Genomic DNA, 112197 nt, shown 5'->3' on the forward strand with positions numbered 1-112197 from the left:
CAAAACCGGCCTGTTCCTGGGCCTCACCGGCGTCCACCTCAACGCCCGCGACGCCCTCGACCTGGGGCTCGCCGACCGCTTCGTCGACGCCGACCGCGAGCAGGTGCTCGACGCCCTGGCCGAAACCCACTACCAGGACGACCGCGCCGCCAACCGCCGGCAACTGCACCGCACCCTGCAGGATCTCGCCACCCGCCCGGACAGCCTCACCCCGGCGGTGATGGATCATCTCGACACCATCAACACCCTCTGCGACGCCGCCACCGTCAACGAAGTGGTGCACCGCATCCTCGAGCACAAACAATGCGACGGCTGGCTCGACAAAGCCCGCGCCACCCTCGCCGACGGCTGCCCGCAAACCGCCCACCTGGTCTGGGAACAGCTGCGGCGCAGCCGCCACCTGTCCCTGGCCGAAGTGTTCCGCATGGAATGGTGCCTGGCGGTGCAATGCACCCTGCACGCCGACTTCCGCGAAGGCGTCCGCGCCCTGCTCATCGACAAGGACGGCAAACCGCGCTTCCGCCACCGCGACGTCGACCAGGTCGACCCCGAATACATCGACGGCTTCTTCCGGAACCCGGCGCCGCAGCACCCCCTAGCCGACCTCTGAGCCTGAGGGTGGCCTTGTGCGAGCGGGCCTCGCCCGCGAAAGGCCGGCAAGCCGGCCGGCAGGATCCCAGAGGCGCCTCCCTGGAGGGTCACACCGGGCGGTCTACCGACCCGCCGCCCGACGCTCCTCCTCGATGACTTGGACCAGTTCCTCGACCGGCAACGCCCGACTCCGATGCGCTCCGGTCCCGGCCCACAGGCTCTTCCATTCGACGCCGGCGGCCTTGCGCAACGGCGAGGTGAGCCGGTGCTGGTCCGGGTAGGGCGCCACCTCGGTGGGCGCCCGCCCGTCCATCCAGGCGTTGGCGATGCCCCGCGCCCAGCGCCCGGACACCGCCCGGGTCACCGCGGTGGCGTCCGGCCCCGCGTCGGCCAATGCCTGGCGCCAGCCCTCGGCGGTGCCGGCCTCCGGGCAGCGCAAAAACGCCGTGCCCAGCTGGCCGGTGGCCGCGCCGGCGGCCATCACCCGCGCCACGTCGGCGCCGTCCATCAGGCCGCCGGCGGCGATCAGCGGCGTCGCGATGTCCTGGCAGGCGCCCAGCAGCGCGTCCAGCGGCTGGCCTTCGCCTTGCGGGTCGGCCCCGCCACGGTGGCCGCCGGCTTCCTCGCCCTGCAGCACGATGCCGTCGACGCCGTCGCCGGCCAGCGCCAGCGCCTCGTCACGGTGCGTGGCGGTGCCCACCAGGGTGATGCCGCGCGCCCGGCAGGCCGCCATCATCGATTTGGGCAGGCGCCCGAAGGTCCAGGAAAACACCGCCGGGCGCGCCTCCAGCATGGCCTCGAACTGCTCACGGAAATCCGGCAGCGGCGGAAAATCATCCGGCACCGGCACGCCGGCCTGCCGGTAGCAGGGCGACAGCGCCTTCAGGGCCGCCCGCCATTCCGCGTCGGTGGCGTCCCGTTCGGCGGGAATAAACAGATTGATGGCGAAAGCGTCGCCGCCCGCCGCCCGCACGCCCTCGGCGGCGGCCATGATGGCGTCGCCGCTTAAATAGCCGGCGCCCACCGAGCCGAGCGCGCCGGCGCGGCTGGCGCCGGCCACGACGTCAGCGGTGGACAGGCCGCCGGCCATCGGCGCCTGGATCAAGGAGTAGTCTTGGAACGCCATGGCGCCTCCGGTGTGCTAACGGTTCAGGATTTCGGTTGCGGCAGCGAGTAGGGCAGGTCCAGCGGCTCGGCGTGCAGCGGCTGGTCACCATGGTAGAGCTCGCCCTCGTGGGTCACGCGCAGCGCCGCCAGTGCCACCGGGGCCGGCGCGCCCGGGGCGCTGTCGACCACTTCGCCCACCGCCTTGCCGTCGGCGTTACGCAGGCTTTCCCCGGCCTGCAGCGGCGGCCCCTGGTACTGAAAGGCGCGCATCCGCTGCTTGAGCTTGCCCTTGAAGTGCATCCGCGCCACCACTTCCTGGCCGGTGTAGCAGCCCTTCTTGAAGCTGACGCCGCCGAGCACGTCGTAATTCAGCACCTGGGGCAGGAACAGGTCCTCGCCGCCGGAGAACACCTGGGCCTCGCCCGCCAGAATGTCCTGGAAGCGGGCGCCGTTGCTGTCCACCAGGGCGCGCTCGGCGCTCAGCGCCTGCCAGTGGGCGCCCAGCAGGCCGGGGGCCGCCACCAGCAGCGCCACGTCCGCATGGGCGTAGCGCAGCACGGTGATGCCGTCGCGGTGGGCGCTCTGCCCGGCGCCGGGCACCGGCAGGCCGGCCTCGGCGAGGGTGCCGTCGACGCCGCCGCTGAGCTGCGCCACCGCCAGTTCCGGGTCAGGCTGGAAATCGGCCTTGGCGCGCAGTTTGTATTTCTCGAAGCAGCGCAGGGTGTCGTCCACCCGGGCCTGGGGCACCACCAGCAGGTAGCCGCCGGGCATCGCCGCCACCCGGGCGCTGACCAGCCCCCGGCCCTTCAGGGAAAGGTGCATGGCCAGCCGCTGGGCGCCTTCGTCGATGTGCTTGAGGTCGGCGGTGATCTGTCCCTGCAGATAGTCGCCGGCTTCGTCGCCGGTCACGCGGATCACCGCCAGGTGGTCGCAAAGCGCCAGCGCCGGTTGCCGCACGCCGCCCGCGCTGGGTTGCTGATCGCCGAGAATGGCTTGCCAGGTGCTCATAATGCCCCTTTCCTTAGAATATCGAGCTTGGAAATAGCGAGTGCCGCGCCAGAGTTTGGGGCGCATGGCTGTAAACCAAGGCCCATGATGATAGATAATCCACCCCTGATCTGTCAGTCCATCAGCCAAAGAGGCGCCATCAATGACACCCCCGGAATCCCTTGATATCGCCGAACAGAAGCGACGTTTCCACTGGCAATGCCGGCGCGGCGCCTCCGAGGTGGAAGTGGTGCTCAACGCCTATCTGGAGCGTTTTTTCGAGGTCGACGACGATGAGCGCCGCGCCCGCTTCGCCCGCCTGCTGGAATGCGAGGACGTGGACCTGCTGGAATGGTTCACCCGGCGCTCCCAGCCCGAGGACCCGGAATTGCGCGCCTTCGTCGCCGAGTTGCTCGACCGTGTGGCCCAGAAGGGTTGAGCTGGCCGGCTCCCGCTACCCGCGGCGGTTGCGGTGCGCCGCGCTCGGCCTGGGCGCGGCGGCGATCCTGCTCAGTGGCCTGCCGCTGAGCCTGGCGGCGCTCACCGGGCTGGCCGCGCTGGTGGCGGCGCGCCGCTGGCGCCCGGCCACGCCGCGCAGCGTGGACGTCACCCCCGGCGCCGTGCGGCTGAGCCTGCGCGACGGCCGCCGGGTGACCCTGACGCCGCCGTTCCGGGTGATGTTGCGCGAGCACTGGCTGGCCCTGCACTGCCCGCGCCGGGGCTGGGTGTGGGTGTTCCCGGACCAGGCCGGCCCGGCGGCGCTGACGCCGCTGCGCCAGGTGCTCTACCTGCAGCGCCGCTGATCAGGGCCGTCCCGGCACCAGCACCGAATCCTTGCCGACCGGGTCCGCGTCCGGGAATTCACGCATGAAGTGCAGGCCCCGGCTTTCCTTGCGCTGCAGCGCCGAGCGAATAATCAGATCGGCGATCACCACCAGATTACGCAGCTCCAGCAGGTCGTTGCTGATGTGGTAATTGCTGTAATACTCGGTGATTTCCTTCTTCAGCATCTCCACCCGGTGCTGGGCCCGCTCCAGGCGCTTGGTGGTGCGCACGATGCCCACGTAGTCCCACATGAAGCGGCGCAACTCGTCCCAGTTGTGGCTGATCACCACGTCTTCGTCGGAGTCGGTCACCTTGGAATCGTCCCAGGGCGCCGCCTCGCGGGGCTCGGGCAGGTCGTGCAGATGCTCGCCGATATGCTCCGCCACGGCACGGCCGTAGACGAAGCACTCCAGCAGGGAATTGCTGGCCATGCGGTTGGCGCCGTGCAGGCCGGTGAAGCCGGTTTCGCCGAGCGCGTACAGCCCGGGCACGTCGGTGCGCCCGTCGCGGTCGATGATCACGCCGCCGCAGGTGTAATGCGCCGCCGGCACCACCGGAATCGGATCGCGGGTGATGTCCAGCCCCAGCTGAAGGCACTTGGCGTACACGGTGGGGAAGTGCTCGATGATGAAATCCGCCGGCTTGTGGCTGATGTCCAGATACAGGCAGTCCGCGCCCAGACGCTTCATTTCATGATCGATGGCGCGCGCCACCACGTCCCGGGGCGCCAGCTCGGCGCGCTCGTCGAAGCGCGGCATGAAGCGCTCGCCGTTGGGCAGCAGCAGGCGGCCGCCTTCGCCGCGGATCGCCTCGGTGATCAGAAAGCTCTTCGCCTTGGGGTGGTACAGGCAGGTGGGGTGGAACTGCATGAATTCCATGTTCGCCACCCGGCAGCCGGCGCGCCACGCCATGGCGATGCCGTCGCCGGTGGCCACGTCCGGGTTGGAGGTATACAGGTACACCTTGGAGGCGCCGCCGGTGGCCAGCACCACCGAGCGCGCCAGAATCACGTCGGTTTCGCCGGTTTTGATGTTGTGCACATAGGCCCCGCAGCAACGACGCTCTTTACCTTGTTGCCCGTCGGGGCTGTTGTGCTCCTGCAGAATCAGGTCCACGGCGACCCGGTGCTCAAAAAGCTGTACATTGTCGCGCTCCTTGACGCGGTCGATCAGCGTGCTGGAGATCGCCACCCCGGTGGCGTCGGCGGCGTGGATGATGCGCCGGTGGCTGTGGCCGCCCTCGCGGGTCAGGTGGTAGGGCAGGGGATTGGCCTCCGAGCCCTCCAGGCGGGTAAAGTCCACCCCTTGGTCGATCAGCCAGCGAATCGCGCGCGGCCCGTTTTCCACCGTGTAGCGCACCGCGTCGTCATGGCACAGGCCGCCGCCGGCCAGGTGGGTGTCGCGCACGTGGCTTTCCAGAGAGTCGTCGCTGTCGAGCACCGCGGCCACGCCGCCCTGGGCGTAGTAAGTGCTTGCATGGGTGAGTTCACCCTTGGACAGCAGCGCCGCCTGCACGCCGTCGGGCAGGCCCAGGGCCACGGTAAGGCCGGCGGCGCCGGAGCCGATGATCAGAACGTCGTAGCGGAAGGTGGCCATGAAGCCTCTTTAGCTGGGGAAATGTTGAACCAATGTGAAAACCGGTGCTTCCGGAGGCGCTAGTATAGCCGCCCGTGGAACACCTGATACAATACCGCGTTTTACCCTCCGCCAGGCTGGGAACAGTGATACCTTGACGGGAGCCCCGGTGTCAGACGAACAGTTGGTCAAGAAAGCCAAGAGCGGCGATCAGCGCGCCTTCGAGGTGCTGGTGCTCAAGTACCAGCAGCGTATCTTCGCGCTGATCAGCCGCTATGTGCGTGACCACGACGAGGTCCAGGACGTCGCCCAGGAAGCCTTTATCAAAGCCTGGCGCGCGCTGCCCCGTTTCCGTGGCGACAGTGCCTTTTACACCTGGCTCTATCGGATCGCCGTGAACACCGCCAAGAACCATCTGGTGTCGTTGAGCCGCCGTCCGCCGGGCTCCGACCTGGATGCCGCCGAGGCGGAACAGTACAGTGGCGCGGAGGTGCTCCATGAAATTGGAACCCCGGAGTCGCATCTGTTGTCCGATGAGTTGGAGGCAGTTATCCACAAGTCCATCGAGGAGCTGCCCCAGGAGCTGAGGACCGCCGTCACCTTGCGTGAATTCGAAGGTCTCAGCTATGAGGATATCGCGGCGGTCATGGAGTGCCCGGTGGGAACCGTTCGTTCCCGCATTTTCCGGGCCCGTGAAGCCATCGATGAAGCGGTGCGTCCCCTGCTCGGGTCGCAGCGCGGCGACAGAGGGTGAGGACATGAACAGGGACTACGAAGCGCTTTCCGCCTTCCTGGACGGCGAAACCAACGAACTGGAAACCCGGCGCGTACTGCGCGACCTGGACCAGGCCGATATCGCGACCCTGGGTCGCTGGCAACTGGCCAGCGATACCCTGCGCGGGCACGCCAGCCGGGAAGTGCCGCCGGCGTTCAACGCACGGCTCTCCGCCGCCCTGGCGGCGGAATCGAAGCCCGCCAAGCGGGCCGGCATGATGGGCGGCTTTGCCCGGGTGGCGGTGGCCGCCTCCGTGGCCGCCGCCACCGTGATCGGCTGGCAGTACTGGAGCGTGCCCGCCGGCAACGGCGCGGCGGCGCCCACCATGGCCGCCAATGACGGCGCCGCGCCGTCCGCGCCCACCGGCAGCGCCACCATCGGCGCCACCCCGGTGGCCGCCGAGCAGCGCCTGACGCGGCCGTTCGGCGAGACCTCCCTGGTGGCGCAGGGCGCCCGCCAGGGCGAGCGCGCCACCGGCACCGTCAACACCGCCCAGCCGCGGGTGAACGCCATGCTGCTGCGCCACAGTGAATTCACCGCTCGCCACAGCAGCCAGGGCATGATGCCCTACGCCCGCCTGGTGAGCATGGACGCCCGCAACGGAGCACGCTAACGAAATGATGCGGACCCTCGCCCTCGGCCTCGCCCTGGCCGCCCCCCTCGCCGCACCCGTCGCGATTGCCGACCCCACGCCCGCCCAGGCGCTGCTGGAGGAGATGACCGAAGCCTCCCAGCAGCTGCAGTACCGGGGCCGCTTTCTCTATCAGCTGGGCGGCGAGGTGAGCACCATGGAGCTGAGCCACGCGGTGATCGACGGCAAGCAGTACCAGCGCCTCACCCACCTCGACGGCCGCCTGGTGGAAGTGCTGCAACTGGGCGATGAAGTGGTGTGCCTGCACCCCAACGGCACCCTGACCCGCATCAATGACAACGACACCGGCCTGCTGGCGTTCCGCGACCGCCTGTCCTCATCGATTCCCGAACAATACAACGTGCTGGTGGACGGCGACGGCCGCGTGGCCGGCCGCGTCACCACCCGCATGCGCGTGGCGCCGCTGGACAACCACCGCTACGGCTACCGGCTGTGGGTGGACCGCGACAGCAGCCTGCTGCTGAAATCCGAAATGGTGGACGCCAGCGGCCTGGCCGTGGAGCGCGTCGAGTTCGTGTCCCTGGATCTGGAGCCGGGCCTGGAGCGTTCCGATTTCCAGCTGCCCAAGGTGATCGCCGAGCGCTCCCTGGAGAGCGTGGCCGCGGCCAGCCCCGAGCGCGTGCACGTGGAAGCCGGCTGGCTGCCGTCCGGCTTTGAAGCCGCCGACCGCGACTGGCGGCGGGTGGCGGACCTGCGCCAGCCGGTCACCGCGCAAAGCTACACCGACGGCCTGGCCACCTTTACCCTGTTCGTGGAGAGCGTGGCCAGCGATCAGGTGGAAGAGGGCGTCAGCCGCGTCGGACCCACCGTGGCGATCAGCCGGGTGCAGAACCTGGACGAGCGCGTCTACCTGATGACCCTGGTGGGCGAAATTCCGCAGCCCACCGCCGAACGCATCATGGAAGCGGTGGCGATTCGCGCCACGGACAAACGGCCATGATAGAAGAGCAGGGGCGCGTGGTGGCCCGTGAGCCCGGAGCGATCTGGGTGGAAACGGTGCGCGCCGGCACCTGCTCGTCGTGCCAGGCCCGCCAGGGCTGCGGGCACAGCGTGATCAACCGCCAGGCCGCCGGCCAGCGCGCCCGCCTGCGGGTGGTCACCGATCTCAGTTTTCGCGACGGCGACCCGGTGGTGATCGGGGTGCCGGAAAAAGCAGTGCTCTACGGCGCCCTCTGGGTGTACGCCCTGCCGCTGGCGCTGCTGTTCGGCGGCGCCCTGCTGGGCGACGCGCTGTCGCTGACGCTGGCCGGGCGCGCCGTGGACGGCGCCGCGCTGTTCGGCGTCGGCGGCCTGCTGCTGGGCTTCCTGATCACCCGCCTGCACGGTCGCCGTGTCGCCGGCGCCGGGCGCTATCAGCCGCGCGTGCTGAGCCGCCCGGGCGGCGCCGACGCTGAAACCACGATCCGGGTGCGGCCCGCGCGCTGACCCGGCCTGAACCTAGAACAGGGTAGAAGGGAGCCTTTCCATGGGGATAACGCATCGTATTGTGTTGATGCTGGCCTTGGCCGGCGTGCTCGCCGCCTGCGGCCAGGACACCGACAACACCACCAAGCAGGACACCAGTGACAGCCGCGACACGGCGCCGGCCCGCGCCGACGCCGGTGACGGCGAGCCGCTGGTCACCGGCCTGCCGGACTTCACCGCCCTGGTGAAGAAAGAAGCGCCGGCGGTGGTCAACATCAGCACCGTCACCCGCCGCGAGCGCAGCCAGCAGTCGCAGCTGGACCAGCTTCCCGAAATGTTCCGCCGCTTTTTCGACGAGTTCGGCGGCGGCCCGGGCGGCCCCGGTGGCGGCCCGGCCCCGCGCTCCGAAACGGAGTCGCTGGGCTCCGGCTTCATTATCTCCAGCGACGGCTATGTGCTGACCAACTACCACGTGGTCGGCGAAGCGGACGAGATCGTGGTGCGTCTGCAGGACCGCCGTGAACTGGACGCCGAGCTGATCGGCTCCGATCCGCAGAGCGACCTGGCGCTGATCAAGGTGGACGCCAGCGACCTGCCGGTGGTGGACATCGGCTCCTCCGACGACCTGCAGGTGGGCGAATGGGTGCTGGCCATCGGCGCGCCGTTCGGCTTCGACAGCTCGGTGACCGCCGGCATCGTCAGCGCCAAGGGCCGCAGCCTGCCCACCGACAACTACGTGCCCTTCATTCAAACCGACGTGGCCATCAACCCGGGCAACAGCGGCGGCCCGCTGTTCAACCTCAACGGCCAGGTGGTCGGTATCAACTCGCAGATCGTCAGCCGCTCCGGCGGCTACATGGGCCTGAGCTTCGCCATTCCCATCGACCTGGCCATGGACGTGGCCGACCAGCTCAAGGAAACCGGCGAAGTCAGCCGCGGCTGGCTGGGCGTGCTGATCCAGGAAGTGGACCGCGATCTGGCCGAATCCTTCGGCCTCGACAAGCCCATGGGCGCCCTGGTGGCCCAGGTGCAGAGCGGCTCGCCGGCGGCGGAAGCCGGCCTGCAGCCCGGCGACGTGATCATCGCCTTCAACGGCCGTGAAATTCAGCGCTCCGCGCAGCTGCCCAAGTGGGTGGGCGCCCTCAAGGCCGGCACCGAGGCGGAAATGACCGTGGTGCGCGACGGCGACGAAAAGACCCTGGAAGTGACCGTCGGCGAGCTGCCGGACAACCCCCAGGCGGGCATGGCCGGCCAGCCGGACCAGGACCAGGGCGAGTCCGACAAGCTGGGCCTGGAAGTGCGCGCCGCCAGCGCCGCCGAGCTGGCCCGGGTCAAGGCCGACCACGGCGTGGTGATCACCGGCGTCCAGGACGGCCCCGCCGCCCGCGCCGGGCTGAGCAGCGGCGACCTGCTGGTGAGCCTCAACGGCAAGCCGGTGGACAGCCTGGACGCCTACCGGGAGATCGCCGCCGACCTGCCCGACGAGGGCACCGTGCCGGCCCTGGTCAACCGCGACGGCAATGCCCGTTTCGTCGCCATCAAGCTCTGACCCGGCATCATCGGGGCTGTGGGAGCGGGCCCGCTCCCACAGGCCGCTCGCACAGGATTATCCACTGGCGCCCTAATCCGCTAGAATCGCGCTCCATTGTGTCTTCTTTCATTTCCGGCTCTGGCGGGTATACGTGACCGACATTACGCACATTCGCAATTTCTCCATCATCGCGCACATTGATCACGGCAAATCCACCCTGGCGGACCGCTTCATTCAGGTTTGCGGCGGGCTGTCCGACCGCGAGCTCAAGGAGCAGGTGCTGGATTCCATGGATCTGGAGCGCGAACGCGGCATCACCATCAAGGCGCAGAGCGTGACGCTCTACTACACCGCCCGTAACGGTGAGACCTACCAGCTCAACTTCATCGACACGCCCGGCCACGTGGACTTCTCCTACGAGGTGTCCCGCTCGCTGGCCGCCTGCGAGGGCGCGCTGCTGGTGGTGGACGCCGCCCAGGGCGTGGAAGCGCAGTCGGTGGGCAACTGCTACACCGCCATCGAGCAGGACCTGGAGGTGCTGCCGGTGCTCAACAAGGTGGATCTGCCGCAGGCGGAACCGGACCGGGTCGCCGAGGAGATCGAGGAGATCATCGGCCTGGACGCCACCGACGCCTGCCATGTGTCGGCCAAGACCGGCCTGGGCGTGGACGACCTGCTCGAGCAGCTGGTGGAGCGCATTCCGGCGCCGGCGGGCGAGCGCGACGCGCGGCTGCAGGCGCTGATCATCGATTCCTGGTTCGACAACTACATGGGCGTGATCTCGCTGGTGCGGATCCGTTACGGCCGCCTCAAGAAGGGCGACAAGATCCACGTTAAATCCACCGGCCAGAACCACGTCGTCGACAGCCTGGGCGTGTTCACCCCCAAGCGCAAAGAGACCGACATCCTGGAAGCCGGCGAGGTGGGCTGGGTGAGCGCCACCATCAAGGACATCCACGGCGCGCCGGTGGGCGACACCCTGACCCACGCCAAGACGCCGGACGTGGAAATGCTGCCCGGCTTCAAGAAGGTCAAGCCGCAGGTCTACGCCGGTATGTTCCCGGTCAACGCCGACGACTACGAGGACTTCCGCGACGCGCTCTCCAAGCTGGCGCTCAACGACGCCTCGCTGTTCTACGAGCCGGAAAGCTCCGACGCCCTGGGCTTCGGCTTCCGGGTCGGTTTCCTGGGCATGCTGCACATGGAGATCATCCACGAGCGCCTGGAACGGGAATACGACCTGGATCTGATCACCACCGCGCCCACCGTGGTCTACGAGCTGATCCTCAACGACGGCTCCACCCTGTACGTGGACAACCCGTCGTCGCTGCCGGACAGCAACCTGATCGAGGAATTCCGCGAACCGATCGCGCGGGTCAATATCCTGGTGCCGCAGGAGTACGTGGGCAATGTGATCACGCTGTGCACCGAGCGCCGTGGCGACCAGATCAACATGCAGTTCCTGGGCAAGCAGATCGCGCTCACCTACGACATTCCCATGGCGGAAGTGGTGCTGGATTTCTTTGACCGCCTGAAGTCCGCCAGCCGCGGTTACGCGTCGCTGGAATACTCTTTCGAGCGCTTCCAGGACACCAAGCTGGTGAAGGTGGACGTGCTGATCAACGGCGACAAGGTGGACGCCCTGGCGATGATCTGCCACCTGGACCAGTCCGCCCATCGCGGCCGTGCCCTGATCGAGAAGATGAAGGAGCTGGTGCCGCGCCAGATGTTCGACGTGGCGATCCAGGCCGCCATCGGCAGCAAGATCATCGCCCGCCAGACCGTCAAGGCGCTGCGCAAGAACGTCACCGCCAAGTGTTACGGCGGCGACGTGTCGCGCAAGAAAAAGCTGCTGCAGAAACAGAAAGAAGGCAAGAAGCGCATGAAGCAGGTGGGTAACGTGGAAATCCCCCAGGCCGCGTTCCTGGCCGTACTCAAGGTGAACGACTAAATGGATATCGATGTGGGAATGTGGCTGACCCTGGCGCTGTTCGTCACGGTAATCATCTGGCTGGCGGACAAAGCGCTCAAACTGCGCCAGCGCAAAGGCATGATCGGCAACACGGTGGAGACCTCCAATTCGCTGATTTCGGTGCTGTTCATCGTGCTGGTGATCCGCTCTTTTATTGTCGAGCCGTTCACCATTCCCTCCGGTTCCATGTTGCCGACCCTCAAAGTTCATGATTTTATTCTGGTCAACAAGTTCTCCTACGGACTGCGCCTGCCGGTGACCAACACCAAGATCATCCCGCTGGGCGAGCCGGAGCGCGGCGACGTGATGGTGTTCAAGTACCCGGAAGACACCGGGCAGAACTTCATCAAGCGGGTAGTGGGGCTGCCCGGCGACCGCATCGCGGTGCGTGACAACGTGCTCTACGTCAACGGCGAGGCGGTGCCCCGTGAGCTGGTCGGCCGCGAGCGCAACTCGCAGGTGTGGCGCCGTGAATACGTCGAGACCCTGGGCGAACAGCCGCATTTGATCTGGCAGGAAGGGCGGGTCAATCCGTACAGCGGCGACGCCATGATTCCGGAGCGCACCCAGGGCGAATGGCAGGTGCCCGAGGGCAGCTACTTCGTGATGGGCGACAACCGCGACAACAGTAACGACAGCCGGTTCTGGGGCGTGGTGTCCGAGGACCTGGTGGTGGGGGAAGCCTTCCTGATCTGGATGCACTGGGACCCGATCTTCTCCTGGCCGAGCTTCTCCCGTAATGGGGCGATCGATAAAGTGGAGGCAGAATAATGATCACAGGTCCTTCCCGTCAGCGCGGGCTTTCCCTGATCGGCTGGGTGGTGGTGCTGATCATCCTGGCGGTGTTCGGCACTGCCGCGTTTCGCATGGTGCCCGCCTACATGGAATACAACACCATCCGCTCGGCGATCAATTCGGTGCTCTCCGACAGCAAGACCGCGCTGATGTCCGAGCGCGAAGTCTACGACGCCATCGGCAAGCGCTTTACCATCAACCAGGTGAACGCCATCGGCGTGCGTGATCTGGATATCCAGAAAGCCGGCGGGCAGTTGTCCGTGGGCGTCGATTACGAAGTCCGCGAGCCGATGTTCTACAACGTCTTCGTGGTGATGGAGTTCGACCACACCTTCAGCAAGAATATTGGTCAGTAATGGATGATCTGGATCGTCTTACCCGCCGTCTCGGCTATCAGTTCAAGGATCCGGCGCTGCTGCAACTGGCGCTCAGCCACCGCAGCGTCAGCCGTCGCCGCAACAACGAACGGCTCGAGTTTCTCGGCGACTCCCAGCTCAGCCTGATTATTTCCTCGGAGATTTTTCACCGCTTCCCGGAAGCCGCCGAAGGCCAGCTCACCCGCATGCGCGCCTTCCTGGTGCGTGGCCAGACGTTGGCGGAAGTGGCCCGGGAGCTGGGCGTGGGCGAGTACCTGATTCTCGGCGGCGGCGAACTGAAAAGCGGCGGCAACCGACGTGATTCGATCCTCGCCGACGCCCTGGAAGCGCTGATCGGCGCCATCGTCATCGACGGCGGCGAAGACGCCTGCCGCGACGTGGTGCTGAAATGGTTCGCCGACCGCCTGGAGCAGATCTCCCCGCAGAGCGTGCGCAAGGACGCCAAAACCCGCTTGCAGGAATGGCTGCAGGCGCGCAAGCATGAGTTACCCGCCTACGAAGTGCTGTCGGTGACCGGACAGGCGCCGAAACAGACCTTCGAAGTGGCTTGCAGCCTGCCGGATCTGTCCCGGCAATTCACCGCCAGCGGCGCCAGCCGCCGCCGCGCCGAGCAGCAGGCCGCGGAACAGGCCCTGGACTGGTTGGAGCAGTCAGCATGAGCGACACCCGTTGCGGCGTGGTGGCCATCGTCGGCCGCCCCAATGTGGGCAAATCCACCCTGATGAACCATCTGATCGGCGAGAAGGTGAGCATTACCTCCCGTAAGCCGCAGACCACCCGTCACCGGATCCACGGCATTCTCAGCCGCCCCGGCTATCAGATCGTGTTCGCCGACACGCCCGGCATCCACACCGGCCAGGAGCGCGCCCTCAACCGGGCAATGAACGACGCCGCCCAGTCGGCGCTGTCCGACGTGGACGTGATCTGCTTCATGGTCGACGCTCTGAAATGGACCGAAGGCGACGAGCACGTGCTTGGCCTGCTGCAGCGCGCCGGCGACACGCCGGTGATTCTGCTGGTCAACAAGGTCGACAACCTGACCGACAAATCCCTGCTGCTGCCGCACCTGGAAAGCCTGGCGGCGCGCTTCGCCTTCGCCGAGGTGATCCCGGTGTCGGCGCTGCGCGACCACAACCTGGACGTGCTTGAGAAAGCGCTCTCCAGCCGCCTGCCGGAGGGGGATTTCTGGTTCGACGACGACCAGCTCACCGACCGCAGCCTGCGCTTCATGGCCGCCGAGATCATCCGCGAAAAAGTGGTGCGCCAGCTGGGCCAGGAAGTGCCCCACCAGATCACCGTGGAAATCGACATCTGGGAAGACGGCCCCAAGGTCACCGACATCGCCGCCACCATCCTGGTGGAGCGGCGCGGCCAGAAGAAAATCCTGATTGGCGACAAGGGCTCGCGCATCAAAAGCATCGGCACCCAGGCCCGCGAGGACATGGAACGCCTGATCGACCGCAAGGTGATGCTCACCCTCTGGGTCAAGATCAAAGCCGGCTGGTCCGACGACGAACGCGCCCTGCGTTCGCTGGGCTATGACCACCGCTGAGACCGGCGGCCCGAACGGCCTCGCCCCGGCCTGGCTGTTGCACCGCCGCGCCTTCCGCAACACCAGCCTGATCGTCGACCTGTTCCTGCCCCGCCAGGGCCGGGTCGGCGCGGTGGCGCGCGGCGGCCGCCGGGATGCCTCCCTGGCGCCGTTCGCGCCGCTCTGGGTGGACCTGAAAGCCGGCGGCGAGCTGTTCACCCTGCGCCAGGTGGAGCCGCGCGGCCCCGGCCTGGCCCTGCACGGCCGGGCGCTCTACTGCGGCTTCTACGTCAACGAGCTGCTGGTGCGCCTGCTGCACCGCGACGACGCCCACCCGGACCTGTGGCCGGTGTACGAACGCACCCTGGCCGAGCTGGCCGGCGACACGCCCCTGGACATCACCCTGCGCCGCTTCGAAATGATGCTGCTGGAAGATGTCGGCTACGGGCTGGCGCTGGACCACGACCTGCAGGGCGAGCCCCTGGACCCGGCCAGCCGCTACCGCTGGGAAGGCGGCGAAGGCCTGCGGCCCGCCGTCGAGGGCTACTACGGCGAGCACCTGCTGGCCCTGGGCCGCGACCAGTGGGACGCGGACGTGCGCCGCACCGCCAAGGCGCTGCTGCGCGAGGCGCTGGCCCCGCACCTCGGCGACCGGCCCCTGCGCAGCCGCGAACTGTTCCGCTAGAGCGGTTCTGCTACCATTCCCCCAACCTTTGAATCCGTTGCTGGAGCACCCCCCATGTCCGTTCTTCTCGGCATCAACATCGATCACGTGGCCACCCTGCGCCAGGCCCGCGGCACCCGCTACCCGGACCCGGTGCAGGCCGCGCTGATCGCCGAGCAGGCCGGCGCCGACGGCATCACCGTGCACCTGCGCGAAGACCGCCGGCACATTCAGGACCGTGACGTGGAGCTGCTGGCGCACACCCTGCAGACGCGCATGAACCTGGAAATGGCCGCCACCGAGGAAATGGTCGGCATTGCCCGCCGCATCGGCCCGGCGCACAGCTGTCTGGTGCCGGAAAAGCGCGAGGAACTGACCACCGAAGGCGGCCTGGACGTGGTCGCCAACGAAGACTGGATCCGTGATTGCTGCGCGCGGCTGGCGGACGCCGGCATCGAAGTGTCCCTGTTTATCGACGCGGACCCGGCGCAGATCGAAGCGGCGGTGCGCTGCCGGGCACCGGCCATCGAGATCCATACCGGCCACTACGCCGACCTCACCGCGCCGGAAGCCCGCGACAAGGAGGCGGCGGCCCGCGAGCTGACCCGTATCCGCGACGCGGTGGCGCTGGGCCGCGAGGCCGGGCTGATCGTCAACGCCGGCCACGGCCTGCACTACCACAACACCCGCGAGATCGCGGCGATCCCGGGCATCAACGAACTGAACATCGGCCACGGCATCATCGCCCGGGCGGTGATGACCGGCCTGGACGAAGCGGTGCGCGCCATGCGTGTGCTGATTGACGGTGCCGCCGGCAGCGCCCTTTAGTCAGGTGCCGCAGAAGGTGCGTAGCACCTGCTCGTCGGGCGCCGGCGGCTGCCGGTAGGGGTCGTCCGGCCCCCGGTCCCGGTAGGGGTCGTCCAGCGCCGCCAGCAGCGCCTTCACCGGCGCCAGGTCACCGTCACGCACCGCCGCCGACAGCGCCGCCTCCACCTGGTGGTTGCGCGGAATCACCGCCGGGTTATGGCGGCCCATCAGCGCCCAGGCGTCCTCCTCGGCCTTGCCGTTGCGGCCCAGCCGCGCCTGCCAGCGCCGGTGCCAGTCGCCGAACTCGTCGTTCTGGAACGGCTCGCCCGGCGGCGTGGCGCCGCCGATCAGATCGCGGAAGGTGTTGGTGTGGTCGGCGTCGTGGCGGGCCATCCAGTCGAGCAGGTCGGCGGCCAGGGCGGCGTCGCCGTCCTCCTCGCCGAACAGCCCCAGTTTGCCGCGCATCATCACCAGCCAGCGCTGCGCGTAGCGCTCGGTGTGGCTTTTGATCAGCGCCTCGGCGGTTTCCACGGCGCGGTCGGCGTCGTCGTCGATCAGCGGAATCAGGGTTTCCGCGAAGCGCGCCAGGTTCCACTGGGTGATCACCGGCTGGTTGCCGTAGGCGTAGCGGCCGCGTTGATCGATGGAGCTGAACACGGTCTCCGGATGGTAGCGGTCCATGAAGGCGCAGGGGCCGTAGTCGATGGTCTCGCCGGACAGGGCCACGTTGTCGGTGTTCATCACGCCGTGGATAAAGCCCACCCGCATCCATTCGGTGATCAATGCGATCTGCCGGTCCATCACCCCTTCCAGCAGCGCCAGCGCCGGCACCTCGGCGCCCGACCGGTCCGGGTAGTGGCGCTTGAGGGTGTAGTCCACCAGCGTTTCCAGCAGCGTCGTGTCCTGGCGGCCGGCGGCGTACTGAAAGGTGCCCACGCGCAGGTGCGAGGCCGCCACCCGGGTGAGGATGGCGCCGGGCTGGGCGGTGTCGCGCAGCACCTGCTCGCCGGTGCCGACCACCGCCAGCGCCCGGGTGGTGGCCACGCCCAGGGCGTGCATCGCCTCGCTGATGATGTACTCGCGCAGCATCGGGCCGAGAGCGGCGCGGCCGTCGCCGCCGCGGGAAAACGGCGTGCGCCCGGAGCCCTTGAGCTGGATGTCGCGGCGCTGGTCGTCCGGGGTGAGCTGCTCGCCGAGCAGCACCGCGCGGCCGTCGCCGAGCATGGTCGGGTTGCCGAACTGGTGGCCGGCGTAGGCCTGGGCCAGCGGCTCGCCGCCGGGCAGCGGCCGGTTGCCGCCCAGCAGGGCGGCGCCGGTGTCGCTGTTCAGGGCTTCGGCGTCGAGCCCCAGCTGCGCCGCGAGCTCGCCGTTGAACAGCAGCAGCTCCGGCGCCCGCACCGGCTGCGGGTCACAGAACGCAAACAGGGTCTCGGGCAGGCGGGCGTAGCTGTTGTCGAACCGGAAGCCGAACGGGTTGGCGGACATGCGGGTGCTCCATGAAAGAATGACTGCTACCCAAGGGTAACAGACTCCACCACCCGGGCCGTGACGGCGAGGCCTAAAGCCGCGCCGCCTGGCCGTACTGGCGCACGCTTTCGATCTCCGCCAGCAGGGCGGCCACCAAGTGCTCCAGGCGGCCGTCGTCGACCTCGGTCTTGAGGCCCTCTTCCAGCTCCCGGGCGGCCCGCTCCAGCCGTGGCGTGCCGCAGTAGCGGCAGGCGCCGTGCAGCTTGTGCACGCGCTCCAGCAGGGCGTCCCGGTTGTTGCTCTCGGACAGGGCGTTAATGCCGGGCGCGTCCTGCTCCAGGCTGGCCAGCAGCATGCTGAACATGTCCCGGGCCAGGTCCTCGCGGCCGCCGGCGCGCTGCTTGCCGAGCGCCTCGTCCACCACCAGGTCGGTGGCGGCCGGCTCCGGCGCCGCCGGCGCCTCTTCCGCGACCGGTTCGGCCTCCGCGCCGTCGGTGCGGGTCCAGCGCTCCAGGGTGTGGCGCAGCTGCCCCTCGGTGATCGGCTTGCTCAGGTAGTCGTCCATGCCCGCCGCCAACAGCGAACGCCGCTCGCTCTCCAGGGCGTGGGCGGTGAGCGCAATGATCGGCGTGCGCAGCCCTTCGCCTTCGCGCTCGCGCATCTGCCGGGTGGTTTCCAGGCCGTCCATGCCCGGCATCTGCACGTCCATGAACACCAGATCGAAGGTGCCCCGGGAAAACGCGGTAAGCGCTTCCTCACCGCCGGCGCAGGGCACCACGTCAACGCCCATCTCCTCCAGGAACACCCGCGCCAGTTTCAGGTTGCCGGGGTGATCGTCCACCACCAGCACCCGGGCGTCCAGCGCGGCGCCGCCGCAGGCCGCGCCGGTGCACGCCGGCTCCGCCAGGCCGCCCAGTTCGAGCAGGCCGTCGCGCAGCCGCCGGCGGGTGGGCGGTTTGCCCAGCACCCGGCACTGTTCGGCGTGGCCGCTGAGCTGGCCGGACAGGGCGTCGGCGTGGGCGGTGAGCACGATCACCGGCTTGCCGGTGGTGTCCAGCAAACGCTCCACCAGCGGCGTCAGCCGTGACGGGTCCGGCAGCGACGCCGGCGCTGCCAGCAGGAAATAATCGGTGCTCTCCAGGGTGTCGGTCTCCAGGTGGTCGTGCAGCTGCTCCAGGGCCTGCAGCTCGGTCACCTGCATCCGCCAGCCGCTGAGCATGTGGTACAGCGCCAGGCGGGCGTGTTCGTTGGCCTCCACCAGCGTCACGCTGAGGCCCTTCAGGGCCACCGGGGCGGGCTCCGGCTCGCCGCTGCCGTCGCGCTCCGCGCGCACCGTGAACCAGAAGGTGGAGCCGCGTCCGGAGGTGCTGTCGATGCCGATCTCGCCGCCCATGCCTTCCACCAGCCGCTTGCAGATCGCCAGGCCCAGGCCGGTGCCGCCCTCGCGGCGGCGGGCGCTCTGGTCCACCTGGGTGAAGGCGTTGAACAGGTTCTTCTGCAGGTCCGGCGACAGGCCGTTGCCGGTGTCGGTGATGGTGATCTTGACCACCGCCTCGGCGCCGCGCTCTTCCTCGAGCATGGCGCGCACCACGATCGACCCGCGCTCGGTGAACTTGATCGCGTTGCTGACCAGATTGGTGAGTACCTGGCGAATACGCAGCGGATCGCCGAGCAGGCCGGTGGGCACGTCGGAGTAGATGATCGCCGCCTGCTCCAGGCCCTTCTCCTGGGCCATCGGCGCCAGCATGGTCTGCACGTCCTCGATGATGTCGTGCAGATCCAGCGGAATATGTTCCAGTGACAGCTTGCCCGCCTCGATCTTGGAGAAGTCGAGAATATCGTTGATGATCGACAACAGCGATTCGGCGCTCTTGCGGATGGTGCCCAGATAATCCTGCTGGCGGGGCGACAGGGTGGAGCGTTCCAGCAGGCGGGTGAAGCCGATGATGCCGTTCAGCGGCGTGCGGATTTCATGGCTCATGTTGGCCAGGAATTCCGATTTGATCTGGCTGGCCTTGAGCGCTTCCTTGCGCGCCATATCCAGCTCGATGTTCTGAATCTCGATGGTTTCCAGGGTCTCGCGCAGGTCCTGGGTGGCCTGGTCCACGTTCTGCTGTAGCTCGGCCTGGGCCTCGTCCAGGGCCGCCACCATGTTGCCGAGGGCGTCTTCCAGCTCCTTGAGCTCGCCCTGGGCGCCCGCCGGCGGCGGCGGGCTCAGGTCGCCGTCGCGCACCCGCCGCACCGTGTCCAACAGCGAATCCACCGGCTGCGTCAGCCGCTTGGCGAAGCGCACCGCCGGCATCACCGCCAGCAGCACCAGCACCACCACCACGGCGATCATCGTCAGCACCGCTTCCAGGATCTCGATGTACTGCCCCTGCCGGGAAAACTCCACCGTCAGCAGCCGGTTGCGCTGGCCGGGCAGGGCGCGCACCAGCTGCCAGCTGGAATCGGTGACCAGCCGGCGGCCGCCGCCCTCCAGACGCTCCGCCTCCTGCACCGGGCGCAGCCGGGGCCCGGCGTGGGACTGCCAGCCGGACTGGTTGTCCAGCAGCGAGGCGGCGCGCACGTCCGGCTCCTCCAGCAGGGCGCGCAGCAGCGGCTCGTAGGCCGGCTGCTCGGCCTCGCCCAGCGCCGCCAGACGGGCGGCGTAGCTCTCGATGATCAGTTGCTGGCGGTGGGCGGTGTCGGCGCGCACTTCCACCATCCGGTGGACCAGCGTGTAGCCGCCGATCACCAGCGCCGCCAGGAAGGCGGGCAGGGCGGTCATCACCAGAATGCGCGTGCGCAGGCTCGAATGGGCCATGGTTCCCCTGAAAATCTCTGTTCTGATTATGGTGGCGGTTTCAGTGCCGCCATTATGCCGCAGTTGGCGAGCGGCGCATCCCGCCCTGTCACGGCCCCGGAGTTAAGCTACAATGCGCCCCATGACCTACAAGACCATTGAATCCACGGTGGGCCACACGCCACTGGTGCGCCTGCAGCGCCTGCCGGGGAACACGACCAACACCATTCTGGTGAAGCTGGAAGGCAATAACCCGGCCGGGTCGGTCAAGGACCGGCCGGCGCTGAATATGATCATCAAGGCGGAACAGCGCGGCGAGATCAAGCCCGGCGATACCCTGATCGAGGCCACCAGCGGCAATACCGGCATCGCTCTGGCGATGGCGGCGGCCATGCGCGGCTACAAGATGAAGCTGATCATGCCGGCCAACCAGAGCCAGGAGCGCCGCGACGCCATGGCCGCCTACGGCGCCGAACTGATCTCGGTGACCAAGGAAGAGGGCATGGAAGGCGCCCGCGACCTGGCCCAGGCGATGCAGGCGCGCGGCGAGGGCCGGGTGCTGGATCAGTTCGCCAACCCGGACAATCCGTTGGCCCATTACGAAAGCACCGGCCCGGAAATCTGGGAAGAGACCGGCGGCGCGATCACCCACTTCGTCAGCTCCATGGGCACCACCGGCACCATCATGGGCTGCAGCCAGTTCTTCAAGGAGAAGAACCCGGAGATCCAGATCGTCGGCCTGCAACCCACCGACGGCGCCTCGATTCCCGGCATCCGCCGCTGGCCCGAGGCCTACCTGCCGAGCATCTTCGACGCCGCCCGCGTCGACCGCGTGATCGACATGGGCCAGGACCTGGCGGAGCGCACCATGCGCCGGCTGGCCCGCGAGGAAGGCATCTTCTGCGGGGTCTCCTCCGGCGGTTCCGTGGCGGCCGCCCTGCAGCTGTCCGAGGAACTGGAGAACGCCGTGATCGTGGCCATCGTCTGCGACCGGGGCGACCGCTATCTGTCCACCGGCGTCTTCAATGAGGCGGGCAACGCGGAGGCCGGCCAATGAACGTGCTGGTGTTTGATATCGAGACGGTGCCCGACCTGGAAGGCGGCAGCCGCATTTACGACCTGGACGGGCTCAGCGACAAGGACACCGCCAGCGCGCTGTTCAATCTGCGCCGCCAGGAAAACGGCTCCGAGTTTCTGCGCCTGCACCTGCACCGGGTGGTGGCGATCTCCGTGGTGCTGCGCTCCGCCCAGGGTGTGAAAGTCTGGTCCCTGGGTGACGAGGACAGCACCGAAAAAGAGCTGATCGAGCGCTTCTACGACGGCATCGACCGCTTCACCCCGCAGATCGTCAGCTGGAACGGCGGCGGCTTCGACCTGCCGGTGCTCAACTACCGCGCCCTCAAGCACGGCGTGGTGGCGCGCCGCTTCTGGGAAACCGGCAACGAAGACACCAGCTTCCGGTTCAACAATTACCTGAGCCGCTTCCACCAGCGCCACCTGGACCTGATGGAGCAGCTCGCCATGTTCAACGGCCGCGCCAACGCGCCGCTGGACCAGATCGCCACCCTGCTGGGCTTCCCCGGCAAGATGGGCATGAGCGGCGCCAAGGTGTTCGACACCTTCCAGGCCGGCGACCTCAAGGCGATCCGCGACTACTGCGAAACCGACGTGCTCAACACCTGGCTGGTGTTCCTGCGTTTCCAGATGCTGCGCGGCGAGCTCGACGCCACCGGCTACCAGGCCGAGCTGGACCTGCTCCGGGACTACCTGAAAGCCGAAGGGCATCCGCACTTCCTGAGCTTCCTGGAAGCCTGGGAAGCCGCGGGCAATTAACAGTTAACAGTTAACAGTTAACAGTTAATAGCGGCGCGGGAGAGGCTGGTCGAAACAGAACCGTCACCGGCCGCGCCAAAAGGTTGGGCGCGGCCTCGAACCGTTCGGACGCCACCCGCCTCGCCCGCGCCGCTGTTAACTGTTCACTATTAACTCTTAACTGAATTTGATTTATGGCTCGACGTCGCAAGAAGCAGCTGCCGGAAACGCCGGTGGCCGCCACCATCGAGAGTCTCAGCCACGACGGTCGGGGCATCGCCCGCCTGGACGGCAAGACCACCTTTATCGACAACGCCCTGCCCGGCGAGCAGGTGTTCTTTCAGTACACCTTCATGCGCCGCAAGTTCGACGAGGGCCGCGCGGTGGAAATCCTCGACCCGTCCCCGGACCGGGTCACGCCGCCCTGCGCGCACAGCCTGATCTGCGGCGGCTGCAGCCTGCAGCACCTGGACCCGGCGGTGCAGATTCAGCGCAAACAGGCGGTGCTCGCCGAACAGCTCGAGCATTTCGGCGGCCTGCGTCCGGATCGCTGGCTGGAGCCGCTTACCGGGCCGGTCACCGGCTACCGGGGCAAGGCGCGGCTGGGCGTGAAGTACGTGGACGCCAAGGGCGACACCCTGGTCGGCTTCCGCGAGAAACGTAACAGCCTGATCGCCGATCTGGCGCAGTGCGAGGTGCTGATTCCCGAGGTGGGGCACCGCTTCCGCGACCTGCGCGCGCTGATCAACGGGCTGGACTGCCGGCGGCGTTTGCCGCAGATCGAGGTGGCCCGGGGCGACGACGCCGTGGCGCTGGTGTTCCGCCACCTGGACCCGCTGTCCCCGGCCGACCAGGACGCGCTGGTGGCGTTCTGCCGCGAGAATGGCCTGCAGTGCTATTTGCAGCCGGGCAACGAGAGCACGGTGCACCGGGTATGGCCGGAGGAGGGCGAGGAGAGGCTCTACTACCGCCATCCGCAGGCGGACGTGGAAATGGCCTTTCACCCGTCGGACTTCACCCAGGTCAACGCCGAGATCAACCGCCGCATGGTGCCCTTGGCATTGGATTTGCTGGAGGTGGAGGCGCACCACCAGGTGCTGGACCTGTTCTGCGGCCTGGGCAACTTCACCATCCCCGCCGCGCGCCGCGCCGCCGGGGTGGTGGGCGTGGAGGCCAGCGACGCCATGGTGCGGCGCGGCTACGAGAACGCCCGCCGCAACGGCCTGGAAAATGTGGCCTTCCACGCCTGGGATCTGGACAGCGAGCCCAAGGGCCAGCCCTGGGCCCGCCAGCGCTACGAGCGGGTGCTGCTGGACCCGCCGCGCAGCGGTGCCCTGGAAATGGTGCGCATGATGCCCCAATTTGGTGCGGAGAAGCTGGTGTACGTTTCCTGCAACCCGGCCACCCTGGCCCGCGATGCCGGGGAACTGGTGGCCCGGGGTTACCGTCTTAGTGGCGCCGGGGTGATGGACATGTTCCCGCACACCGCGCATGTGGAATCGATTGCCCTGTTCGATCGTCGTTAAAGGATAGCCCATGGTAACCGTACGCCGGCAACAGCCCGATGAATTGGACGCTCGGGACTGGCACGCATGGCTCGAACAACTCAACGCCCGGGTGCCGGTCCGCGACCCGGTGACTCTGGAACGCGCCTGCCAGGTAGCCGAGCGCTGCGAGCGCGCCGGCGAAGCCGCCGGCCGTCTGTGGCCCTACGGTAAGGGCTGCCTGACCATCGGCCTGGAGATGGCCGATGTGCTCGCCGATCTGGGGGCCGACGCGGAAGCGCTGCCCGCAGCGGTGCTGTACCGGGCGGTGCGTGAAGGGCAGCTGCCCCTGGCCGAGGTCAACACGGATTTCGGCGAGCCGGTGGCGCGCCTGATCGAGGGCGTGCTGCGCATGGCCGCCATCGGCACCAGCCTCAATCCCACCCGCAAGGCGGTGCTCGGGCAGCAGGACGGCCAGCTCGACAACGTCCGCAAGATGCTGCTGGCGATGGTCGACGACGTGCGCGTGGCCCTGGTCAAGCTGGCCGAGCGGACCGTGATCATCCGCGCGGTGAAGGAATCCGACCCGGAGCGCCAGCAGAAAGTGGCCCGCGAGATCTTCGACATCTACGCGCCGCTGGCCCACCGCCTGGGCGTGGGCCAGTTGAAATGGGAGCTGGAGGACCTGTCGTTCCGCTACCTGCAGCCCGGCGCTTACAAGAAGATCGCCAAGCTGCTGGATGAAAAGCGCCTCGACCGGGAAAGCTACATCGACGAGGTGATCGACAGCCTGCGCGGCCATCTGGACCGCAACGGCATCAAGGGCACCCAGGTGTACGGCCGCGCCAAGCACATCTACAGCATCTGGCGGAAGATGCAGAAAAAGCATCTGGATTTCGGCGAGGTCTACGACGTGCGCGCGGTGCGCGTGCTGGTGCGCGAAGTGCGCGACTGCTACGCCGCCCTGGGCATCGTCCACTCGCTGTGGAAGCACGTGCCCAAGGAGTTCGACGACTACATCGCCAGCCCCAAGGACAACGGTTACCAGAGCCTGCACACCGCCGTGGTGGGCCCGGAGCGCAAAATGCTGGAGGTGCAGATCCGCACCTTCGACATGCACGAAGAAGCGGAGCTCGGCGTGTGCGCCCACTGGCGCTACAAGGAAGGCAGCAAGGCCGGCCGCAAGAGCCGCTCCTACGAGCAGCGCATCGCCTGGCTGCGCCAGGTGCTGGAGTGGCACGACGAGCTGGGCGACAACGCCGACACCATGATCGACGAGCTCAAGCACGGCCTGGTCAGCGACCGGGTCTATGTGTTCACCCCGGACGGCCATGTGGTGGACCTGGAAGCCGGCGCCACGCCGGTGGATTTCGCCTATCACATCCACACCGAGGTGGGGCACCGCTGCCGGGGCGCCAAGGTGAACGGTCACATCGTGCCGCTCAACTACAACCTCAACACCGGCGAGCAGGTGGAAATTCTCACCGCCAAGGAGGGCGGTCCCAGCCGCGACTGGATGACGCCGTCGCTGGGCTATGTGGCCACCTCCTCGGCGCGGGCGCGCATCCAGCAGTGGTTCAAACGACAGGACCGGGACGTGCACATCGCCCAGGGCCGCGCCATCCTGGAGCGCGAGATTTCGCGCCTGGCCCTGGACCGCATCGACCTGGACGCCTTGGCGCCGCAGCTCAATCTGAAGACCGGCGACGACGTGCTCGCCGCCCTGGGCGCCGGCGACCTGCGCCCCGGCCATGTGGTCAACCAGGCCCAGTCGCTGCTCGGCGACGACCCGCAGCAGGAGCTGGCGTTCGTGCCGGCGCGCTCCAAGGCGTCGGAGAGCGGCGACGTGACCATCCAGGGGGTGGGCAACCTGCTCACCCACATGGCGGCCTGCTGCCGGCCGGTGCCCGGCGACCAGGTGATGGGCTTCATCACCCAGGGGCGCGGCGTCACCGTGCACCGCGCCGACTGCCACAACCTGCTGGCGATGCAGGGCGAAGAGCCCAACCGGGTGGTCGAGGTGAGCTGGGGGGAAGCGGACCGCATCTTCTACCCGGTGGACATCTTCCTGCGCGCCTGGGACCGCCAGGGGCTGCTGCGCGACGTGATCGCGGTGCTCGCCAACGAGAAGGTCAACGTCACCGCTGTGCACACCGAATCGCACACCGAGGACAACACCGCCACCATGCTGTTGACGCTGGAGATCGCCTCCCTGGGCGGCCTCGGCAAGGTGCTGGCGAAGATGGACCAGCTCAAGGGCGTCCTCGAAGTGCGCCGCTACAAAAAATAATGGAGCCGTTGCATGTCCGCTAATCCATCCGCCGCCGAAGCCGCCATCGCCGAACTGCTGTCGATCATGGCCCGGCTGCGCGACCCGGACGGCGGCTGCCCCTGGGACCTGAAGCAGGACTTCGAGAGCATCGTGCCCTACACCGTGGAAGAAGCCTTCGAAGTGGCGGAAGCGGTGGCGCGGCGGGACTACCCGGAGCTCAAGGAAGAGCTCGGCGACCTGCTGCTGCAGGTGGTGTTCCATTCGCAGATCGCCCGCGAGCAGGGGCTGTTTGATTTCAGCGAGGTGGTGGCGGTGCTCAACGACAAGATGGTGCGCCGCCATCCGCACGTGTTCGGTGATCAGACCGCCGAGGACGAACAGGCGGTGAAAGTGAACTGGGAGGCGATCAAGGCCGAGGAGCGCGCCCGCAAGGGCCGCGAGCACGACAGCGCCCTGGACGGTGTGCCGGAAGGTCTGCCGGCCCTGCAGCGCGCCCACAAGCTGCAGAAGAAAGCCTCCAAGGTGGGCTTCGACTGGCGCGCCACGGCGCCGGTGCGCGCCCATGTGGACAGCGAGCTCGAGGAACTGGACCAGGCCCTGGCGTCCGGTGACCGCGACGCCATCGAGGACGAATTCGGCGATGTGCTGTTCACCCTGGTCAACCTGGCCCGGCACCTGAAGCTGGACCCGGACCTGGCCCTGCGCCGCGCCTCGGACAAGTTCGAGGGCCGTTTCCGCCGGGTTGAGCACCTGGCCGGCGCGCCGCTTTCCGATTTCGACGACGACCGTCTCGACGCCCTCTGGCGCCAGGCCAAACGCCAATCCGATTAGTGCCGGGCCGCTAACCCGACCTTCCTACCCCGACCGGCCACCGCCTCAGCCGGGGGTTCTAGCTCGGTAAAATCCGAGAAAGTTCCGGGTGAAATAAAAAGTTCACATTACAGAAACTTTTCCGTCATCGCTGCTCCCCATACTCCGCCCCCAAGCACTCAAGATGTTCCGGCGGACCAAGCGGCGTCACCGGAGCATCTATCTGCTTCTCAAAATTGCCTGATTGATAGGAGATGCTCCGATGAAAAAGAACTTGCTTGCGATCGCTGTGGGGGCGGCCCTTGCTTCGCCGATGATGATGTCGGGCGTGGCCCTGGCCGACGGCCCGAAAGTATACGGCAAAGTGAATGTTTCCCTGGAAAACATGAACTACGATCCGGCGCCTGCCTCCCCGAACAACGACGACGAGTGGGAGCTGCAGAGCAACGCATCCCGCCTGGGTGTGAAAGGCGACTTCGATCTGGACGTCGCGGATCTGAAAGCAGTCTACAAAGCAGAATTCGAAATCAGCGTTGACGATGGTGACAAAGGCGGTCAGACCTTCTCACAGCGCAACATCTACGGTGGTTTCCAGGGCGGTTTCGGTACCCTGATCGCGGGTAAATTCGACACCCCCACCAAGAAAGCGCAGATGGACGTTGACCAGTTCAACGATCTGGACGGCGATATCAAGAACATCGCCGCCGGTGAAAACCGCGTCTCCAACATCATTCAGTACAGCACCCCGAAACTGGCGGATCTGGTTACCCTGAACGTGGCCTTCATCCCCAACGAAGACAGCGACGACTTCGACAACGACGGTGAGAACGAGAACGGCCTGGCGGACAGCACCTCCATCTCCCTGACCATGGAGCAGGACGCCTTCTACGCCGCCGTGTCCCGCGACACCGACATCCAGGACGACCTGATCGTCGACGGCACCGGCCTGCCGGTTTCCGTACTCGACATCACCCGCCTGGCCGCCGGCCTGAACATGGACGTGTTCGAAGTGGGCGCCCTCTACCAGATCGCCGAAGAATCCGAAGGCGACGGTGAAGAGAACAGCTACGTGGTCAGCGGCGCGTTCAAGATCGATCGCGTTAAGCTGAAAGCCCAGTACGGCATGGTCGACGGCGACCAGACCGACAACGAAGGCACCCAGTACGCCTTCGGCGCGGACTACAAGCTGGCCAAGAACAGCAAGGTGTACGCTTACTTCAACGAACTCACCTACGAAGACGGCACCACCGGTGACGAAGAAGAAGAGCGCACCCTGGGCGTGGGCATGGAACACAAGTTCTAAGAAAAACCGTATCGGGGCGGCAACGGACGCTGCCCACATTTCCTCGACGCAAGTGACAGTTGCCCGCCTTTACGGCGGGCTTTTTTTTGTCCCGGTTTGGCAGAGTCACAAAAGCGTCATATAGTGCACCCTTCGCGAGAACCCGAACAAAAATGGGAGAAGGGACATGAACAGATTAACCCGGTTGGCCACCCCGGCCCTGGCCCTGGCGGCGGCCATCGGCGCCCCACTGACCGTGCAAGCGGCCCCGGAATTCTACGGCCGGGTGAACGTCAGCCTGGACCGCCTTTCCGATTACCCCGACGGCTCCCTGTCCGGCCAGCTCAACGACGTGCGCGCCGCGCGCTCGCCGCTGGAAGAAGGCTGGTTCCTGGAGAGCAACAGCTCACGCCTGGGCGTGCGCGGCCGCGAACCGCTGGAAGTGGGCGAGCTGAGCGTGCTCTATCAGCTGGAAGTGGGCTACGACGTGGACGGTGACAGCGATACGTTCTCCACCCGTAACAGCTTCGTCGGCCTGGGCTCGGTGATCGGTGACGTGTTCGCCGGCCGCTACGACAGCCCGGTGAAAATGGCGGAAGGGCGCGTCGACCGGTTCAACAACACCGCCGCCGATATCAGCGGCTACTTCTTCGGCCAGCGCCGCAACAGCAACACCCTGAACTGGGAAAGCCCGGATTTCAGCGGCCTGGTGGTGCGCGCGCAGCTGGCGCCGGGCGAGGGCGACACCTCCGGTGACGAAGAAAAAGACGGGCTCGCCGACACCTTCGGCCTGTCCGCCACCTGGTCCGGTGAGACGCTGTTCGCGGCGCTCGCCTACGAGCACGGCTATCAGGAAGTGGACAACCCGGCACCGCCGCCGGCGCTGGTGGACGCCGACCTCGACCTGCTGCGCGGCACCCTGGGCGTGACCCTGGGCGAGCTGGATCTGGGCGCCATGGTGGAACAGCTGCGCCTGGACCCGGACGCCGCCGGCGCCGACCGCCTGGACGCCACCTCCTACCTGTTGAGCGCCGGCTGGCGCCTGCTGCCACGGGTGACCCTGAAAGCCCAGGCGGGCCGTTTTGGCGGTGACGACTTCGGCTACGAGGACGACATCCTCACCGCCGGCGCGGACTACAAGCTGGGCCGCCAGACCAAGGTGTACGGCCTGGTGTCCTCCTCCGACGCGACCATCACCTATCCGGGTGGCGTGGACGCCGACGACAGCGGCAGCCTGTTGTCAGTGGGGATGGAACATAAGTTCTGAACGGCGGGACGGTCGGGTTAGGCGTTACTAACCCGACCGGCTTCCGGATGCGGCGTTACTGCCAGCGCTTGAGCGCCAGCGAGGCGTTGGTGCCGCCGAAGCCGAAGCTGTTGCTGAGCACCAGCTCGGGGCGCTGGTCGTTGCTCTTGGTGAGAATCGGCAGGCCCTCGGCGTCCGCGTCCAGCTCGGTGATGTTGGCGGAGCCGGCGGTGAAACCGTCGCGCATCATCAGCAGGCAGTAGATCGCCTCCTGAACGCCGGCGGCGCCCAGGCTGTGGCCGGACAGGCTCTTGGTGGAGCTGATCGCCGGAATCTTGCCGTCGCCAAACACTTCGCGGATCGCCTTCAGCTCGGCCAGATCCCCCACCGGGGTGCTGGTGCCGTGGGCGTTGATGTAATCCACGTCGCCGTCCACCGTGGCCAGCGCCTGGCGCATGCAGCGCGCCGCGCCTTCGCCGTTGGGCGCGACCATGTCGTGGCCGTCGCTGGTGGCGCCGTAGCCCACCACTTCCGCGTAGATACGCGCGCCGCGCGCCTTGGCGTGCTCCAGTTCCTCAAGCACCACCATGCCGCCGCCGCCGGCGATCACGAAGCCGTCGCGGCTGGCGTCATAAGCGCGGGACGCGGTTTCCGGGGTGTCGTTGTACTTGCTGGACAGGGCGCCCATGCCGTCGAACAGACAGCTCAGGGTCCAGTGCTCTTCCTCGCCGCCGCCGGCGAACACCACGTCCTGCTTGTTCAGCTGAATCTGTTCCACCGCATTGCCGATGCAGTGCGCGCTGGTGGCGCAGGCGGAGGCGATGGAATAGTTGATGCCCTTGATCTTGAACGGGGTGGCCAGGCAGGCGGACACGGTGCTCGCCATCACGCGCGGCACCATATAGGGGCCGACGCGCTTGACCCCGCGGGTGCGGGCGATGTCGGCGGCTTCCACCTGGTTGAACGACGAATGGCCGCCGGACCCGGCGATCAGGCCGGTGCGCTCGTTGCTGACGTCGGCCTCGTCCAGGCCGGCGTCGGCGATCGCCTGCTGCATGGCCACGTAGGCGTAGGCCGCCGCGTCGCCCATGAAACGCCGGGGCTTGCGGTCGATATGGTCTTCCAGGTTGATATCCGGCGTCCCTGCGATCTGGCTGCGCATGCCCATTTCCTTATAGGCTTCCTTGAAGCGGATGCCCGGGAGGCTGTCCCGCAGCGCCCGGGACACCTGGTCCGCCTCGTTGCCGAGGCAGGACACGATTCCCAGGCCGGTAATCACGACGCGACGCATATGGTGCTCCATCAAGGTGATATTGTCGTATTAGCGGGCACTAGAACCCTTCCGTCGAGGTAAACAGGCCGACCCGCAGGTCTTTGGCCTCATAAATGTCCTCGCCGTCCACCGAAACCACGGCGTCGGCGATGCCGAGAGTGAGTTTGCGGGCGATCACTCGTTTCACGCTGATTCGATAGGTGACTTTCTTGGCGGTGGGCAGAATCTGCCCGGAAAATTTCACCTGGCCCACGCCCAGGGCACGGCCCCGGCCGGGGTTGCCCAGCCAGCCGAGGAAGAAGCCCAGCAGCTGCCAGGTGGCGTCCAGGCCCAGACAGCCCGGCATCACCGGGTCGGTCTCGAAGTGACAGTCGAAGAACCACAGGTCCGGGTGGATATCCAGCTCCGCGATGATTTCGCCCTTGCCGTATTCGCCACCCTGGTCGGCGATGTGGCTGATGCGGTCGAGCATCAGCATGCCGGGCAGGGGCAGGCGAGCGTTGCCGGGGCCGAACAACTGACCGCGGGCACAGGCCAGCAGGTCGTCGTAGGAATAGGCGGATTTTTGATCCGGATTCGCGGTGTTCACGTTATTTGTGCTCAAACTGGTTACTCCACACAGGCCGGGCTGGTGCCGAACATCCATTGTTTTCACTCAGTATGGAACGGATCGAGCCCGATTCGTTCCAACCCGCCGGTGATAGTGTATGGATGCAAGATGACCTTTTGACTGCAAAATGGCGACGCTTTAAACACAGTGTCGACCCTGATGATAGCCACATAGTAGCAGAGCGGCGTCGTCGGGCACGACCGCTAAGCGTCTCAAAATATGTCCATGCCCGCGGGGCGCCAGGGGCGGCGCGCCGGTGGGCTTGCAAAGCGGGCCGCATCTGCCGATGATGCCCGCGCACACTCAGCCGGAGGAATAAGGTGGCGGCGGAACTCGGACATCTCTCCCTGTGGGTGGCCATAGCGGCGGCCCTGGTGTTGGCGGTATTCCCACTGATCGGCGTGTATCGCCGGGTGGAATCCTGGCAGCGCTACGCCCGGCCTTTGGCCTGGCTGCAGTGGCTGGCGCTCACGGTGGCGATGGTCTGCCTGGGCTACAGCTTCTATATCAATGATTTCACGGTCACCTATGTGGCCAACCACAGCAACTCGCAATTGCCGCTGGGCTACCGGCTGTCGGCGATCTGGGGCGGCCACGAGGGCTCCCTGTTGCTGTGGGGCTGGATGCTGGGCGGCTGGACCGCCCTGGTCGGCCTGTTCAGCCGCAAGGTGCCGCTGCCCATGGTGGTGCGGGTGCTGTCGGTGATGGGCATGATCGCGGTGGGTTTCCACGCCTTCATGCTGTTCACCTCCAACCCGTTCGACCGCTCGCTGCCCTGGTTCCCGATCGACGGCGCCGACCTCAACCCGCTGCTGCAGGACCCGGGCCTGATCATCCACCCGCCCATGCTTTATATGGGTTACGTGGGCTTCTCGGTGGCGTTCGCGTTCGCCGTGGCCGGTCTGCTGGCCGGCAATCTGGACCCGGCCTGGGCCCGCTGGGCACGCCCCTGGACCACCGTCGCCTGGAGCTTTCTCACCGTCGGCATCGCCCTGGGCTCCTGGTGGGCCTACTACGAACTGGGCTGGGGCGGCTGGTGGTTCTGGGACCCGGTGGAAAACGCCTCCCTGCTGCCGTGGCTGGCCGGCACCGCGCTGATTCACTCCCTGGCGGTGAGTGAAAAACGCAACCTGTTCCGCGCCTGGACCGTGCTGCTGGCCATCGTCACCTTTTCCATGAGCCTGCTGGGCACCTTCCTGGTGCGCTCCGGCGTGCTCACCTCGGTGCACGCCTTCGCCAACGACCCCAGCCGGGGCGCCTTTATTCTCGGCTTCCTGGTGGTGGTGGCCGGCGGCGCGCTCACCCTGTTCGCGCTGCGCGCCGGGCGCCTCAAGGGCAAGGGCGGCTTCAAGCCGCTCTCCCGGGAGGCCTTCCTGCTGGGCAACAATCTGCTGCTGCTCACCGCCACCTTCGCGGTATTGATGGGCACCCTGTATCCGTTGTTGGGCGAGGCGCTGGATATCAAGGTGTCGATCCGCGCCGCCTACTTCAACAGCTTCTTCGTGCCGCTGACCCTGGTGCTGATGGCGATTCTGGTGCCCGGCATGCTCAGCAACTGGAAGCGCCAGGACAGCTCGCCGTTGCTGCGGCGCATGCTGATGCTGGCGCCGGCGGCGCTGATCGGCGGCTACCTGGGCGCGCGCCTGCCCGGCGACACGCCCTGGGTGGGCACCCTGGCGCTGATCCTGGCCCTGTTCCTGGTGTTCGCCCACATCGACGATCTGGTGCGCCGCGCGCTGGCCTACAACCGGGGCTTCCTGGGCGGGCTGGGCAAACTCGGCCGCGGCTACTACGGCATGGTGCTGGCCCATTCCGGCATGGCGGTGCTGGTGGCCGGCGTCACCGTGGTCAGCTTCCACGAGGTGGAGCGTGACGTGCGCATGGCGCCGGGCGATGTGGCCGAGGTGGGCGCTTACCGCTTCGAGTTCGACACCCTCAGCGAATACGCCGGCCCCAACTTCGATTCCCGCATGGGGCATTTTCTGGTCAGCCGCGACGGCGAACCGATCGCGGAAATGAACCCGGAAAAACGCACCTACCGCGCCAGCGGCCAGGTGATGACCGAAGCGGCCATCGACGCCGGCCTGATGCGCGATCTCTACGTGGCCCTGGGCGAGCCCCTGGGCGGCGACGCCTGGGCGGTACGCATCTATCACAAGCCGATGATCCGCTGGATCTGGCTGGGGGCGCTGATCATGGCCCTGGGCGGCGCGCTGGCGCTCACCGACGCCCGTTACCGGAAAAAGATGACGCGCAGCAAAGCGGACGCCGACGGCGAGGTGGTTTATGAGTAAAGGCACCAACCCCTGGGTTTTCCTGCCGCTGGTGGCGTTCGTCGCCCTGGCGGTGCTGCTCGCCAGCGGCCTGGGCCGCAACCCGGAAGAGCTGCCCTCGGCGCTGGCCGGCAAGCCGGTGCCGGAATTTTCCCGGCCGTCGCTGCTCAACGACCGCACCCTCACCGAGGAGCTGCTCACCGGCCGCTGGCAATTGTTGAACGTGTGGGGCACCTGGTGCCCGACCTGCTACGTCGAGCATCCCTATTTGCTGGAGCTGGCGCGCAGCGGCATTCCCATTGTCGGCCTCGACTATAAAGACGAGGACGCCAAGGCCCGCGACTATCTGGCCGAATACGGCAACCCGTTCCGCGAAGTGATCGTCGACGCCGACGGCCAGCTGGGTCTCGACCTGGGCGTCTACGGCGCGCCGGAAACCTTTCTGATCAACCCGCGCGGCGAGATCGTGCTGCGCCACGTGGGCGAAATGAACCAGCGCGTCTGGGACGACAAGTTCGCGCCGGTGCTGCAGCAGGCCGGTGAGGCCCCGGGGGTGGCGCCGTGATCCGTCTTGCCATTCTGTTGCTCGCGCTGACGGCCGCGCCGTCCTGGGCCGCCATCGACATTTACCAGTTCGACAGCGACGCCCAGCAGGACCGCTTCCACCGGCTCACCGAGGAGCTGCGCTGCCCCAAGTGCCAGAACCAGAGCATCGCCGATTCCGACGCGGAGATTTCCCAGGACATGCGCGAGCGGGTGGCGCGGATGATCCGCGAAGGGCACAGCGATGAAGAGATCGTCACCTTCTTCGTCGACCGCTACGGGGATTTCGTCAGCTACCGGCCGCCGTTCAACCCCCGCACCGCGATTCTCTGGGTGGGGCCCCTGACCCTGTTGCTGCTGGGCGGCGTGGGTATCGTACTGCTGGTGCGCCGCGCCAGCCGCGAAGCGGAGGAAGACGATCAATGAGTCCGTTCATTGTGCTGATAGTGGTGTTGCTGGCGGCGCTGCTGGTGTGCTTTTTATTGTGGCGCCGGGAAAGCCGCGCCGCCGGCGCGCCCCTGTCGATCACCGGCCTGGCGATCCCCTTGTTGGTGGTGGCGGTGGCCGGCCTCGGTTATCTGACCATCGGGCTGGACCGCAACACCCTGGACTGGCTGGCCGACCAGCGCCGCTACGACCCGGTGGCCGAGCGGGTGATCGCCGGCGAAGCCCCCGGTGAGCAGGACCAGGACATCTCCGCCGCCGCGCTCACGCGGGTGCTGCAGTCGCGGCTGGTGCGCGAGCCCAGCCTCACCGGCTGGTACACCCTGGGTCTGCTCTACGACCAGTTGGGCGCGCCGGCCCAGGCCCAGGAAGCCGCCCGCCGGGCGCTGGAGATGGACCCGGACGACCACGCCGCGCGCCTGCTGCTGGCGCGCGGGCTGATCGCCCAGGCGGACGGCCGCCTCACCGACGAGGCCCAGGCGGAAATCGCCCGGGTGCTGGCGGACAACCCCCGGCACGACGGCGCGCTGATGCTGCAGGCAATGGCCGCCAACGAGGCCCGCCGTTTTGATCTGGCGGCGCGGTCCTGGCGCGCGCTGCTGGCCCGTCACGGCGATGGCGAAGCCGGCGATCTGATCCGCCGCGGCCTGGCCCAGGCGGAGCAGCAGCGTGAGCGCAGCGAGCAGCTGCAAGGGCTCACCGTCACCGTGCAGGCCGACGACGTGCCCGAGGGCGGCACCCTGTTCGTGTTCCTGCGCCGGGCCGGGGAGAGCGGCGGCCAGCCGCTGGCCGCGCGCCGGGTGCTGGCGGAATCGTTTCCGATCCAGGTGACCCTGCGCCCGGGCGACTGGCTGCAGGCCTATCCCGCCGAGCTCGACCAGCTGCGCGTGGCCGCGCGCTACACGCCGGCGCCCGGCTCCAGCGTGGACCAGGCCAACCTGAACGCCGCGCCCACCGCCCTTGATCTGAGCCGGCGCCCGGCGGCGAGTCTCAGGATTCGCCGCTAGGCGCGCCGCCACGGGCGTCCGCGATACCAAGGTCGCCCTTGTACCCGGGGGACCCGCACGGTAAAGTTCCCCCCCTTCGGGCGAGGGGAGCTCCTGACGCCCCTTCCATTCGCGGCAAAACGGAGAATCCTATGCGTGTCATCCTGCTTGGCGCGCCCGGTGCGGGTAAGGGCACTCAGGCGCAGTTCATCAAGGAAGAATTTTCCATTCCCCAGATCTCCACCGGCGATATGCTGCGTGCCGCGGTGAAAGCGGGCACCCCTCTGGGCCTGGAAGCCAAGAAAGTGATGGATGCCGGCGGTCTGGTATCCGACGACATCATTCTCGGCCTGGTCAAAGAGCGCATCACCGAGGACGACTGCAAGAACGGCTTCCTGTTCGACGGCTTCCCGCGCACCATCCCCCAGGCCCAGGCGCTGGTGGAAGAGGGCGTGAATATCGATTTCGTGGTTGAGATTGATGTGGATGACGAAGAAATCATCGAGCGTCTCAGCGGCCGCCGCGTACACCCCGCTTCCGGCCGGGTCTACCACATCAAGCACAACCCGCCCAAGGAAGCCGGCAAGGACGACGAGACCGGCGACGAGCTGGTCCAGCGCGACGACGACAAGGAAGCCACCGTGCGCAAGCGCCTTGAGGTGTACCAGGAGCAGACCCGCCCGCTGGTGAACTTCTATCAGGAGCTGGCCCAGAACGGCGAACAGAACGCGCCCACCTACGTGCGCGTGGCCGGCGTCGGCGGCGTCGACGACATCCGTCAGCGCATCATGGAAAAACTGAAAGGCTGAACTCTCCAGGGGCCCGCGGCAGCGGGCCCTCGCATCTCCCCCCTCCTATCACCCCGATAGCGTGCTCACGTCCTCTGTCTCACCTATCATTCACCCTCCATTGGTTGTGATGCGCCCCCGCGCTTACTCAGGAGAAGGCTTGTTATGTCCGTGACGAAACCGGCGGTGGTCCTGGTCAATCTGGGCACCCCAGACGCGCCCACCACGGCGGCGGTGCGCCGTTATCTGAAGCAGTTCCTGTCCGACCCCAGGGTGGTGGAAGCGCCGCGCCTGATCTGGTTCTGGGTGCTGCGGCTGATCATCCTGCCGCTGCGGCCGCGCCGGGTGGCGAAACTCTACGCCTCCATCTGGCAGCAGGACTCTCCGATCCGGCTGGTGGCCCAGCAGCAGGCCGAAGCGCTGGCCGGCCGTTTCGACTGCACCGTGCGTTACGCCATGAGCTACGGCAGCCCCGGTTTTGAAGCCGTGCTGGATGAGCTGGCGGACCAGGGCCACGACCACCTGTTGATCCTGCCGCTCTACCCGCAGTATTCCGGCTCCACCAACGGCGCGGTGGCGGACGCCCTGGCGCGCTGGGTGCGCACCCGCCGGGAAGTGCCCGGGCTGACACTGGTTAAGGACTACTGGCAAAACCCCGCCTGGCTGGACGCGGTGGCCGACAGTATCCGGCGTTTTCGCGAACAACACGGCGCGGCGGAAAAGCTGCTGTTTTCATTCCACGGCATTCCGGTGTCCTACCAGGACAAAGGCGACCACTACGGTGAGCGCTGCCACCACTCCGCCGCGTTGATCGCCGAGCGCCTGGGTTTGCGCGCCGAACAATGGATGGTGACCTTTCAATCCCGCTTCGGCCCCCAGGAGTGGCTCAACCCCTACACCGATAAAACCCTGGAAAAGTGGGGTAAGGAAGGCGTGCGTTCGGTACAGGTGGTGTGCCCCGGTTTCTCCGCCGACTGCCTGGAAACCCTGGAAGAAATCGACGGTGAAAACCGCGAAGTGTTCCTGCACGCCGGCGGCGAATCGTTTGCCTATATCCCCGCGCTGAACGCGGAACCGTCACACATCGACGCCCTGGAAGCGGTGGTCCGCGCGCATTTATGAAACGCGGTGACGAGTGACCGACACGGGGCAGCCGAACGCTGCCCCGTTTTATTTTTTCTCCGCGCCCCTCTCCCCAAAAAAAACCGCTTTTTATTTTTTTACTGATTCCTACAAACTCTTGGTCAAATAATGTACCAAGTGATTTTTTTTTATGCTACTTTCCGACTGTCGCAGAAAAATGACGTCATAGATTAGGAGATCGATCATGGCCAGAGCAGCAAAAAAAAGTAGCGCTCAGAAAAAAACCGCGGCTCGCAAGACCGCCGCACGCAAGAAGACCACCACCACCAAAACCACCGCCAATAAGGCTCCGGCTCTGCCGAAGTCGGTAACCAACGCCGAGTCCAAGTCCAAACTTCAGGAAAAGGCGGTGGCCCAGGCACAGAAGAAAGTCGACCAGGCCAGCACCAAGCTGGACCGCCAGAAGAAAAAGATCGAAACGGAAAACGACAAACTCAGCAAGTTGCGCGCGGATCTGGCCGCCAAGCGGGATAAGGCCAAAGGCAATGCCACCGCCGCCGCCAAACGCGCCGTGGAAACCGCCCGCGGTCGCATGAACACCCAGCGTCTCAAACTTCAGGACCTGCGCGGCGAGAGCAAACTGATTCGCGCCGAAATCCAGGCCGCCAAGAAAGTGGTCACGCGGGAAAACAAAAAGCTGCGCACCGCCCAGCGTAACCTGACCACCAAGATGCGCGAGTACGAGCGCAAGCTGGCGAAGAAAGCCAAGGTGGCTCAGAAGAAAGCGGAGCAGAAGGCCAAGCGCGCCGCCCGCAAAGCCACCGGCAAGACATCCACCGCGCGCAAAACCACCGCCAAGCGCGCCACCGCCAAGAAGGCGGCCAAGCGCACCCCGGCGAAGAAAAGCGCCAGCAAGCGTCCGGCGGCCAAGAAAACCGCGACCCGCAAGACCGCGGTGAAGAAGACCGCCACCCGCAAGACCCCGGCGCGCAAAGCACCGCGCAAGAAAGCGGCGGCCAAGAAGACCCCGGCCAAGAGCAGCTGACCGGACCGTCCGCCCGTTCGACACAACGCCCCCGGCCAGCCGGGGGCGTTGTCGTTCCGGCCCCCCCCTCCCCCCAAAAAAAACCGCCCTGGGCCTGCCGCCGGGCAGGGGTGGCGCCCAGGCCAAGAAAGCTATTGATAACAATTCGCATTAGAGTTATTCTGCTCCCGAGTTTGAGGAGTGGACGTAGCCATGTACGTTTGTTTGTGTAACGGCATCACTGACGGTCAGATACGGGAAGCAGCCGAAAGCGGTTGCGACAGCCTGCGCGATCTTCGTCGGGAACTTGGGGTTGGCAGTCAGTGTGCTAAATGTGCACGGCACGCCCGTCAGGTATTGCGTGATACCCGTAACGCCATGCCGGCGGTCTCTTCAATCTCGGCAAACCGGGGCGAACCAGTCCAGTACTGGCCTCAGACCGCCTGAGGGCCGCCCCGCGCGAGAGCAGTCCATCAGCCTCCCAGCCAGGCCCGAGCCCAGCCAGGGAGCAGGGACGTCGGCCTCTCTTCCGGCTCTTGAAGACTGATTCTCATTAGTATAACTACTTGTATTTACTCGATTTTTTTCCGGGTAAACCTTGTCCGTGCCCCCGTCTTGCTGAACAATAGTCGCCATTACCCCGCCGGCACGGAGAACGCACATGAAAGGCGACCAGAAAGTCATCGAATTCCTCAACCGCGCACTCGGCAACGAGCTGGTGGCGATCAACCAGTATTTCCTGCACGCCAAGATGTACAAGGACTGGGGCTTCCAGGCCCTGTACGAGCACGAATACCACGAGTCCATCGATGAAATGAAACACGCCGACATGCTGGTCGAGCGTATTCTGTTCCTCGAAGGCCTGCCCAACCTGCAGGACCTGGGCAAACTGATGATCGGCGAAAACACCAAGGAAATGCTCAACTGCGACCTCAAGCTTGAGCAAATGGCGGTGCCCGACCTGCGCGACGGCATCGAATACTGCGAATCCGTACGCGATTACGTCACCCGCGACCTGTTCCGCGAAATCCTCGCCTCCGAGGAAGAGCATATCGACTGGCTGGAAACCCAACTCAGCCTGATCGACAAGGTAGGCCTGGAAAATTATCTGCAAAAACAAATGGAAGCCGGCGAAGAATAAATCGCCCCCGTGGTCCGTTTGCGCAAGAAATCACCGCCCCCGGCTTGACTCCCCGGGGGGCATTGGGAATAATGCGCGCCTCTTGACGGCCAACGCCGCAAGGTCCCGCACCGGTAGCTCAGTTGGATAGAGCATCTGGCTACGAACCAGGAGGTCGGGGGTTCGAATCCTCCCCGGTGCGCCATACAAACTAAAAGGGCCCCGCTCAAATGAGCGGGGCCCTTTTAGTTTGTATGGCTTATACCGGGGAGCTATTTAGAGAACCCCCAGGGTTCGACAAGCCGGCCAAAAGCCGGCGCAGGACGTCGCCGCAAAGCGGCGACGCCCCGAAGGGGTGAGTCCGGCAAAGCCGGACGAATCAATCCTCCCCGGTGCGCCCCTCTACCCAGCAACCACTCCCCATCCCCCCATTACTCCCTGTCTCACTGTCCTTCCATCCAACCTCGCACCTCTCTCACCCAAGCCAGGCAAGCAAAGCCAGGCGCCCCTCTACAAAGCCGCCCCCACACCAGCTCCCCCAACCCCTCCCACCAAAAAAATGTCAACAATCCACCCCCATCCCCCCCACCAAACTCCCCAAAATCAACCACCCCAGTCCCCCATTACCTTGCCTGTTGTCGACAATCCCGATACATTGCGCCGAATCAGGGCGCCGGAACCCCGCCCAAAAGGCGGCGGATCCCCAGCAAAACAGCCCACGCTTGAACCTACCCGGGAGCGGAGCATGAACGATCTATTGGCCCAGGGCGTACAGCTCATGGTGCTGGGCATGGGCGTGGTACTCGCCTTTCTTCTGATTCTGGTGGCGGTGATGACCGGCCTTTCGGCCCTGGTTCAGCGCTTCGCCCCCGAAACCACCGGCGGCAAGCCCGCCACCGCGCCGGCCCCGGAACCCGCACCCCAGGTTTCTCCACACATTCGGGCGGCCATCCAGGACGCCATCCGGCAACACCGCGCCCAACGCTGATCGGAATCTTCCCATGACGACAAAAACGCCTCTCGGCATCACCGATGTGGTGCTGCGCGACGCCCACCAGTCCCTGCTTGCCACCCGCCTGCGCCTGGACGACATGCTGCCGATCGCGGAGAAACTCGACCGCATCGGTTTTTGGTCACTGGAATCCTGGGGCGGCGCCACCTTCGACGCCTGCATCCGCTACCTGGGCGAGGACCCCTGGGAGCGCATCCGCGAGCTCAAGAAAGCGATGCCCAACACGCCCCAGCAAATGCTGCTGCGCGGGCAGAACCTGCTCGGCTACCGCCATTACGCCGACGACGTGGTCGACGCCTTCGTGGAACGGGCGGCGGAAAGCGGCGTGGACGTGTTCCGCGTGTTCGACGCCATGAACGACATGCGCAACATCGAGCGGGCGGTGGCGGCGGTGGTCAAACAGGGCAAGCACGCTCAGGGCACCATCGCCTACACGGTGAGTCCGGTGCACACCCTCGACGTCTGGGTGGAGCAGGGCAAACGCATCGAGGACATGGGCGCCGACTCCGTGGCGATCAAGGACATGGCCGGCCTGCTCACGCCCTACACCGCGTTCGAGCTGGTCAGCCGTCTTAAGCAGGCGCTGGATATTCCGGTGCACATGCAGTGCCACGCCACCACCGGCCTGTCCACCGCCACCGCCCTGAAGGCGGCGGAGGCCGGCATCGACAACGTCGACACCGCGATCTCCTCCATGTCGATGACCTACGGCCACAGCCCCACCGAAACCGTGGTGGCGATGCTGGAAGGCACCGACCGCGACACCGGCCTGGATATTCGCGCCCTGGAGGAAATCGCCGCCTACTTCCGCCAGGTGCGGCTCAAGTACCGGCGCTTCGAAGGCAGCCTGCGCGGCGTGGACTCGCGCATTCTGGTGGCGCAGGTGCCCGGCGGCATGCTCACCAATATGGAAAGCCAGCTGCGCGAACAAAACGCGCTGGATCGCTTCGACGCGGTGCTCGAGGAGATTCCCCGGGTGCGCAAGGACCTGGGCTACATTCCCCTGGTCACGCCCACCTCGCAGATCGTCGGCACCCAGGCGGTGATGAACGTGATGGCCGGCGAACGCTACAAGGCGCTCAGCAAGGAAACCCGCGGCATCCTGCGCGGTGAATACGGCGAAGCGCCGGCGCCCTTCGACGAGGCGCTGCGCGAGCGCGCCCTGGAAGGCGACCAGCCGCTCACCTGCCGCCCGGCGGACCGGCTCGACAACGAACTGGACGCCCTGGGTCGCGAGCTGGAACAGCAGGCCACGGAGGAGGGCATCGAACTGGCCTCCGGCGAGCGCCGCCTGGACGACGTGCTCACCTACGCGCTGTTCCCGCAGATCGGGCTCAAGTTTCTCGCCAACCGGGGCAACCCGGACGCCTTCGAGCCGGCGCCCTCCGAGGGCGACGACGGCCAGGAAGAGGGCGTCTACACGGTCACGGTGGAAGGCCAGCGCTACACCGTCACAGTCAGTGACGGCGGCGACATCGACGGCATCAAACCCCTGGACGGCGAAGCGCCGGCGGCCCCCGGCGCGGCCCCGGCGGCCCCCACCGGCGACGGCGAACCGGTGCCGGCGCCGCTGGCCGGCAACATCTTCGAAGTGCTGGTCAAACCCGGCCAGCGGGTGGAAGAGGGCGAACGGGTCCTGGTGCTGGAAGCGATGAAAATGGAAACCGACGTGGCCGCGCCCCGCGCCGGCACCGTGGCCGAGGTGCGGGTGAAACCCGGTGACGCCGTGGCGGTGGGCGACGTGCTACTGACGATCGGGGGTTAAGCATGGAACAGCTCAATACCCTCTGGCTCAGCACCGGGCTCTATCAGCTCAGTGTCGGCCAGTTCGTGATGATCCTGGTGGGCCTGGTGCTGCTGTTCCTGGCCATCCGCAAGAACTTCGAACCGCTGCTGTTGATCCCCATCGGCTTCGGCGGCATCCTCGCCAACATTCCGGTGGCCGGCCTGGCGGAACCCGGCGGCCTGCTCTATCTGATCTACGAGGCCGGCCTCACCACCGGCGTATTCCCGCTGCTGATTTTCATGGGCGTGGGCGCAATGACCGACTTCGGCCCGTTGTTGGCCAACCCGCGCACTCTACTGTTGGGCGCCGCCGCCCAGTTCGGCATTTTCGCCGCGCTGCTGGGGGCCCTGGCGCTCAATTACCTGGGCCTGGACTTCTCCCTGGCCGACGCCGCCAGTATCGGCATCATCGGCGGCGCCGACGGGCCCACCAGTATTTACGTCACCAGCCGGTTGTCGCCGGAGCTGCTCGGCGCGGTGGCGGTGGCGGCTTACTCCTACATGGCCCTGGTGCCGTTGATCCAGCCGCCGGTGATCCGGCTGCTGACCACCGAAAAGCAACGCCAGATCAAGATGGAGCAGCTGCGTCCGGTGGGCCGGCTGGAAAAGATCCTGTTCCCGATTCTGCTGCTGGTGCTGGTGGCGCTGCTGTTGCCGGACGCGGCACCGCTGCTGGGCATGTTCTGCTTCGGCAACCTGATGAAGGAATCCGGCGTGGTGAGCCGCCTGGTGGACACCACCACCAATGCGCTGATCAACACCGTCACCATCCTGCTGGGCCTGGCGGTGGGCGCCAAGCTCGGCGCCGAACAGTTCCTGGTGCCGGAAACCCTGGGTATTCTGGTGCTGGGCCTGGCGGCGTTCGTGATCGGCACCGGCACCGGCGTGCTGATGGCGCACATCATGAACCGCTTCAGCAAGATTCCCATCAATCCGATCATCGGCGCCGCCGGTGTGTCGGCGGTGCCCATGGCCGCCCGGGTGGCCAACCGGGTGGGCCTGGAAGCCAACCCGCAAAATCATTTGCTGATGCACGCCATGGGGCCTAATGTGGCCGGCGTCATCGGCTCCGCCGTCGCCGCCGGGGTCTTGCTTAATCTGGCTGGATAAATTCGGATATGAACGCCCACTGGCTCGAACGTCTCAATGCGCTGTTGTTCCGTTTGCGCCACGTCTGGGCGGTGGGCAGCTTCAGCCTGGGGCTGGCCAGTTATTTTCTGGTCGAGCGCCAGCCGTGGCTGGCGGCGGTGCTCACCGCCGTGCTGGTGGCCACCTGGCTGGTGCTGATCACCGAGAACATCTGGCTGCGCCGCTTCCGGGGCACGCCCATGGAGCAGGTCGCCCAGGGCGCCCTCAAGCTGATGCTGCAGGGCGTTCACCAGGAAGCCTTCTTCTTCAGCCTGCCGTTCGTTGTGCTGCAGTGGTCCGGCGGCGCCGAATATTTCCTGTTCACCGGGCTGGTGGTCGCCGGCGCGCTGGTGAGCATCATCGACCCGCTGTACTTCCGGCTCGCCGGCCACCGTGCCTGGTATTTCGGCTTCCACGCCTGGGCGCTGTTCGTGGCGCTGCTGGTGCTGTTGCCACTGATCTTCAAATGGCCCACCAACCAGGCCCTGGACGGCGCCGCTCTGCTGACCGCGCTGTTCGCGCTGCCCAGCTTCTGGCGGGTGGGCGGCCCGCGCCGCGCCTGGCGCTGGGCCGCACTGGTGCTGGTCTCCGCGTCGATCATCTCGGTGCCCTGGTGGGGCGCGCGGCTGGTGCCGCCGCTGAGCCTCTCCCTGGAGCACCGGGCGGTGTCGGTGAACTTCAACCGCGAACGCCGCCAGCCGCTGGTCACCGGTGAAACCTTCAGCCGGGAAGAACTCGACGAAGGCCTGTACGCCTACACCGCCATCCGCGCGCCGCTGGGCCTGGGTCAGCCGGTCTACCATTACTGGTTCCATGGCCGCGAGCTGGTGGACAAGGTCCCGCTGAGCGTCACCGGCGGCCGCGAACAGGGCTACCGCACCTGGTCGCACAAACTGCATTTTCCTGACAACGCCAGCGGCCGCTGGCGGGTGGAAGTCCGCACCGCCAAGGAACAGATCATCGGCGTGCTGCGTTTCCATGTGACCGAACGCTGAGCCCGACCATGTGGCAGACCCTGCAAACCGCGCTCACGCCGTACATCCTGTCGCCGCTCACCGTGCTGCTGTGCCTGCTGGCCGCCGGCGGCTGGGTGCTGGGCGCCCGCCGCCTGGCCCGGCAAGGGCGCGCGCCCTCAGTGTGGCGCGCGCTGTCGTTCTTCACTGGCCTGCTGCTCTGCTACGCGGTGATCCACACCCAGTTCGATTACTACGCCCGCTACATGTTCTTCATGCACCGCATTCAGCATCTGGTGCTGCACCACCTGGGCGCCTTCCTGATCGCCCTGGCCAACCCGCTGCCGGTGCTGGCGGCGGTGGCCGGCGGCCGCCGCTTCCCGTTGCTGGCGCGGGCCTTCGCCCCACTGCGGCGGGTGCTGTTCGACCCGGTGGTGGCCACGCTGCTGTTCGTCGGCCTGATCTTCTTCTGGCTTTGGCCCTCGGTGCATTTCGACGCCATGCTCAGCCTGCGGCTCTACGAACTGATGAACTGGTCGATGCTGATCGACGGGGTGATTTTCTGGCTGGTGATCCTCGACCCCAGGGACCCGCGCCAGGCGCGCACCTCCGGCTTCGGCGTGCGCTTTCTGATGCTGGTGGCGGCGCTGTTCCCGCAGATCCTGCTGGGCGCCTACATCACCTTCTCGGAGCCGGGCCTCTATGACGTCTACGCCATCTGCGGCCGCGCCTGGCCGCTCAGCCCCGCCACCGACCAGGTGCTGGGCGGCGTGCTCACCTGGATCCCGCCGGCCATGATGACCATCCTCGGTGCCCTGGTGGTGTTGAGGTACTACTTGAATTACGAACAGCGAGGAGACTGATATGCGCATCCCCGGTTTGCTGATCGCCCTGTTCGCGGTGCTGCTGGCGGGCTGCGGCGAGTCCCCCGTGGCATTCCACGGCAAGGACATCACCGGCGTCATGGACGATCTCAGCTTCACCCTCACCGACGAAAACGGCGACACCGTCACCGAATCCATCGTCGACGGCAAAGCGGTGGTGCTGTTCTTCGGCTACACCCACTGCCCCGACTACTGCCCGATGACGCTGACGCTGCTCGCCCAGGCCATGAACACCCTGTCCGAGCAGGAGCGCGAACAATTGCGCGTGCTGTTCATCAGTGTTGATCCGGAGCGTGACACGCCGGCCTTGCTCAAGGAGTACACCGAATACTTCGGCCCCGAGGTGATCGGTCTCACCGGCAGCAAGGACCAGCTCGACGACGTCACCAAGCGTTACCGCACCGCCTACGGCTACGGCGACAAAGACGAGGAGGGCAACTACGAGGTGTCCCACGGGCTGGCCATGTACGGCTTTGACAAAAGCGGCCGGGTGCGCCTGCTGATGCGCAACGATCAGCCCGTCGAACAGGTCGCCGACGACCTGAAAGCTCTCACCGACCTGTAACCGCGGCCATTGGATGGTGTGGTCCCTCCATCAGGGGCGAGATGCCGGGCAGGGCTGCCCAGGACACGCCACGAGTACATCCCTGTAGGCTCGTATTTGGCCATCCCTGGCCAAATACGGTCCTGGGCAGCCCTGCCCGGCACCTCGCTGATGCGAAGCGGCCACCGCCACGGGTCAGAGAAACCGCCCGGACCTTTCTACGAAGCTCGGTTTGTGGGAACAGGCCTTGTGGTAGCCAGGCTTGGAGGAAATTGCCTTGTGCGAGCGGGCCATGCCCGCGAAAGGGAGCGAAGCTCCCGGCAAAGGTTGCCCCGCAGGATGCCAGAGACTTTTCTAACTTCAGCGCCAACAGCCTCTCTGGGATCCTGCCGGCCGGCAACGCCGGCCTTTCGCTTGCAAGGCAAGCTCCCACAACCCGAGCTTCGTAGAATGGTCCTGGCGGTGATTTGGACCCGTGGCGGTACCGCTGCAAAGTGAGCGGGGCAATGGTGGTGCCTGGAGGGAGCTGTTTGGCCAGGGAGGGCCAAACTAACAGCGGCCAGGGATGGCTTGAGCGGTCCCGGAAGGCACCACCATTGCACCGCGTCTCGGATACGGAGCACCGGAGACCTGAAGAACCCAGGTCTCTGGCATCCCGCCGGGAGCTTCGCTCCCTTTCGCGGGCGGGGCCCGCTCGCACAAGAGCTCCCACAGGCCTGGAATCAGGCGCTCTTTCGGAGCGCCTTGGCGGCTTCCACCATGTTGGCCAGGGCGCCTTCGGTTTCTTCCCATTTGCGGGTCTTGAGGCCGCAGTCCGGGTTCACCCAGAGGCGTTCCTTGGGCAGCCGCTGGGCGGCCTTTTCCATCAGCGCCACCATCCAGTCCACCTTCGGCTCGTTGGGCGAGTGGATGTCGTACACGCCCGGGCCGATGTCGTTGGGGTACTGGAAGTTTTCGAACGCTTCCAGCAGCTCCATGTTCGAGCGCGACGTTTCGATGGTGATCACGTCCGCGTCCATGGCGGCGATCGCTTCGATGATGTCGTTGAACTCCGAGTAGCACATGTGGGTGTGGATCTGGGTTTCGTCGGCCACGCCCACGGTGGCCAGGCGGAAGCAGTCCACCGCCCAGTCCAGGTACGCCTGCCAGTCGTCGCGGCGCAGCGGCAGGCCTTCGCGGAAGGCCGGCTCGTCGATCTGGATCACGCCGATGCCGGCCTTTTCCAGGTCCTGGACTTCGTCGCGCAGGGCCAGGGCGATCTGCCGGCAGGTGGTGTCGCGGGGCTGGTCGTCGCGCACGAAGGACCACTGCAGAATGGTCACCGGGCCGGTGAGCATGCCTTTCACCGGCTTGTCGGTGAGCGACTGGGCGAAGCGGGTCCAGTCCACGGTCATCGCCTTGGGGCGGCTCACGTCGCCGAAGATTACCGGCGGTTTCACGCAGCGCGAGCCGTAGCTCTGCACCCAGCCGAAGCGGGTGAAGGCGAAGCCTTCCAGCAGCTCGCCGAAGTATTCCACCATGTCGTTGCGTTCCGCTTCACCGTGCACCAGCACGTCCAGGTCCACCTGCTCCTGGTAGCGCACCGCGCGGGTGATTTCCTGCTTCATCAGCTCGGTGTAGCCGCTGTCGTCCAGCTTGCCCGCTTTCCAGTCACGGCGGGCGGCGCGGATTTCCTTGGTCTGCGGAAACGAGCCGATGGTGGTGGTGGGGTAGGCGGGCAGTTTCAGCGCCGCCTGCTGTTTGCCGATGCGCTCGGCGAACGGGCTCAGCCGGTCGCGGGACACCTGGCCGGAGGCCGCCATGCGCTCGCCCACCGCCGGGTCGTGGATGCGCCGCGACTGGCCGCGCGCCGCCACCGCCTGGCGTTGCGCCTGCAGCGCCGGCTGCACGCCGTCGTCGCCGTTCAGGGCGCCGCCCAGCACCGCCAGTTCGTCGAGCTTCTGCTTGGCGAAGCTGAGCCAGCTTTTCAGTTCGTCGTCCAGGCGGTCTTCCTGGTCCAGGTCCACCGGGCTGTGCAGCAGCGAGCAGGAAGGCGCCAGCCACAGGCGCTCGCCCAGCTGCGCTTTCAGCGGGGTCAGGGTGTCGAGCAGGGCGTCCAGGTCGGCGCGCCAGATATTGCGGCCGTTGATCACGCCCAGCGACAGCACCTTGTCGCCCAGGCGCGGCAGCACCTGATCCAGCGGATCGTTGCCGCGCACCCGGTCCAGGTGCAGGCCCGCCACCGGCAGTTGCAGGGCGGTGAACAGGTTGTCGCGCAGGCCTTCGAAGTAGGTGGCCAGCAGCAGTTTCACCGAGGCGGCGCCGGCGAGTTGGTCGTAGACACGCAGGTAGGCGCGCTGCCAGGCGTCGGGCAGATCCAGGCAGAGAATCGGCTCGTCGATCTGCACCCAGGTCACGCCCTGGTCGGCGAAGCGCTGCAGAATGGTCCGGTACACCGGAATCAGATTTTCCAGCAGGGTCAGTTTGGCGCTATCGGCGGCGCCGTCGAACGACTCGCCCTTGGACAGGTACAGGTAGGTGAGCGGCCCGGGGATCACCGGCTTGGCGTCCAGGTTCAGGGCGCGGGCTTCGTCCACCTGATCGAACAGGGTCTCGCGGGCGATGCGGAACTGCTGGTCCCCTTCCAGCTCCGGCACGATGTAGTGGTAGTTGGTATCGAACCACTTGGTCATCTCGCAGGCCGCCGCCGGCTCGCCGCTGGGGGCGCGGCCCCGGGCCATGCGGAACAGGGTGTCCAGGGACACCGGCTGATCGTCGGCCTGCTGGAAGCGCGGCGGCACCACGCCCAGCAGACAGGAGAACTCGAGAATCTGGTCGTACCAGGCGAAGTCGCCCACCGGCACCACGTCCAGGCCCGCTTCCGCCTGCAGCGTCCAGTGGCGCTCGCGCAGGCTGCGGCCCACGTGCTCCAGTTCGCTTTGCTGCAGGGTGCCGGCCCAATAGGCCTCGACCGCCTGTTTCAGTTCACGGCGGGCGCCGATACGGGGAAAGCCCAGGTTATGCAGGGTGGTCATGATGAATCCTTTGTCACGCGAAGAGGGGGAAGATCAATTGGCGGCTATTGTGGTCCACCCCTTAGTTGAGACAAAATCAAATATCTAATCTTTACTATGAGTGATGCTCATGTCGTCAGTGCTTGAACTCCGCCACCTGGCCACCCTGCAGGCCATCGACGAGGCCGGCAGCCTGGTGGAGGCCGCCGAGCGCCTGCACGTCACCCAATCGGCGCTGTCCCACCAGCTCAAGGACCTGGAGCACCGGCTCGGGGTGGCGCTGATCGTGCGGCGCACCCGGCCGATCCGTTTCACCACCGCCGGTGGCCGGGTGCTGGCGCTGGCGCGCCAGGTACTGCCCCAGGTGAGGCGCACCGAGACCGAGCTGCGGCGCCTGGCCGCCGGGCAGAGCGGGCGGCTGCACATCGCCATTGAGTGCCATTCCTGCTTTCAGTGGCTGATGCCGGCCCTGGACCGGTTCCGCGAGGCCTGGCCGGAAGTGGAGCTGGATTTGTCCGCGGCGTTCAGTTTCACGCCCCAGGCGGCGCTGGTGCGCGGCGACCTGGATATGGTGATCACGTCCGATCCGGTGGACAACGATGCGGTGCGCTATTTGCCGCTGTTCCGCTACGAGCTGGTGCTGGCGGTGGCGCGGCAGTCAGCGCTGGCCGGCGCCCGCGCGGTGGCGCCCCGGGCGCTGGCGGAGGAAACCCTGATCACCTACCCGGTGGAGCACGAGCGGCTGGATGTGTTCACCGCCTTTCTCGACCCGGCCGGGGTGGCGCCGGCGGCGCTGCGCACCGCCGAGCTGACGCCGATGATGGTGCAGCTGGTGGCCGCCGGCCGGGGCGTGGCGGCGTTGCCCAACTGGGCGCTCACCGAATACCTGGATCTGGATCTGGTGCGCGCGGTCAGGCTGGGTGAAGGGGAGGGCGTGTGGCGCACCCTGTACGCGGCGGTGCGCGACGGTGACGAGCAGGTGCCGTTTATTCAGGAATTCATGGATACCGCCCGCGCCCTGTGTTTCAGCAACCTCAGTGGTATCCGCCGCGCCGCCGGTTAGTGCGGCCCATGCGGCGCCAGGGTGGTCACCCAGTAGTGATAGCGGGGCTTTTTCTGTCGTTGATAGCGCGCGCACACACGCTGCGCCTGGCTGTTGGAGTGGAAACGGCACATCAACAGGATTTGCCCGTTCTCGTCCCGCCGCCACAGGACGTACTGGGTGTTACCACTGGCCATAGGGGGTGCGGCTCAACGCGCTGTTGTAGTATCTGGGGTCGTCGGTGACTTCCTCGCCGAGCCAGGGCGGCCGCTCGAACGGCTGGTCCTCGCTGTCCAGCTCCACCTCGGCGACCACCAGGCCCTGGTTGTCGCCGTGGAATTCGTCCACTTCCCAGACATGCTCGCCCACCGGGATGCGGTAGCGGGTTTTGTCGATCACGCCCTGCGGGCACATTTCCTCCAGCATGGCGTGGGCGTCGGCGGTGGGGATCGGGTATTCGAACTCACTGCGGCTGGCGCCGTGGGTCTTGCCCTTGATGGTCAGCCAGGCGCGGTCGCCTTGCACGCGCAACCGCACGGTGGCGCGGGGATCGTGGCTCAGATACCCCTGGGTCAGACGTTCGCCTTCCTGGTTCGCCAGAAAGTCGACGCCCTTGGTGCGGAATTTTCTCTCGATTTCCACGGCCATGGTCGGACTCCTCGCTGTGGGTCTGTCGGTCAGGGGGTGTCGCGTTCGCCGTCCGGCACCAGGTCCCGGTTGCGCTGCAACTCGTCCACCGGGAAGCCTTTCTCCTCGGCGAGCCCGACCAGGGCCCGGTACTGGTCGTCCGGCAGCCGGGGCTGGCGCGCCAGAATCCACAGATACTCGCGGCCCGGTTCGCCGATCACCACGGTCTGGTAGTCCTTGTCCAGCGCGATCACCCAGTAATTCCCTTCGGCGACCTTGGGCAGCAGCCGGGAAAACCAGTTATCGAAACGGACCTTCAGCTTGGCGTTGTTGGAGCCGGGCACCACGCGGGCCTCGCCTTCCGCGACGCTGGGTTCGTCGTCCTCGCGCTGACAGCGGTTGACCACTTTTACCGAACCGTCGTCGTTGAGGCTGTAGGTGGCGGTGGAGTTGTAGCAGCCGCGCTGGAACCATTGCGGCAGGCGGGCGATTTCATGCCAGGTGCCCGCGTAGCGCTGCAGATCCACCCGGTCCACCGTGGCCAGGGGCCGTTCGTCGCCGCCGCAGGCGGCCAGGAGCAGAGGCAGGCCCAGTAACAGGGCCTTATGGAGAGCCTTATGGAGAGTCATAGTCGGAATCCTTTCGACACTAATCCCATAGTTTAGCCGAAAACGCCCCGGGTTTGCGCAACCGTTCGGCCGTGGCTGGCCCGCGCTCGTCGGGGTGCCCAGGCATGCTATACTCCGCGGCCGATTCAGGGGGCGGAAGCGACCATGGACGCACCACGTTTAACAGTGCGGCAGCTGGGCTGCGAGCGGGACCACCGGATGCTGTTTGAGAATCTGGATTTTTCCGCGCGCAACGGCGAGATCTGGCAGGTGACCGGCGCCAACGGCGCCGGCAAGACCACGCTGTTGCGCATCCTGGTGGGCCTGCACGGCTTTTACCAGGGGCGGGTCGAGTGGTCGTCGCCGTTGCCGCCGTCGCTGCTCTACCTGGGGCACCAGCCCGGCGTGCGTGAGGAACTCACCGCCCGCGAAAACCTCGAATACAACCGTGCCCTCAGCGGCCAGACCGGCGACCCGGACGCGGCGCTGGCGGCGCTGGACCTGTACGGTTTCGAGGATGTGCCGGCGGGGCGTTTGTCCGCCGGGCAGCAGCGCCGCATCGCGCTGGCCCGGCTGTGGCTGGACGGCAAGGACGTGTGGATTCTCGACGAGCCGTTCACCGCCATCGACCAGCAGGGGGTGGCCGCGCTGGATCAGCGGCTGCGCCAGGCGGCGGCGCAGGGCGTGCTGGTGATCTACACCTCGCACCACCGGGTCGGCGACGGCGTGCACCGCCTGCATCTGGGTGAGGATAGGGAGGTGGCCCGATGAGCGCACCGACCCTGGGCGCCGTCTGGCGCGCCTCGCTGCGCCGCGAACTGACGCTGATCTGGCGCTCGCCGGCGGACATCGTGCAGCCGCTGTTTTTTTTCGTGGTGGTGGTGAGCCTGTTTCCGCTGGCGCTGTCGCCGAAGCCGGCGCTGCTGGCCCTGGTGGCCCCCGGCGCGGTCTGGGTGGCGGCGCTGCTGGCGGTGATGCTGTCCCTGGACGGCCTGTTCCGCCGCGACCAGGAGAGCGGCGCGCTGGATCTGCTGCTCACCGCGCCGGTGGTGAGCGTGGTGCCGGTGGCCGCCAAGCTGCTCGCCCACTGGTTGCTGACCGGTCTACCGCTGGCGCTGATCGCGCCGCTGCTGGGCTACATGCTGCAGCTGCCGGTGGCGGTGCTGGATACGCTGATGGTGAGCGTGTTGCTGGGCACGCCCACGCTCACCGTGGTGGGCGCCATCGGCGCGGCGCTCACGGTGGGCCTTAACCGCGGTGGTATCCTTCTGGCGGTTCTGGTGCTGCCCCTTTATGTGCCGGTGCTGGTGTTCGGCGCGGGCGTGGTGCGCACCGCCCTGGACGGCCTGCCCACCGGCGGTCTGCTGGCGGTGCTGGGGGCGATTCTGGCGCTGGCGGTGAGCCTCGGCCCGGTGGCCGTGGCGCTGGGCCTGCGCATCAGCGCCGGCGACTGATCGCCGCAGCTCTATTCAGGTGTTCTATGTGGAAAACGATTAAACGCTGGTACCACCAACTGGGCTCGCCCCGGTACTTCTACCGTTTCTGCGAGGCGGTGCTGCCGTGGCTGGTGCCGGTGTCGCTGGCGCTGCTGGCGGTGGGGCTGATCTGGGGGCTGGTGTACGCCCCGGTGGAGCGCTACCAGGGCGACAGCTACCGCATCATCTATATTCACGTGCCGGCCTCCAGCGGCGCCCTGATGGGCTACATCGCCATGGGCGTGGCCGGGCTGGTGGCGCTGGTCTGGCGCATGAAGATGGCGGAGGTGATGCTCAAGGCGCTGGCGCCGTTCGGCGCCGCCCTGGCGGCGGTGTCGCTGCTCACCGGCGCGCTCTGGGGCAAGCCCACCTGGGGCACCTACTGGCAGTGGGACGCGCGCATGACGTCGATGCTGATCCTGCTGTTTTTGTACCTGGGCATCATGGCGCTGCAGAACGCCATCCGCGATCCGCGCCAGGCGGCCCGCGCTGCCGCCCTGCTGGCGGTGGTGGGCGTGATCAACGTGGTGATCGTCAAGTATTCGGTGGAGTGGCTCAACACCCTGCACCAGGGCGCCACCCTCAAGGTGGTGGGGGAGTCGTCCATCGACGCCTCGATGAAATGGCCGCTGCTGATCAGCATGGCCGGGCTCTGGTTGCTGTACGCCGCCAACGTGCTGATCCGCGCCCGCACCGAGGTGCTCAGCCGCGAGCGCCGCAGCGGCTGGGTGCGCCGGCTGGTCCGTGACGAGGAGGCGTGATCATGTTCGACCCCTATTTCGACAGTGTCGCCGCCTTTATCGCCATGGGCGAGCACGGCTTTTTCGTATGGAGCGCCTACGGACTCAGCGCGCTTCTGATCGTCACCAATATGCTGGTGGCGGTGCGACGGCAGGGACGGGTGCGGGCCGAGATCGCCCGCCAGGCGCGCCGCGACGGCGCCAGGACATCGCCCAAGGCCGGCACATCGTCCAACAGTGTGGAGAGTAATCAATGAATCCGGTTCGCAAACAACGTCTATTCGTGGTGCTGGCGGTGCTCGCGGGCCTGGCCGTGGCGGTGGGGCTGGCGGTCTACGCCCTGCGTCAGAACATCAATTTGTTCTATACGCCGCAGCAAATCGTTAACGGTGAGGCACCGGTGGGTGCCAAAATGCGCGTCGGCGGTCTGGTCGAGGACGGCTCGGTGCAGCGGGACCCGGACACCCTGGACGTGGTCTTCACGGTCACCGATGGAAAGGGTAGCTTTGCTATTCACTACCAGGGCATTCTTCCCGACCTGTTCCGCGAGGGCCAGGGCGTGGTCGCCAACGGCACCCTGGTGAGCCGTGACCGTTTCGAGGCGGACGAGGTCCTGGCCAAACACGATGAGACCTATATGCCGCCGGAGGTACAGGATGCACTGGAAAAAGCCGGGCACCCGGGCAGCAAGCCCGGCGCCAAGGAAGAAGACGCCGGTTACCCCAAGGGCGATTACGACTAATCGGTTTGAGTGCCGAGTGAGCCATCAATGAGCCAAGTGATCATCCTGGTCGACGACCCGGCGGACTGGGCCGCCTATTACCCCACCCGCCATCTGCTTTCGGCGCGGGACTATCTGCAGGCGGCCCAGCCCGTTTGCACCGACAAGAAAGTGCAGGTGATCAACCTGTGCCGCAGCTATAAATACCTGTCGCCCGGTTATTACTGCTCGCTGCTGGCGGAAGCGCGCGGCCAGCGCGTGCTGCCGTCGGTGCGCACGGTCAACGACCTTAGCCGCAAGGCGCTGTACGGCCTGCATTTCGAGCGCTTCGAAGCGGCCCTCGACAAAGCCATGAAGAAGCAGGGCGGCGACGCCACCCGCGTCACCCTGACGCTCTATTTCGGTCACGCGGAGCAGGACGGGCTCAACGACCTGGGCCGCCAGATCTTCGATCAGATGCCCTGTCCGATCCTGCGCGTCTCCTTCCGCCGCCGCGAAGAGTGGACCCTGGAATCGATCCGCCCGGTGAGCCTCAAGCAGCTCAAGGGGCACGAAGAGGACGCCTTCGCCCGCGCCCTGGAACAGTTCAACGCGCGCGTGTGGCGCAACCCCCGCCGCCGGCGCGGCGACCGTTACGACCTGGCCATGCTGGTGGACGACAAAGAAGCCATGCCGCCCAGCAACCGCGCCGCGCTCAAGCGCTTTATCAAGGCCGGCCGGCAGTTGGGCATCAAGGTGGACCCCATCGACCGCGACGCCTACACCCGCCTGGGTGAGTACGACGGCCTGTTCATCCGTGAAACCACCGGCATCGATCACCACACCTACCAGTTCGCCCGCAAGGCGGAGCAGGAAGGCATGGTGGTGATCGACGACCCCGGCTCGATCCTGCGCTGCACCAACAAGATCTACCTGGCCGAGCTGATGCAGGCCAACGGCGTGCCGGTGCCGCCCACCGCCTTCGTGTTCGACGACTCCGAAGCCCAGGCGGACAGCCTGATCGCCGAGCTGGGCCTGCCGATGGTGCTGAAGATTCCCGACGGCAGCTTTTCGCGGGGCATCAGCAAGGTGAAGGACAAAGCCGAGCTGCGCGCCGCGCTCAGCGGCTACCTGAAGCAGTCCGCGGTGGTGCTGGCCCAGGCGTTCATGTACACCGACTACGACTGGCGCATCGGCGTGCTCAACAACCGGCCGCTGTTCGCCTGCCAGTACTTCATGAGCAAGGGCCACTGGCAGATCTACCACCACAAGGACGGCGGCAAGACCAGCTCCGGGCGCTTCGCCACCCTGCCGGTGCGCGACGTGCCCGCCAAGGTGCTGCGCATGGCGCTCAAGGCGGCGCGGCTGATGGGCAACGGCCTGTACGGCGTGGACCTGAAGCAGTCCGGCGATCAGGTGGTGGTGATCGAAGTCAACGACAACCCCAACGTGGACGCCGGCGTCGAGGACCTGTGGCTGGGCGAGGATCTGTACCGGCAGATCATGCTGGAATTCCTGCGCCGCATGGAAGCCCGCCGGCTGGGGCTGCCGCTCTAGATGCTGGGCTGGATGCGCAAGAACCTGCTGCGCCGGGAAACCCGCCGCTGGGTCGATGAGGGCCTGGTGGAGCCGTTCCAGGCGGAGCGCATCCTCAACCGCTACGGCACCTCCCTGAACGATACCGGCCCCTCGGCGCTGGGGCTGCTCACCGGTCTGGCCGGCCTGTTCGCCGGGCTGGCCCTGCTGTTGCTGGTGTCCGCCAACTGGGAGCAGCTGCCGCGCCTGGCCCGCTTCGCCGGCCTGGTCACCCTGACCGCCGTGCTCAACGGCTGGGGCGTGCTGCGCCTGGCCCGCGCCGGCAGCGGCAGCGGCGGCGGCCTGCTGTTCCTGGGCGGCTTCGCCTACGGCGCCTCGATCATGCTCACCGGGCAGATGTACCACCTGGGCGAGCACTTCCCCAACGGCCTGCTGCTCTGGGCCCTGGGCCTGGTGCCGCTGACCCTGCTCAGCGGCGGCCGCCTGCTGGCGCTGCAGGGCCTGGCGGTGGCGGTGGCCTGGATGCTGCTGGAATACCGCTTCGCCGCCCCCTGGCTGATGCCGCTGTTCCTGGCGGTGGCGTTCTGGGTGGCCTGGCGCCGCCGGGTCGCCGGGCTCGCCCTGGCGACACTGGCCGCCACCGCCCTGTGGCTGAACCTGATGCTGGCCTGGGTCTACGCCACCGACTTCGGCCCCCAGGCCCAGGAGGGCATGATCAGCTTCAACCTGGGCCTGCTGGTACTGGCCGGCGCGCTCGCCGCCCGCCCGGCCTGGTGGAGCGCCGGCGCCGGTAACTGGATGCCCCGGCTCACGGTGCTGGCGATCCTGCCGTTCACCTTCGTGGACGGCTGGGAGCACTATCTGGCCTACGCCTGGACCTGGCTCGATCCGGGTCTGTGGGCGGCGCTGGTGGCACTGCTGGCGGCGGCCCTGCTGGGGTGGCCCCTGGTGGCGCCGGCGGTGGCCGCCCTGCTGATCGCGGTGCACACCGGCGGCGTGCCCGACCAGGCCCTGGTCTGGGCGGTGGCGTCCAACCTGCTGTTATTGCTGCTGGCGATGCACTGGATGCGGCGCGGCCTGCTGGAAGGCGAGGGCGGCCTCTATGTCACCGGGCTGGTCGCCATCCTCATCCTGGCGCTGCTGCGCTACCTGGACCTGATCGGCGGCTATCTGGGCGCCGCCGGGCTGTTCCTCGGCATGGCGGCGCTGCTGTTCGTCGCCGGCCGCTACTGGCGCCGCCGGGAGGCGCGCTCATGAGCCGGCGCCGGCTCATGAGCGCTGGTGGCCGCGGTGCTGCTGCAGCTGGCGGTGCTGGGCGGCCTGTTCGTGTACAGCCAGTATCCGCTGTGGGTGGGCACCGAGGTGCGCCTGGCCACCGTGCCGGTGGACCCGCGCGACCTGTTCCGGGGCCAGTACGTGCGCCTGAACTACGCCCTGTCCCGCCAGCCGCTGCCCGAGATGGAGCTGCCCCGCGCCGGTGATCCGGTGTTCGTGCGCTTGCAGCGGGACGGCGCGCTGTGGCGGGCGGACGGCGTGCGTTTACGGGAACCGGACGGCGAGCGGCTGTATCTGCGCGGTACCATTGAGCGGGTCAGTGGCGGTGAACTGCACATTCGTTACGGCATCGAAGCCTGGTTCGCGGCGCCGGAAGAGGCGTTGCGGCTGGAACGGGAGCTGGCCGAAGGCGGCGTGGCCCGGGTCCGCATCGCGCCGGACGGCCGTGCCGCGCTGGTGGCCGTGGAGGCCGGTGGCGGGGAATCGGCGCCCTAGCCGGCGGGCCGGGCGCCGCGGGCGTCAGCCCAGCATCTTGCTGATAAAGCCGCTCTCTTTCTCGATGGTGCCGGCGAACGGCGCCAGCGCGTGCATGCGCTCGGTGTGCGCCGCCAGGTTCGGGTAGCGGCCGGCGTCCACGGTCTCGCCGCCATGGCGGAAATTCACCAGCTGGCTGGCCACGGCGATGTCCGCCACGGTGAGGCTGTCGCCGACCAGATACTCGCGGCCGTCCAGCTCCTGCTCCAGATAATCCAGCAGCGGCGGAATGCGGCTCTCCAGCGCCTTGGCGATGGCCTCCTCGTCGCAGTCCTGGCCCATCAGGCGCTTCACGATCCGGTTACGGAACACGGTGAAGGTGCAGTGCGGCGCCAGCTCGTAGTCCGCGTACTTTTCGAACCACAGGGTGCGCGCGTACTGGAACGGGTCGCTGGGGTAGAGCGCCGGCTCCGGGTGGGTTTTCTCCAGGTAGGCGCAGATCACCGCCGAATCGGCGAGATAGCGGCCGTCCACTTCCAGCGCCGGGATCCGCTGCAGCGGGCTGATCTTCTCGTAGCCCTCGGGTTTGTTGTTGGGGTCCACGTGCACCGCTTCGTAGTCCAGGCCCTTCAGGGCCAGCACCACGCGGGTCTTGCGGACGAAGGGCGACATCACCGCGCCGTACAGTTTCATGGGCATGCGTTTTCTCTCCCGGTTGGTTTTTTGGCAGGCGTTTTTTACAGGCATCTAGGGATAAAGCAGAGCGGGTGGCGGGTCAATGACCACTTCCGGCAAATTTTTCCTTGACGACCGGGGCGCCGATTTCTATCCTACGCGCCGCTTGAGAGCACCGGGTCCCCTTCGTCTAGTGGCCCAGGACACCGCCCTTTCACGGCGGTAACAGGGGTTCGACTCCCCTAGGGGACGCCACTCTTTATAAGCGGGAATAGCTCAGCTGGTAGAGCACAACCTTGCCAAGGTTGGGGTCGCGAGTTCGAATCTCGTTTCCCGCTCCAAAATCAAAAGGGACCCGACCGGGTCCCTTTTTTTATGTCACTCAGAATTGCATCTCGAAGCGGGCGCCGAGGCCGTGGTCGCGGCGGTCGGCGGCGAGCTGGCCACCGTAGCTGACGCCCAGGGTGGCGCGCTCGGAGAGGCTCAGGTCCAGGCCGGCCTCGACGATCGCCGCGTCCTCGGCGATGGGCACGCCGCTGACGGTGAAGGCCTGGCCGCCGGCGAACGTCTGGGTGACCTCCGAGTCGGTGTCGCCGAAGGCGTGGCGCCAGCCCAGGGTGCCGTGCAGCCGCGCCGGCACACCGGCGAGACCCAGGCCGGAAGCGGCGCGCAGCCCCAGGGTGCTGAAGGTGGTGTCGGTGCTGTCGCCGTCGTCCCGCAGGGCCGCCGCGCCGCCGTCCTCGTCGCTGCCGTCGCTGCTCAGGCGCACTTGCGCCAGCCCGACGAAGGGCTCCAGCGCCAGGGCGTCGGTATCCAGCCGGTATCCCGCCTCACCGAAGATCTGCAGGGTATCGGCGCGATTGTCGCCGCGCAGGGACTCGTCGAAGTCGTGGAACGCCACGCGGCGGTCGGTTTCGATGTCGTGCCAGCTGTAGCCGAGCCCGGCGGTGAGGCGCAGCGCCTCCCAGCGGCCGCCGCTGTACAGCCCCAGGTGATAGTCGTCGCTGCTGCCGGACGCGTCGCGGTCGTCGATGTCCACGGAGGTGCGGCCGGCGCCGGCCAGCAGGCCCAGCCGCCAGGTGTCGTTGAGGGGCGCGTCGGCGCCGATCAACAGGCCGCCGCTGGAATGGTCCATCGACGCGGCGCCGCCGCCGTCGCGGTCGCTGTCCCCCCAGTTGCCGTAGGCGCGGCTCCACACCACGGTGCCGGCGGGGCGTGCCCGGAAGGCGGCGCGCAGCCGCTCGCCGGCGGTGTCGCGCACAAAGCGGCTGTCCTCGATCAGGGCGCTGCGCAGCGAGGCGTGGATTTCCCCGGCCAGCTGGTCAAAGGCGCCGCGGATCAGGGCGTTGTCGTCGGGCAGGGTGAGCAGAGCGCTGTAGATGTCGTTGCCGGGGCCCAGGGTGTCCGCGCTGCCCGCCACCGCGATCTGATTGTCGGTGACGGCCCGGTCAGTGAAGCTGGCGTAGCCGTCGCGGGCCAATTGCAGGTAGACGTTGTTGGCGTCGTAGAACAGGTCCGCGACCAGGAAGGCGTAGTCGGAGCTGACGCCGCCGAAGGTGCCGTCGAGGCCGCCGTCGGCGCTGAGAATGGTGTAGACCGTGGCGGGCCGGTAGTCGCCGCTGTTGCCGATGTGCGCCACGTCGGCGCCGTTCAGCCGCGCCTGGCCGGTGACCTGGACAAGGTCGCTGTCGGAGCCGTCGGGGGCCACTTCCACCTGGTAGGTGGTGTCGCCGTCGAAGGTGAGGTCACCGTCCACGGTGAGCGTGCCGATCGAGTTGCCCGGCGCCAGCGTGCTGCCGGCGCCCAGGCTGGTGGTGCCGACCGTGCCGTTGCCGCCCAGGCCGGCGCCGCCGTGGATGGTCAGCGTCGACGGCGCGAGGTCGCCGTTGACGATCAGCGAACCGGCCTCCACCTCGGTGGCGCCTTGATAGGTGTTGCTACCCGACAACACCAGGGTGCCGGCGCCGAGTTTGGTCAGGCCGCCGGCGCCCTGCAGGTCGGTTTGAATGCCGATGTCGTGGCCGTTGTTATCGACCCAGGCGCCGCCGGCTTCGATGTTGACGTCACCGGCGCTGAAGCCACTCAGGAAATCCTGCTCGTCGGCGGTGGCCCGGAGCATGCCGCCGTCCAGCGTGACGCTGCCGGCGCCGTCCTGTTTTTGCACAAAGCCGGTTTCCAGGATGCCCCGTGCGGCGGCGGTGCCGCCCAGGGTGAGCGTGCCCGAGCCGGAGGCCGTGGCGCCGACGATCACCGCGCCGGTGGCGGCCCGGCCGCCGTCTTCGATCACCAGGTCGCCGCTGCCCTGGTAGCCCACCTGGATGGCCAGGGCGCTGGTCCAGCGCGCCGTATCGCCGGCCACCCGCACCCGGCCGTCGGCGCCCACGGCGTTGCCGAGGGTGCCGCTCTCGCTGCTCACCGTGCCGTTGTTGATGTCCACGGCGCCGCTGCCCTCGGCGCCGACGATCAGCGCGCCGCTGTTTTGCCAGCCGGCGCCGTCGCCGTCCACCACCACGGTGCCGTCACCGTCCGCGAAGCTGCCCACGAAGGTATTCAGGTTGGTGACCGTACCACCGGCGCCGATGTTCAGGGTGCCGGTGCCGGAGCTGCCCACCACCAGATCGGCGCTGTTGTCCCAGCGCGCCTGGTCGCCGCTGACCGTCACCACGCCGTTGGAGCCGGCGAACGAGCCGATATAACCCACCGTGTTGGTCACCGTGCCGCCGGCGCCGACCGTCATTTCCGCCTGACCATAGTTGCCGATGGAGAGCGTGCCGGTGTTTTCCCAAAGGGCGTTCTGGCCCGCCACTTCGACCGTGCCGAGCACGCCATCGCTGCTGCCGACGATGCCGTAGGAGCTGGTCACGGTGCCGCCGGCGCCCACGGTCATATCGCCGTCGTTGATATCACCGACGAACAGCCCGTCGGTCAGGGTCCATTGCGCGCCAGTGCCCGCCACGCTGACCACAGCGGGGTTGGCGGCGGCGGGATCGCCGCCCACATAGGTGATCGAGCTGGTCACAGCGCCGGTCTCGCCGATGGTCAGGGTGCCGTCGACCTGCAAGAAGCCGGTGTCCCAGGGGTTGGGTTGCGTGCTTTGCGCCGTGTTATCGATGATTTCCTGGTCGCCGGCGTCAATGAACGTCTGGGCCAGCGCCTGATCGGCGGCCATCAGCGCCACCAGCGCCGGGCCCGTGACAATAAAACGCTTCACGCGTGACGCCCGCGGCGCGCCTGCCTGCTGCATGGTCATTCCCCTCTCTTTTTTAGAATCGGGGGAATACATCACGGGAGGCGGGCGACTGGTATCCCTTAAATAGGGGAGTCCAAGCGGCGAACTTGGCAGTACCTCCCCGGGACCGTACCATGAGGCAGTCTTAGAGAGGGACCATGGCCCGATTACACCCCCGCCTTCACGATGCGATCCGTCTGCTTCCGGCTCACCGGCCGGCTCACCTGTTGACCCGGCACTCCGTGCGGGAGCTGGCCAAGAACGGCTTCGCCGACTACCGCCTGCCGCTCACCGCGGAAGGCGTGGCGATGGCCCGTGAGTGGGGCGCCCGTCTGGAGCGCCCGGTGCAGGCGTTCTATTCCAGCCCGGTGGGCCGCTGCGTGGACACCGCCACCGCCATGGCGGAGGGCGCCCTGGAGGCGGGCCTGATCCCGGCGATGCCGGAGGTGGTCACCGACCCGACCCTGGTGGAACCCGGCTGCTACGTGGAAGACATCAACCGGGTGGGGCCGACCTTTCTCAAGATGGGGGCGCTGAGCTTTCTCAACCAGCACCTGAAAACCCCGTTCGAAGGCATGCTGTCGCCGGCGGCGGGCCGCGCCAAGCTGGCTTCGTATCTGTACCAGCGCGAGCCGGAGCCGGGTTCACTGGCGGTGCACGTGACCCATGACACCATTCTCGCCGTGCTGGTGGCGGAGCTGGAAGGCCGCGACGCCATCGACGAGGAGCACTGGCCGTGGATGATGGAAGGGCTGTGGGTGTGGTTCGAGGACGCCCGCATGCACTGGGTGTGGCGCGGTCATCACGGGCACCGGGAATTGGCGCTGGCTTGAATCGTGCGGTGCCGCCCCCATCTGTGTTGCTTGTTTCTTTTCCGCAGCCGGCGAGGTGATGTTTGTCTGCCCTGACCCTTCGTAATCTCACCAAGACCTACGCCAACGGTGTCGAGGCGCTCAAAGGCATCGACCTGACCGTGGAGCGGGGTGATTTCTTCGCGCTGCTGGGCCCCAACGGCGCCGGCAAGTCCACCACCATCGGCATCGTCAGTTCGCTGGTCAACAAGACCGGCGGCGAGGTCACCATCCTCGGCCACTCCCTGGACCAGGAACGGGAGCTGGCCAAGCAGAAGATCGGCGTGGTGCCCCAGGAATTCAATTTCAGCCAGTTCGAAAAGGTGTTCGACATCGTCGTCACCCAGGCCGGCTTCTACGGCATTCCCGCGCCCCTGGCCCGGCAGCGCGCCGAGAAGTACCTGCGCAAGCTGGGGCTGTGGGACAAGCGCAAGAACCAGGCCCGCTCCCTGTCCGGGGGCATGAAGCGCCGGCTGATGATCGCCCGCGCCCTGGTCCACGAGCCGGAGCTGCTGATCCTCGATGAGCCCACCGCCGGGGTGGACATCGAGCTGCGCCGTTCCATGTGGGACTTCCTGATCGGCCTCAACAACGAGGGCCGCACCATTATTCTCACCACCCACTATCTGGAAGAGGCGGAGTCCCTGTGCCGCCGCATCGCCATCATCGACCACGGCCGCATCGTCGAGAACACCGACATGAAGTCGCTGCTGGAAAAGCTGCAGGTGGAAACCTTCATCCTGGATCTGGCCCGGCCGGTGGACCACGCGCCGGAGCTGCCCGGTTTCGACGTGCACCTGCGCGACGCCGGCACCCTGGAAGTGGCGGTGCCTAAGACGCAGAGCCTGAACCAGTTGTTCGTGGCCCTGGCGGAGCAGAATTTCGAAGTAATGAGCATGCGTAACAAAGCCAACCGTCTCGAGGAGTTGTTCGTGCGCCTGGTGGAACAGAACCTGCCTGAACAGAACCCGCAGCGGGAGAACGCCTCATGACGCTGCATCAACAATGGGTCGCTTTCCTGACCATCGTCACCAAGGAAGTGCGCCGCTTCCTGCGCATCTGGCCGCAGACGCTGCTGCCGCCGGCGATCACCATGACCCTGTATTTCGTGATCTTCGGCAACCTGGTGGGCAGCCGTATCGGCGAGATGGGCGGCTTCGATTACATGCAGTACATCGTGCCCGGCCTGATCATGATGAGCGTGATCCAGAACAGCTACGGCAACGTGGTCAGTTCGTTCTTTTCCACCAAGTTCCAGCACTCCATCGAGGAGATGCTGGTGTCGCCGATGTCGCCGTTCGTGATCCTGTCCGGCTTCGTGGTGGGCGGCATGGTGCGCGGTATCATGGTGGGCGGCATCGTCACCACGGTGAGCCTGTTCTTCACCGATCTCAACGTGCAGCACGCCTGGATCACCCTGCTGGTGGTGGCGATGACCTCGGCGCTGTTCGCCCTGGGCGGCTTTATCAACGCCATCTTCGCCAACAACTTTGACGACATCAGCATCATTCCCAACTTTATTCTCACGCCGCTGACCTACCTGGGCGGGGTGTTCTACTCCCTGGACCTGCTCTCCGAATTCTGGCGCACCGTGACCCTGGTGAACCCCATCGTTTATATGGTCAACGCCTTCCGCTACGGCGTGCTGGGTGTGAGCGACGTCAACGTATACGCCTCCCTGGCTGCTATCTTCGCCTTTACGGTAGTGTTCTTTCTGCTGGCGCTGTGGCTGCTGCGGCGGGGCACCGGAATTCGCGGGTAATCGACATGAGCTTTCTCAACGACACGCCGCTGGGCCGCACCAGCGCTTTCATCGACCAGTACACGCCTTCGTTGCTGTGCCCGGTGCCCCGTTGGGACGCCCGCGAAAGCCTGGACCTGGACACCGCCGCCGAAGGCGAGCCGCGGCTGCCGTTCCACGGCCAGGACATCTGGAACGCCTATGAGCTGTCCTGGCTCAACGAGCGCGGCAAGCCGGTGGTGGCCATGGCCGAGCTGGTGGTGCCCTGCATCTCGCCGAACATCATCGAATCCAAGTCGCTGAAGCTCTATCTGAACTCGTTCGCCAACACCCGCTTCGCGTCCCGCGAGGCGGTGATCAAGGCGATCGCCGGCGATCTGGCCCAGGTGGCCGGGGCACCGGTGGACGTGCGCGTCATGAGCATGGAGGAAGCGGCCCGCGCCGCGGTCTGGGACGACCACGGCGACAGCGTCGATCATCTCGACGTGGCGTTCGAGCATTTCGAGTACCGCCCGGATCTGCTGTTCACCGAACAGGGGCCGGAGCGCAACGGCGCGCTGGTGTCGCACCTGCTGCGCAGCCACTGCCCGGTCACCAATCAGCCAGACTGGGGCACGGTTCAGGTGCGCTACACCGGCGCCGAGATCAGCCCGGCCAGCTTTCTGCGCTACGTGGTCTCGCTGCGCAACCACCAGGGCTTCCACGAACAGATCATCGAGCAGATGTTCGTCGACCTGAAGCGCCAGTGCGCGCCCCGTCATCTGTCGGTGTACGGCCGCTTCACCCGCCGCGGCGGGCTGGACATCAACCCGTTCCGCTCGGACTACGAAGACCTGCCGCGCAACCTGCGCACCATCCGCCAGTAGCACGCCTCTGGGAGCGGGTTGTGGGAGCGGGCTGTGGGAGCGGGCCCTGCCCGCGAAAGGGCGGTCCCAGACCGCCCGGCAGGATCCCAGAGACCTTGCCGGCTAGCCCGCGCCCAGCGGCCAGCCGAAACCGATCCAAACCCCCAGCAGCACCGACCAGCCGGCCAGCAGCGCCAGGCTGTAGGGCAGCATCAGCGCGATCAGCGTGCCGATGCCGGTGTCGCTCCGGTAACGGCGGGCGAAGCCCAGCACCAGGGCGAAGTAGGGCATCAGCGGGGTGATGATGTTGGTGCTGGAATCGCCCACCCGGTAGGCCGCCTGGGTGGCTTCCGGGTCGATGCCCACCAGCATCAGCATGGGCACGAACACCGGCGCCAGGATGCCCCACTTGGCGGAGGCGCTGCCGATCATCAGGTTGATCAGCGCCACCAGCCCCACGAACAACAGCAGCAGCGCCACGGTCGGCAGATTCAGGCCGCCCAGCCAGGCGGCGCCCTTGATCGCCAGCACCAGCCCCAGCTGGCTGTAGCTGAACCAGGCCACGAACTGGGCGGCGAAGAACATCAGCACCAGGTAACCGGACATCGAGCTCATGGTGGTTTCCATCGCCTCGATGATGCCGCCGGCGGAGCGGAAGCGGCCGCTCACCCGCCCGTAGACGGCGCCGCACAGCCCCGCCAGCAGCGCGATCAGCACCACCAGCGACGACATGAACGGCGACTGCAGCAGGCCGCCGTCCTCACCGCGCAGCGGCGCGTCCGCCGGCGCCACCAGCAGCACCACCGCGAGCACGCCCAGCGCCAGCACCGCCAGGGTCCAGCCCAGGGCGCGGCGGTCCATGCGCGGTGCCAGGTCTTCGTCACTGTTGTCGGCGGGCCGGTCGGCCACGCGCGGCTCGGTGATGCGCACCGTGACCAGTGACACCACGGCGGTGACCAGCACCGTGGAGACCATGATGAACCAGTAGTTGCCCGCCGCCGACACCACGCGGTCGGGCTCGACGATCGCCGCCGCCTCCGTGGACAGGCCGGCGAGCACCGCGTCCACCGGGCCGAGCAGCAGGTTGGCGCTGTAGCCGCCGGACACCGCCGCGAACGCGGTGGCGATGCCGGCCAGCGGCGAGCGGCCGGCCAGCTGGAACAGAAAGCCGGCGAGGGGAATCAGCACCACATAGCCGGCGTCGAAGGCGAGGCTCGACATCACCCCGGCGAACGCCACCGTCACCACCAGCGTGCGGTGCGAGGCGCGCCGCACCAGCGCCGCCAGGCTGGCGCCCAGCAGGCCGGAATGCTCGGCGATGCCCAGCCCCAGCATCGCCACCAGCACCACGCCCAGCGGTGCGAAACCGGTGAAGTTGGTGACCATCTCGCTGAACAGATAGGTAAGGCCGTCGCCGTCGAGCAGCGAGCGCACCTCAATGGCGCGGTCCTCCAGCGGATGCGTGGCGGTCAGGCCCACCGCCGCCAGCAGCGCGCTCAGCGGCAGCATCAACAGACACAGCCAGACGAACAGCAGGGTGGGGTGCGGCAGGCGGTTGCCGGCGCGTTCCAGCCGGGCCAGCCAGCCGGAGGACGGTTCAGCCATAGCGGTTCTCCTTAGAGCCGTACTTGTTGTTGTATCTTGGCCGCCGCCTTGCCCATCACATCCAGCACTTTTTCCCGGTCGCGGTCGGGCAGGCTCTCGGAGTGCACATGCAGCGCGAAGCCTTCCGCCTCGAAATCCACGGCCACGGTCTTGCGCTTCTTCAGGTCCGAGGCGGAGCGGGCCAGGGCCTTCAGTATGCGGTTTTTGTCCACGTTGTGAATGCGCTCCAGGTCCATGTGCAGGCCGAACCCGGTGGTGGCGACGCTCACGAAGCGTTGCTTGCCGCCGGCGTTGCGCTTCAGCGCCTGGGCCTCGAACACCGGGATCGGCCGGCTGAAGCCCTTCGCCGTCACCTCGCCCACATTACGGCAGCGCACCCGGTCCTTGATCAGCTCATGGGTGCTTTCCGAGATCAGCACCTGCCCCGGCCGGCAGGCGGATTCCAGCCGGCTGGCCAGGTTCACGTCGGTGCCGAGGATGGTGTAGTCCATGCGGCTGTCGGTGCCGAAGTTGCCCACCGTCACATAGCCGGTGTTGATGCCGATGCGGATTTCCAGCTTCTGGGTGATGCCCTCGCGTTGCCAGCGCTGGCGCAGAAAGCGCATGTGCTGCTGCATCTCGATGGCCATGGCGGCGCACCGGTAGGCGTCTTCCTGGGCGCCCTCGCTTTTCGGGTCGCCGAAGAACACCATCACCGCATCGCCGATGAACTTGTCGATGGTGCCGCCGTGGCGCAGGGCGATGCGCGTCATCTCGCTGAGGTAGGTGTTGAGCATGCGGGTCAGGGTGTCCAGCGGCAGCTCCTCGGAGATCGCGCTAAAACCCTTGATGTCCGAGAAGAACACCGTCAGCCGTTTACGCCGGGTCTCCAGCTTGGCGTCGCGCTTGCCGGAAAACAGCGAGCCCCAGATCTGCGGCGGCAGATACTTGGCCAGCTTGCGCGACATCTCCACCGCCTGTTGCTGTTGCTCGCGCACCCGGATCTGCGCCTGGCGCAGGAACTGCGCCTGACGGTTGGCATAGAAGGAACTGGCGCCCACGTACAGCCCCAGCCCCACCAGCGACAGCACCGACACACTCAGCGGCACCGTGGTGGGGGTGGGCGGCACGCCCAGCAGCAGTGACGCCAGGGCGGCGCCGCCCAGCGTCATCAGCACGTTCAGCAGCCAGGGGCGCAGGCCGCCGCTGCTTACCGCGTTGGCGTGCACGATGATCAGCAGCACCAGGCTCGGCACCACCGCGAAGTGCAGCAGCGCGCAGGCCACCCCGATGATCGCCGCGTCCAGCTGCATCACCACCGGCGAGAAATGTTCCGGCAGCAGGTCCTTGCGCTGGCCCACCACCACCAGGGTCTGCACCAGCAGCGGATAGGCCAGCAGGCCGGCCACGCCGAGCAGATAGTGGGAGGGATAAAGCTGCAGGCCGACACCGGCCATCAGAATGGTCGCCGCCACCACGAAGGCAAGCAGGCGGATATAATTGCTCAGCCGGCGCGCGCGCTCCATCGGATCCAGATAGGGCTTGCGGGGGCGGTTCTTGGATGTACTCATGCACTGCCAATCAGGACGTTTGTCCGGAGCTTACCCAGTTGTGGGTTAAGAAAAAAGACTGATCGCCCGACGGCAAGGAAAGCAAGCGCGCTTTGCCGTACAATCCCCGGCGCGTCACCGTTCGCCCACAGGAGTTCCGATGGACACACTGACCGCGCTCAACACCCGCGTTTCCGTGGCCCGCCTCACCGAGCCCGGCCCTTCCGCCGATCAGGTCAGACAGTTGCTGGCGGCGGCGATCCGCGCCCCCGACCACGGCATGCTGCGCCCCTGGCGGTTTCTGGTGCTGGAAGGCGAAGAGCGCGAACGCCTCGGCGACATCATGGAGTGGCGCCTGCTGCGCCGGCAGCCGGAGGCGGACCAGTGCGCCCGCGACAATATCCGCAACAAGGCCCTGCGCGCGCCCACCATCATCGTCGCCGTGGCGGAGATCACCGAAGGCCATAAGGTGCCCGCCTGGGAACAGGTGCTGGCGGTGGGCGCGGCGGTGCAGAACATCATGGTGGCGGCCCACGCCCTGGGCATCGGTGCCATGTGGCGCACCGGCGACCTGGCCAACGACGAAACCGTCAAAGCGCGCCTGGGCTTCGCCGACAAGGATCAGGTGGTGGGCTTCGTCTACCTGGGCACCCCCGCCGGGGCCCTGAAGAACCTGCCGGACGAACAACCGGAAACCTTTCTGCGTGAGCTTCCCCGGGGGCGCGATGAGTGATCTCGACGCCCTGGCCGACCGCGTGCGCGCGGCGATACCGCTCACCACCCATCTGGACTTCCGCTTCACCGCCTTCGACGGCGAACGGCTCACCCTGACCGCGCCGCTGGCCCCCAACCATAACGACAAGGGCACCTTCTTCGCCGGCAGCCAGGCGGCGCTGCTGACCCTGGCCGGCTGGGCCTGCACCACGCTGATGGCGGACTCGGCGGTGGGGGAAGGCGAGGCCAGCGTCGATGTGGTGGCGGTGGAATCCAGCCTGCAATTCCGCGCGCCGCTGCACGGCGACATTGAAATCCGCGCCTGGGCCGACGACGGCGAGAGCGGCCGGTTTCACCAGCGCCTGAAGCGGCGCGGCAAAGCGAGCCTGGCGATTCTGGCCCGGGCAACCGACGCCCAGGGTGTGGTGGTCTCCGAGTACCAGGGCCTTTACCTGGCCAGAAACAACACGGATAACGCCTGAGTGACGCCGCCACGCTTGCCTGAACCGCGACCCTCGGGTACCCTACGCGCCCTCTGATGATGACTCAGAGCAGCCAGTTTTGGTGAGGTGTCCGAGTGGCTGACGCCTTGCCGAAGGCAAGCGAACGTCGCCGCGTAGCGGTGACGGCCCCGAAGGGGCGAGGGCGTGAGCCCGAGTAACGAGCACGCTCGCGTGCGACTACCAGAGCGCGGCCAGCTGGTAGTGACAATCAGTTTTGGTGAGGTGTCCGAGTGGCTGAAGGAGCACGCCTGGAAAGCGTGTATACGTTTACGCGTATCGAGGGTTCGAATCCCTCCCTCACCGCCAAATAAAAAAGGGGTCCCAAACGGGACCCCTTTTTTATTTGCGGTCAGGGCGGACCAGATTCGAACCCTGTGGGAGCGGGCCTCGCCCGCGAAAGGGGCGAAGCCCCGGCAGGATTCCAGAGGCCTCTGGAATCCCGCCGGCAAGCCAAGCTTGCCTTTCGCGGGCAGGGCCCGCTCCCACAAGGCAAGCTCCCACAATCACTTCTTCCGATTAAACCCCCAGGCCCCACGGCGCCCCTCGCGCTGCACATCCATGTCGTTGCGGATCTGGGCGTGGCTGATCAGCGCGAAAATAAAGGTGCCGCCGATAATGTTGCCCGCCAGGGTGGGCAGGCCGAAGCGCAGGAAGAAGTCGCCCCAGCTCACTTTGCCGTCGAACACCAGATACAGAATCTCGCTGGCGCCGACGATGATGTGCGGGAACTCACCGATCGCCACCACATAGGTCATGATCAGAATCACCCAGGCCTTGGCCTGGTCCGCGGACGGCATCACCCACACCATGGTGGCGATCATCCAGCCGGCGACGATGCTCTTGGAAAACATCGAGAAGGGGTCGTTCTCCATCACTTTTTCGCCGATCGCCACGAAGGCGTCGTTCACTTCCGGCGAGAACATCGGCAGATGCAGGAAGGTGAAGGCGGCGATGCCGGCGCCCAGCACGTTGCCCGCCAACACCACGCCCCACAGCCGCATCAGACTGCCCAGGTTGCCCCGGGTGGGGTGGCTCATGAACGGCAGCACGGCGGTCACGGTGTTTTCGGTGAACAGCTGCTGGCGGGCCAGGATCACGATCAGAAAGCCCAGGGTGTAGCCCATGCTTTCGATCAGAAAGCCGGCGTCGCTTTCCGGCACATGGGCGTGCAGCAGGCCGCGCGCCACCATCGAGGCGCTCATGGAAATGCCGGCGGCGATCGCCGACCACAGCAGCGCCATGGCGTCGCGCTCCAGCTCCTTCTCGCCGCTGATGCGCAGACGTTCGTGGACCGCCGCCGCCTTGGAGGGCAGGGCGGCTTCCCGGCGCCGGTCCTGTTCGTCGTGGCTTTCTTCGTCCTCGTCCCCGTTGTCGTCGCGGGCCTCGTCGCGCTCCCGTTTGACGGCTTCTTCCCAGGGCGTGTCGTCCTGGTCGTTATCCCTCGAATCCTGATCGTCGTGCGCCAAAGGGGCTCTCCTGGTGGGAAGTAAGAATCACACTATAACGGCTGTCGGCCTCAGCCACCCAGCACCAAGGCGATCCCCAGGCCGTAAAGCAGTAGAACCGCCAGGCTCTCGAAGCCGATGCCGCCGGGGCCGTGCTGCTCACGGCGTATCAGGCCCATCAGCAGGAAGCCGGTCATCAGGATCGACAACGACACCCACAGCAGCAGGCCGTCGTCCATCTGCTTATAGATGGAGCCTTCCCGGTAGGCGATATCCGAGGCGGCGGTGAACAGGGTGTCGAAGGCGTTGCCGCCGATGATGCCGCCCACCGCCAGGGTCAGGGCGCCGCGCCGCACCGCCGCCACCGAGGTGACCAGCTCCGGCAGCGAGGTGGCGGTGGCGGTGAGCAGCAGGCCCACCGTGGTCTGCTGCAGGCCGGTGTGCCGGGCGACGCCGCTGGCGGCGGCTTCCAGCACGAAGCCGGACAGGCCGAGCAGGGCGGCCAGGCCCACGAATACCAGCAGCAGCCGGGTCAGCGACAGGCGCAGATTGTCCTCCTCGGGGACGTCCTCGCGGGTCTCCCGGGTGCGGGCCGGGCGCCACATGGGTTCGTCGCGCACCCGCTGCACCAGATGCAGGCCGTACATATAGATCGCCAGCAGCGCCGGCGTGGCTGGGTGGATGCCGAACACCGTCACCGCCGGCGAGAAGGCGCCCACCAGAATGATCGCCATCAGCGTGATCAGCAGGGCGCCCTGCATCAGGTTGGCGGCGGAGGCGGCGGCGTGTTCCAGGTTGGCGCGCCGGTAGGCGATGTCCGCCACGGCCAGAAACGCGGTCTGCACCGCGATGCCGCCCAGGGCGTTGCTCAGGGCCAGATCGGCATGGCCTTTCCAGGCGGCGGTCACCGACAGCACGCTACCGGACAGCGAAGTGGTGGCGCCTAATAACACCGCGCCGGCCAGCGCTTCGCCGGCACGGGTGCGGTCCGCCAGCTCGTCCACCACGGCGGTGATCCTGACGCCGGCGGTGGCGATCACCGCCACGCAGGCGGCGAACGCCAGCAGGCTCAGGGGCAGGGATGCTTGCAGGGTGTCGATGGCGGGCTCCCGGTCGGCTCAATGAGCGCCAAGGATACCCAGCGTGCCCGGCCGGTGCGAACCGGTTACAGATTACGTACAGATGTGCACTAAATATTTTGGCACCATGCTTTGTCTTTTAATTGTACCATCGTACCACAAATAAGGCGAAGCCATGACTCTATCCTTTTTCCGCCTGGGCCTGCTGGCCCTGTTCAGTGCCCTGCTGATGCTCTCCGGCTGCAATTCCTCCGGCAGCGACGACGGCGATAGTATCGCCGAGCAGCCCCGCGATCCGGCCCCCGAGCCGGAGCCGGAACCGGAGCCGGACCCCGGCCCGGAGGCCCGCGACACGGTGCTGACCCCGGCCGCCGAGCTGGTGCCGGTGATTCTGGTGGACCGGCTCGCCAACCAGAGCGGCCAGCTCGACGCCGATATCCGCGAGCGCCTGTTCAAAACCGAGCCGGTGGATGAGCTGGCCGTGCACCGGGTGCAGATGTATTGCCTGTCGCGGCTGTACCAGACCGAGCTGGCGATCAATGACGCCTTGCTGGGCTGGCGCAACGCCTACCCGGCCGGCACCGATCCGGTCACCTGGCTGGAGCGGGCCGCCGAGGAAGAGCTGGTCACGCTGCTGGCGGATTACGGCGAGCACCTTTACGCCGCCGCCGTGCGGCCGCTGGACCCCAACGCGGATTCTGAATGCGCGCCGTTCGCCGCCGACGACACCCTGCCCAAACCGGAAACCGACGACCCCGCGCTCAACGCGCTGCTCGCCGCCATGAACGAGGTGCAGCGCGGGGCGCGCGACTACCGCCTGGCGGTGGAGCGCTTCCAGGCCAGCAACCTGAGCGCCTCGTTCGCCGACCTGCGCGCGCCGCTGGCGGTGATGGCCGACGGCATCCAGACCCTGCGCGGCATCGCCCGCGACCAGGGCCTGCAGCGCATGAAGGCGGCGCTCACCAACCTGTCCGGGCGCGCCGACGGCACCGGCGGTTCCGGCTCCATTCCCCGCCTGGACGCCTGGCTGGTGAACCTGGGCGCGCTGGACACCACCGGCATGGACGACCGGGTCGCCGGCGACGTCACGCAGCTGTTCGACGACCTGCTCAACAAGACCGGCTTCCTCAACTGGCTGGACAATCACCGCGACGACATCAAGGACGACGACGCCCGCGCGCTGGTGTTCGAACAGATCGAAGCGGTCCGCCTGCAACTGCAGCGGATGCGCGTGGATCCGTCCCGCCAACCGGCCTCGATTCTGCAGGACGAGACCGACGGACGGGTTACAAAAATGGCCATAAGCAACGCCATGCAGCGTCTGGAACAGGAAAGTGAAACGCTCTACGCTGCCATGCTTGATTTGGCCGGCGCACTGGCCGGGCTGCTCGCCGTGCTGGTTCTGGCGGCCGGTTTGCTGCGCCATCGGCTTCACCGTCAACGGGGATAAGAGGGAAAAGATGGTATCCGTGATCAATAAGGGCCGCGCCGCCGCCGCGCTGGCCGCCGCCGTCGCCTGCGCACCGGCGCTGGCCGAGGAACGCACCGACCCGCAGGGCTGGAACGCGTCCGCCATGGGCGTCTATGTGATCGAGGATTCGGACCGCTTCGACGTCGATTACGGCGCCGGCATCCGCTTCGGCCTGGGCCGTCAGATCAGCGAGAAATGGGATCTGGAGTGGAACGGTTTCGGTAACTCCCTGCAGCGCAACCGGGGTTCCGGGCAGCACTGGCAGTACGGCGTGGGCGCCGACGCGCTGCGCTATATGTACCGGGAAGGGCCGTCGCCCTATCTGCTGGTGGGCGGCGGCGGTGTCTACACCGATTCCACCGCCGGTACCGACACCAACGGCTACCTGAACGCCGGCGCCGGTCTGCACTTCCGCGAAATCTGGGGCTCCATGGGCCTGCGCGCGGAGCTGCGTTACGTGATGGATTTCTCCGACGACGGCAGCCACAACGAGCCGTTCGGTGACGTGCGCGCCCTGGTGGGCCTGACCTTCCCGCTGTTCGGCGGCGGTGACTACGGCGCTACCCGGGTCATCGAACGCGAGCGCGTGGTGATCAAGCCGGTGCCGATGGGGCCGCCGGAAGTGCTGCACGGGGTGAACTTCGAGTTCGATTCCGCGCGCCTCACGCCCAACGCCAAGACCGTGCTGCGCGGCGTGGCGGAACGCCTGCTGGCGCACTCCGACAACGAGGTGGAGATCGCCGGGCACACCGACTCGAAAGGGTCCGACGAGTACAACCAGGCCCTGTCCGAGCGGCGCGCCGAATCGGTGCGTGATTTCCTGATCGATCTGGGTGTTGATCCGGGCCGCCTGCAGGCCCGCGGTTACGGCGACACCCGTCCGGTGGACAGCAACGCCACCGACGAGGGCCGCGAGCGTAACCGCCGCATCGAAATGCGGCGCATCAACTAACGGACGCTAAAGCGAGTCGAGAAAGGCGCCCAGGTGCTGGTTCACCGCCTCGGGCGCTTCCATCTGGATCCAGTGGCCGAGATCGTCGAGCAGCACCACCTCGCGCAGATCGTCCATCATCGTCGGCATGCGCTCCAGCGCCTTGCCGGCGAACTGGATCACCGGATCTTCCTTACCGGCGATGAACAGCGCCGGCGGATGGATGCGTTCGCGTCCGTCCTCTTTCTGCTGCCGCCAGGACGCGTCCATGGCCCGGTACCAGTTGATCGGTCCGGTCAGGCCGCTGTGCTGGAAGCGTTCCACGTACACGTCCAGATCCGATTCCCGCATCCAGTCCGGCTGGCCGCCGGTGGGCGGCTGCAGAATGTCGAGCAGGCCGGTGACCGGTTTTTCGGCGCGGAATTTTTCCTGCATGCCGGGGCCGGACAGGGCGTGGTACATGCGGCGTAGAAAGTCGCGCACGTCCGCTTCCAGTTCCTGCTCCGGCACCTCCGGCTGCTGGAAATAGAGCTGATAGAAGAAACGCTCGCCGAAGGCGGCGCGCATCTGTTCGGTGGGCGCCTTGGGGCCCAGGCCCGGGTAGGGCACCGACAGGCCGGCCACCGCGCGCACCCGGCCCGGCTCGCTGCGCGCCACCTGCCAGGCCAGGGCGCAGCCCCAGTCGTGGCCGATCACCACGGCGCGCTCGGCGCCGAACGCATCGAGAATACCCATCACGTCCGCCACCAGCTTGTCCTGCCGGTAGGCGTCCACCGCCTTGGGCGCGTCGCTGAAGCCGTAGCCGCGCAGATCCGGCGCCAGCACATGGAAGCCCTTGGCGGCCAAAAACGGCATCTGATAGCGCCAGGAATAGCCGCACTCCGGGAAGCCGTGCAGCAGGATCACCGCCGGGTCGGCCGGGTCACCGGCGCTGCGCACATGGAAATTAAGGCCGTTGGCCGGCACTTTCTGTTCTCGAATCTCGGTCATTGGGCGTTCCCCAGGTAGTCCATGTAGTCCTCGCGCAGGTGGCGCTTGGACACCTTGCCGGTGGCGGTGTGCGGCAGCTCGTCCACGTAGATCACGTCGTCGGGCAGCTGCCATTTGGCGATGCTGCCGGCCATGTGATCGAGCAGCGCCTGCTTGTCCCGTGCCGCGTCGGCGTGGGGCACCACGATCAGCAGCGGCCGCTCGTCCCATTTCGGGTGCGGCACGCCGATCACCGCGCATTCCTGCACGTCCGGGTGGGCGGCGGCCAGGTTTTCCAGATCAATGGAGCTGATCCACTCGCCGCCGGATTTGATCAGGTCCTTGGCCCGGTCGACGATGTAGAGCACCCCGTCCGGGGTCAGTTTGGCCATATCGCCGGTGGCGAACCAGCCGTCCTTGTCGAACGCCTTGGCGCTCGCCTCGTCGTTATTGAAGTAGGCGCGGATCACCGTGGGGCCCTTGACCAACAGCTCGCCCACCGCCTCGCCGTCCTGGGGCACTTCGTTGCCGTCCTCGTCCACCAGCTTCATGCGCACGCCGAACAGCTGCCGGCCCTGGGTGGTTTTCAGTTCGATGCGCTCTTCCAGGGGAAGCTCCGCCTGGCCTTCGGTCAGGGTGCTCATGGTGCCGGTGGGGTTCATTTCGGTCATCCCCCAGCCCTGCATCACGTCCACCTGATAGTCCTGCTCGAACGCCCGCACCATGCTGCGCGGCGCCGCCGAACCGCCGATCGACACGCGCTTGAGCGCGCCCGGCTTGCGCCCGTGGCGCTTCATTTCCGCGAGCAGGCCGAGCCACACCGTGGGCACGCCCCAGGCGGAGTCCACGCTTTCCTCGTCCATCAACCGGAACAGGCTGTCGCCGTCCAGCGCCGGGCCCGGCATGATCAGCGAGGCCCCGGCCAGCGGCGCCATATAGGGCAGCCCCCAGGCGTTGACGTGGAACATGGGCACCACCGGCAGCACCCGGTCGCCCACTGGGAAGGAGCCGCTGGCGCACACCATGGTGAACATCGCCTGCAGCAGGCAGGAGCGGTGCGAGTAGAGCGCGCCCTTGGGGGCGCCGGTGGTGCCGGAGGTGTAGCACAGTGCGCAGGCGGTGTTTTCGTCCAGTTCCGGCCAGTCGTAGTGGTCCGGCTGGCCGTCCAGCAGGTCCTCGTAGCAGAGCAGGTCCTGGCCGTCGGGCATGTGGGCGCGGTCGGTCATCGCCACATAGCGGGTGTGTTCCGGGAACTGGTCCCGCAGGCCGGACACCAGCGGCGCGAAGGTGGTGTCGAAGAACAGCAGGCTGTCGTCCGCGTGGTTGACGATATAGGCCATCTGGTCCGCCGGCAGGCGCGGGTTGATGGTATGGCAGACCGCGCCGATACCGGCGATGGCGTAATACAGCTCCAGGTGGCGGTAGCCGTTCCAGGCCAGGGTGGCGACCCGGTCGCCGGGCTTCACGCCCAACGCCACCAGGCCGTGGGCCAGCCGTGCCACCCGCTCCAGGGTCTGTGCGTAGCTCTGGCGGTGCAGGCCGCCCTCGACCGTGACCGATACGATTTCCGCCTTGCGGTGAATGCGGGCGCCGTAATCCAGCACGTCGATCAACGACAGCGGCGCCTCCATCATCAGCCCTTTCAGCATCTAAAGTTCTCCCGAGCGCGATAGTTATTTTGAACGCTTGTTTTGAAATAAGGCCGTGCAATTCATACCGGGCGGGACCAGGGGGGTCAAGGCGACGTTAACGGCGCGCCGGTGGCGGTGTTACTTGAGGTAACAGTAACACCGGAAAAGCGACGATTATTTTCGGGAAAAGGGAAACAAAAGGCGTGAATTAATAGAGGCCGGCCGTATCGGTGGCCACGCCGCGGCACAAACTGTGTGAAATTGTTTCGTCGCTTTGGACGTTAATCACCGTGTACGGGGCGTATTCGGCCATCGCCGCGCTTTTTTTCCCGACCTCGGCGCGGCGATAGGGGGCGGGGGATTGTCCGCCGGTTTTATTCCGTTCATGCTCAAAGCACTGAATTCAGTGGCTTTCAGCCGCACATAGGATAGCTTTGTTGACCTATCTAAACGCGGCGGAAGACCGGAAAAAGTTAAATGAGCAGGCTGGACAGAAATATTTTTGTGCGCACATACTACCAAGTATGTAGTTCACCAGAAGAGCGCTGATGGGACCGAAAAACGGCGCCGGGAACATGCATAAAAAAGCACAGTAAACAAAAAAGATTGTTGCGTACCGGACAATGTTGCCGGGTACGACAGCGAGATGCCGAGCAGTCGGCAGAAAAACAACAACCGTGGAGAGCGTCATGTTGAAACCCATTTTCACCTTTCTCGCCGCCTCGCTGCTGCTGGTAGGTACCGCCAGCGCCGAGACAGTGAAACTCGCCCTGATCGATCCCCTTACCGGGCCCATGGCCGCCGCCGGCCAGCCCGCGTTCGAACACCTCAAGTACGAAGCCAAGCGCATCAACGCCAATGGCGGCCTGAACGGCCAGGACCTGGAAATCGTCGGCCTGGACAACAAAGTGAACCCGCAGGAAAGCCTGGTGCAGCTGCAGAAGGCGATCGATGACGGCGTCCGCTACGTGACCCAGGGCAACGGTTCTTCCGTGGCCTCCGCGTTGATCTCCGCCATTGAGAAGCACAACCAGCGCAACCCCGGCGAAGAAGTGCTGTATCTGAACTACGCCGCCGTGGACCCCGCGTTCACCAACGAGCGTTGTTCCTACTGGCACTTCCGCTTCGACGCCAACGCCGACATGAAAATGAACGCGTTGACCGACCACATCGCCGCCAACGACGACATCAAGAAGGTGTACCTGATCAACCAGGACTACAGCTTCGGTCAGGCGGTATCCAAAGCGGCCCGGGAAATGCTGAAAGAGAAGCGTCCGGACATCGAGATCGTGGGTAACGATTTCCACCCGCTGGCGAAAGTGAAGGACTTCACCCCGTACGTGTCCAAGATCCAGTCCTCCGGCGCCGACGCGGTGATCACCGGTAACTGGGGCCAGGACATCACCCTGCTGGTGAAAGCGGCCGCCGAGTTCGGTCTGGAAGCCCCGTTCTTCACCTACTACGGCGCCAGCTCCGGCGTGGTCACCCAGCTGGGCGACAAGGGCGTGGACCGCATCTACCAGATCAACGAGTACTACGGCGAGTTCGAGGACCCGGAGATGGCCAAGCGTCAGACCGAGCTCTACGAACAGACAGAGTGGGATTTCTACTACCTGCGTCTGAGCACCATGCTCGACATGCTCAAGAAGTCCGCCGACCAGGCCAAGAGCACCGATCCGGTTGATGTCGCCAAAGCGATGGAAGGCATGAAGCTGGAAACCACCACCGGTGAAGTGGTCATGCGTGCCGAGGATCACCAGATCCAGCTGCCGATGTTCATCTCCGTGATGAAGGACGACATGGAGTACGGCGCGGAAGGCACCGACTACAACTTCAAGAAGGTGGCTCGCATCGACCGGGAAGCCGTGAGCTTGCCCACCACCTGCCGGATGCGTCGCCCCAAATAAACGGCGCCATCCTGTAACTCCAGTGACTAAGTAGTAGGAACAGCGGCGCGAGCCGCTGTTCCGGGAGCCTCGTCATGCTCGAAATTGTTATTTTTTCGACGCTGAACGGTATTTTATACGGCCTTTTGCTGTTCATGCTGTCCAGTGGTCTTACCCTCATCTTCTCGATGATGGGTGTGTTGAACTTTGCCCATGCCAGCTTCTACATGCTGGGTGCCTATTTCGCTTACACCATGGGCATGGAGATCGGCTTCTGGCCGGCTCTGCTGCTCGCCCCGATTCTGGTCGGCGGCCTCGGCGCCATGGTGGAAAAATTCGGCCTGCGCCGTGTCCACGAAAACGGCCACGTGGCCGAACTGCTGTTCACCTTCGGCCTGGCCTATGTGATTGACGAACTGGTGCAGTTGATCTGGGGTACCGTGGCGGTCTCCTACCGCGAGCCCGACTACATGCGCGAGCCGCTGTTCACCCTGTTCGGCACCGACTATTCGATTTTCCGCGGCGTGGTGATTCTGATCGCCGTGTTCATGTTTATCGCCCTCTGGTTCCTGCTCAAGAAAACCCGCGTCGGCATGATGATCCGCGCCGCGCTGACCCACGGCAACATGGTCGGCCACCTGGGCCACAACGTGCCGCGTCTGTTCATGGGCGTGTTCGGTTTCGGTTGTGCGCTGGCCGGTCTCGCCGGTGTGATCGGCGGCCCGCTGCTGGCCACCGAGCCGGGCATGGCGGTGACGCTGGGCCCGATCGTGTTCGTGGTGGTGGTGGTCGGCGGCATGGGGTCGCTGATCGGCGCTTTCTACGCCTCCCTGCTGATCGGCCTGATCCAGACGTTCTTCGTCGCCATCGACGCCTCCATCGCCGACATTCTTAACGCTTTCGGCATGAACGTGGATCCCTACGGTGAGGTGACCGGGATCACCCTGGCCAGCCTGGCGCCGATGACGCCGTTTATTCTGCTGGTGCTGATCCTGATATTCCGCCCCCGTGGCCTGATGGGAGAGCTTGAGCCATGAACGACATTACCGCAGTCGCACCGCGGCAGAATCGTTTCTCCTGGCGCGCTCTATCGCCCTGGTTGATCAGCGCGGCCGTGCTCCTGATTCTGCCCTTCGTTCTCGATAGCGGCACCGCCTTCACGCTGATGAACGTGATCGCCGTGAACATCGTGTTCGCCCTGTCCTACAACATGCTGCTCGGCCAGGGGGGCATGCTGTCCTTCGGCCACGCGGTGTTCTTCGGCCTCGGCAGTTACGCGGCCATGCACGCCATGAACGCCATCGACGAGGCGTCCTACGCCGGCGAAGGCTTCTGGGCGCACATCCCGGTGGTCAGCATGCCGCTGGTGGGTATGATCGCCGGCGGCCTGGTGGCGCTGGTCATCGGTTGGCCGTTCTGCCGCCGCGCCGGCACCGCCTTCGCCATGATCACCCTGGGTCTGGGCGAAATGGTGGCCGCCGCCGGCCAGATGTTCCCGTCCGTGTTCGGCGGTGAAGCCGGCATCTACGGCAACCGCATGGTCGGCCCGCAGTGGTTCGGTCTCGAGCTGGCCCAGGCCGCCGACGTGTACTGGTTCATGGCGTTCTGGACCTTCCTGGCGGTGTTCGCCATGTGGGCCTTCACCCGCACGCCGTTGGGCCGCATGTCCAACGCCGTGCGTGATAACGCGGACCGCTTGCAGTTCATCGGTTACCAGCCGCGCAACATCCGCTTCATGATCTTTATCGCCTCCGGTTCCTTCGGCGGTCTCGCCGGCGGCATGGCGGCGGTCAACTACGAGATCATCACCCCGGAATCGCTCGGTCTGATTCCGTCCGGCCTGGCACTGCTGATGGCCGCCGTGGGCGGGCTTGGCGTGTTCTACGGCCCGATCGTCGGCGCCATCGTGGTGTCGCTGATGAACTCCATGCTCAGCGATTACACCGAAGCCTCGATCCTCTACGTGGGTCTGGTGTTCCTGGCGATCGTGATGTTCGCCCCGCGCGGTCTTGGCGGCGGCATCGAGCAGGTCCGCGTGGCCGCCCGCGAAGGCACTCTGGGCAAACGTCTGCCCGGCTGGCTGACCGGCGCGGTGGCGGTGGTGCTGATCAGTCTGGGTCTGGTTCTGCTGATCGAGCTGCTGTTCCAGTGGCGCCACGGCGACGACGAGTTCGCCCAGTTCTTCGGCCTCAACTTCGTTGCCGAATCCGTGATGAGCTGGGTCTGGGCATTGATCATGTTCGCTGCCGGTGTGGCGGTAATGCGCGTGACTAAAAAGTTTCGGGAGGACAACGCATGAGCGCCTTGTCTATTAAAAACCTGACCAAGAACTTCGGCCTCGCCGAGGTGATCTGCGGGGTCGACCTGGAAGTGGAAAAAGGCGAGATACACGCCGTGATCGGCCCCAACGGGGCCGGCAAATCCACCTTCTTCAATCTGCTCTCCGGCGCCTTCGCCCCCACTGGCGGCGAGATCCGACTGAACGGCGAGCGCATTGACGGCCTCACGCCGGAGAAGATTCAGCAGCGCGGCCTGTCCCGGTCTTTCCAGGTCAGCAACGTGTTCGTCAATCTCTCCGTGTTCGAGAACCTGCGCTGCGCCTGCTTCAAGACCGCCGGCTCCGGCTATGTGTTCTGGCGTCCGGCCAGCAAGATCAAGGCCGCCAACGAGCGCGCCGAGGAAGTGCTGGAGATGATCGGCCTGCAGGCGCTGCGTGATGTGCCGGCCGGGGCCTTGCCCTACGCCAGCCAGCGCGCGCTGGAGATCGGCATGACCATCGCCTGTGGCGCCGAGGTGGTGATTCTCGACGAACCCACCGCCGGCATGAGCAACACCGAAACCGCCCAGGCGATCAGCCTGATCCGTCAGGTGGCCCAGGGCCGCACCCTGATGATCGTCGAGCACGACATGGGCGTGGTGTTCGAACTGGCCGACCGCATTTCGGTGCTGGTGTACGGCAAGATCGTCGCCACCGGTACACCGGAAGAAATCCGCAACGACCCGCGCGTCAAAGAGGCGTATCTGGGCGAGGAGGCCGCATGATGCTCGAAGTCCGGGATCTGAACGCGTATTACGGCAAAAGCCACATCCTTCACGGCGTTAATTTCACGCTCGAGGAAGGCGAGGTGGTATCGCTGTTGGGACGCAACGGGGTAGGGCGCTCCACCACCGTGAAATCGATCATGGGGGAAGTGCCGCCGCACGGTTCCATCCGCTTCCGCGGCAATGAAATCGCCGGTCTGCCCAACCATAAAATTTCCCGTCTGGGCCTGGGCTACGTGCCCGAGAACCGGGATATCTTCCCGACCCTGACGGTGCGCCAGAACCTGGAGCTGGGGGTCAAGAACCCGCGCAAGCCGGGCAAATGGCGCGCCGAGCAGATGCTCGAGATGTTCCCCAACCTGGCGCAGCGCGCGGACGCCCCGGCGGGCGTGCTGTCCGGCGGTGAAAAGCAGATGCTCACCATCAGCCGCACCCTGATGGGGGATCCGGAGCTGATCATGATCGACGAGCCCACCGAAGGTCTGGCGCCGTTGATCGTCAAGCAGATCGGTGACCTGATCTCCGAGATCGCCAAAGCCGGTGTGTCCATTCTGCTGGTGGAGCAGAAGCTCTCCATCGCCATGGATATTTCCCACCGCGTGCTGGTCATGGGCCACGGTCAGATCGTGTTTGAAGGCACGCCGCAGGAACTGCGCGCCGACGAAGCGATTCGCCGCGAGTGGCTGGAAGTCTGATTCGATTTTGTTTGTGTTCCATCGTCAATGGGCTGGCCCGCTTCGGCGGGCTTTTTTTTGCACATTCAACGGTGTTGAAAATAATAAAATTACGACCTTAGTACTATTATTAATAAATGCTGCGGCGCCTATATTTATAGAGGTTACAAATGTCGACTGGACAGTCGAAACATCGTCCGCTCATACTGAAATTTCCTGAAAACCAAAAGTGAAGACAGCGTAATTGTTCTTCACGTCCGAGCACCACTCAGCCGCCGACACTGGCCCGACAGTTAACGCGGCAATAATGACAACGAACAGCCGGTAATACCGGTGACAGAACAACAACGAGGAGAGCTTTCATGTTGAAACCCCTGCTTTCGATGGTCGCCGCGACCGTCCTGCTGGTGGGCACCGCCAGCGCGGATACCGTTCGCATCGCGCTGATCGACCCGCTCACCGGCCCGATGGCCGCCGCCGGGCAATCCGCGCTCGATCATCTCAAATTTCATGCCGAGAAAATCAACGAGAACGGCGGCATCAACGGCGACAAACTGGAAATCGTCGGCCTCGACAACAAGGTCAATCCGCAAGAGAGCCTGGTGCAGCTGCAGAAGGCGATCGACGACGGCATCCGCTACGTGACTCAGGGCATGGGCTCTTCCGTGGGTTCCGCGCTGCTCGCCGCGGTCAACAAGCACAACCAGCGCAACCCCGGTGACGAGGTGCTCTACCTGAACATGGCGGCGGTGGACCCGGCCTTCACCAACGAGCGCTGTTCGTTCTGGCACTTCCGCTTCGACGCCCACGTGGACATGAAGATGAACGCCATGACCAGCTGGATCGAAGGCCGTGACGACATCAAGAAAGTCTACCTGATCAACCAGGACTACAGCTTCGGCCGCGCGGTCGCGGAAGCCGCCACCAAGATGCTCAAGGAAAAACGTCCGGACATTGAGATCGTCGGCCAGGATTTCCATCCGCTCGCCAAGGTGAAGGACTTCACCCCCTACGTGTCCAAGATTCAGTCGTCCGAAGCGGACGCCGTGATCACCGGTAACTGGGGCCAGGACATCACTCTGCTGGTGAAAGCGGCCGCCGATTACGGCCTGGATATGCCGTTCCTGACCTACTACGGCGCCATGGCCGGCGTGGTCACCCAGGTCGGCGAAGCCGGCGTGGACCGTATCTACCAGGTCAACGAGTACTACGGTGATTTCGACAAGCCGGAAATGGCCGAGCAGCAGGTCGCCATGTACGAAGACACCGGCTGGGACTACTACTGGCTGCGTCTGACCACCATGCTCGACATGCTCGACGCCGCCGCCGAGAAAGCGGACAGCACCGATCCGGTGAAAGTCGCCTTCGCCATGGAAGACCTGAGCATCGAGACCACCACCGGTGAAGTAGTGATGCGCAAGTCCGACCACCAGATGCAGCTGCCGCTGTTCATCTCCGTGCTCAAGGACGATATGGAATACGGCGCCGAAGGCACCGATTTCAACTTCCATAAGATCGCGGAAATCAGCCGCGACGACGTGAGCCTGCCCACCACCTGCAAGATGCGCCGTCCGAAGCAGGGCTGATCGCCGGCTCGCACAATAAGGCGCACAAAAAAAAGCCCGGCTCGAAGCCGGGCTTTTTTATGCGTGCTGCCTGGCGGCGGTTCAGAATACTTCGAACAGCCCGGCGGCACCGATGCCACCGCCCACGCACATGGTCACCACCACGTACTTGACGCCGCGGCGCTTGCCTTCGATCAGCGCGTGACCGGTCATGCGCGCACCGGACATGCCGTACGGGTGGCCGATGGAGATCGCGCCGCCGTTGACGTTGTACTTGTCCGGGTCGATGCCCAGCTTGTCACGGCTGTACAGGCACTGGCTGGCGAACGCTTCGTTCAGTTCCCACAGGCCGATGTCGTCGATGGTCAGGCCGAAACGCTTGAGCAGCTTCGGCACCGCGAACACCGGGCCGATGCCCATCTCGTCCGGGTCACAGCCGGCCACGGCCATGCCGCGGTAGGCGCCCAGGGGCTGCAGGCCGAGACGCTCGGCTTCCTTGGCTTCCATCAGCACGCAGGCGCTGGCGCCGTCGGACAGCTGGGAGGCGTTACCGGCGGTGATGAACTTGCCTTCCTGAATGTTGAGGCCGTCCTTGAACACCGGCTTCAGGCTCTGCAGGCCTTCCAGGGTGGTCTCGGGGCGGTTGCCCTCGTCCTTGGCCAGGGTCACTTCCTTGTCGGAAATTTCCTTGGTCTCTTTGTTCATCACCTTCATGTTGGTGGTCAGGGGCACGATCTCGTCGTCGAACTTGCCTTCCTGCTGAGCTTTGGCGGTGCGCATCTGCGACTGGAACGCGTACTCGTCCTGGGCATCGCGGGACACGTTGTAGCGGTCGGCGACCACTTCAGCGGTTTCCAGCATGCTCATGTAGATGTCCGGACGGTGTTCCTTGAGCCACGGATCACGGGCGCGGAAGGTGTTCATCTTGTCGTTCTGCACCAGGGAGATGGACTCCAGGCCGCCGGCGACCGCCACGTCCATATTGTCGACCACGATTTCCTTGGCGGCGGTGGCGATGGCCATCAGGCCGGACGCGCACTGACGGTCAATGGTCATGCCGGCCACGGAGGTGGGCAGGCCACCGCGCAGGGCGGCCTGACGGGCCACGTTGCCGCTGGTGGAGCCCTGCTGCAGGGCGGCGCCCATGATCACGTCCTGGATGCTCTCCGGATCGATCTTGGCGCGCTCCACGGCGTGCTTGATCACGTGACCGCCGAGCGCCTGGGCCTGGGTGTCGTTGAACGCGCCCCGGTAGGCCTTGCCGATGGGAGTACGGGCGGTGGAAACGATGACTGCTTCTCTCATGATGAACCTCTTTAAGTAAGTTTGATGCCTTTGGCCTGCGCGGCCTTGGTCAGAATCTTGGTGACGTGCTCGCCGCCGTTGCTCATCTCACGGGCGTTGCCCATGTCGCCCAGTTGCTCGAACTGAGCCGCGATGGCGTCCGGCGTGCGCTCTTCCTCGTTGAGGTAAATGCCGTCGCTTTCCATCAGCCGCACCATGGCGTAGCAGCCGGCGCCGGCCAGCACGATACGCTGGTTGGGGGCCTGGTCGCTGGCCAGGAACAACACCGCGGGGGTGATCGCTTCCGGCTCCAGCAGGGCCAGCACTTCCTTGGGCATCAGGTCTTCGGTCATACGCGTGGCCGCGGTGGGCGCCACACAGTTTACCTTGATGTCGTACTTCTCGCCTTCCAGGCAGAGGGTATTCATCAGGCCGGCCACGCCCATTTTGGCGGCGCCGTAGTTGGCCTGGCCGAAATTGCCGTACAGGCCGGAAGTGGAGGTGGTCATGATCACGCGGCCGTACTTCTGCTCGCGCATCACCGGCCACACTGCCCGGGTGCAGATCGCGGAGCCGGTCAGGTGCACCGCCACCACTTTGTCCCAGTCCGACATTTCCATCTTGGCGAAGCTCTTGTCGCGCAGGATGCCGGCGTTGTTCACCAGGATGTCGATACGGCCCCACTGGTCCAGGGTCTGCTGGACCATGGCGCCGACCTGTTCCTCGCTGGACACGTCGGCGCCGTTGGCGATCGCTTCACCGCCGGCGGCCTTGATCTCCTCGACCACTTTCTCCGCCGCTTCGCTGGAACCGCCGGTGCCGTCGCGGGCGCCGCCGAAATCATTGACCACCACCTTGGCGCCCAATTTGGCCAGCGACAGCGCGTGGGATTTACCCAGGCCGTTGGCGGCGCCGGTGACGATCGCCACCCGGCCCTCGAAATTAATACTCATGCTTTTCTCCTTCGGGGAGCTTCGAGCTCGGTTTATCCCAGAACAATCAGGCTCAGCCATTCACAGGCGATGGCCGGCTTGTCGACGCCGTCGATTTCCACCGAAATGGCATAACGGATCAGCAGCTGGTTGTCGCCACGCGGCTCCACGCCGGCCAGCTTGAAGTGGCCGCGCACCTGGGAGCCGGAGCGCACCGGGTTCAGGAAGCGCACCTTGTCGAAGCCGTAGTTGATGCCCATCACCGTGCCCTGCACGCCGGGGACCACATCCATGGCCATGGCGGAGAGCAGCGACAGGCTCAGGAAACCGTGGGCGATGGTGCCGCCGAACGGGGTTTCCTTGGCGGCCCGCTCCGGATCGATGTGAATCCATTGCGGGTCCTCGGTGAGGTCGGCGAACTGATCGATGCGTTCCTGGGTCACCGGGAACCAGCGGGACGTGCCCAGATCCTGGTCCACCTTGGCTTTCAGTTCGTCCACGCTGAGCTTGTTATTGGACATTATAAAATCTCCCTCTCAGTAATCGCGCAGAGCAGCGAAACGGTCCGCGCAGTAATTGGCGTCGCCCAGCGTTTCACCGCCGGCGCGGGCGCGCTTGAGGAAAAAGCCGATGTCGAATTCATCGGTCATGCCGATGCCGCCGTGCATCTGCACCGCTTCCTGGCCGGCCAGCAGCGCCACCCGGGCGGCCTTGGCCTTGGCGGCCAGCACCTGAACCTCGGCGTCGTCGGCGTTGCGGTCGCAGGCGTCCAGCGCCTGCATCGCCAGAGCGTCGCTCATGGACACTTCGCCCATCAGCAGCGCGGCGCGGTGCTGCAGCGCCTGGAAGGTGCCGATCAGGCGGCCGAACTGCTTGCGCTCCTTGAGGTACTGCAGGGTGCGCTCGAACGCTTCCCGGGCCAGGCCGGAGAGTTCCGCGGCCAGCACCGCGCGGCCGGCGCGCAGGGCGGCGGCGAGGGCGGCGGCGCCGTCCGCCATCGGTTCGGCGGCGACGTTATCCAGGGTCACCCGGGCGGCGTTGCGGTCGTCGACCATGCGGTTGCGCTCGATGCTCACGCCCTCGGCCTTGGGGTCCACCAGGAACAGCGCGGTGCTCTCGCCCTGGCGGGCCGCCACCAGCAGCAGGTCCGCCACATGGGCGTCCAGCACCAGCAGTTTGCCGCCGCTCAGGGTGACGCCGTCACCGGCCGCCTGGGCTTCGGTCTTGATCGCTTCCGGACGGTGCTTGGCGCCGTCGTCCACCGCCAGGGCGGTGATTACGCTGCCCTCGGCGATCGCCGGCAGCCACTTCTGCTGCTGCTCGGCGCTGCCGCCGGTGGCCAGGGCGGTGGCGCCCAACACCGCGGTGGACAGGAACGGGGTCACCGACAGGTTACGGCCGATCTCACGGGCCACCAGGCCGGCGCCCACCAGGCCGAAGCCGATGCCGCCGTGCTCCTCGGGCACCAGGATGCCGGTCAGGCCGGACTCCACCATGGCGTGCCACAGCGGCTCGTCGTAGCCCTTCTCGTCGTTACGGTCGCGCAGTTCGCGCAGGTGGGATACCGGGCCCTTGTCGGCCATCAGCCGCGCCACGGAATCCTGCAACATCTGTTGTTCGTCGTTAAGTTTCATCAGCGTCGACTCCTTATGCGTCCGGCAGGCCCAGCAGGCGTTTGGAAACAATCCCCAGCATCACCTCGGAGGTGCCGCCTTCGATGGAATTGCCCTTGGAACGCAGCCACTCGCGGGCGTACAGACCGCCCATGGTGCGCTCGCTTTCCCACTCCAGGCCTTCGGCGCCGAGGGCGTCCATCATCACTTCGTAGCGGCGCTTGTTGAGCTCGGTGCCGTAGTACTTGAGCACCGCGGACTGGGCGCCCACGCCCTGGCCGGCTTCCGCTTCTTCGCGGATCTTGCCCACCAGCGCCTGGAACGCCATCTGGTCGATTTCCAGCCGCGCGATGTCGGCGCGCAGCGCGCCGTCCGCCAGCTTGCCGTGCTCGGTGCCCACGTGCTCGGCGGCCAGCGGGCCCAGGGCGCGGCCCTTGAGGAAGCCCGGCGGTTCGCCGCCGATGTTGTTGCGCTCATGGGTGAGCAGGTACTTGGCCACGTCCCAGCCACGGTTCAGTTCACCGACGATCTGGTCCTTGCCGACTTTGACGTCGTCGAAGAAGGTTTCGCAGAACGGCGACTCACCGGAGATCAGCTCGATCGGGCGGGTGCTGACGCCTTCGCTTTCCATATCGAACAGCGCGAAGGAGATGCCGTTGTGTTTGCTGGCATTGGGGTCGGTGCGCACCAGACAGAAAATCCAGTCCGCTTTGTCCGCGTAGGAGGTCCAGATTTTCTGGCCGTTAACCAGGAAATGGTCGCCCTTGTCCTCGGCGCGGGTCTGCAGGCTGGCCAGGTCGGAGCCGGCGTTGGGCTCGGAGTAACCCTGGCACCAGCGGATCTCGCCCCGGCAGATCGGCGGCAGGTGCTGGCGCTTGAGTTCCTCGCTGCCGAATTTCAGCAGCGCCGGGCCCAGCATCCAGAAACCGAAGTTGCTCACCGGCGTGCGCGCGTTGATGCGCTTCATTTCTTCGGCCAGCACTTCCGCCTCTTCCGGGCTCAGGCCGCCGCCGCCGTATTCCTTGGGCCACTGCGGCGCGGTCCAGCCCTTGTCGGCCATGCGCTCCATCCACACTTTCTGCGCTTCCGACTGGAACTGCCATTTACGGCCGCCCCAGCAGTGGTCCGCCTGGCTCTTCAGGGGCTGGCGCATTTCCTCGGGGCAGTTCGCCTCCAGCCAGGCCCGGGTTTCCGCGCGGAACTGTTCGAGATCCGACATCGCTCTCCTCCTCGAGCGCCTCCCTCGGCGGCCGGCCGCCGGGGGCGGCGGGGCGCTTGGGAAGCTGTTATGAAATTGCTTTTCATTTATTTGAGTGTGACCGAAGTATGTTGGCCCGGCTGCGGGGCGTCCAGGGTCAAAAACGGCATGGTTAGCGGCAGTTGTGTCATCAGTGACCAGCGCGGCGGTGAAAAGGGTCAATGGTCCACTGTGAAATAAGTGGCACTATTGTGCTTTCGGGAAAATTCGTCAGGATGATTTCATGTCTGTTTCCGCGGCACCGACCATGGCCCCCCTTTCCGCCGACCTGGAGCACAGCCCCAGGGACACCATCCTGGACGCCTCGGCGCGCTGCTTTATGGAGCACGGCTTCAAGGCCACCAGCATCGACGACATCGCCCGCCGGCTGGGTGCCACCAAGGGCATGGTCTATCACTACTTCGATTCCAAATCGGACCTGTTCTTCGAGATCCACCAGCGCGCCATGGACGCCCTGGTGCAGGCGGTGGACCCGGAAGTGCGGCGCCGCGCGCCGGCCCTGGAACGGCTGCACGGCATGGCCCGCCGTCACGTGGAAACCCTGATCGAGACCCAGCACTACCAGCGCGCCGTGGTGGAGGGCGTGCAGATGCACCTGCGGGTGAGCACCACCGAAGCCCAGCGCCAGCGGCTGATGCAGCTGCAGGACCGGCGCCGCCGCTACGAGCAGGTGTTTTTAAAGGTGCTCAACCAGGGCATCGACGAGGGCGACCTGGACGCCACCGAACCGCGCATCGCCATCAAGCCGGTGCTCGGCGCGCTCAACTCGGTGATCAACTGGTACCACCCCCGCTACGACGACGCCCCCGGCAGCCGCGAACGGCTGGTCGGCGGCGTCGTCACTGTCGCCCTGCGCGGGCTGGTCGCCTGACCGCCGCTATTTTTTATTGAGGAACTTGTCGAAGATAGCGCGGGTTTCGTCGCTGAACATGCGCTCGGCGAACAGCACCGATTCCTTCTTGATCTGCTCGCGAATGGCGTCGGCGCCGTGGCGGGTCAGCTGCTTGGTGTACTGCAGCGCCTGCGGCGGCTTGGCGGCCAGTTTCGCCCCCAGCTCCAGCGCCTTGTCGCGCAGCTCGTCGTCGCCGCACCGGTAGGCCACCAGACCCATGCGTTCCGCCTCGTCGGCGGTCAGGGTGTCGCCGGCGAGCAGCAGGCGGTTGGCGTTCTGGCGCCCCAGCAGGGCCGGCAGAATCAGGCTGGAGCCGGCTTCCGGCACCAGGCCCAGGTTGATGAAGGCGGTATAGAAACGGGCGCTGTCCGCGGCGATCACCAGATCGCAGTGCAGCAGCAGGGTGGTGCCGATGCCGGTGGCGTTGCCGTGCACCGCCGCGATCACCGGCTTGTCCAGCTCGATCAGCCGGTGCACCAGATCCATCGCCGGGCTCTGCTTGCCGTCCTTGCGCGACGCCGGGTCGGCGTTCAGGAAGTCGCCGATGTCGTTGCCGGCGGTGAAGGCGCGGCCCTCGGCGTCCAGCAGCAGGGCGGTGAGGTCGTCCCGGTCCCGGTAGTGGTCCACCGCGCGGCTGATATCCCGGTACATCTCGCCGCTCAGGGCGTTGAGCTTGTCGGCCCGGTCCAGGGTCACTTCCAGTAATTTGCCGTGCTCGGTAACGCGGACATAGCCGCTTTGCAGTGCCAGGGCGCTCATGGTCTTCTCCCGTCTCTCGCCAAATAGCCAGTCAAAATATCGGAATTCCATTTCGCAAAGCAAGCGCCACGGCCACCGCTGATCTATGCACCGCATTTATTCGGCAGGATTCAAAATATCAATTTCACTAACTAAGCGGGCTGTTCTAGGCTGTCTTCATTGCAACTCACACAGGCGACACCATGGCCCAGTTCCACCTTATCCGTCACGGCCAGGCGTCCTTCGGCGCCGCCAACTACGACAAGCTCTCCCAGCTGGGACATCAGCAGGCACGCTGGCTTGGCGAGTATTACCGTGCCCGTGGCGAGACCTTCGACGCGCTGGTCACCGGCGACCTGGTGCGCCACGTGGAAACCGGCGAGGGCATCCAGGAGGGGCTCGGCAGCAGTCTGGCCGCCGACCTGCAGCCCGGGCTCAACGAATTCGATTTCCACTCCATTGTCGACGCCTACCTGAGCGCCCACCCCGAGGAAGTGCCGCCGGAGGGCGCCTCTATGGCCGCCTTCTACCGGGTGCTGAAAAAAGCCATGCAGCGCTGGCAGGCCGGCCGTCTGGAGGGCAACCTGCCGGAAAGCTGGCAGGGTTTCTGCGACCGGGTGGCCGGCGCCATGGCGCACATCCAGGAACAGTACGCCGACCGCGACCGGGTGCTGGTGGTCAGCTCCGGCGGCGCCATCGCCATGTGGATGCGGCACATGCTCAACACCGCCGACGACACCGTGGTGGAGCTCAACCTGCAGATTCGCAACACCGGGGTAACCCAGGGTTTCTTCAACAAGAACGTGTATCGCCTTTCCATTTTTAACCAGGTTCCGCATTTGGACCGGGAAGACCGCGGCGACGCCATTACTTACAGCTAGAACGGATCAAAGAGGCCGGGTCATAACGGCCGCCTTATTCAAGAGGAGAGCAACATGGATTTCGAACATTCGGAAAAGACCCAGGACCTGATCAACCAGGTACGCACCTTCATCGATAACGAAGTGGTGCCCGCCGAGCACACCTACCACGAGCAGCTCGAGCAGAACCCCTGGAAGACGCCGCCGATCCTGGACGAGCTCAAAGCCAAGGCGAAAGCCAAGGGCCTGTGGAACCTGTTCCTGCCCAAGGAACACGGCGAGCTGAGCCCGGGCCTGACCAACCTGGAATACGCCTCGCTGGCGGAACAGATGGGCCGCCACCACATCGCCTCCGAGTGCTTCAACTGCTCCGCGCCGGACACCGGCAACATGGAAGTGCTCGCCAAGTACGGCAACGAAGCCCAGAAGAAGCAATGGCTCGAGCCGCTGATGGAAGGCAAGATCCGCTCCGCGTTCGCGATGACCGAGCCGGAAGTGGCGTCCTCCGACGCCACCAACATCGAAACCTCCATCACCCGTGACGGCGACGATTACGTCATCAACGGCCGCAAGTTCTACATCAGCGGCGCGATGCGCGAATCCTGCGAAATCATGATCGTGATGGGCAAGACCGACCCGGACAACCCCAACCGCCACCAGCAGCAGTCGCAGATTCTGGTGCCGATGAACACCCCGGGTGTTAACGTCAAACGTCCGATGATGGTGCTCGGCTCCGTGGACGCGCCGGAAGGCCACGCCGAAGTGATCTTCGAAAACGTGCGCGTGCCCAAGGAAAACATCATCCTCGGCGAGGGCCGCGGCTTTGAAATCGCCCAGGGTCGCCTCGGTCCCGGCCGCATTCACCACTGCATGCGTCTGATCGGCGCCGCCCAGCGCGCCCTCGAGCTGATGTGCAAGCGTGCCAACGAGCGCGTGGTGTTCGGCCAGCCGATGATCAAGCACGGCTCCTGCCGCGAAGACATCGCCAAGAGCGCCTGTGAAATCGAGCAGGCCCGGCTGATGACCCTGAAAGCGGCCGACACCATGGACCGCTACGGCAACAAGGAAGCCAAGGAACTGATTGCCATGATCAAGATCGTGGCGCCCAATATGGCACTCAACGTGGTCGACCGCGCCATGCAGATCCACGGCGCCGTGGGCCTCAGCCAGGACACCCCGCTGGCCGGCTTCTTCGCCTACGCCCGCACCCTGCGCTTGGCGGACGGGCCGGATCAGGTGCATATGATGCAGCTGGGTCGTAACCTGGCCAAGAAATACGAGTGAAGACAGTTAATAGTTAACGGTGAAGAGTTAACAGTTAACAGTTGACCGAGCGCAGCCATGGTTTTTGGGGGTGGCCCCAACGGCCATGGCTGCTTTGTCGCTTTTGAGCGTCGTCAATTTTTAAGGAGGTAGACATGTCCCAGGTGGATACCCTGGATACCGAGCGCCTCGCGGCCTATCTGGAAGCGAACGTCGCCGGCTTCAAAGGCCCGATCACCGCCGATAAATTCGAAGGCGGTCAGTCCAACCCCACCTTCCACATCAAGGCCGCCTCCGGCGAGTACGTGCTGCGCCGTCAGCCGCCGGGCAAGCTGCTCAAGTCCGCCCACGCCGTGGACCGGGAATTCCGGGTCATGAATGCCCTCCAGAACACCGACGTGCCAGTGCCGCGCATGTACCACCTGTGCGAGGACCGCGACGTGGTCGGCTCCATGTTCTACATCATGGAATTTTGCCAGGGCCGGATTTTCTGGGACGCGGCGATTCCGGAAGTGGACAACGCCCAGCGCACCGCCATGTACGATGAGATGAACCGGGTGCTGGCGGCGCTGCACGGCGTGGACGTGGACGCGGTGGGCCTCGCCGATTACGGCAAGCCGGGTAACTACTTCGAGCGTCAGATGGGCCGCTGGTCCAAGCAGTACCGCGCCTCCGAGATCAACCACATCCAGGCCATGGAAGATCTGATGGCGTGGCTGGAGAACAACCAGCCCGCCGACGACGGCCAGGTGTCCCTGGTGCACGGCGACTACCGCCTCGACAACATGATGTGGCACCCCACCGAACCCCGCGTGATCGCGGTGCTCGACTGGGAGCTGTCCACCCTCGGTCACCCGCTCGCGGATCTCGCCTATCAGTGCATGCAGCTGCGCATGCCCCAGGAGGGCGGCAACCTGTCCGGCCTGCAGGGCAAGGACCGCAAATCACTGGGCATTCCCACCGAGCAGGAATACGTCCAAGCCTATTGCCAACGCCGTGGCATCGATCATATCGACCACTGGGAATTCTATCTGGCGTTCAGTTTTTTCCGCCTGGCGGCCATCGCCCAGGGTGTCGCCAAGCGCGCCCAGGACGGCAACGCCTCCAGCAAAAAAGCCGCCGCCGTGGGCCAGGTGGTCGAACCCCTGGCGCAAATGGCCATGCAGATCGTCCGCGAAGGCGCCTAAAACATCGGTACAGGATGCAAGATACAGGATGAAGGGCTGGCACCGTGCCATCGCCTGTATCTTGCCTCCTGAATCCTGCATCGCGGCCACCGGCCGCTGAATTTTTCGGGAGAGAAAGAATGAGCACGAAATTGTTTGATCTGAACGGAAAGATCGCCCTGGTCACCGGCGCCAGCCGTGGCATCGGCGAAGAAATCGCCAAGCTGCTCGCCGAGCAGGGCGCCCACGTGATCGTCTCCAGCCGCAAAATCGACGACTGCCAGACCGTCGCCGACGCCATCAAGGCCGACGGCGGTTCCGCCGAAGCCTTCGCCTGCCACATCGGTGAAATGGCGCAGATCGAAGCGGTGTTCGGCCACATCAAGGACACCCACGGCAAGCTCGACATCCTGGTCAACAACGCCGCCGCCAACCCGTACTTCGGGCACATCCTGGATACCCCGGTCTCCGCGTTCGACAAGACCGTGGACGTGAACCTGCGCGGCTACTTCTACATGTCCGTGGAAGGCGCCAAACTGATGAAGGAAAACGGTGGCGGCGCCATCGTCAACACCGCCTCCATCAACGGCCTGTCTCCCGGCAACATGCAGGGCATCTACTCGATCTCCAAGGCGGCGGTGATCAGCATGACCAAATCCTTCGCCATGGAGTGCGCCGAGTTCAACGTGCGCGTCAACGCGCTGCTGCCCGGCCTCACCAAGACCAAGTTCGCCGGCGCGCTGTTCCAGCAGGAAGAAATCTACAAAAGCGCCATCGCCCAGATTCCCATGCACCGCCACGCGGAACCCAAGGAAATGGCCGGCACCGTGCTCTACCTGGTGTCCGACGCGTCCAGCTACGTCACCGGTGAGTGTGTCGTCGTCGACGGTGGTTTCACCATCTAAACCGCCTGGAGGTTGTTATGGATCCGATGCTGGATTTCACCGGCAAGGTGGCCCTGATCACCGGCGCCGCCAGCGGCTTCGGCAAGCTGCTCGCCGCCGAGCTCGGCAAACGCGGTGCGCGGCTGGTGCTGGGCGACATCAACATGGACGCCCTGGACAAGCTGGCCGCCGACCTGGAAGGGCAGGGCGTCACCGCCCTGGCGCGCCGCTGCGACGTCTCCTCCGAGGCGGACTGCAAAGCCATGGTGGACACCGCCGTGGAACAGTTCGGCCGTCTCGACATGGCGGTGAACAACGCCGGCATCGCCCACGGCTTCATTCCCATCCACGAGCTCACCGGCGAGCTGCTGGATCAGCAGATGAACGTCAACGTCAAAGGCGTGATGTTCGGCATGAAGCATCAGATCCCGGCCATGAAAGCCAGCGGTGGCGGTGCCATCGTCAACACCAGCTCCATGGCCGGCATCGGCGGCGGGCCCAAGATCGGCGCCTACGCCGCCTCCAAGCACGCGGTGATCGGCCTCACCCGCACCGCCGCCGTGGAAAGCGGCCGCAAAAACATCCGCGTCAACGCCATCTGCCCGTACTACACCCGCACGCCCATGCTGGAAGGCGGTGAAGGGCTGGCCAGCGGCGGCGAAGCCGAGCAGACCCTGGCGATGATGGCCGCCGGCAGCCCGATGAAACGCATCGGCGAACCGGAAGAGATCGTCGCCGTTATGCTGATGCTGCTGTCACCGGCCAACACCTACATGAACGGCCAGGCCATCGCGGTCGACGGCGGCGTCTCGGCCTTTTAAGACAACCCCTTGTAGGAGCTTGCTTGCAAGCGAAAGGCCGGCTTTGCCGGCCGGCAGGATCCCAGAGACGCTGATGGTGCTGCCGTCAGACATCTCTCTGGCATCCTGCCGGGAGCTTCGCTCCCTTTCGCGGGCTGGGCCCGCTCCCACAAGGCAAGTTCCCACAGGGTGCGCAGTTTAAGGAGAACAATGATGAGTAATCGTTTGGAAAATAAAATTACCGTGATAACCGGCGCCACCAGCGGCATCGGCGAAGCCACCGCCCGGCGCTTCATCGAAGAGGGCGCCACCGTGGTGCTGGCGGGCCGCTCCGAAGAGAAGGGCGAAGCCCTGGCCAAGGAGCTCGGCGAGCGCGCCGTGTTCAAGAGCACCGACATCATGAGCGAAGACGACATCGCCGCCCTGGTGGATTTCACCGTGGAAAAATTCGGCCGCCTGGACTGCCTGTTCAATAACGCCGGCGCCGGCGATCGCACCACCGTGGACAGCTTCGACGAAGACGAATTCGCGCGCATCATGCGCCTGCTGGTGGGCGCCCCGGCGTTCGGCATCAAGCACGCCGCTCGCGTCATGAAGGACAGCGGCGGCGGCAGCATCATCAACAACGCCAGCATCGCCGGCCACCGCCTCAACCAGGGCGGCTACCTCTATTCCGGCGCCAAGGCCGCCGTCGCCCACATGACCCGCCTGGCCGGCGCCGACCTGGGCCAGCACAACATCCGCGTCAACGCCATCTCCCCCGGCGCCGTCGCCACGCCGATCTTCTGGGGCGGCTCCCAGCGCGCCCAGACGCTCAGCGACGAAGAAAACCAGCGCAAGATGGAAAAGCTCGAAGCCAATCTCGCCAAAGCCACGCCGCTGCCCCGCGCCGGCCTGGCGGACGACATCGCCTTCGCCGCCGTCTTCCTGGCCAGCGACGAAGGCAGCTTCATCAACAGCCACGACCTGGTCGTCGACGGCGGCCGCATCGCCATGTTCAACGAGAAGAGCTAACACCCGCTCTGTTGCGGGAGCAGGCTGTGGGAGCGGGCCCAGCCCGCGAAAGGCAAGCAAAGCTTGCCGGCAGGATCCCAGAGAGGTCTGACAAAAGCACCAACAACGTCTCTGGAATCCTGCCGGGTGGCTAAAGCCACCCTTTCGCGGGCAAGGCCCGCTCGCACAAGGTGCCTGCCGCTGACAATCACGAGGAACCGTCATGAGCTATAAAACGCTAACCGTCACCACGGACGGCCATATCGCCCGCATCACCCTCGACCGGCCGGACCGCCTCAACGCCATGAACGCGGACTTCTGGAACGAGCTGCCGGCGGCGGTGCGGGCGCTGGACGCGAGCGGCGACATCCGCGCCATCGTCATCGACGCCAACGGCAAGCACTTCACCGCCGGCCTCGACCTGGGCATGTTCGGCACCCCGCCGGACCCCGCCGACGTCACCGCCCGGGTGCAGAAAGCGGCGCGCTTCCGCCACAACACCGCGCTCATGCAGCAGACCTTCAGCGCCCTGGAAGACTGCCGCGTACCGGTGATCGCCGCGCTGCACGGCGGCTGCATCGGCGGCGGCGTGGACCTGATCAGCGCCTGCGACCTGCGCTACGCCAGCCGCGACGCCTACCTCACCGTCTACGAAATCAACGTCGGCCTCACCGCCGACGTCGGCACCTTCCCGCGGCTCTGCAAACTGCTCCCCGAAGGCATCGTCCGCGAACTGGCCTACACCGGCCGGCGCATGGGCGCGGAAGAGGGCGAGCGTCGCGGCCTCTTCAACGAAGTGCTGGACAGCAAGGAAGCGGCCCTGGAACGGGCCCTGGAAATGGCGAAGGAGATCGCCGGCAAATCACCGCTGGCGGTGCACGGCTGCAAGCGCATGATCACCTACGCCCGCGACCACAACACCGCCGACAGCCTCGATTACGTGGTCACCTGGAACGCCGGCATGCTGCACAGCGAAGAAGTCATGGCCGCCGTCACCGCCGGCAAAACCGGCCAGCCCGGCGACTATGTCCCCCTCCCACCCCTCAACGACGACGTCCAGGGCGGCGTTTAACCGCACCTGTGCGAGCGTGCCTTGTGGGAGCGGGCCCCGCCCGCGAAAGGGTGGCTTACAGCCACTCGGCAGGATGCCAGAGAGCTTGGTTAGTCAGGTGTCTGGTGCTCCGTATCGGAGACGCGGTGCAATGGTGGTGCCTTCCGGGACCGCTCAAGCCATCCCTGGCCGCTGTTAGTTTGGCCCTCCCTGGCCAAACAGCTCCCTCCAGGCACCACCATTGCCCCGCTCACTTGGAAACGGAACCGCCACGGGTCAGAAACGCCGCCCGGACCTTTCTACGAAACCCTGGCGGCGAATCTCCCAAGGAGCGCCGGGATCGGGTGGGCCCGTCCAGGACCGTGTTTGGCCAGGGATGGCCAAACGTCGAGCCTACATGGATGTACTCGTGGCGTGTCCTGGACGGGCCCACCCGATCCCGGTGCGGGCTTTCTGGAGAGAAAAGTCTCTGAGGGCCTGCCGGGTGGCTGAAAGCCACCCTTTCGCTTGCCAGGCAAGCCCCCACAAGTGGTGAGCTTCAGGCGCTGTAGAAGACGGACTTCACTTCGAGGAATTCCTCGAGGCCGTAAACGCCCCACTCGCGGCCGACGCCGGAGTGCTTGTAACCGCCGAAGGGCGCCGGCGGATCCAGCTGCGCGCCGTTCAGATGCACCATGCCGGTCCGCAGACGGGCGGCCACCTTGGCGGCGTCCTCTTCGCTGGCACCGTACACATAGCCGGACAGGCCGTAGTCCGAATCGTTGGCGATCGCCACCGCGTCGTCCACATCCTTATAGGGCAGCATCACCAGCACCGGCCCGAAGATCTCCTCGCGGGCGATCAGCATCTGGTTGTTCACCTCGCTGAACACCGTCGGCCGTGCGTAGAAACCGGTTTCCAGACCCTCCGGCTTGCCGGTACCGCCGCACACCAGCTTGGCGCCTTCTTCCTGACCCTTCTCGATCATCGACTGCACGCGCTTGAACTGTCGCTCGTTGGCGATCGGGCCGATCACCGTGTCCTTATCCGCCGGGTCGCCGACCTTCAGGCTCTCGCACACCTTGGCGGCGATCGCCTCGGCCTCGGCCAGCTTGTCCGCCGGCACCAGCATCCGCGACGGCGCGTTACAGCTCTGCCCGGTGTTGTTCATCATCGACGCCACACCGTGCTTCACCGCCTTCTCGAAATCCGCGTCCGGCAGAATGATATTGGCGGACTTGCCGCCCAGCTCCAGCGACACCTTCTTGAAGGTATCCGCCGCTTCCTTGCTCACCGACGCCCCGGCACGGGTGGAACCGGTCAGCGACACCACGTCCACGCGCGGATCGGAAGACAGCATCGGGCCCACTTCCGCGCCGTCGCCGTAAATCATATTGAACACGCCCTTGGGCAGGCCCGCCTCGTCGATGATCTCCGCCAGCACATGGGCGGACAGCGGCGCGAACTCACTGGGCTTGAGCACCATGGTGCAGCCCGCCGCGATCGCCGGCGCCACCTTGCACATCACCTGGTTCATCGGCCAGTTCCACGGCGTGATCAACGCGCACACACCCGCCGGCTCACGGCGCACGGTGGCGCGGCCCAGCTTCTGCTCGAACGGAAACTCCCGCGCCGCGCCCAGCGTCGCCTTGGCGTGGCCCAGACCCATCGGCGCCTGCACCTTCGCCGCCAGACCGTGACGGGGCGCGCCCATCTCCCGGCTGATCGCCTCCGCCATATCATCCAGACGCGACTGGTAGATGCCCATGATCTTCTCAAGCATCGCCAGACGCTCTTCCAACGGCGTCGCCGCGAAACTCTCGAACGCATCCCGCGCCGCCTGAATCGCCGCGTCCACATCCGCCTTACCGGCCAGATACACCGTCCCCTCGGACGCCTCCGTGGCCGGATTGATCACCTCATGGGGCTTAGCGTCGCCGCTGGGCTTCACCCAACCGCCGTTAATATAGAACTGGTCCAGATGTTTCATGAAACACTCTCCCGAAAAACGAAACACAAAAAGTCGGCCGCAAGCTTCAAGCCGCCAAGCGGCAAGCTAGAACCAAACAACCGCACTTTGAAAGTCACAAGTTGAAAAACCAACCCAGGATGCCCCATCCCGAGTGAACGGGCCAGCAACCCAAGCCCACGGCAAAGGCACCATCCACGCCTCTGGTATCCCGCCGGCCGGCAAAGCCGGCCTTTCGCTTGCAAGCAAGCTCCCACAAGTCGGGCCCCGCGCCGTGCTACGGAGTCCTGAGCCAGCTATTTAGTGAAACAGCATTCCAAAATCTTGACCCCCCGTCCAGCTCATGTCATCTTCCAAAAAAAGCACAAACAAACTCCAGGAGACCCCCATGCAGCGTTTCGACCAGCGCAACGTCCTGATCACCGGTGCCGGCAGCGGCATCGGCCGCGCCGCCGCCCGCCGCTTCGCCGAAGAGGGCGCCCGCCTGGTGCTGGTGGACCGCAACCAGGAAGGCCTGGAAGAGACCGCCGCCCACCTGCCCGAAGACACCCGGGTCACCCTGCGCACCGTGGACGTCTCCGACGAACAGGCGGTCAACGCCCTGGTGGAAGAGGTGCTCGCCGCCCACGGCACCCTGCATGCGCTGGTCAACAACGCCGGCATCGCCGGCCACGACTACTCCACCATCACCGACAGCGACACCGAAACCTGGCAGGCGATTCTGGGCGTCAACCTGATGGGCCCGATGTTCTTCATCCGCGCCGTGGGCAAGCACATGCAGGCCCAGGGTGGCGGCGCCATCGTCAATACCGCGTCGGTGGCCGGCATCCGCTCCGGCGCCGGCGGCAACGCCTACAGCGCCTCCAAGGCGGCGGTCATCAACCTGACCAAAACCGCCGCCTGCGACCTGGGCCAGTACAACGTGCGCGTCAACGCGGTCTGCCCCGGCCTGATCGAAACCGGCATGACCAAGCCGGTGTTCGATTACGCCCGCGACAACAACAAGGAACAGAAACTCGGCAGCCGCTGCGAATTACGCCGCTACGGCCGCCCGGAAGAAATCGCCGCGGCCATGGCGTTCCTGGCCAGCGACGACGCCAGCTACATCACCGGCCAGGCGCTGGCGGTGGACGGTGGCAACACCGCCTCGCTCAACCTGCCGGGCATGAAACACTGAGCCTGTACAGGACGGCTTGGCCGAAGGTAGAACGCCCGTGCCCTCCTAAGTGAAATGGGTTTTTGTTATATTTGCGGGCTTTATGCACAACTATAAAAGCGACGAATAAAACAACAGCGGGCCCGATGCTGGTCATTTGCCAGCCGGGACCCGCTGATCCCGAAGCCTGAATCGAGGAAATGCCACATGCGACGAGCCGCTCTTGGAAAGGACGGGTCCGCGGATAAGGACCGTAATTTTGTTACCGCGTTGGCACGCGGCCTGGAAATCCTGCGCTGTTTCGGTCCCTCCGACGAATACCTGGGCAACGCGGAACTGGCCAAGCGCACCAGCATCCCCCGTCCCACCGTATCGCGGATGACCGCCACGCTGACCCAGCTCGGCTACCTGCGCTACGCCGAGAACCTGGAGAAGTACCGGCTCGGCCCCGGCGTGCTGGATCTCGGCTATCGCTATCTGGCCAGCGAAGGGGTGCGCGACATCGCCCGGCCCTTCATGCAGGAACTGTCCGACGCCACCGACTGCCTGGTGGCCATCGGCGCCCCGGACGGCGCGTCCATGACCTACATCCAGGTGTGCCAGGGCTCCGGCCCGCTGGTGCTGCGCCTGACCGTCGGTTCGCGGGTGGCGATCGGCACCTCCGCGGTGGGCCGCGCCTTTCTGGCGGCGTTGCCGGCCAAGGAGCGCGAGCCCTATTACGAAGCGATCCGCGCCCAGAACCCGGACGCCTGGCCGGACATCCAGCGCGGCCTGGAGCGCGCCTTCAAGGAATACGAGCAGTACGGCTTCGTCACCTCCGACGGCGAATGGAACCGGGACGTGAGCGCCGTGGGCGTGCCGCTGATCCTGGATAACGGCGGTCAGGTGGTGCCGTTCAACTGCGGCGGCTCGTCGCTGCGGCTGAGCCGCCGCATCCTGATCGAAAACCTCGGCCCGCGCCTCAAGGAAGTGGTCGAGCAGGTCCGGCAAATGGTGCAGGGCCGGGATATTTGAGGACAGTGAATGAGCAGCAGCAGTAGCGCCACGCCGGCGTCCGAATACACCATGGCCACGGCCACCGCCAAGTTCAGCCATGGTTTCCCGGCCCTGTTGGGGCTGGAATTTCTGGAATGGGAAGAGGGCAGGGTCGTGGTCGGCATGCAGGTCGACGAGCGCCACCTCAACCTGGGCCGCCGGGTACACGGTGGCGTGCTCGCCACCCTGCTGGACGTGGCCGGCGCCTGCGCCGGCACCTTCTGCCCCTACCCGGACCGGATCCGCAAGGCGCTCACCCTGTCCATGACCACCACCTTCACCGGCCAGGCCGGCCCCGGCTACATCCGCGCCATCGGCGTTAAACGGGCCGGCGGCAGCCGCATCTTCAACTCCACCGTGGAAGTGTACAGCGAGGACGACACCCTGCTGATCCTCGGCGAGGGCACCTTCCGGCTGCGCAGCGACTCCCAGGATCCGCGCGGCGCCCCCATCGCTTAAACCTCTTTTACACCAACGCGGCCGGTTCCGCTTGAAGGGCGCCTCCTTGACCCGCAATGCTGTGTTCAGGAACACAGTGATTGCCGAAAGGAGGCACCATGACTACTTATATCGTCGCCAGTAACGCCGCCCACGCCCGGGTGTTCGCCCACGAAGTGGGTACCTTCAAGGAAATCGACCAGCTCGATCACCCGGAAAGCCAGGCCCACGTGGGCGATCTGCGCACCGGCGGCAAAGGGTCCGAAGGCAGCGGCGCCCTGCACGGCAACCCGCGCGCCACCGGCAACCAGCAGGCGACCTCGGACAAACACGCTGCCTTCTTCGCCAAGGAAGTGGCCGAGTACATGAAACACAACCTGGAGCAGGGCCGCGCCGACCGCTTCATCCTGGTCGCCGAGCCCCGTTTTCTCGGCGCCCTGCGCGACAAGCTCGACCCCACCACCCGCGACGCGGTCAGCCGCGAAATCGACAAGGACCTGACCAAGCAGAGCGCGGACGACATCCGCAAAAAGCTGGAGCTCTAAGGCGTCTACGACTTTAGGCGCATATTCACGCCACAGTGCCGCCGGGGCGCGCCCGGTCGTGGTAAATTCGGGGTTATGAGCCTGATAAGAATTCCAACGAGCCGATAACCATGTACCAGGTGCTGATCGCCGACGACCATCCCCTGTTCCGCGAGGCCATCGCCCGGGTGATCGACGATGGCTTCCCCGGCAGCACACTTTTGGAGGCGTCCGACCTGGACGCCGCCCTGGCGGTGGCCGGCCGCCACGACGACCTGGATCTGGTGTTGCTGGACCTCAATATGCCCGGCATGCAGGGCCTCGGCGGCCTTGTGCGGCTGCGCAATTTGTTTCCCACCCTGCCGGCGGTGATCGTCTCCGCCGAGGAAGAGAAACGGGTGATCCTGCAGACCATCACCTACGGCGCGGTCGGGTTTATTACCAAGTCCACCCCCCGCAAGCAGATGATCCAGGCCCTGGAGCAGGTACTGGCCGGCTCCATCTACCTGCCGGCGGACATCATCCGTGCCGGGTCCGGCGCCGGCGAAGAAAGCACCGCCGCGCGCCGCGAGCCGGAGGACCTTTCCGACGTGCTCGCCACGCTCACCCGCAAGCAGCTGCAGGTGTTCGAGCGCATGTCGCGGGGCGATTCCAACAAGGTGATCGCCTACCAGCTCAATATCGCCGAAAGCACCGTGAAGGCCCATGTGTCCGCGATCCTGCGCAAGCTCGGCGCCACCAACCGGGTGCAGGCGATCCTGTCCGCCGGCGACATCGACTTCGCCGCCTATTTGCGTGCCCCGAAGGTGCCGGAGCGATGAACGCGATTCCGCCCAGTGCCGTAATCACCGCGTTCAGCGACGCCCGCGACGAGCGTCTCGCCGCCCGTGACCTGGCGCAAAAGCTGCGCCACGACAATCTCGGCTGCGTGCTGTTTTTCTGTTCCATCGACTACCGGCTCGACCGCCTGGCCGGCGCCCTCGCCGAAGCCTTCGGCGACCTGCCGCTGTGCGGCTGCACCTCCGCCGGCGAGATCACCAGCCGCGGCTACGACAGCGGCACCATTGTCGCCATCGGCTTCGACCGCCGGTTCTTCTCGGTGGGCGCGCGCCTGATCGAGCGGCTCGACGGCTTCAGCCTGGCCGACGCCCAGCAGCTCACCGACAGCCTGCTGTGCGAGTGCCGGGCCGCGTCCGTGGCGCGGGTCGACGCCGACAACACCTTCGTGCTCACCCTGCTGGACGGCCTCTCGGTGAACGAAGAGCTGGTGCTCGCCACACTCAACTCGGCGCTCGGCAGCATCACCAGCCTGGGCGGTTCCGCCGGCGACGACTACCGGCTGTCCGGCACCTACGTCTACAGCGACGGCGCCTTTCACAGCAACGCCGCCATGGTGCTGATGATCAACAGCGCGCTGGATTTCGAAGTGTTCAGCTTCCACCACCTGCGCCCGGCCACGGTGAAACTGGTGGTCACCGCCGCCGACGCCGAACGGCGCGTGGTCCAGGAGCTCAACGCGGAACCGGCGGCGGAAGCCTACGCCCGCCTGGTCGGCGTGCCGGTGGCGGAGCTGGACGACGTGGTGTTCGCCCGCTACCCGCTGGCCGTGCGCATCAACAACGACTACTACGCCCGCTCCATTCAGCGGGTCAACGACGACCTCAGCCTGTCGTTCTACTGCGCGGTGGAAAACGGCATCGTGCTCACCGCCATGCACACCGGCTCGATTCTCGACGAGCTGGACCAGACCCTCAGCGACATCGAAGAGCGCCTCGGCCCGGCCTGGGTGACCCTGGGCTGCGACTGCTGCCTGCGCCGTCAGGAGATCGAAGCGGACGGCACCGTCGACCAGGCCTCGGCGCTGCTGCGCCGGCACAGCGTGGTGGGCTTCAACACCTACGGCGAGCAGTTCAACGGCATGCACATCAACCAGACCATGACGGGGGTGGCGATTGGCCGACGACAACGCAGCCGACGGTGACAGCGCGTCCCCCTGGGATCTTCACGAAGCGCGCCTGATGGCGGAAAACGCCCGCCTGCGGCGTATTTGCGACGCCCTGATCGAACGGGTGGAAGAGAGCAACATGGCGCCCACCGCGCCCTACGCCGCCTTCCAGCACTCGGTGGTGCTGGCCGAGCAGGTGCGCGAGCGCACCCAGGCTCTGCGCGAAGCCAACCAGCAACTGCTGGACGAAATCGAAGAGCGCCGGCGGGTGGAATCGCGGCTGCGCGAAGCCACCGAAAAAGCCGAGCGCGCCAACATCTCCAAGACCAAGTTCGTGGCCGCCGTCAGCCACGACCTGATGCAGCCGCTCAACGCCGCGCGCCTGTTCACCAGCGCCCTGCAGGACCAGCCCGACCACAACACCCAGTTCATGCTCAGCCATATCGACACCGCGCTGCTCGATCTGGAATCGCTGATCACCACCCTGGCCGACGCCTCCAAGCTGGACGCCGGCGTGGTCAGCGCCGAGCCCGGCGTGTTCCCGCTGCGCCGGCTGCTCGACGTGCTCGCCGAGGAGTACCGGCAGATGGCCGCCGCCAAGGGCTTGCGCCTGCGCTACGTGCCCAGCTCCGCAGTGGTGCGCTCCGACCCGCAGCTGCTCAGCCGGGTGATGCGCAACCTGCTCTCCAACGCGGTGCGCTACACCGATCGCGGCTCGATCCTGCTCGGCTGCCGCCGGCGCGGCGAGCGGGTGGAAGTGGTGGTGGCGGACACCGGCATCGGCATCGGCGACGATCAGATCGGCGATATTTTCCAGGAATTCAAACGCGGCGCCCGGGCGGCCAAGTACCACGAACGGGGCCTCGGCCTGGGGCTGTCCATCGTCGAGAAAATCAGCCGCATCCTCGATCACCCCCTGACCGTGCGCTCGCGGGAAAACCGTGGCTCGCGCTTCGCCCTGCAACTGCCACTGGCGCGGCTCAGCGCCGCCGAGGCCCGCGCCATGGAGCCGGCCGCCGACGCCGGACGCACCCTGGCCGGGCGCCGCGTCTGGGTGGTGGATAACGACCGCGCCATCTGTTCCGGCATGCGCACCCTGCTGGAACAATGGGGCTGCCGGGTGGCGGCGGCGGAATCCGTGCAGGCGCTGGCCGAACACCTGGACCCGCGCCGCGACCCGGCCGACGTGCTGCTGATGGATTACCACCTGGACCCGGGCGGCGACAACGGCATGACCGTCGCCGACGCCCTCAACCGGGACCGCCGCCGGGCCGGCGCCGAGGCGCTGCCGGTGATCATGCTCACCGCCGACCGCGGCCCCTACCTGAAACAGCGCTGCGCCCGCGACGGCCACACGCTGATCTACAAGCCGGTCAAACCCATGAAGCTCAAACTGGCCCTGCAGCACACCCTCACGCGGGCGCCGTCGACCACCGGCCCCGCGACTAAATAAGGGGCTTTCTAGTACCGAAGTAGCATTCGGCCCACCCGGCATCGGCGCTAACCTCGAGGAAATACACGCCACGAGGTGTCCCGACATGATCTATCACAATCCCGGCAGCGAAGGCGCGGTGGTCGCCTTCAACGAACGCTACGAAAACTACATCGGCGGCCAGTGGGTCGCGCCCGTCAAAGGCCAGTACTTCGACAACGTCAGCCCGGTGAACGGCCGGGTGTTCTGCCAGATTCCCCGCTCCTCCGCCGAGGACATCGACCTGGCACTGGACGCCGCCCACCGCGCGGCGCCCGCCTGGGGCAAAACCTCCGCCGCCGAGCGCGGCAACCTGCTGCTCAAGATCGCCGACCGCATCGAGCAGAACCTGGAAGCCCTGGCGGTGGCCGAAACCTGGGACAACGGCAAAGCGGTGCGCGAAACCCTCAACGCCGACATCCCCCTGGCGGTGGATCACTTCCGCTACTTCGCCGGCTGCATCCGCGCCCAGGAGGGCACCGCCGCGGACATCGACGCCAACACCGTGGCCTATCACTTCCACGAGCCGCTGGGCGTGGTGGGGCAGATCATCCCCTGGAACTTCCCGATCCTGATGGCCACCTGGAAGCTGGCGCCGGCGCTGGCCGCCGGCAACTGCGTGGTGCTCAAGCCCGCCGAGCAGACCCCGGCGTCGATCCTCAAGCTGATGGAAATCATCGGCGATCTGCTTCCCGAAGGCGTGCTCAACATCGTCAACGGCTACGGCGAGGAAGCCGGCCAGGCCCTGGCCTCCAGCAAGCGCATCGCCAAGATCGCCTTCACCGGCTCCACCCCGGTGGGCTCGCACATCCTCAAATGCGCGGCGGAAAACATCATTCCCTCCACCGTGGAGCTGGGCGGCAAATCCCCCAACATCTACTTCTCCGACATCATGAAGGCGGAGCCGGAATTCATCAGCAAGGCGGTGGAAGGCCTGGTGCTGGCGTTCTTCAACCAGGGCGAAGTCTGCACCTGCCCGTCCCGGGCGCTGATCCAGGAAGACATGTACGACGAGTTCATGGCCATGGTGCTGGAACGCACCAAAACCATTAAGCGCGGCAACCCCCTGGACACCGACGTGCAGGTGGGCGCCCAGGCCTCCCAGGAGCAGTTCGACAAGATCATGTCCTACATGGAAGTGGCCCGCAGCGAAGGCGCCCAGTTCCTCACCGGCGGCGACAAGGAAACCCTGGAAGGCGACCACGGCCAGGGCTATTACATCCAGCCCACGCTGCTCAAGGGCGACAACAAAATGCGCGTGTTCCAGGAAGAAATCTTCGGCCCGGTGGTGGCCGTCACCACTTTCAAGGACGAAGCGGAAGCCCTGGCCATCGCCAACGACACCGAGTTCGGCCTCGGCGCCGGCGTCTGGAGCCGCGACATGAACGTGGCCTTCCGCATGGGCCGGGGCATCCAGGCCGGCCGCGTCTGGACCAACTGCTACCACGCCTATCCGGCCCACGCCGCCTTCGGCGGCTACAAAAAATCCGGCATCGGCCGAGAGACCCATAAGATGATTCTGGATCACTACCAGCAGACCAAGAACCTGCTGGTCAGCTACGACATCAATCCGCTCGGCTTTTTCTGAACCGGCTCGGGAGAGCCGACCCACTAAGGCTTGTGTTTGCCTTGACCCCTTTCCCCGCCCCATCCCCTGGGGCGGTTTTTTTTGGCTGCATCACCAAGACTTACCAGGCGTAGGAGGCGCCGGCGTAGAAGTGGCGGCCGGGGGCGGGCTCGAAGTAGCCGCGGTCGGCCGGGTCGGGCCGGTCGCTGTTGGCGTTGATGCGCAGGTTGCTGAAGTACTCTTCGTCGAACAGATTGTTGACCCCGGCGTGCAGGGTCAGCTCGCCGCTGTTCATGCGCCACGCCTTGCCGCCGCGCAGGCCGGCCACCACGTAGTCGTCCACTTCCGTTTCGTTGGTGTTCTCGGCGAACACGTCGCTGCTGTACTGCGCGTTGGCGATCAGGAACAGGCCGTCCAGGCCGCGCCAGGCGGCTTCCGCGAACAGGTGGTGGCGGGGCAGGCCGGGCAGGCGGTTACCGCTCACGTCCTCATCCTGCTGGTCGTCGTAGAACCGCTGGAACTGGTAGTCGGAGTAGGTGTAGGCCAGCGTCAGGGTCAGGGTGTCGGTGGTGAGGTGCTCCAGCATCAGCTCGGCGCCGTCGCGGCGGGTGCGCGCGGCGTTGTCGTAGAAGGTGCGCCCGCCCAGCTCGTAGGGGGTGATTTCGTCGCGCACTTCGACCCGGAACAGCGCCAGCTCGTAGAACAGCTTATCGCCCAGCTGGCCGCGCCCGCCGATTTCCCGGTTCAACGCTTTCTGCGGCTCCAGATCCGGGTTGAAGCCGCCGGCGCCGGAGGGGTTGGCGAGCTCGGTGAAGGTGGGCGTTTCGAAGGCGTTGCTGACCGTGGCGTAGACGCCGTGGCGGGGATGGTAGCGCCAGTTCAGGCCGGCGCTGTAGCTGCTTTCGGTGAAGTCCTGGTCGCCGCTGTTGTCGCCGTCGGCGAGCAGGTCGTCGTCGATGTCCAGGCGCACCCGGTCGGCGCGGGCGCCCAGGGACAGGGTCAGGGTGTCGCTGAGGTCGGTGTCGGTCTGCACGAACACACCGCCGGCGGTGGCGGTCTGGTCCTCGTCGGCGGTCAGGCCGGTGACCTGGCCGTCCGCGTTCACCGAGCGGCGCCCCCGGTCGTCGCGCTGCTGGTCCGCGTCCACGCCCACCAGGAAGCGGTGCGCCAGGCCGAACGCCCGCACCCGGTCCACGTATTCCAGGCGCACGCCGTAGAACAGCCGCTCATAGTCGATCAGGCTGCTGCCGGGGAACGGCAGTTGCTGGGTGAAATCGCGCTGCGTGACGAAGGCGCGGGCGCGCAGCTCGCCGCCCAGGCTGCGGTCCCGGTAGAGCACGCCGAGGCGCTGCTGGCTGACTTCCTGGCCGGCGTCCAGCAGGTTGGCAAAGCGCGTCGCCTGGTCGCGGTCCTGTTCCACCTGGGCGCGGGTCAGCCCGCCCGGGTCCTGGGCCGTCGGCGTGTCCATGGCGGTGAAAAAGAACTCGATGTCGCGGTGCTCGGAGAGCGCGCGGCCCACCCGCGAAGTGAGCAAATACTTCTCCATCTCGCTCTGCTCGCGCTGGCCCTGATAGCGCACGCCGGTGAGGCTCAGGTAGTGATGGTTGCCGCCGTCCGCGCCGCCCAGCTGCAGGTTGGTCTTGCGGAAGCCGTCGCTGCCGCCGGACACGCTGAAGCGCTGCGGGTAGACCAGGTCGGCGCCGCTGCGGGTGGTCATGTCCACCACGCCGCCGCTGGCGTTGCCGTACAGCACCGACGCCGGCCCGCGCAGCACGGTCAGGGATTCCAGTGCGTCCAGGTCGATGGCGTCCACCTGGGACTGGCCGTCGGGCAGGGTTTCCGGAAAACCGTCCACGTTGAGGCGCAGGCCGCGCACCCCGAACGGCGCCCGCGCCCCAAAACCGCGGCTGGACAGGCGCAGGCCCTGGGCGAAGTTGTAGCGGTTCTGCAGATAGAGGCCCGGCACCCGCGCCAGGCTCTCGTCCAGTTGCAGGCCGGGCTGGCCCTGCTGGGTTTGTTGCGCGTCCACCACCGTGGCGGCGCCGGGCAGGTCGGCCAGGTCGCGCTCCAGGCGCGTGCCGCTCACGGTCACCGTGTCCAGCCGGTTGCCGCCGTCGGCCGGCGGTTCCTGGGCCGTCGCCAGCGCCGGGAAAACAGAAAGCAGAAGGGCGGTCAGGCGCAATGACGGGCGATCCGGATGGCCCATGGGCGAACTCCTTGTACGGCGTAGGGGCGGAAACGCCAGTGTGTTGGATCTAGAAGTTATAGGCCAGGGTCACCGACGCCAGATTCATCCCCGGGTTGGGCTTGTAGAGCCGCGAGTTGGAGGTGTGCTGGCCGCGCAGGCCCAGCGTCAGCCGGTTGATCGGCGTCCAGGCCAGCTCCGCGTGGCTGGTGAACTGCAGATTGCCGCCCATGTCGTCATCGTCGATCACGCTGTGGGTCATATAGGAAGGCTGCACGCCCACCAGCAGGAACAGGCGCCGGCTGGGCCAGTCGATGCGCACCACCGGGCCGACGATGTACACCTCGCTGCTGTTGGCCTCGCCGGCGGTGTCCTCGCCCTCCCAGCGCTCCACGCTCAGGTCCCAGTACGCCTGCACCCGGTCGGAGAAAAACGGCGCCACCGCATGCTCCTGCAGCCACGGCGCCTGCCAGCGCCCGAACAGGCTGTACAGGCGCAGCCCCTCGCCGCCGCCGGCGCGGGTACCCACGGTGGGGTCGGCGTAGGTCGGAACACAAAGGGTGAGTCCAGCGATCAAACAAAGCCCGGAAATCAATGAAGGATGCATTTTCGTTCCTGACCCGCGCGATAATGGCGGGGAATTCTATTAAGGGCCTTTTGGGACCAGTTGTGGGAGCTGCTCTTGTGGGAGCGGGCCCCGCCCGCGAAAGGGAGCGAAGCTCCCGGCAGGATCCCAGAGATATCTAACGGCGGCGCAAACAACCTCTCTGGAATCCTGCCGGCCGGCTTTGCCGGCCTTTCGCGGGCAGGCCCGCTCCCACAAAGCGCGCTCCAACAAGCAAGCAAGAAGCTTGCCGGTGGGGCTAAAGAGACGCTGTTCGATTATTGTTTTTATTTTTTAAGGGTTTCGGCCCGACAGCTGGATGGCGCGGTCGGGGAACACGCCGCCGCCCAGGGCCCGGTACAGGGTGATGCGGTTGGCCAGTTTCTGCAGGCGCACGGAAACCAGCTCCTGCTCCGCGCTCAGCAGCTCGCGGCGCGCGTCCAGCACCGCCAGGTAGTCGTCGGCGCCCTGTTCATAGCGGGCCTCGGCCAGGGCCAGACTGCGTCGGGTGGCGGTGACCAGCGCCTGTTGGGCCTGCTCCTGCTCGGTGAAGCTGCCGCGCGCCTGCAGCGCGTCGGAGACTTCCTGGAACGCGGTCTGGATGGTCTGCTCGTAGCGCGCCACGTTCTGGTCGCGGCGCACTTCCGCCACGTCCAGGTTGGCCCGGTTGCGACCGCCGCTGAAGATCGGCAGGGAGATGCTCGGCGAGAACGACCAGCTCTCCGAGCCGCTCTCAAACAGACCGGACAGCTCGCTGCTGGCGGTGCCGGCGGAGCCGGTCAGGGCGATGCGCGGGAAGAACGCCGCCCGCGCCGCGCCGATATTGGCGTTGGCCGCCTTCAGGCTGTACTCCGCCTGCTGGATATCCGGCCGCTGGCGCAGCACCGCCGAGGGCACCCCGGCGGGGATTTCCGGCAGCGCCGCCAGTTCCCTGTCCAGGTCCTGCGCCGGGCTGTCCGGCAGCGGCGGCAGCGGGGCGCCCACCAGCACCGCCAGGGCGTTGCGGTCCTGGGCCACCAGCCGCTTGAAGCGGGCCTGGTTGGCGCGCGCGGTTTCCAGCGCCACTTCCGCCTGGCGCACCTCCAGTTCCGAGCCCAGGCCCATATCAAAGCGGCCTTTCACCAGGTCCACGGATTCCTGCTGGGCTTCCACGGTTTCCCGGCTGATGCGCAGATTGCGGCGGTCCGCCTGCAGCGTCAGGTAGGCGTTCGCCACCTCGGACACCAGCGTGATGTGCGCGCTGCGGCGCGCCTCCTCGGTGGCCAGGTACTGCTGCAGCGCGGACTGCTTGAGGCTGCGCAGGCGGCCGAACAGGTCCACCTCGTAGGCGGCCACGCCCAGGCCCACGCTGTACTGGGTCTGGATCTCGCTGTCACCGGTCTGGCTCAGGTCCGCCGGCAGGCGCTGGCGGGAGCCTTCGCCGTCCACGGACAGTTCCGGGTAGAGCGCCGCGCCCTCGATGCGGTACTGGGCACGCGCCTCGGCCACGTCCAGCAGCGCCAGGCGCAGGTCCCGGTTGTTGCTCAGCGCGGTGCGGATCAGCTGCTGCAGCTGCGGGTCCTGGAACAGGGCTTCCCAGCCCGGCAGCACCAGTTCCTCGGCGATCCGCTGATTGTCGCCGGCGGTGGCCGGCACCGGCGACTCCGGCTGCTGGTAGTCCGGAGCCAGGGTGCAGCCGCCCACGGCCAGGGTGGCGAACAGCGCGGTCAGGGCTTTGCGGTTCATTCTCGCACCTCTTTCTTGCCGGTCAGCGGCACGCCGGACAATTTGCGCACCACCACGTAGAACAGCGGGATAAAGAAGATCGCCAGCACCGTGGCGGCGGTGATGCCGCCGAACACGCCGGTACCGATGGCGTTACGCGCGCCGGAGCCGGCGCCGCTGCTCAGCATCAACGGCGTCACACCGAGGCCGAACGCCAGCGACGTCATCAGAATCGGGCGCAGCCGCATGCGGGTCGCTTCCAGGGTGGCGTCGAGCAGGGCGCGGCCCTGGTCCTCCAGATCCTTGGCGAATTCCGCGATCAGAATCGCGTTCTTCGCCGACAGGCCGATGGTGGTCAGCAGCCCCACCTGGAAGAACACGTCGTTTTCCAGCCCGCGCAGGGTGGCGCCGAGTACCGCGCCGATAATGCCCAGCGGCACCACCAGCATCACCGCGAACGGGATCGACCAGCTTTCATAGAGCGCCGCCAGGCTCAGGAACACCACCAGCAGCGACAGCGCGTACAGCAGCGGCGCCTGGTTGCCGGACTGGCGCTCCTGGAACGACAGCCCGGTCCACTCGTAGCCGATGCCCGCCGGCAGGTCCGCCGCCAGCGATTCCATCGCCGCCATGGCGTCACCGGTACTGTAGCCGGCCGCCGCGTTGCCCTGGATGTTCATCGACGACAGGCCGTTGTAGCGCTCCAGCTGCGGCGAGCCGTAAATCCACTCGCCGCTGGCGAAGGCCGAGAACGGCACCATTTCGCCGGTGTCGTTGCGCACGTACCAGTCGCCGATGTCCTCGGGCAGCATGCGGAAGGGCGCGTCGCCC

106 protein-coding genes and 4 tRNA genes (2 of these 110 only partly in view) are annotated in these 112197 nt (G+C 66.2%); 80 read left to right on the plus strand and 30 right to left on the minus strand.

From position 1 onward, the window contains the following. On the plus strand, positions 1–610 hold the 3' portion of the coding sequence (locus ACMG4O_RS07980; RefSeq protein WP_414434833.1) for an enoyl-CoA hydratase/isomerase family protein. Its footprint begins 497 nt before the window's first position; only the last 610 of its 1107 coding nucleotides appear in the window; its start codon lies off the left edge, out of view; it ends in the stop codon at positions 608–610. A gap of 102 nt (positions 611–712) precedes the next feature. On the opposite strand, the gene ACMG4O_RS07985 is transcribed toward ACMG4O_RS07980, so the two are convergent. Both ACMG4O_RS07985 and ACMG4O_RS07990 read right to left on the minus strand, forming a co-directional pair. After that, the gene (locus ACMG4O_RS07985) at positions 713–1717 is read right to left on the minus strand and encodes an NAD(P)H-dependent flavin oxidoreductase (RefSeq protein ID WP_414434834.1); all 1005 of its coding nucleotides are present in this window, start codon (positions 1715–1717) and stop codon (positions 713–715) included. A gap of 23 nt (positions 1718–1740) precedes the next feature. Then, the gene (locus tag ACMG4O_RS07990; RefSeq protein ID WP_370185541.1) at positions 1741–2706 is read right to left on the minus strand and encodes a YgfZ/GcvT domain-containing protein; all 966 of its coding nucleotides are present in this window, start codon (positions 2704–2706) and stop codon (positions 1741–1743) included. Between the two features lie 142 nt (positions 2707–2848). Here ACMG4O_RS07990 and ACMG4O_RS07995 point away from each other — a divergent pair, with 142 nt between their 5' ends. After that, the gene (locus ACMG4O_RS07995) at positions 2849–3124 is read left to right on the plus strand and encodes a succinate dehydrogenase assembly factor 2 (RefSeq protein WP_142950086.1); all 276 of its coding nucleotides are present in this window, start codon (positions 2849–2851) and stop codon (positions 3122–3124) included. After that, positions 3105–3488, plus strand: a complete 384-nt coding sequence (locus ACMG4O_RS08000) for a hypothetical protein (RefSeq protein ID WP_335628750.1) — start codon at positions 3105–3107, stop codon at positions 3486–3488. The genes ACMG4O_RS07995 and ACMG4O_RS08000 overlap by 20 nt, the downstream gene beginning before the upstream one ends. Here ACMG4O_RS08000 and nadB read toward each other — a convergent pair whose 3' ends face one another. Further along, positions 3489–5105, minus strand: coding sequence for an L-aspartate oxidase (gene nadB, locus ACMG4O_RS08005; protein WP_414434835.1), 1617 nt, complete (start codon positions 5103–5105; stop codon positions 3489–3491). Positions 5106–5253: 148 nt separating this feature from the next. Between nadB and rpoE the strand changes: the two genes are divergently transcribed. The 12 genes from rpoE (at position 5254) to pdxJ (ending at position 15613) form a co-directional block, all read left to right on the plus strand. Then, complete coding sequence (gene rpoE, locus ACMG4O_RS08010) at positions 5254–5838, plus strand: RNA polymerase sigma factor RpoE (RefSeq protein ID WP_414434836.1); 585 nt, start codon at positions 5254–5256, stop codon at positions 5836–5838. Positions 5839–5842: 4 nt separating this feature from the next. Next, on the plus strand, positions 5843–6472 hold the full coding sequence (locus tag ACMG4O_RS08015; protein ID WP_194856944.1) for a sigma-E factor negative regulatory protein: 630 nt from the start codon (positions 5843–5845) through the stop codon (positions 6470–6472). A gap of 4 nt (positions 6473–6476) precedes the next feature. Further along, complete coding sequence (locus tag ACMG4O_RS08020; protein ID WP_414434837.1) at positions 6477–7451, plus strand: MucB/RseB C-terminal domain-containing protein; 975 nt, start codon at positions 6477–6479, stop codon at positions 7449–7451. Next, on the plus strand, positions 7448–7936 hold the full coding sequence (locus ACMG4O_RS08025; protein WP_142950092.1) for a SoxR reducing system RseC family protein: 489 nt from the start codon (positions 7448–7450) through the stop codon (positions 7934–7936). The genes ACMG4O_RS08020 and ACMG4O_RS08025 overlap by 4 nt, the downstream gene beginning before the upstream one ends. Positions 7937–7976: 40 nt before the next feature. Next, a complete protein-coding gene (locus tag ACMG4O_RS08030) occupies positions 7977–9464 on the plus strand; it encodes a DegQ family serine endoprotease (RefSeq protein WP_335628749.1) in 1488 nt (495 codons plus the stop codon). Between the two features lie 133 nt (positions 9465–9597). After that, positions 9598–11397: a translation elongation factor 4 gene (lepA, locus tag ACMG4O_RS08035; RefSeq protein WP_142950094.1), complete on the plus strand. Its 1800-nt coding sequence runs from the start codon at positions 9598–9600 to the stop codon at positions 11395–11397. Further along, a complete protein-coding gene (lepB, locus tag ACMG4O_RS08040; RefSeq protein ID WP_142950095.1) occupies positions 11398–12189 on the plus strand; it encodes a signal peptidase I in 792 nt (263 codons plus the stop codon). Then, entirely contained in the window at positions 12189–12569 is a 381-nt protein-coding gene (locus ACMG4O_RS08045) for a DUF4845 domain-containing protein (RefSeq protein ID WP_228548156.1), read from the plus strand. The genes lepB and ACMG4O_RS08045 overlap by 1 nt, the downstream gene beginning before the upstream one ends. Further along, the gene (rnc, locus tag ACMG4O_RS08050; protein WP_194856645.1) at positions 12569–13249 is read left to right on the plus strand and encodes a ribonuclease III; all 681 of its coding nucleotides are present in this window, start codon (positions 12569–12571) and stop codon (positions 13247–13249) included. Before ACMG4O_RS08045 ends, rnc begins: the two co-directional genes overlap by 1 nt. Next, the gene (era, locus tag ACMG4O_RS08055; RefSeq protein WP_142950097.1) at positions 13246–14142 is read left to right on the plus strand and encodes a GTPase Era; all 897 of its coding nucleotides are present in this window, start codon (positions 13246–13248) and stop codon (positions 14140–14142) included. The genes rnc and era overlap by 4 nt, the downstream gene beginning before the upstream one ends. After that, positions 14129–14806 (plus strand): DNA repair protein RecO, encoded by a 678-nt coding sequence (recO, locus tag ACMG4O_RS08060; protein WP_414434838.1) that lies wholly within the window; start codon positions 14129–14131, stop codon positions 14804–14806. Before era ends, recO begins: the two co-directional genes overlap by 14 nt. Positions 14807–14860: 54 nt before the next feature. Continuing rightward, positions 14861–15613, plus strand: coding sequence for a pyridoxine 5'-phosphate synthase (gene pdxJ, locus ACMG4O_RS08065; RefSeq protein WP_335628746.1), 753 nt, complete (start codon positions 14861–14863; stop codon positions 15611–15613). Here pdxJ and ACMG4O_RS08070 read toward each other — a convergent pair whose 3' ends face one another. Further along, on the minus strand, positions 15614–17077 hold the full coding sequence (locus ACMG4O_RS08070; RefSeq protein WP_414434839.1) for a protein adenylyltransferase SelO: 1464 nt from the start codon (positions 17075–17077) through the stop codon (positions 15614–15616). Positions 17078–17150: 73 nt separating this feature from the next. Next, positions 17151–19865: a response regulator gene (locus tag ACMG4O_RS08075; RefSeq protein ID WP_414434840.1), complete on the minus strand. Its 2715-nt coding sequence runs from the start codon at positions 19863–19865 to the stop codon at positions 17151–17153. A 121-nt stretch (positions 19866–19986) separates the two neighbouring features. On the opposite strand from ACMG4O_RS08075, the gene cysM reads away from it, so the two are divergent. From cysM to ACMG4O_RS08110, 7 genes are all read left to right on the plus strand, one after another. Further along, positions 19987–20901, plus strand: coding sequence for a cysteine synthase CysM (gene cysM, locus ACMG4O_RS08080; protein WP_142950106.1), 915 nt, complete (start codon positions 19987–19989; stop codon positions 20899–20901). Beyond that, a complete protein-coding gene (locus tag ACMG4O_RS08085) occupies positions 20898–21677 on the plus strand; it encodes a 3'-5' exonuclease (protein WP_414434841.1) in 780 nt (259 codons plus the stop codon). Before cysM ends, ACMG4O_RS08085 begins: the two co-directional genes overlap by 4 nt. A 173-nt stretch (positions 21678–21850) precedes the next feature. After that, positions 21851–23182 carry a 23S rRNA (uracil(1939)-C(5))-methyltransferase RlmD gene (gene rlmD / locus ACMG4O_RS08090; protein WP_194856639.1) on the plus strand — a complete coding sequence of 444 codons (1332 nt, stop codon included), beginning with the start codon at positions 21851–21853 and terminating at the stop codon, positions 23180–23182. A gap of 10 nt (positions 23183–23192) precedes the next feature. Next, positions 23193–25430 carry a GTP diphosphokinase gene (gene relA / locus ACMG4O_RS08095; RefSeq protein WP_414434842.1) on the plus strand — a complete coding sequence of 746 codons (2238 nt, stop codon included), beginning with the start codon at positions 23193–23195 and terminating at the stop codon, positions 25428–25430. A 12-nt stretch (positions 25431–25442) separates the two neighbouring features. Beyond that, positions 25443–26243 carry a nucleoside triphosphate pyrophosphohydrolase gene (mazG, locus tag ACMG4O_RS08100; protein ID WP_414434843.1) on the plus strand — a complete coding sequence of 267 codons (801 nt, stop codon included), beginning with the start codon at positions 25443–25445 and terminating at the stop codon, positions 26241–26243. A gap of 241 nt (positions 26244–26484) precedes the next feature. After that, the gene (locus ACMG4O_RS08105) at positions 26485–27525 is read left to right on the plus strand and encodes a porin (RefSeq protein WP_414434844.1); all 1041 of its coding nucleotides are present in this window, start codon (positions 26485–26487) and stop codon (positions 27523–27525) included. A 166-nt stretch (positions 27526–27691) separates the two neighbouring features. After that, positions 27692–28771 carry a porin gene (locus tag ACMG4O_RS08110; protein WP_414434845.1) on the plus strand — a complete coding sequence of 360 codons (1080 nt, stop codon included), beginning with the start codon at positions 27692–27694 and terminating at the stop codon, positions 28769–28771. A gap of 55 nt (positions 28772–28826) precedes the next feature. Here ACMG4O_RS08110 and fabB read toward each other — a convergent pair whose 3' ends face one another. Further along, positions 28827–30041, minus strand: coding sequence for a beta-ketoacyl-ACP synthase I (gene fabB, locus ACMG4O_RS08115; RefSeq protein ID WP_335628738.1), 1215 nt, complete (start codon positions 30039–30041; stop codon positions 28827–28829). 40 nt (positions 30042–30081) lie between these two features. Next, entirely contained in the window at positions 30082–30627 is a 546-nt protein-coding gene (gene fabA, locus ACMG4O_RS08120; protein ID WP_228548155.1) for a 3-hydroxyacyl-[acyl-carrier-protein] dehydratase FabA, read from the minus strand. 326 nt (positions 30628–30953) lie between these two features. Between fabA and ACMG4O_RS08125 the strand changes: the two genes are divergently transcribed. The 16 genes from ACMG4O_RS08125 to ACMG4O_RS08200 all read left to right on the plus strand — a co-directional run bounded on the left by ACMG4O_RS08125 (position 30954) and on the right by ACMG4O_RS08200 (position 45221). After that, a complete protein-coding gene (locus ACMG4O_RS08125) occupies positions 30954–32927 on the plus strand; it encodes a heme lyase CcmF/NrfE family subunit (protein ID WP_414434846.1) in 1974 nt (657 codons plus the stop codon). Next, positions 32920–33471: a DsbE family thiol:disulfide interchange protein gene (locus tag ACMG4O_RS08130; RefSeq protein ID WP_370185395.1), complete on the plus strand. Its 552-nt coding sequence runs from the start codon at positions 32920–32922 to the stop codon at positions 33469–33471. Before ACMG4O_RS08125 ends, ACMG4O_RS08130 begins: the two co-directional genes overlap by 8 nt. After that, positions 33468–33875, plus strand: coding sequence for a cytochrome c-type biogenesis protein (locus ACMG4O_RS08135; RefSeq protein WP_370185396.1), 408 nt, complete (start codon positions 33468–33470; stop codon positions 33873–33875). The genes ACMG4O_RS08130 and ACMG4O_RS08135 overlap by 4 nt, the downstream gene beginning before the upstream one ends. After that, positions 33872–34900, plus strand: coding sequence for a tetratricopeptide repeat protein (locus tag ACMG4O_RS08140; protein WP_414434847.1), 1029 nt, complete (start codon positions 33872–33874; stop codon positions 34898–34900). Before ACMG4O_RS08135 ends, ACMG4O_RS08140 begins: the two co-directional genes overlap by 4 nt. Positions 34901–35031: 131 nt before the next feature. Next, positions 35032–35688 (plus strand): adenylate kinase, encoded by a 657-nt coding sequence (gene adk, locus ACMG4O_RS08145; protein WP_142950177.1) that lies wholly within the window; start codon positions 35032–35034, stop codon positions 35686–35688. Between the two features lie 144 nt (positions 35689–35832). Then, positions 35833–36789 carry a ferrochelatase gene (gene hemH / locus ACMG4O_RS08150; RefSeq protein ID WP_142950178.1) on the plus strand — a complete coding sequence of 319 codons (957 nt, stop codon included), beginning with the start codon at positions 35833–35835 and terminating at the stop codon, positions 36787–36789. A 205-nt stretch (positions 36790–36994) separates the two neighbouring features. After that, positions 36995–37795 carry a hypothetical protein gene (locus ACMG4O_RS08155; protein ID WP_142950179.1) on the plus strand — a complete coding sequence of 267 codons (801 nt, stop codon included), beginning with the start codon at positions 36995–36997 and terminating at the stop codon, positions 37793–37795. A gap of 192 nt (positions 37796–37987) precedes the next feature. Next, a complete protein-coding gene (locus ACMG4O_RS08160; RefSeq protein ID WP_142950180.1) occupies positions 37988–38221 on the plus strand; it encodes a bacterioferritin-associated ferredoxin in 234 nt (77 codons plus the stop codon). A 214-nt stretch (positions 38222–38435) separates the two neighbouring features. Then, on the plus strand, positions 38436–38915 hold the full coding sequence (gene bfr, locus ACMG4O_RS08165) for a bacterioferritin (RefSeq protein ID WP_142950181.1): 480 nt from the start codon (positions 38436–38438) through the stop codon (positions 38913–38915). Between the two features lie 107 nt (positions 38916–39022). After that, positions 39023–39099: transfer RNA gene (locus ACMG4O_RS08170), tRNA-Arg, on the plus strand. Positions 39100–39639: 540 nt separating this feature from the next. Then, positions 39640–39882 (plus strand): OadG family protein, encoded by a 243-nt coding sequence (locus tag ACMG4O_RS08175; protein WP_370184542.1) that lies wholly within the window; start codon positions 39640–39642, stop codon positions 39880–39882. 13 nt (positions 39883–39895) lie between these two features. Next, positions 39896–41671 carry a sodium-extruding oxaloacetate decarboxylase subunit alpha gene (gene oadA, locus ACMG4O_RS08180; protein WP_414433554.1) on the plus strand — a complete coding sequence of 592 codons (1776 nt, stop codon included), beginning with the start codon at positions 39896–39898 and terminating at the stop codon, positions 41669–41671. A gap of 2 nt (positions 41672–41673) precedes the next feature. Continuing rightward, on the plus strand, positions 41674–42801 hold the full coding sequence (locus tag ACMG4O_RS08185; RefSeq protein ID WP_142950184.1) for a sodium ion-translocating decarboxylase subunit beta: 1128 nt from the start codon (positions 41674–41676) through the stop codon (positions 42799–42801). A gap of 8 nt (positions 42802–42809) precedes the next feature. Continuing rightward, complete coding sequence (locus tag ACMG4O_RS08190) at positions 42810–43814, plus strand: DUF5924 family protein (protein WP_370202161.1); 1005 nt, start codon at positions 42810–42812, stop codon at positions 43812–43814. A gap of 8 nt (positions 43815–43822) precedes the next feature. After that, the gene (locus ACMG4O_RS08195; RefSeq protein WP_414433555.1) at positions 43823–44635 is read left to right on the plus strand and encodes a cytochrome c oxidase assembly protein; all 813 of its coding nucleotides are present in this window, start codon (positions 43823–43825) and stop codon (positions 44633–44635) included. 1 nt (position 44636) lies between these two features. Beyond that, positions 44637–45221, plus strand: a complete 585-nt coding sequence (locus ACMG4O_RS08200) for an SCO family protein (protein ID WP_414433556.1) — start codon at positions 44637–44639, stop codon at positions 45219–45221. Positions 45222–45922: 701 nt separating this feature from the next. On the opposite strand, the gene metE is transcribed toward ACMG4O_RS08200, so the two are convergent. Continuing rightward, entirely contained in the window at positions 45923–48214 is a 2292-nt protein-coding gene (gene metE / locus ACMG4O_RS08205; RefSeq protein ID WP_414433557.1) for a 5-methyltetrahydropteroyltriglutamate--homocysteine S-methyltransferase, read from the minus strand. Between the two features lie 118 nt (positions 48215–48332). On the opposite strand from metE, the gene ACMG4O_RS08210 reads away from it, so the two are divergent. Then, positions 48333–49256 carry a LysR family transcriptional regulator gene (locus ACMG4O_RS08210; RefSeq protein ID WP_142950170.1) on the plus strand — a complete coding sequence of 308 codons (924 nt, stop codon included), beginning with the start codon at positions 48333–48335 and terminating at the stop codon, positions 49254–49256. Here the strand turns inward: ACMG4O_RS08210 and ACMG4O_RS08215 are convergent. From ACMG4O_RS08215 to ACMG4O_RS08225, 3 genes are read right to left on the minus strand one after another with little or no spacing between them, the layout of a single operon-like run. Beyond that, entirely contained in the window at positions 49253–49432 is a 180-nt protein-coding gene (locus ACMG4O_RS08215; RefSeq protein ID WP_142950168.1) for a hypothetical protein, read from the minus strand. The genes ACMG4O_RS08210 and ACMG4O_RS08215 overlap by 4 nt on opposite strands. Then, complete coding sequence (locus ACMG4O_RS08220; protein WP_142950167.1) at positions 49419–49883, minus strand: CYTH domain-containing protein; 465 nt, start codon at positions 49881–49883, stop codon at positions 49419–49421. The genes ACMG4O_RS08215 and ACMG4O_RS08220 overlap by 14 nt, the downstream gene beginning before the upstream one ends. Positions 49884–49912: 29 nt before the next feature. Further along, positions 49913–50491 (minus strand): lipocalin family protein, encoded by a 579-nt coding sequence (locus tag ACMG4O_RS08225; protein WP_142950166.1) that lies wholly within the window; start codon positions 50489–50491, stop codon positions 49913–49915. A 144-nt stretch (positions 50492–50635) separates the two neighbouring features. Between ACMG4O_RS08225 and ccmA the strand changes: the two genes are divergently transcribed. The 8 genes from ccmA to ACMG4O_RS08265 are packed head-to-tail and all read left to right on the plus strand — an operon-like array spanning position 50636 to position 56691. Next, on the plus strand, positions 50636–51241 hold the full coding sequence (gene ccmA, locus ACMG4O_RS08230) for a cytochrome c biogenesis heme-transporting ATPase CcmA (RefSeq protein WP_194856354.1): 606 nt from the start codon (positions 50636–50638) through the stop codon (positions 51239–51241). Continuing rightward, entirely contained in the window at positions 51238–51924 is a 687-nt protein-coding gene (gene ccmB, locus ACMG4O_RS08235; protein WP_228548091.1) for a heme exporter protein CcmB, read from the plus strand. Before ccmA ends, ccmB begins: the two co-directional genes overlap by 4 nt. 26 nt (positions 51925–51950) lie before the next feature. Next, complete coding sequence (gene ccmC / locus ACMG4O_RS08240; protein ID WP_194856355.1) at positions 51951–52706, plus strand: heme ABC transporter permease CcmC; 756 nt, start codon at positions 51951–51953, stop codon at positions 52704–52706. Positions 52707–52708: 2 nt separating this feature from the next. Then, on the plus strand, positions 52709–52942 hold the full coding sequence (gene ccmD / locus ACMG4O_RS08245) for a heme exporter protein CcmD (protein WP_194856356.1): 234 nt from the start codon (positions 52709–52711) through the stop codon (positions 52940–52942). Beyond that, on the plus strand, positions 52939–53427 hold the full coding sequence (ccmE, locus tag ACMG4O_RS08250; RefSeq protein ID WP_142950161.1) for a cytochrome c maturation protein CcmE: 489 nt from the start codon (positions 52939–52941) through the stop codon (positions 53425–53427). Before ccmD ends, ccmE begins: the two co-directional genes overlap by 4 nt. 27 nt (positions 53428–53454) lie before the next feature. Then, complete coding sequence (locus ACMG4O_RS08255) at positions 53455–54942, plus strand: RimK family protein (protein WP_194856357.1); 1488 nt, start codon at positions 53455–53457, stop codon at positions 54940–54942. Beyond that, on the plus strand, positions 54943–56178 hold the full coding sequence (locus tag ACMG4O_RS08260) for a DUF2157 domain-containing protein (protein ID WP_414433558.1): 1236 nt from the start codon (positions 54943–54945) through the stop codon (positions 56176–56178). 24 nt (positions 56179–56202) lie between these two features. Next, positions 56203–56691 (plus strand): GDYXXLXY domain-containing protein, encoded by a 489-nt coding sequence (locus ACMG4O_RS08265; RefSeq protein WP_414433559.1) that lies wholly within the window; start codon positions 56203–56205, stop codon positions 56689–56691. A gap of 24 nt (positions 56692–56715) precedes the next feature. Here ACMG4O_RS08265 and ACMG4O_RS08270 read toward each other — a convergent pair whose 3' ends face one another. Continuing rightward, on the minus strand, positions 56716–57369 hold the full coding sequence (locus ACMG4O_RS08270) for a glutathione S-transferase family protein (RefSeq protein ID WP_370203793.1): 654 nt from the start codon (positions 57367–57369) through the stop codon (positions 56716–56718). Between the two features lie 155 nt (positions 57370–57524). Between ACMG4O_RS08270 and ACMG4O_RS08275 the strand changes: the two genes are divergently transcribed. Then, positions 57525–57600 (plus strand) — tRNA-Glu (locus ACMG4O_RS08275). 10 nt (positions 57601–57610) lie between these two features. Next, positions 57611–57686, plus strand: a tRNA-Gly gene (locus ACMG4O_RS08280). Between the two features lie 41 nt (positions 57687–57727). Here ACMG4O_RS08280 and ACMG4O_RS08285 read toward each other — a convergent pair. After that, positions 57728–60595, minus strand: a complete 2868-nt coding sequence (locus ACMG4O_RS08285; protein ID WP_414433560.1) for an autotransporter domain-containing protein — start codon at positions 60593–60595, stop codon at positions 57728–57730. A 206-nt stretch (positions 60596–60801) separates the two neighbouring features. On the opposite strand from ACMG4O_RS08285, the gene ACMG4O_RS08290 reads away from it, so the two are divergent. The 4 genes from ACMG4O_RS08290 (at position 60802) to queF (ending at position 64032) form a co-directional block, all read left to right on the plus strand. Beyond that, positions 60802–61407, plus strand: coding sequence for a histidine phosphatase family protein (locus ACMG4O_RS08290; protein WP_370209560.1), 606 nt, complete (start codon positions 60802–60804; stop codon positions 61405–61407). Between the two features lie 62 nt (positions 61408–61469). After that, positions 61470–62417, plus strand: a complete 948-nt coding sequence (locus tag ACMG4O_RS08295; protein ID WP_142950155.1) for an ABC transporter ATP-binding protein — start codon at positions 61470–61472, stop codon at positions 62415–62417. After that, complete coding sequence (locus ACMG4O_RS08300) at positions 62414–63187, plus strand: ABC transporter permease (protein ID WP_142950154.1); 774 nt, start codon at positions 62414–62416, stop codon at positions 63185–63187. Before ACMG4O_RS08295 ends, ACMG4O_RS08300 begins: the two co-directional genes overlap by 4 nt. A gap of 5 nt (positions 63188–63192) precedes the next feature. Continuing rightward, positions 63193–64032 carry an NADPH-dependent 7-cyano-7-deazaguanine reductase QueF gene (queF, locus tag ACMG4O_RS08305; RefSeq protein WP_194856362.1) on the plus strand — a complete coding sequence of 280 codons (840 nt, stop codon included), beginning with the start codon at positions 63193–63195 and terminating at the stop codon, positions 64030–64032. Between the two features lie 102 nt (positions 64033–64134). On the opposite strand, the gene ACMG4O_RS08310 is transcribed toward queF, so the two are convergent. Beyond that, positions 64135–65616, minus strand: coding sequence for an AbgT family transporter (locus tag ACMG4O_RS08310; RefSeq protein ID WP_335628719.1), 1482 nt, complete (start codon positions 65614–65616; stop codon positions 64135–64137). An 11-nt stretch (positions 65617–65627) separates the two neighbouring features. Beyond that, the gene (locus ACMG4O_RS08315; RefSeq protein ID WP_414433561.1) at positions 65628–67166 is read right to left on the minus strand and encodes an adenylate/guanylate cyclase domain-containing protein; all 1539 of its coding nucleotides are present in this window, start codon (positions 67164–67166) and stop codon (positions 65628–65630) included. Between the two features lie 139 nt (positions 67167–67305). On the opposite strand from ACMG4O_RS08315, the gene ACMG4O_RS08320 reads away from it, so the two are divergent. The 3 genes from ACMG4O_RS08320 (at position 67306) to ACMG4O_RS08330 (ending at position 68668) form a co-directional block, all read left to right on the plus strand. Next, positions 67306–67878, plus strand: coding sequence for a nitroreductase family protein (locus ACMG4O_RS08320; RefSeq protein WP_142950150.1), 573 nt, complete (start codon positions 67306–67308; stop codon positions 67876–67878). Then, entirely contained in the window at positions 67871–68341 is a 471-nt protein-coding gene (locus ACMG4O_RS08325; RefSeq protein WP_335628717.1) for a YiiD C-terminal domain-containing protein, read from the plus strand. Before ACMG4O_RS08320 ends, ACMG4O_RS08325 begins: the two co-directional genes overlap by 8 nt. Positions 68342–68578: 237 nt before the next feature. Continuing rightward, a tRNA-Ser gene (locus tag ACMG4O_RS08330) sits at positions 68579–68668 on the plus strand. Between the two features lie 197 nt (positions 68669–68865). Here ACMG4O_RS08330 and ACMG4O_RS08335 read toward each other — a convergent pair. Beyond that, positions 68866–69828 carry a formate/nitrite transporter family protein gene (locus tag ACMG4O_RS08335; protein WP_142950060.1) on the minus strand — a complete coding sequence of 321 codons (963 nt, stop codon included), beginning with the start codon at positions 69826–69828 and terminating at the stop codon, positions 68866–68868. A 50-nt stretch (positions 69829–69878) separates the two neighbouring features. Then, positions 69879–70907: a sodium:calcium antiporter gene (locus ACMG4O_RS08340; protein ID WP_142950061.1), complete on the minus strand. Its 1029-nt coding sequence runs from the start codon at positions 70905–70907 to the stop codon at positions 69879–69881. Between the two features lie 154 nt (positions 70908–71061). Here ACMG4O_RS08340 and ACMG4O_RS08345 point away from each other — a divergent pair, with 154 nt between their 5' ends. After that, the gene (locus ACMG4O_RS08345; protein ID WP_414433562.1) at positions 71062–72336 is read left to right on the plus strand and encodes a hypothetical protein; all 1275 of its coding nucleotides are present in this window, start codon (positions 71062–71064) and stop codon (positions 72334–72336) included. A gap of 10 nt (positions 72337–72346) precedes the next feature. Beyond that, a complete protein-coding gene (locus ACMG4O_RS08350; protein WP_414433563.1) occupies positions 72347–73309 on the plus strand; it encodes an OmpA family protein in 963 nt (320 codons plus the stop codon). A 6-nt stretch (positions 73310–73315) separates the two neighbouring features. On the opposite strand, the gene ACMG4O_RS08355 is transcribed toward ACMG4O_RS08350, so the two are convergent. Together ACMG4O_RS08355 and ACMG4O_RS08360 are read right to left on the minus strand one after the other, a co-directional pair. After that, positions 73316–74278 carry an alpha/beta fold hydrolase gene (locus tag ACMG4O_RS08355; protein ID WP_142950064.1) on the minus strand — a complete coding sequence of 321 codons (963 nt, stop codon included), beginning with the start codon at positions 74276–74278 and terminating at the stop codon, positions 73316–73318. Continuing rightward, positions 74275–75906 (minus strand): long-chain fatty acid--CoA ligase, encoded by a 1632-nt coding sequence (locus tag ACMG4O_RS08360; RefSeq protein ID WP_414433564.1) that lies wholly within the window; start codon positions 75904–75906, stop codon positions 74275–74277. The genes ACMG4O_RS08355 and ACMG4O_RS08360 overlap by 4 nt, the downstream gene beginning before the upstream one ends. A gap of 671 nt (positions 75907–76577) precedes the next feature. Between ACMG4O_RS08360 and ACMG4O_RS08365 the strand changes: the two genes are divergently transcribed. From ACMG4O_RS08365 to ACMG4O_RS08390, 6 genes are all read left to right on the plus strand, one after another. Next, a complete protein-coding gene (locus ACMG4O_RS08365) occupies positions 76578–77795 on the plus strand; it encodes a branched-chain amino acid ABC transporter substrate-binding protein (protein ID WP_414433565.1) in 1218 nt (405 codons plus the stop codon). A 74-nt stretch (positions 77796–77869) separates the two neighbouring features. Continuing rightward, positions 77870–78811 carry a branched-chain amino acid ABC transporter permease gene (locus ACMG4O_RS08370; RefSeq protein ID WP_142950066.1) on the plus strand — a complete coding sequence of 314 codons (942 nt, stop codon included), beginning with the start codon at positions 77870–77872 and terminating at the stop codon, positions 78809–78811. Next, complete coding sequence (locus ACMG4O_RS08375; protein ID WP_414433566.1) at positions 78808–80073, plus strand: branched-chain amino acid ABC transporter permease; 1266 nt, start codon at positions 78808–78810, stop codon at positions 80071–80073. The genes ACMG4O_RS08370 and ACMG4O_RS08375 overlap by 4 nt, the downstream gene beginning before the upstream one ends. After that, positions 80070–80816 (plus strand): ABC transporter ATP-binding protein, encoded by a 747-nt coding sequence (locus ACMG4O_RS08380; RefSeq protein ID WP_142950067.1) that lies wholly within the window; start codon positions 80070–80072, stop codon positions 80814–80816. The genes ACMG4O_RS08375 and ACMG4O_RS08380 overlap by 4 nt, the downstream gene beginning before the upstream one ends. Then, positions 80813–81511 (plus strand): ABC transporter ATP-binding protein, encoded by a 699-nt coding sequence (locus tag ACMG4O_RS08385; RefSeq protein WP_228548094.1) that lies wholly within the window; start codon positions 80813–80815, stop codon positions 81509–81511. The genes ACMG4O_RS08380 and ACMG4O_RS08385 overlap by 4 nt, the downstream gene beginning before the upstream one ends. A 341-nt stretch (positions 81512–81852) precedes the next feature. After that, positions 81853–83076, plus strand: a complete 1224-nt coding sequence (locus ACMG4O_RS08390; RefSeq protein ID WP_414433567.1) for a branched-chain amino acid ABC transporter substrate-binding protein — start codon at positions 81853–81855, stop codon at positions 83074–83076. Between the two features lie 81 nt (positions 83077–83157). On the opposite strand, the gene ACMG4O_RS08395 is transcribed toward ACMG4O_RS08390, so the two are convergent. Genes ACMG4O_RS08395 through ACMG4O_RS08415 form a run of 5 tightly spaced genes read right to left on the minus strand, consistent with a single transcriptional unit; the run spans position 83158 to position 88103 of the window. After that, positions 83158–84360: an acetyl-CoA C-acyltransferase gene (locus ACMG4O_RS08395; protein ID WP_142950069.1), complete on the minus strand. Its 1203-nt coding sequence runs from the start codon at positions 84358–84360 to the stop codon at positions 83158–83160. An 11-nt stretch (positions 84361–84371) separates the two neighbouring features. After that, positions 84372–85292 (minus strand): SDR family oxidoreductase, encoded by a 921-nt coding sequence (locus tag ACMG4O_RS08400; RefSeq protein WP_414433568.1) that lies wholly within the window; start codon positions 85290–85292, stop codon positions 84372–84374. A 32-nt stretch (positions 85293–85324) separates the two neighbouring features. Continuing rightward, complete coding sequence (locus ACMG4O_RS08405; protein WP_194856374.1) at positions 85325–85792, minus strand: MaoC family dehydratase; 468 nt, start codon at positions 85790–85792, stop codon at positions 85325–85327. 15 nt (positions 85793–85807) lie between these two features. Then, positions 85808–86905, minus strand: a complete 1098-nt coding sequence (locus ACMG4O_RS08410) for an acyl-CoA dehydrogenase family protein (RefSeq protein WP_414433569.1) — start codon at positions 86903–86905, stop codon at positions 85808–85810. 13 nt (positions 86906–86918) lie between these two features. After that, positions 86919–88103, minus strand: a complete 1185-nt coding sequence (locus ACMG4O_RS08415; RefSeq protein WP_414433570.1) for an acyl-CoA dehydrogenase family protein — start codon at positions 88101–88103, stop codon at positions 86919–86921. Positions 88104–88365: 262 nt separating this feature from the next. On the opposite strand from ACMG4O_RS08415, the gene ACMG4O_RS08420 reads away from it, so the two are divergent. Beyond that, a complete protein-coding gene (locus tag ACMG4O_RS08420; protein ID WP_414433571.1) occupies positions 88366–89013 on the plus strand; it encodes a TetR/AcrR family transcriptional regulator in 648 nt (215 codons plus the stop codon). A gap of 6 nt (positions 89014–89019) precedes the next feature. Here ACMG4O_RS08420 and ACMG4O_RS08425 read toward each other — a convergent pair whose 3' ends face one another. Then, positions 89020–89793, minus strand: a complete 774-nt coding sequence (locus tag ACMG4O_RS08425; RefSeq protein WP_414433572.1) for an enoyl-CoA hydratase/isomerase family protein — start codon at positions 89791–89793, stop codon at positions 89020–89022. 182 nt (positions 89794–89975) lie between these two features. On the opposite strand from ACMG4O_RS08425, the gene ACMG4O_RS08430 reads away from it, so the two are divergent. The 7 genes from ACMG4O_RS08430 to ACMG4O_RS08460 all read left to right on the plus strand — a co-directional run bounded on the left by ACMG4O_RS08430 (position 89976) and on the right by ACMG4O_RS08460 (position 96810). Next, on the plus strand, positions 89976–90653 hold the full coding sequence (locus tag ACMG4O_RS08430; RefSeq protein WP_194856377.1) for a histidine phosphatase family protein: 678 nt from the start codon (positions 89976–89978) through the stop codon (positions 90651–90653). A 54-nt stretch (positions 90654–90707) separates the two neighbouring features. Beyond that, positions 90708–91916 carry an acyl-CoA dehydrogenase family protein gene (locus tag ACMG4O_RS08435; RefSeq protein ID WP_142950075.1) on the plus strand — a complete coding sequence of 403 codons (1209 nt, stop codon included), beginning with the start codon at positions 90708–90710 and terminating at the stop codon, positions 91914–91916. Between the two features lie 134 nt (positions 91917–92050). Then, a complete protein-coding gene (locus ACMG4O_RS08440; protein WP_370203128.1) occupies positions 92051–93082 on the plus strand; it encodes a phosphotransferase in 1032 nt (343 codons plus the stop codon). A 119-nt stretch (positions 93083–93201) separates the two neighbouring features. Continuing rightward, positions 93202–93966 (plus strand): SDR family oxidoreductase, encoded by a 765-nt coding sequence (locus ACMG4O_RS08445; RefSeq protein WP_067611198.1) that lies wholly within the window; start codon positions 93202–93204, stop codon positions 93964–93966. Between the two features lie 17 nt (positions 93967–93983). Then, positions 93984–94766, plus strand: coding sequence for an SDR family NAD(P)-dependent oxidoreductase (locus ACMG4O_RS08450; protein WP_142950077.1), 783 nt, complete (start codon positions 93984–93986; stop codon positions 94764–94766). A gap of 192 nt (positions 94767–94958) precedes the next feature. After that, entirely contained in the window at positions 94959–95759 is an 801-nt protein-coding gene (locus tag ACMG4O_RS08455) for an SDR family NAD(P)-dependent oxidoreductase (protein ID WP_414433573.1), read from the plus strand. Positions 95760–95961: 202 nt separating this feature from the next. Next, on the plus strand, positions 95962–96810 hold the full coding sequence (locus tag ACMG4O_RS08460) for a crotonase/enoyl-CoA hydratase family protein (protein ID WP_194856382.1): 849 nt from the start codon (positions 95962–95964) through the stop codon (positions 96808–96810). Between the two features lie 517 nt (positions 96811–97327). On the opposite strand, the gene ACMG4O_RS08465 is transcribed toward ACMG4O_RS08460, so the two are convergent. Then, entirely contained in the window at positions 97328–98758 is a 1431-nt protein-coding gene (locus ACMG4O_RS08465; RefSeq protein ID WP_194855606.1) for an aldehyde dehydrogenase family protein, read from the minus strand. A gap of 367 nt (positions 98759–99125) precedes the next feature. Between ACMG4O_RS08465 and ACMG4O_RS08470 the strand changes: the two genes are divergently transcribed. The 8 genes from ACMG4O_RS08470 to ACMG4O_RS08505 all read left to right on the plus strand — a co-directional run bounded on the left by ACMG4O_RS08470 (position 99126) and on the right by ACMG4O_RS08505 (position 106894). Beyond that, a complete protein-coding gene (locus ACMG4O_RS08470; protein ID WP_414433574.1) occupies positions 99126–99914 on the plus strand; it encodes an SDR family NAD(P)-dependent oxidoreductase in 789 nt (262 codons plus the stop codon). 186 nt (positions 99915–100100) lie between these two features. Further along, positions 100101–100907: an IclR family transcriptional regulator gene (locus ACMG4O_RS08475; protein WP_067609703.1), complete on the plus strand. Its 807-nt coding sequence runs from the start codon at positions 100101–100103 to the stop codon at positions 100905–100907. Positions 100908–100916: 9 nt separating this feature from the next. Further along, complete coding sequence (locus ACMG4O_RS08480; protein ID WP_083209795.1) at positions 100917–101387, plus strand: PaaI family thioesterase; 471 nt, start codon at positions 100917–100919, stop codon at positions 101385–101387. A gap of 98 nt (positions 101388–101485) precedes the next feature. Then, positions 101486–101911 carry a host attachment protein gene (locus tag ACMG4O_RS08485; RefSeq protein ID WP_335628696.1) on the plus strand — a complete coding sequence of 142 codons (426 nt, stop codon included), beginning with the start codon at positions 101486–101488 and terminating at the stop codon, positions 101909–101911. Between the two features lie 110 nt (positions 101912–102021). Continuing rightward, positions 102022–102711: a response regulator transcription factor gene (locus ACMG4O_RS08490; protein ID WP_335628695.1), complete on the plus strand. Its 690-nt coding sequence runs from the start codon at positions 102022–102024 to the stop codon at positions 102709–102711. Continuing rightward, positions 102708–103871, plus strand: a complete 1164-nt coding sequence (gene nosP, locus ACMG4O_RS08495; protein WP_194855609.1) for a nitric oxide-sensing protein NosP — start codon at positions 102708–102710, stop codon at positions 103869–103871. The genes ACMG4O_RS08490 and nosP overlap by 4 nt, the downstream gene beginning before the upstream one ends. After that, positions 103843–105288 carry a hybrid sensor histidine kinase/response regulator gene (locus ACMG4O_RS08500; RefSeq protein WP_414433575.1) on the plus strand — a complete coding sequence of 482 codons (1446 nt, stop codon included), beginning with the start codon at positions 103843–103845 and terminating at the stop codon, positions 105286–105288. Before nosP ends, ACMG4O_RS08500 begins: the two co-directional genes overlap by 29 nt. A gap of 85 nt (positions 105289–105373) precedes the next feature. Next, on the plus strand, positions 105374–106894 hold the full coding sequence (locus ACMG4O_RS08505; protein ID WP_370183267.1) for an aldehyde dehydrogenase family protein: 1521 nt from the start codon (positions 105374–105376) through the stop codon (positions 106892–106894). A gap of 100 nt (positions 106895–106994) precedes the next feature. Here the strand turns inward: ACMG4O_RS08505 and ACMG4O_RS08510 are convergent, their stop codons facing one another. The 4 genes from ACMG4O_RS08510 to ACMG4O_RS08525 form a co-directional block, all read right to left on the minus strand. Then, positions 106995–109079: a TonB-dependent receptor family protein gene (locus ACMG4O_RS08510; protein ID WP_414433576.1), complete on the minus strand. Its 2085-nt coding sequence runs from the start codon at positions 109077–109079 to the stop codon at positions 106995–106997. A gap of 49 nt (positions 109080–109128) precedes the next feature. Further along, a complete protein-coding gene (locus ACMG4O_RS08515) occupies positions 109129–109665 on the minus strand; it encodes an acyloxyacyl hydrolase (protein WP_414433577.1) in 537 nt (178 codons plus the stop codon). A 291-nt stretch (positions 109666–109956) separates the two neighbouring features. Beyond that, positions 109957–111387 (minus strand): efflux transporter outer membrane subunit, encoded by a 1431-nt coding sequence (locus ACMG4O_RS08520; protein WP_414433578.1) that lies wholly within the window; start codon positions 111385–111387, stop codon positions 109957–109959. Further along, positions 111384–112197: the 3' portion of an efflux RND transporter permease subunit gene (locus ACMG4O_RS08525; RefSeq protein ID WP_142948359.1), read on the minus strand. The gene runs 2312 nt beyond the window's last position; only the last 814 of its 3126 coding nucleotides appear in the window; its start codon lies beyond the right edge, outside the window; it ends in the stop codon at positions 111384–111386. Before ACMG4O_RS08525 ends, ACMG4O_RS08520 begins: the two co-directional genes overlap by 4 nt.

Origin of the sequence: Alloalcanivorax venustensis, assembly GCF_047495515.1 — a bacterium.
In the GTDB taxonomy this organism is placed as follows: Bacteria; Pseudomonadota; Gammaproteobacteria; order Pseudomonadales; family Alcanivoracaceae; genus Alloalcanivorax; species Alloalcanivorax venustensis.

Coding starts and splice junctions, on each gene's coding strand:
- ACMG4O_RS07985 (WP_414434834.1), bottom strand. CDS start 1,717: ATGGCGTTCCAAGACTACTCCTTGATCCAGGCGCCGATGGCCGGCGGC.
- ACMG4O_RS07990 (WP_370185541.1), bottom strand. CDS start 2,706: ATGAGCACCTGGCAAGCCATTCTCGGCGATCAGCAACCCAGCGCGGGC.
- ACMG4O_RS07995 (WP_142950086.1), top strand. CDS start 2,849: ATGACACCCCCGGAATCCCTTGATATCGCCGAACAGAAGCGACGTTTC.
- nadB (WP_414434835.1), bottom strand. CDS start 5,105: ATGGCCACCTTCCGCTACGACGTTCTGATCATCGGCTCCGGCGCCGCC.
- ACMG4O_RS08015 (WP_194856944.1), top strand. CDS start 5,843: ATGAACAGGGACTACGAAGCGCTTTCCGCCTTCCTGGACGGCGAAACC.
- ACMG4O_RS08020 (WP_414434837.1), top strand. CDS start 6,477: ATGATGCGGACCCTCGCCCTCGGCCTCGCCCTGGCCGCCCCCCTCGCC.
- ACMG4O_RS08025 (WP_142950092.1), top strand. CDS start 7,448: ATGATAGAAGAGCAGGGGCGCGTGGTGGCCCGTGAGCCCGGAGCGATC.
- ACMG4O_RS08030 (WP_335628749.1), top strand. CDS start 7,977: ATGGGGATAACGCATCGTATTGTGTTGATGCTGGCCTTGGCCGGCGTG.
- lepB (WP_142950095.1), top strand. CDS start 11,398: ATGGATATCGATGTGGGAATGTGGCTGACCCTGGCGCTGTTCGTCACG.
- ACMG4O_RS08045 (WP_228548156.1), top strand. CDS start 12,189: ATGATCACAGGTCCTTCCCGTCAGCGCGGGCTTTCCCTGATCGGCTGG.
- rnc (WP_194856645.1), top strand. CDS start 12,569: ATGGATGATCTGGATCGTCTTACCCGCCGTCTCGGCTATCAGTTCAAG.
- era (WP_142950097.1), top strand. CDS start 13,246: ATGAGCGACACCCGTTGCGGCGTGGTGGCCATCGTCGGCCGCCCCAAT.
- recO (WP_414434838.1), top strand. CDS start 14,129: ATGACCACCGCTGAGACCGGCGGCCCGAACGGCCTCGCCCCGGCCTGG.
- pdxJ (WP_335628746.1), top strand. CDS start 14,861: ATGTCCGTTCTTCTCGGCATCAACATCGATCACGTGGCCACCCTGCGC.
- ACMG4O_RS08070 (WP_414434839.1), bottom strand. CDS start 17,077: ATGTCCGCCAACCCGTTCGGCTTCCGGTTCGACAACAGCTACGCCCGC.
- ACMG4O_RS08075 (WP_414434840.1), bottom strand. CDS start 19,865: ATGGCCCATTCGAGCCTGCGCACGCGCATTCTGGTGATGACCGCCCTG.
- cysM (WP_142950106.1), top strand. CDS start 19,987: ATGACCTACAAGACCATTGAATCCACGGTGGGCCACACGCCACTGGTG.
- ACMG4O_RS08085 (WP_414434841.1), top strand. CDS start 20,898: ATGAACGTGCTGGTGTTTGATATCGAGACGGTGCCCGACCTGGAAGGC.
- rlmD (WP_194856639.1), top strand. CDS start 21,851: ATGGCTCGACGTCGCAAGAAGCAGCTGCCGGAAACGCCGGTGGCCGCC.
- relA (WP_414434842.1), top strand. CDS start 23,193: ATGGTAACCGTACGCCGGCAACAGCCCGATGAATTGGACGCTCGGGAC.
- mazG (WP_414434843.1), top strand. CDS start 25,443: ATGTCCGCTAATCCATCCGCCGCCGAAGCCGCCATCGCCGAACTGCTG.
- ACMG4O_RS08105 (WP_414434844.1), top strand. CDS start 26,485: ATGAAAAAGAACTTGCTTGCGATCGCTGTGGGGGCGGCCCTTGCTTCG.
- ACMG4O_RS08110 (WP_414434845.1), top strand. CDS start 27,692: ATGAACAGATTAACCCGGTTGGCCACCCCGGCCCTGGCCCTGGCGGCG.
- fabB (WP_335628738.1), bottom strand. CDS start 30,041: ATGCGTCGCGTCGTGATTACCGGCCTGGGAATCGTGTCCTGCCTCGGC.
- ACMG4O_RS08130 (WP_370185395.1), top strand. CDS start 32,920: ATGAGTAAAGGCACCAACCCCTGGGTTTTCCTGCCGCTGGTGGCGTTC.
- ACMG4O_RS08140 (WP_414434847.1), top strand. CDS start 33,872: ATGAGTCCGTTCATTGTGCTGATAGTGGTGTTGCTGGCGGCGCTGCTG.
- adk (WP_142950177.1), top strand. CDS start 35,032: ATGCGTGTCATCCTGCTTGGCGCGCCCGGTGCGGGTAAGGGCACTCAG.
- hemH (WP_142950178.1), top strand. CDS start 35,833: ATGTCCGTGACGAAACCGGCGGTGGTCCTGGTCAATCTGGGCACCCCA.
- ACMG4O_RS08155 (WP_142950179.1), top strand. CDS start 36,995: ATGGCCAGAGCAGCAAAAAAAAGTAGCGCTCAGAAAAAAACCGCGGCT.
- ACMG4O_RS08160 (WP_142950180.1), top strand. CDS start 37,988: ATGTACGTTTGTTTGTGTAACGGCATCACTGACGGTCAGATACGGGAA.
- bfr (WP_142950181.1), top strand. CDS start 38,436: ATGAAAGGCGACCAGAAAGTCATCGAATTCCTCAACCGCGCACTCGGC.
- ACMG4O_RS08175 (WP_370184542.1), top strand. CDS start 39,640: ATGAACGATCTATTGGCCCAGGGCGTACAGCTCATGGTGCTGGGCATG.
- oadA (WP_414433554.1), top strand. CDS start 39,896: ATGACGACAAAAACGCCTCTCGGCATCACCGATGTGGTGCTGCGCGAC.
- ACMG4O_RS08185 (WP_142950184.1), top strand. CDS start 41,674: ATGGAACAGCTCAATACCCTCTGGCTCAGCACCGGGCTCTATCAGCTC.
- ACMG4O_RS08190 (WP_370202161.1), top strand. CDS start 42,810: ATGAACGCCCACTGGCTCGAACGTCTCAATGCGCTGTTGTTCCGTTTG.
- ACMG4O_RS08195 (WP_414433555.1), top strand. CDS start 43,823: ATGTGGCAGACCCTGCAAACCGCGCTCACGCCGTACATCCTGTCGCCG.
- ACMG4O_RS08200 (WP_414433556.1), top strand. CDS start 44,637: ATGCGCATCCCCGGTTTGCTGATCGCCCTGTTCGCGGTGCTGCTGGCG.
- metE (WP_414433557.1), bottom strand. CDS start 48,214: ATGACCACCCTGCATAACCTGGGCTTTCCCCGTATCGGCGCCCGCCGT.
- ACMG4O_RS08215 (WP_142950168.1), bottom strand. CDS start 49,432: ATGGCCAGTGGTAACACCCAGTACGTCCTGTGGCGGCGGGACGAGAAC.
- ACMG4O_RS08220 (WP_142950167.1), bottom strand. CDS start 49,883: ATGGCCGTGGAAATCGAGAGAAAATTCCGCACCAAGGGCGTCGACTTT.
- ACMG4O_RS08225 (WP_142950166.1), bottom strand. CDS start 50,491: ATGACTCTCCATAAGGCTCTCCATAAGGCCCTGTTACTGGGCCTGCCT.
- ccmA (WP_194856354.1), top strand. CDS start 50,636: ATGGACGCACCACGTTTAACAGTGCGGCAGCTGGGCTGCGAGCGGGAC.
- ccmB (WP_228548091.1), top strand. CDS start 51,238: ATGAGCGCACCGACCCTGGGCGCCGTCTGGCGCGCCTCGCTGCGCCGC.
- ccmC (WP_194856355.1), top strand. CDS start 51,951: ATGTGGAAAACGATTAAACGCTGGTACCACCAACTGGGCTCGCCCCGG.
- ccmD (WP_194856356.1), top strand. CDS start 52,709: ATGTTCGACCCCTATTTCGACAGTGTCGCCGCCTTTATCGCCATGGGC.
- ccmE (WP_142950161.1), top strand. CDS start 52,939: ATGAATCCGGTTCGCAAACAACGTCTATTCGTGGTGCTGGCGGTGCTC.
- ACMG4O_RS08255 (WP_194856357.1), top strand. CDS start 53,455: ATGAGCCAAGTGATCATCCTGGTCGACGACCCGGCGGACTGGGCCGCC.
- ACMG4O_RS08260 (WP_414433558.1), top strand. CDS start 54,943: ATGCTGGGCTGGATGCGCAAGAACCTGCTGCGCCGGGAAACCCGCCGC.
- ACMG4O_RS08270 (WP_370203793.1), bottom strand. CDS start 57,369: ATGCCCATGAAACTGTACGGCGCGGTGATGTCGCCCTTCGTCCGCAAG.
- ACMG4O_RS08285 (WP_414433560.1), bottom strand. CDS start 60,595: ATGACCATGCAGCAGGCAGGCGCGCCGCGGGCGTCACGCGTGAAGCGT.
- ACMG4O_RS08300 (WP_142950154.1), top strand. CDS start 62,414: ATGACGCTGCATCAACAATGGGTCGCTTTCCTGACCATCGTCACCAAG.
- queF (WP_194856362.1), top strand. CDS start 63,193: ATGAGCTTTCTCAACGACACGCCGCTGGGCCGCACCAGCGCTTTCATC.
- ACMG4O_RS08310 (WP_335628719.1), bottom strand. CDS start 65,616: ATGGCTGAACCGTCCTCCGGCTGGCTGGCCCGGCTGGAACGCGCCGGC.
- ACMG4O_RS08315 (WP_414433561.1), bottom strand. CDS start 67,166: ATGAGTACATCCAAGAACCGCCCCCGCAAGCCCTATCTGGATCCGATG.
- ACMG4O_RS08320 (WP_142950150.1), top strand. CDS start 67,306: ATGGACACACTGACCGCGCTCAACACCCGCGTTTCCGTGGCCCGCCTC.
- ACMG4O_RS08325 (WP_335628717.1), top strand. CDS start 67,871: ATGAGTGATCTCGACGCCCTGGCCGACCGCGTGCGCGCGGCGATACCG.
- ACMG4O_RS08345 (WP_414433562.1), top strand. CDS start 71,062: ATGACTCTATCCTTTTTCCGCCTGGGCCTGCTGGCCCTGTTCAGTGCC.
- ACMG4O_RS08350 (WP_414433563.1), top strand. CDS start 72,347: ATGGTATCCGTGATCAATAAGGGCCGCGCCGCCGCCGCGCTGGCCGCC.
- ACMG4O_RS08355 (WP_142950064.1), bottom strand. CDS start 74,278: ATGACCGAGATTCGAGAACAGAAAGTGCCGGCCAACGGCCTTAATTTC.
- ACMG4O_RS08360 (WP_414433564.1), bottom strand. CDS start 75,906: ATGCTGAAAGGGCTGATGATGGAGGCGCCGCTGTCGTTGATCGACGTG.
- ACMG4O_RS08365 (WP_414433565.1), top strand. CDS start 76,578: ATGTTGAAACCCATTTTCACCTTTCTCGCCGCCTCGCTGCTGCTGGTA.
- ACMG4O_RS08370 (WP_142950066.1), top strand. CDS start 77,870: ATGCTCGAAATTGTTATTTTTTCGACGCTGAACGGTATTTTATACGGC.
- ACMG4O_RS08375 (WP_414433566.1), top strand. CDS start 78,808: ATGAACGACATTACCGCAGTCGCACCGCGGCAGAATCGTTTCTCCTGG.
- ACMG4O_RS08380 (WP_142950067.1), top strand. CDS start 80,070: ATGAGCGCCTTGTCTATTAAAAACCTGACCAAGAACTTCGGCCTCGCC.
- ACMG4O_RS08385 (WP_228548094.1), top strand. CDS start 80,813: ATGATGCTCGAAGTCCGGGATCTGAACGCGTATTACGGCAAAAGCCAC.
- ACMG4O_RS08390 (WP_414433567.1), top strand. CDS start 81,853: ATGTTGAAACCCCTGCTTTCGATGGTCGCCGCGACCGTCCTGCTGGTG.
- ACMG4O_RS08395 (WP_142950069.1), bottom strand. CDS start 84,360: ATGAGAGAAGCAGTCATCGTTTCCACCGCCCGTACTCCCATCGGCAAG.
- ACMG4O_RS08400 (WP_414433568.1), bottom strand. CDS start 85,292: ATGAGTATTAATTTCGAGGGCCGGGTGGCGATCGTCACCGGCGCCGCC.
- ACMG4O_RS08405 (WP_194856374.1), bottom strand. CDS start 85,792: ATGTCCAATAACAAGCTCAGCGTGGACGAACTGAAAGCCAAGGTGGAC.
- ACMG4O_RS08410 (WP_414433569.1), bottom strand. CDS start 86,905: ATGAAACTTAACGACGAACAACAGATGTTGCAGGATTCCGTGGCGCGG.
- ACMG4O_RS08415 (WP_414433570.1), bottom strand. CDS start 88,103: ATGTCGGATCTCGAACAGTTCCGCGCGGAAACCCGGGCCTGGCTGGAG.
- ACMG4O_RS08420 (WP_414433571.1), top strand. CDS start 88,366: ATGTCTGTTTCCGCGGCACCGACCATGGCCCCCCTTTCCGCCGACCTG.
- ACMG4O_RS08425 (WP_414433572.1), bottom strand. CDS start 89,793: ATGAGCGCCCTGGCACTGCAAAGCGGCTATGTCCGCGTTACCGAGCAC.
- ACMG4O_RS08430 (WP_194856377.1), top strand. CDS start 89,976: ATGGCCCAGTTCCACCTTATCCGTCACGGCCAGGCGTCCTTCGGCGCC.
- ACMG4O_RS08435 (WP_142950075.1), top strand. CDS start 90,708: ATGGATTTCGAACATTCGGAAAAGACCCAGGACCTGATCAACCAGGTA.
- ACMG4O_RS08440 (WP_370203128.1), top strand. CDS start 92,051: ATGTCCCAGGTGGATACCCTGGATACCGAGCGCCTCGCGGCCTATCTG.
- ACMG4O_RS08445 (WP_067611198.1), top strand. CDS start 93,202: ATGAGCACGAAATTGTTTGATCTGAACGGAAAGATCGCCCTGGTCACC.
- ACMG4O_RS08450 (WP_142950077.1), top strand. CDS start 93,984: ATGGATCCGATGCTGGATTTCACCGGCAAGGTGGCCCTGATCACCGGC.
- ACMG4O_RS08455 (WP_414433573.1), top strand. CDS start 94,959: ATGAGTAATCGTTTGGAAAATAAAATTACCGTGATAACCGGCGCCACC.
- ACMG4O_RS08460 (WP_194856382.1), top strand. CDS start 95,962: ATGAGCTATAAAACGCTAACCGTCACCACGGACGGCCATATCGCCCGC.
- ACMG4O_RS08465 (WP_194855606.1), bottom strand. CDS start 98,758: ATGAAACATCTGGACCAGTTCTATATTAACGGCGGTTGGGTGAAGCCC.
- ACMG4O_RS08470 (WP_414433574.1), top strand. CDS start 99,126: ATGCAGCGTTTCGACCAGCGCAACGTCCTGATCACCGGTGCCGGCAGC.
- ACMG4O_RS08475 (WP_067609703.1), top strand. CDS start 100,101: ATGCGACGAGCCGCTCTTGGAAAGGACGGGTCCGCGGATAAGGACCGT.
- ACMG4O_RS08480 (WP_083209795.1), top strand. CDS start 100,917: ATGAGCAGCAGCAGTAGCGCCACGCCGGCGTCCGAATACACCATGGCC.
- ACMG4O_RS08485 (WP_335628696.1), top strand. CDS start 101,486: ATGACTACTTATATCGTCGCCAGTAACGCCGCCCACGCCCGGGTGTTC.
- ACMG4O_RS08490 (WP_335628695.1), top strand. CDS start 102,022: ATGTACCAGGTGCTGATCGCCGACGACCATCCCCTGTTCCGCGAGGCC.
- nosP (WP_194855609.1), top strand. CDS start 102,708: ATGAACGCGATTCCGCCCAGTGCCGTAATCACCGCGTTCAGCGACGCC.
- ACMG4O_RS08505 (WP_370183267.1), top strand. CDS start 105,374: ATGATCTATCACAATCCCGGCAGCGAAGGCGCGGTGGTCGCCTTCAAC.
- ACMG4O_RS08510 (WP_414433576.1), bottom strand. CDS start 109,079: ATGGGCCATCCGGATCGCCCGTCATTGCGCCTGACCGCCCTTCTGCTT.
- ACMG4O_RS08515 (WP_414433577.1), bottom strand. CDS start 109,665: ATGCATCCTTCATTGATTTCCGGGCTTTGTTTGATCGCTGGACTCACC.
- ACMG4O_RS08520 (WP_414433578.1), bottom strand. CDS start 111,387: ATGAACCGCAAAGCCCTGACCGCGCTGTTCGCCACCCTGGCCGTGGGC.